The organism is Halorubrum cibi (assembly GCF_900182635.1).
GTDB classification, from domain to species: domain Archaea; phylum Halobacteriota; class Halobacteria; order Halobacteriales; family Haloferacaceae; genus Halorubrum; species Halorubrum cibi.
The window spans coordinates 1-112,912 of sequence record NZ_FXTD01000007.1 but is presented as its reverse complement, the minus strand read 5'-3'; the positions used below and the strand labels follow the sequence as shown (position 1 = coordinate 112,912).

Sequence of the window (112,912 nt, the reverse complement as noted above, 5' to 3'; positions counted from 1 at the left end):
AAGAAGAATCTGTGTGGAAACCACGAATCTCAACCGACCCAGACGATGATTCTGCTTGGGCACGAAAGTACGGAGATTGCCACGCGGTGGTTGAAGATGGAGAAGTCGTTGGAACAGATGCACCCTATCCGGAGCATGACCACGTTTCTGGGTCTGGGACTTCCTCTTGTGGGTGCTCGGAAACAGTCAACCAGGAATACGACCACGTGTATCACGAGGACCTCAACCCCAACCGCCTCAAATTTGTGTCCACGCCCGCTAATTGGGTAAGTTGGAACGAGCCAGCATTGTATTGGACCCTCGGAAATGGGCCAGACCGATACGGTGGCGGGCAGGGCACTCGCGCATATGACGATGATCGGAGCGGAGATACGATAGTCGATTCTCTTCAAGAGATCGTCTGATGGCTGTTGTCCTCGTCGGTGTTGGAGCCGATTCGGAGCATCTTAGGCCGAAGCTACAACTCACTGAAGAGGGATACTTCGATTACATTCCGATTCCGGAGTCATATCCCACGAGCGAGACCCTGACGTACGGAACTTTCGACCTCGATCACCGAGGTGGCACCGCAGCCAACTATGTGACAGCGCTTAGTCCCAAAGGAGGAGATAGTGATTGGATCGACGACCCTGCTGAGATCGAGTCGCATCCGGTTCATCACGACCCCAACTTCGAAGCGATGACATTCGGAGACCGGCGCGGCGGCGGTGGGAAAGGAAGTACACTCATCGACAACTTCGGATCATCTGAGGAGACAGACGTTCTCGGCTTTTACACAGGCGTCAAAGAGAACGAGACTGACTCAAACGTCAACCGGTTTCTGTATGGGTATATGACCGTAGAAGCGGTTCATGACCTCTCCAAGCTAGAGGGAGAGGAGTATCATGAAGCGCTACAGGAGTTCCCTGCGAACGCGCATACAAAACGGTTAGCAGCGGCGGGAACGCCAAAACATGACGATGTAGTAATCGTCGAAGGGCGCACACCAAGTGCGAAACTTAACCAGCCTGTGAAAATCAGCGAACGGATCGATCAGGCACCGTGGTACCGCGTCACCAAAAAGTTCGCTGACGAATATAACGTCGAAGGAGGGCAGAAAGGGATTGGTCGAAAGTTCCCTCTGGTGCTCGACCTAGATGCTGAGGAGTTCATCGAGAAGGTCGGAACGGAATCTGATACGAAATAAGGAAAGATCAGTACGTACGAATCCCGATTTTGCTGCACACTCACCCCATGAACAAACTATACTCACAGCATGATAAGATTTCAGCCCAACGTCTAATACAACAAACATACAATACTCGTATATGCCGGTCGATTTCGAAACACACGAACCCGGAAACCCACGCGTTGACCTGTCAGAGGGGACCAACGCGAGGCGATTGTTGGAGTTCCTGTTGACGACACCGACCGTGGGATACACGCCAGCGGAATTGGCAGAGGAAACAGGGGTCCCGCGTGGGAGTGTTGGACCGACAATGAACCGGCTTGAAGTTGCGGGCCTCGTTCGTCACAAGGAACCGTATTGGGCAGCCACGAAAGACGACCGCATCGCAGCAGCGACGGCTGCCTTCATTGGGGTAGAGACGGTAGCTTCCTCATATAGTGATGATTGGTACGCTCAGAATAGCGGGTGGGCTGAGGAGTTGCCCGACCTGAGCGACGAGGAGACGTAGCGAATGGTGTTTTCGCAAGGCGCTATCGTTATCGCGGACGACCCGTTTGGAAACAACCGGCTGTGTTGAAATGATTAAGGATTGATAGGACCGGCGTACGAGATAGAGAGGGTGCGTGTAGCAAGTTCAACCTTTGTCTTTTCGGTCACTCCCAATGAGTCCTCCGTGCGAATGAACTTCTTACAAGAGCGGTGAACTCAACCCAACCGGCTCAATCACACTAAGAGGAGCTCGGGCCTGACGAAGCCGATCACGAGAATACCCGCCAGTACAGCGATCGCTGTGAGTCGCAGGGCACCAGAAGCCCGTCGTCGAGATTTTGGCAAGGACTCGGCAATGCCGGAGAGGGCCATCCCAGCACCAATAAATAGTGTGGCATAGTAGAGCGTCGCCCCTTTTAGAATGACGTAGTACGCTTGCTGCCCGGCTATCAGAAGTGCGCCACAGAGAAAAACCAGTCCAACCCCTCTAGAGGGCTCGCGGAACACGGTCTCATCGATAATGGAGGGCATCAAGCGTGTTGTCTCCGGCGACGTTCAAATATTGCTGGGTTTGCGTACCCGCCGCTGAGACAAGTATAGCGTGATCGTGAAACGGTGCTGATGGCGCTGACCGACTCGCGCTCTGTATGTAGCACGGCCTTGACGAATTATCCGTGACCAAGGATTTCAACAAAGCCGATAATGTTTAACCGGCTTGACGTGGGCTGACTGTGGAATCCACATTAAACCAGGATCAGACGGTAACGGCTGTCGCTAAGACGGTGAACGTCGGTCCTGTTGTCGCTCGTATTCTGCGAGCTGTTCGATCCGGTCATCTGTCGGCGGATGCGTCCGGAACAGCCAGCGTTCGAACCGATACAGCCGTTTTCGCAGCCACCAGTACGACGGCTCTCTGTTCCCGTCCGGACCGAGCATCACTTTCTCCAACTCTTCCGGTTCGAGCGGGAGGATCGAGAGCGACGAAATCCCCGACACCTCGCGTAGGTCCCGATTCGGCGTATCTGAAATGCTCCGATCGAGTTTCGTGAGCGCAGTCGCAAGCACCGCAGGTGAGCCAGTCACCGCAACGGCGGCTCGATCTGCGGCTTGTTCTCGCGCCCGGGAGAGTCGGGCAGTCATCGCTTTCCCCGTTCCCCAGATGAGCGTCGAGACGAACCCAAGTGGAACGATGAGGATCGCAGCTCCACCCGGATTTTCGATGTCGGCAAGTCGCGTCCCGAGTCCACGAGCGAGGATCACGGGGAGTGACACGGCCGTCATCACCATCGCATCCCGATTTTTCACGTGCGCGAGTTCGTGAGCGACGACCGCTTCAAGTTCGGCACGTCCGTCGATCGTGTCGAGCGTCCCGCGGGAGAGGACGAGATGGACGTTTTCCGGACGGAATCCGACAGCCAATGCTTCAGGAGTCTGTCGATCCGAAAGGGCGATCGTCGGAACGGGGACGTCGAGTTGTGCTGCGACGCGGGTCACCAACTCGTACAGCTCGGGCTCGGCCTCCTCGTCAATGCGGTCGGCGTCAGCGAGCCGTTCGATCGTGTCGACCTGTTTGTATTCGAGGTAGCCGATCGTCACCACGATCAACGCAGTGAGTCCTCCGGCGATCGATGACGCTTCTGAGATATCAAGAAACGAAAGTACACCGTAGAGAACAGCCCAAATCCCACAGAGAAATGCGATCGTGACAGCCACCATACCAAGAATTGTAACGGTCATCTGAACGGGAAGCGACCACCGTCGAGAGGGCATGGGTTTCCGATGGTTTGAGACACAGTAGTAAGTTCGGTTTGCTATGATTGTCTTCCCAACAGTCGGCTCTGTTGAAATCCTCAGAATGTGATATTTTTGACCCAGTCGCGGTCAGTACAAGATACTCAAGAACCGTTCAGTACGCGCTTCTCACAGTATTCTCCCAACTAATGTACCAGCCGTAGTACAAACTGCTATGAGCAATGCCATCTTCACAGAAATACGATCGGTAAAATGGCTAAGAGAAAGGCCGACGATAGCAGAGGCCGAAAAGCTGTAGGCGATGGTTGCTGACAGAGAGAGGGCCATAGTGCTTACTAAACTGACGATGTCATGAATATCCAATGGTCAATACGCAACTCTCATCGATCGGCTGTTTCAGGCGAGAATTCATCAGAAGAATAGGGTTTCAACAAAGCCGCTTCAGACTACTCGTAGTAACTGACGCGCTCGACAACTTCCGCGAAGGCGACATTCTCGCGTACGTCGGTAATCTCGATAGTAACACGCTCGGTCTGTTTAGTGTCGGGAACAATAACGACGAATCCGCGCTCAACACGAGTGATACCATCGCCTTGGTCGCCAATATCTTCGATTTCGACGGTGCGTTGTTCGCCCTCCTCGACAGGGGGCGTCTGTGGCGTTTGCTCTGGCTCTGGGGTAGCGTCAGTGGTGTTTGCCTCGTTGGTCGCGGGCGCTGATAGAACAGCTACACGATACGTCTCGTCCGCCTGTAGCCCACCAAGGCGGAGTTCTTGCTCCGGTACCTCAACCACATATGACCCATCGCGCTCTTCGACCTTCCCCGAGAACAGACACCGAAGTTCCTCTGAAATCTTCATTTGAATACCGTACACTGTAGACGCGACGAAGAACACTTTACTCTGCTGTGTATCTCTAGTAGACGGCATTGTTTTGTCGCGCCCCCAGCAAGACTACATATGTACCTCCGTGATACGGTCGGTTCTCGACAGGTACTGATACTCTCTGTCGGGGTCGCTATGATAGCTGTCGGACTCATTGGTCTCATCTGGGTCTGATGTTTCAGTAGCGAGAACGTCGAATCAATAGGGCTTCAGCAGCGCTGAACGGTTACAACTGCCGCGTTGAATACCAGTCCATCCACTGACTCTCAAGGAAGGTATATACGACGAAGCGCCAACATAGCGCACGTCTCAAATGCCGGTTCTCGATGACCTGTCCGGGTTCGAGTTCGAGGACGTGATGGAGGACGTGTTCCGGAACCTCGGGTACGAGAACGTCCGCCAAGCCGAGCGGACCGCCGATGAGGGGCGGGACATCCTCATGGAAGAGGTCGTCGACGGGACGCGCCACGGAGTCGTCGTCGAGTGTAAGCACACCGGGACGGTGGGGCGGCCGGTCGTACAGAAACTTCACTCGGCGATTGCGACGTTCGAGTTCGACGGGGCGAAGCGCGGGATGGTGGCGACGACTGGCCGGTTCACTAGCCCAGCGATCGAGTACGCCGAGCGACTCGAACGAAACGACGACCCGTATCCGATCGAACTGATCGACGGGGAAGACCTCCGTGAGATTGCTGACGATATCGGGTTGGATCTGTACAACGGCCGGATCGAAATCCTGTGCGACGAGACGCTCCGCCCGTACGATCCGGCGACGGCAGTGGCCGCCCCCGTCACGGCAGCGTTCCGCGATATCGATAACATCGATTCCGCAGACATTCCCGACCCGTACTCGGAAGTCACGTTTCGCCCGGTCGTCGCCGTAACGGCGGACACGAACGCGATCTTCGAGACGTCGGTCGGCGTGGTTCATCGGATCAACGACCGGTCTCGGTTCGTCGTCCACGCAGAGCGCGGCCAGCCACGCACCGCGTCGGGTGACGTGTCGAACCTCGTGGTGGAAAATCTCAACGCGACGGTTGCCCTCGATACGGATCAATTCGATACCAAGTTCGACACGATTGAGGAGCGTCGGTTCGGGCAGACGCAGACCGAGTACAAGGAGTGGGCAGTCGAACGGCTCCGCGATCACCACACGACGACCGTCTCCTACACGGGCGACAACAACGTCACGTACACCAAAACCTGCGAACCGAACCGCTCCGACGTGTCCGTCCAATCGATCGAACCGGTATACCTACCACAAGTCCGGCACAGGACCGACCTCGGTGAATACTCGTATCCGTACGAATATTTCGCAGCCGGGCCCTCACGTGTCACCAGTGAAGACGGCATCCACCGGTGCGTTCACTGTGACACCGCCGGGACGGACGCCACCTACACGTTTTGTGCGAACTGTGGGAGTATCAACTGCGACTCGCATATCAAATCCGAGCGGATGGAAGGAACACCAGTCTGTACCGGCTGTGCGGTGACCGACCGGTTCGCGCTCAAAACGAAGTACTTCTACGACGAGACGAATCGAGACGCGTTCCAAGACCAATACGACGCGATGCCGTTCTACGAGAAAGCCATGGAGAATACACTGCTCACCGGCGGCGTAGTCATGCTTGCCGCACTCGTACTGCTCGGACTACTCGTCAGTCTCGGTTGGCTCTGACTCGTGTTCTAACTGTTGAGTTGTGGTTGGTCCTGTTGATCGCTATGGAGCGTGCGTACTGAGGCTTCCGAGCGAGCCCGGTGTGCTGTGCGACACGCTGAAGATATTCCTCTGCGAATACGAACACATGCCGAAGGTCAGCGTCGAGATTCCCCAGGAATTGCTTGATGACCTCGACGAGCACGTTGGTGACGAGGGAAAGTTCGTCAACCGAAGCGATGCGGTTCGAGCATCGATCCGAAAAACACTCGATATGCTCGATGAGATTGATCAACGACACGGGCGGGTTGAGACGGACGACGGTGAATCTCATTAGCTATACCTGCGAGAGCATCTCAGCGTGCGCCTAGGCAGTCCCATGAGCGACGCTCCTCTAAGAAGTACAGATACGTCAGAGGTAGGGAGAGAGCATGCTACCAGTTGCTAGTTCGTGGTCGACGCCGGCCAGTCGGGTGTAATGCCGACCAGCTCGGCACTTATCTGCCAGAGTCGCCGTCGAACCGCTTGATTTGTGGCCTCGGGGGCGGGGTCTTCGGGACCATCGCTGCCGACGTATTGGCCGCTTACAGAACCATACGTCGGCCCGACCAGAAGTGTTTGGAGGCGTTCGGCGGCCACCTGTTTTGAGGTGGCGACACCCGGAACCAACCCGGCGATCCGAACCAGCAGCCGCGTTCGGAGCGACGCCTCGCGGAACAGGTCCGTCGACGGAATGAACCCCGGATGAACACAGTTGACTGTGACTGCGGCGTCGTCCGGGAGCCGAGCATCAAGTTCGACCGTGAACGCAATGTTCGCCAGCTTCGAGCGGGCGTACGCGTCGAGTGAATCGTACTCGTCCGTCAGTTGGAGGTCGTCGAAATCGAGTGTCGCTCGCCGATGGATGTCTGAGGCGGTAATGACAACACGGGGATCGGGTGCGTCGTAGAGATGGTCGAGCAATTCGTATGTCAGGAGGTAGGGAGCCAAGTGGTTCACCGCGAGCGTGAGTTCGATTCCATCCGGACTCTCACGCCGCGACCCGGCCGAGAGTCCGGCGTTGTGAGCGAGGACGTCGATCCGGTCGTACTCGCGTTTCACGGTTGCTGCGAGGGACCGAACGGTGGATTGAGACGCGATATCGGCCTGATGGAACGCGATTGTTCCGGCAAAGTCTATGGACCGTTCTACGAGAGTTGCCCCCTTCGACTCGTCGCGGCCGACGACTACGACGGTCGCACCTCGTTTTGCGAGGTCAACCGCTGCCACCCGTCCGAATCCGCTCGTTCCCCCAGTGAGAAGGATCGTGCGGTCGGAGAGATCATCGGTCATGTCCCGTTTCGACGCCGACGGTCCAAGAGCGCGAGGAGCACGTACACAGCGCCGATTACGCGGACACCGTCGGAGAGGTGTTCGTTCCACTCCACTGAATCAGAGTCTTCGTACACGAGCGGCCCCGCGATGTGCTCGTACAGTCGCGGGATGAAAAGCAAGCCTGCACCAAAGATTCCGGTGACATTCATTAGCCACGCGTAGAGGCGACCGCCACGGAGCGCGGCGAGCGTGATAACGACTCCTTCCGCCCGAATCAGGGGACCAAACCACGAGTGGACGGTAATTTCCTCAGGGTTCTCGACCGCAACCGTCTCGAATACGTCCACGATCCGGTCCGGGGCGAGCGTCGTGAGAACGCCGAGTACACAGAGGAACTGCCGTAGCATACGCCGCTCTTCAATCTGACGTAGCTTAAGAGTCGGTGCCAGCAGAATGGACTCCTCACGTCGGCGCGGTGCCCGATTGACCGTCTCTCTCGTTTCTGGTGTTGCCGTTACCACACAGGTCCTAATCCGGTGTCCGGAGAATCTAATAGCGAGTAGCGACGATTTTGACCAACTCACTCATGGAGGGAGAGCCACATTTTCGTGAAGTACAACGGTTTCGCCAGCCGTGGATCTGGGTACTTCTCGGAGGTGTCTCTCTGCTCATGATCGCATTCGGGCCCATCTCGTGGGGAGGGCTCGTCGTTGTCGGTGCAGTCGCTATGCTTCTCTACAGCCTTCGTCTTGAGACCGAAGTGAGAGCCGACGGGATCTATCTCAAAATGTGGCCTCTTCACCGATCAGTCCGTCGAATTCCGTGGTCAGAGATTGAACGATACGAATCCACACAGTACAGCCCTCTTCAGGAGTTCGGTGGCTGGGGGATCCGATGGACTCCCGGGAAGCTCGCATACAACGTTAGTGGTGACCGAGGGATTCGGATCGAACGAACAACCGGGCGGGTAGTGCTCGTTGGATCACAACGTCCCGAGGAACTCGTCAGGGCCATTGACGAGGCGGCACAGTAATCCATCTCTGTGCGCGCCCTTTCTCCCCCGCCTCAATGTACAGTTCAGAGCAGCGTTCTCACGTCACCCACCGTCACTCTCCCTCGACGACCTCTACCGCAACTTCATTTCGTCGCATAAACGGTGGTGTCCACGGGTCATTATACCGGAGAAGATAGGGATCGCCGTCCGGCTCGATATCTTCATCCTCAAGCGTAGCAAGCAGCTTCTCCGTCCGCCGTTCGACCCGCCACTCCGGCGCATACCACGAAAACTGGTCCACAGCGACCGTCTTCTGTGGTTCAGTGACGAGTGTAACAGCTGTGTCCGTCGGTTCCGGTGCCGTTTCAGGCGTGTACTCGGATGGCAGATAGAACGCCATCCGAATCGTCTCAGCGTCGGTCTCGGTTGCCTCTGATCGAACAGGAGCCGTCATCGCAATTGAGTCCCCAGATTGGGTTTCGACAGGGGCCGTCATCGAGATCGACTCATCCCCGTGGTTGGCTCCGGAGATGTACTCGAAGAGGCGTTGAAACGCGACCCGCTGCGTCGGTGCTGCCGTTTCAACAAGAACTGTCTGCGGATAGCGCCGAATCTCAGCGCCGTTAATGGTTCGTAGCTGCTCGTACGGGACTGACTCTGCCTTCTTAGTCGAGTAGAGTCCCCAACCAACCCAGCCGGCAAGTACCAAACCACCACCAACGAGTATCGTTTTCGTAATTGATCTCATACAGCACTATTGTCGTCTATCGTGATTAACGAACTGCCCAACAAGGTTGAGCTCTTTCGCTGTCCGACAAATATACTGCTCTATGCGTGATGACGGAGGATTGCTGTGATCTCTTCGGGATTCTGTGTGGGGTCAGTCCACTCATCAGTATCTGCGGATTCGATGTAGAGTTGGAGCATATGAGACCCTTCGAGGAGAAAGACGGATGCTCTCGTGTCCGGATCCGACTGATGTTCGAACGCCACCAAGAACCAGTCTTGCGTCCCGTCTTGTGCTATTTCGACGTCTGTCTCACCGACGTCCCATCCCGTCGGAATATCGACCTCGGAAAGAAGGGTATCACGCGTCTGCGCAGCCGCATCAGCGTCGGGATCCGTGAGACTCGATAGATGCTTCCGAAGTGCTGTCATACGATACCACTGAGTAGACTATTATGACGTGTATAGCTTGTGCATCAGGTCGGGATTCTGAGAGTTTGAGTCGTACGACTTCACCACATTGCTGGTGACGTGTTCGGTAGGAAGGTGACCTTATTTAGAACGCGCCAGACAGTCATCACTCAAGGACGTAGGCTTTCCGTCTAGGACTTCTTGTCCTCGTATGACGATTGCTACTGGCGATTCTGTGACGCTTGAGTACACGGGCCGACTCGACGACGAAACAGTGTTCGACACCTCCCGGCAGTCTGTCGCCGAGGAGACGGGCCTTGCCGAGGCCCAGCCCGAGCGAGAGTACACGCCGTTGACGGTCGAAATCGGTGCCGAGCAGGTCATCGAAGGGATGGAAGAGGGACTGATCGGCCTCGAAGCTGGGGAGACGGAAACGCTGACGATCCCGCCGGAGAAGGCGTACGGTGAGCCCACTGACGAGAATATTCAGGAGTTTGAAACCGAAGAACTCCGAGAGATGCTCGGCGGCCAGACGCCTGAAGAGGGTTCGTATCTCGAGGCCCAGAACGGGAGCCAAGGCGAAGTTATCCACGTCGACGAGGAGGTCGTCCGGGTGGACTTCAACCCACGCCTCGCCGGCGAAACGCTGACGTTCGACGTCGAAATCATCGACGTTAACTGAGATCGAACGGTGCCGGTGTCAGCGATCGGTGGTTTCGACAGGAACGGGGACTCAATTCCGCGTAACTTACCGGCGTGGCTCCCAATTGAAAGTATAGCTTGAGTATGGACAACGGAGACTCTCTCCAATCAGTGCCAGATTCCCTCCACAGGAATCAATTCATTCAGTGCGCTGCTTGCGAATCTGCCCTTCAATCACCAGGAAGAGAAAGTGTCTCGTTCCTCCTGCTCGACCAATTAACGATTCCTCTCCTTGGATGTGACAACCACCTCAAAGAATTCTGTTCTCTCTGTGGGCTGGCGACCGAGGGTCGCGCCCAACTTCTCAATCACCGCCCGGCCGGCGGGGTTAATTGTCCGAGTTGTCGTCACGCACCGCACAAGCCACAACAACCGGTCATCCCAGTTGGGAACGGTGGACTGGCGGTACTCGCATGCTCAACCCACCAGTCCGACATCTTCTCTCGATTCCGTACAGGCCTACAGGTACGACAGCATCTCACGTCCTCACTTGACGCGGCCTCTACTGACCCATGACGAACCACATACTGATCGTCGGTGATCGATTCGCGGAGGATGTCAAAGCCCTACTGCTAGGAGAACGATGAGCGATGATCACCAGGGTGTAGTGGTTGTCGGCGATACGACGATCGACCTCTATCCGGTGGACGGGACATCGATCACAACCGAAAGCCAGTTTGAGTGGCACATCGGCGGGACAGCGACGAACGTCGCACGGTGGGCGGCCTCCCTGGGCAGTGAGAGCAGCCTCGTGACGAACATCGGGACCGACGCTATGGGAGAGCTGGCTGCCCAGCATCTCACGGATAGCTTAGTGGACACGACACACGTGACGCGGGTTGATGCGACATCACCGCTCACGCTGTACGTTCCAACGGGAGACGACGAACAGTGGCACGCTTGGGTGGCCGGGAGTTGCTACGGCTTCACTCCCCCCACCGATCCGGCGACACTTGTGGCTCCATACGAGTGGGTCCATTTGGAAGGCGTCACGTTGCCGGTTGAGGTGAACCAGACTGCGGTTCGACAGCTCGCCGAGGCGGCCGCAGAAAGCGGGACCCACATCTCGTTCGATCTGAACGGACGTACGAACCAGTGGTCCACTCCTGACGCCTATCGACAGGCCCTCCGGGACGTGCTACAATACTGTGACCTGATCTTCGCCGGGACGGATGACCTCGCGGTGGCAGGCATCGATCGCACACCAGCGGGAGTACTCGAGCTGCTTCCGTCGAATCACTCCGCGATGGTGTTCATCACAGATGGGTCGGCAGCGACGACCGCATTGACAGTGGATGACGGCGAGATTACTGAGCAGGTGACCGCGACTCCGCCACCGACCACGGTCGCTACCACAGCCGGAGCTGGTGACGCGTTTGCTGGTGCAGTCCTCGCCGCACGGGACGACGGCATCTCGGATATCGAAGAGTTAGTGACGATCGGGAATACGGCTGGCGCGGCCGCAGTGGCAACAACCGGCCCGTTTGATGCTGATGACTCTGGTCCGGCAGATCATTTGCTTTAATTAGAGATTCGGATCGACACAGTCGTTCTTCAGAGAAATTGATCCGCCTGCTCTGAGCGTTCGAACCGATCCTCTACTGTCCCCGGAGCGCATCCGGCTTCTTGGAGATTGGTGAGAACCTGGTTGATATTTGTAAGCGTGGTAGACAGGTTCTCGGTCGTACGACCGCTATTGAGGAATCCATCGCTATCGGTATTTTCAACGAGGAGATTGGCGTGAGCGACGTCGTTCCGGAGGTCTGTGATCTCGTGAAGTCGAGAGTCGGCTTGCGCTGTCGTTGAGAACCCACAGGCTTGCCAACAGGCTTCGACGTTCGAGATGATGGTGTTTAGCGTAGAGAACTGTGCGTAGTGGATCTCCTCCAACTCAACGTTAGCAGCTTGTGCGTCTGTGTATCGGTCCTCGATGTCGTCGAGTTCATCAACGGAGACTGGCGTCTGTTTCCAATTGGGTGCGTGTTCGAGGATGAGTTCACGAAGGTGTTCTTCGAGGTAGGTGATGCGGTCGAACAGGTAGATGCGTACTGGGGCCGTGTTGAGATCGGCACGGGTCAGGATGCCAGTAATGCGACTGTGGCCGCCGAGGAAGTAAACCGGTTCCTCAATAAGCGCAGCAAGGACGTCCTCAAACGCGGTGTCTCCGCTCATCATGTAGTCAATTGTGAGCGGGGTGAGATGCTCCTCGAGTGTATCGCCGTCATCGTCAGCAGTGACGTCGTCTTCGTGGATGAACCCGACCGCGTCGCCCTGTCGTTCGATCGGCGCGGCGTCGTACCCGTTTGTTTCGAGCCACTCAGCAGCAGTACTTGGTGGTGTGTCGTATGAGAGGTGTTCGACAGAGCCTGTTGCGAGTTCAGCCGCTGTACAGTCGTAGAGGTCTCGGGACACATGGTCCGCTGTAGCGGGCGGGCTATTCAAACTGGGGAGCATGGCCCGTAGTGGGACAGATCACCATCTCATTCACCACAACGTTAATGTCCATAGAACATATATTTGTACATAGTTATGCTCAAAGGGCATTTTGAGTCAGCAGGGGCGAGTATCGAATTTGGGGCTGCTGACTACCTCTTTCCCGTGGATGAATTGAATGTGGCTGTCCACCAGTACCGGGATGCCCAACTCGCGCTCGACGATGTCGATGGAGAACGCGTGATTCTTGTCGCCCCGACGAACCTCGCATCGAGTTACCACCTTACCCAGCACGCGCTCACGGCGATTCCCATCGAGAGCCTGCCCTCTGCGATTCAGACGCGGCTCGCCGAGACGATCGACGCCTCGCTTGAGACGTTCGAGCTCATCCAAATCGGGAAGTGGAACAGTAGCAGTTCGAACCACTCACTGGCCGAGTTCACCGACGCCTGAACGTCGATTTGTCCGCGTATCGGAGCGACCCAATCCACCCCCAACACAACAACCATGACTGACACACTCGCCGCGGAGTATCCGGAGGCTGCCCCGTTCATCGAAGAAGCTGTCGACGAGCACGGCGAAGACTGGGTCTTGGAGAACTACTACAAGAAAATCTACCCGCTCAAGCAGGTGATGGCGGTCCCCGAGAAGGAGGAACTCCCGTTCTACGACGAAGCCGAACACGAGACGATCACGGAAGCGGAACGGACAGAGATGTACCAAGCATGGGGAGAGTATCGGGAGAACCTGCGGACTGGGACAAAGCCGGGAGAGTAACAGCAAGGACTGCTGGCTCGGGGAGCGTGACCCCATTTCCAATGATTCACTAAGGGCCTACAGACCCCTCAATCTATTTTTATAATTTTGCGGTTAGATAGACGGCACAGTAACAGAAGCGTAGCAATATCTCGGGGCAGACCTTTAAATTCGATCACAAATTTAGATTCAGTATGTGGAGCAATACGGAAAGAGAAGAGAACGGAGGAAACCAGAACGAGCAGCCGCAACTAACTGATTTTGTAGAGCGAACTTGCTCTGTCTGTGGCCGCAAGTACGGTGAGAACGAAACTCCTTGTCATTCCCCAGAAGTGGTCTCATTTGAGCGGCGGCTTACTGCGCAAAAATGGCTGCTCCCGAGACATCGATCTCCTGAGACACATATCACACCTCACGTTATGGGGAACGATGGCCTCTCATTCGAGCCTCTGTATCCGGCACTCAGATCATTAATTCAGACTGATTCGACAGGCTTCGGCGAATACTTTTCCAATACACCATACAACATTCGACCTCAAGAGTGGCTGGCGGAAGCGTTCCGCCAAGACCTACTGCTGAAACATGACGAATTGGTTCTCGGTCCCCTCGCAGGGATCAAAGCCAGCGAACAACGAATCAAACAAAAAAGAAAGGAGGTCACACCAGCGAGGGTGTTTGCCCACGTAGTGTTTCTCGATCAGTACGGGTTAATCCCGGGATACGGTGGACTTCGTCGCGGTTTCACAAAGGACCTGCGTGAGGTCTGTGCAAATCATTACGACGTACAACCGGACACTCTAGACTCGAAGTGGATAGTCAAGCGGCGTGTCGACCGCTCGAAAGTCTACAGTACGACGGCAGAGTTCAGGCAGATATGGGATGTCGAATTGGTCGATACGTATCCGGAGAACGCATCTCACCCGTACTCTGATTTCAAGCCATTCGATGGAAGGGCCATACTAGACGCCCATAGAGATCATAACCTCGTGGCCTGTCGGATGAAGACGCAATTACTCCGCTTGCCGAACGTTGACTGGGCGATCTCGCCACACCTCATCTACTCGCGCTCGGACTACGATTCCTCTAAAGAGACCTCGTCGAGTCTCCCCGTACTCGGATTTGATGTCGCAGGATTCGAATACACTACCGATGGTCAGCGACTCCGATACCTAGGAGTCGTCACAGAGTGGGAAGAGTCGCCATTCGAGACGTATCTACAGGCCGCTCAGATCGGGAAAACCGCAGCCACAGGTATCCTCGTTCTGCCGAACCGAGAGTCAATCTATGACTTTCTCCACTTCCTGAAGTGTAGCAAACTGACGGATTGCCCTGGGGTCTTCCCAGAGTCGAGAGAGAAATACCGGTCGCTTCCGAACGTACAGAAATTACACGAACAACTCATTCGACAGATTCCCCTCCTCGATGGGATGGCACTTCTCCCTCGACGGAGATTCCTCGATGAAGGAGTCGATACGCTAAACGACCTAGTCTCAGTCCCAACCTATGCTTGAGATACCAGACCGGCACCTCGACGTACAACGCGCAACTCTCCTCCCGTTAGACTGTACGCGAAGGCAGCTGCGGCAACTCTTCGCGTTATTTGATGATACTGGCGAGGGATTTGGAAAGCGCCTCGATGAGTATGGTGTGGAGGCGTTGAAAGCAAAGAATGGAATTAAGACACACCCCAATATCGACTCATTTCACGAAATCGCCACGTTCGCCGCGATAACCGCTCTTCGTGTCGAATTTGCGGATCCACTCCGCGGGACACATGAGTATGAGCAGTATCCTGAGCATAGTTCTGAACGCAGGATGATGACACGACCATTCCGGAATTCTCCTGGGCTGTCTTTCACGGTGGAACACGTTCGAGAACAATACGTGTATGATGTACTGTATGCGTTTCAAAATCTGATTCCGGGCCCATTACAACGTGAGATCGTAGCGATACTGCTGGTACCGGATTCAGAACAGGCCTCGTCGAGCCCAGTCCTCGCTGCCCGAACATACCAATCGAATCATATATCTGTGGGATCACAACAATCCCTGTACGAGGATCGCGTGATTCAATGTGATGATGGTTACAAAATCCCGTTGAGCCACGTGAGTGCGAGGAGTTTCATTGGACCACTTGATCATCCACTATTCTTCCCAAAGTCTAATTTTGACGACCTCCCACCACTCACCAGACAGCGTGACTATCTCTTCGTTCCTGACGATGTGGTCTTAATGCGTCTTGCTAATTATGCGTATTACGGGTGGTACCGACTAGCCAACCTTGCTTATGCAATCTTTTCTAAAAACGACATTCAGCAATATGTCGATATCACACCCCAAGTCCGATCATGGATTCGACGCGAGTTGAAATACAGAAAAACGCAAGCTTATGGCACCCATTACGGCTCGGATTCGGACAATCCATTAGTTGATCCGGATACCAAGGATCCGTTTCCTCGGCCAGACAAGCGCCTCGTCACAGTTGCCGACACCATTCGTGCGAGTTCAGCACTCAATTTCAACGAATCAATACCTCTCACAACCCTGTTTGATGAGATCTGTCAGTTCTTTCCTTCGCCTGATCGACCTGGTAACGACATCGAAAATAAACAAACACTCGAAAACGCATTAGACGCTGCGATTGACGATGGTTTCACGGCTTCTAACTCGGGAGACGCGTATGAAGTACCTGCCCCGAAATTTACTCCATTTTATCCGCGAATAAAGACACTTCCTTGGGAGCGATACAGACACGAACTCGTTATATTGAGAGAGATGGACGTTGGCCTTCCCTCGTCAGACGCAATTCGAGTGGGCCTTTCCGATTTGGATCGACCGTTCCAATCCGAAGAATATGCTAGTGCCATCCAAGACGCACATCGAGCCGCTGCGTGCGAAATGGGCTCCGAATTTAGGGAGGTGAAAGATGTTCAACCACTCACCGATTCATTCGAGATTGAGGACATATCGGCTGCCGAGGCACTCTTTCTCACACGTATCGGGTTAGCAATGGAGCGACGGATCGGTTTGTATTCACTAACGCAGAGCATGGCGTCATTCCGAGACCAACCTGACGGGTCGAAACTTGATGTTGATGTGGATCGGCTCAAAAGCCTCGGCTTGCTCTCTCAGCCGAATACTCCTCAAACATATTACTCGGTGCCGTGGAAAGTCCGTAAGCAGCTCGGAATTCCGAACGTCAGCAACGACGGCTGGGGCGAACGATCGCCTTCAGAAAATACGCTACATAGAGTCGGGATTGACCTCGTTGCGCTCTTTGTTGCTTCTCGGTCTGATGTTGACCGCGTTGTTCGATACTGTGATGTCTGGCGGCTACAGCCGACTACCTGTTGGGACAACGTATCACATCTATCGAAGAAACGTCTAGACGTCGTGGGATTCTCTCAGGGCGAACCAGTCGTCGTTGCCGAAGTCGAAACGGAATCCGGTGATACAGATGGAGCCCAGGGAACAGTCGAGAAACTCGCCGCGTTTCCCGATCGCATTGATCGGTACTTCGTCACACCGAACGGGAAACACCTCCCGGCGATTCTATCACGACTTTCTGCGATCGAACAGTTTGACATTGATGTCAGTAGGCGAAAGAAGGACGGATATCGACCGTCTGAAGTTCGGACTCAACTTGCTGAAAGCGGTGCTCTTGGTGATGCTTTCGATTTTCTTCTCACGTACCGCAACTTGCGGAGAAAGCTTCCGAATCCGCCCAGCAAAAGCATGGACATCAGCCTCATAGTTGGTGCGATTTGAACGAATACCTCAAATAATATATTGTTTTAGATGAGATTGCGGGCAGTATTAAACCAACTTAGAATCAGTCTTAGCTGATTTACTGCTCTTTCAGGCAGTTCTATTGATTATTGGTCGATAGGCTTTTTTTAGACTCTCTAAGTAGCGCTTAGCACATTTTTCCAAATTACGGCCGAATTTGGTGCGGTTGATAGCTGAGACGCACCCCAAAATCGCATGAGATGTGATTAAATCTGCTAAGAATATACCTCCATCCTCAGCTGAACCAGAATTATCCGAATATTCCCCGCTATAATGTCCCGGGGATAGGTAGTCTTGTGACCGGTTTCGGAAGCGGCTGAAGGTGGTATGGAGGTTGGCGCAGAGTTATTTGATTTTTTATGTTATGTGTGAAGCGCTTGATTCCCATACCGACGGTGGAAACTGAGTCCGAAACGAGCGGTACACGTCGGAACGTTGGGGGCGCTCAGTTTTGGAGTGATCCCTTGTTTTTGTTTTGTTCGAATCGATGAGATTCTACGACCCTCCGTCAGATGGTCTGCCAATATTAGTATTCAACAATATCAGTTACTGTTTGTGTGGCTCTGTTGAAATCCCATTCTTCAGATAGATTCTCACCTGAAACAGCCGGTCGCTGAAGAGTGCTTACTGTCCACTGTCGCCGGCGGTCCCGTTGAAGTCCGATGTCGTCTACTTCGTCGACTGAACTGGCTGGTTGACGGAGCGTGCGGGCCAGGAAACGTGGTAATAGCAGTTACTACGCGAAGTCCCATCTCAGAAGACCGGAAGAAATTCGTGTGTTCTAGCGGAATTATTACTCATGCCCTCCGAGATCGTCGATCATTCGGCTCGGACACTCGCAGTCCAAATTGGCTTCTGGATGTTCGTCGTTGCTGTGGTTGCGAGCGCTGTCGGATACGGGAACTCTGTCACTGTGGCCGGTATTGCCTTCGGTAGTGCGATCTTGGCTAGCGCGGTCGTCTTGGAAATCACCGAAGCATATCGAGCGACAGACTAACCGCGCAAATCGATGCGTGTATCAACTGTATTGACCGCAACGGGGCAGAATATATCAACTACTGAGGGTTTCAACAGAGCCGTTTGTGTTTAGTTCACAAAGATGTACTGCGGAAACCCACGACTTCTGTCCCAGGTCACTCACAGAAAGAATATTTAGCAAGGTAACAGACACTCGCCCATGCATCTTCTCTGCGTCGATGACGAGGCAGATTTCTTAGATCTCACAGCCACGTATTTACAACGGAACCTCCCTACAGCGACAATTCATACTGCGACTCGTGTCGCCGACGCGCGCGAAATCATCGAAACCGAGCCGATTGTGTGTGTGGTGAGTGATTATGAAATGCCGGAGCAGAATGGGCTTGAGTTCCTCCACACGGTTCGTGAAACCCACTCGGACCTACCGTTTATTCTCTTTACTGGGAAGGGCTCAGAAGAAATCGCCAGCGAAGCCATCTCTGCCGGTGTGACTGATTATCTACAGAAACGAGGCCCAGAACAGTACGATCGACTCGCCACACGCATCCGCCACGCAGTTGCTGAGTACCAAACGAAACGTGACCTGCGAGAACGCGTGAAGGAACTCACTGCGATTCAAACAATCAGCGATGTCCTTGTCGACAGTGACGGTCAGTCAGAAGGACAGCTCCAACAAGTTGTCACACATCTTCCACAGTCGCTACAGTTTCCTGAGGAAGCCGTAGCGTCGCTCACCATCGATGAAACTGAGTTCACCTCTCCGGAGTACGAACCACCGGTCGAACAGTTCACAGTCCACGATGTGACCACCGCCGGCAACGAAGTTACGCTGACAATTGGTTACACGACTAACGCTTTGACTGAGGCGGACAGCGATGTGTTTCTCCCGGAAGAAAAGGAATTGCTTACCACCATTCTACAGCTCGTCACAGCGTACCTTGATCGGCGACACGTACTCTCGGATCTACAAGAGGCAGACCGTCGTCTCAACCTCATCCTCAAAAATACGACCGCGGTGATGTATCTGAAAGATACAGAGGGGCGGTACGTGTTTGTGAATGCTGAATATGAGCGCTTGTTCGACGTCGATACGGAGGACCTCGTCGGTCAGTATGATGAGGACATCCACCCACCCGAAGTAGCAGAGACTGTCCAAGCGAACGATCTCCGTGTGCTTGAGACAGGCGAACCACTTGAAGTTGAAGAGCAGATTACGGTGGATGGTAACGACCGGACGTATCTCTCATTGAAAGTCCCGGTGTTGGATACTGCTGGCGAAGCCGAGGGTGTGTTCGGCGTGTCCACGGAGATTACTGAACGCAAAAAACGAGAACAACAACTCGAAGGGCTCAATCGGGCCATTCCGCGGCTATTGTCAGCAGAGACGGTCGAAGAAGTCGCTGAACGTGGCGTTATTGCCGCACGCGAGATTTTAGACCTCCAAGCAAACGCAATTCATCTGTACGATGCGGAAAGCGAAACATTGGCTCCGGTTGCGTACACTGATGGTGTTCTAGAGCTCATCGGCGAGCCGCCGACATTCAGCAAGGGGGAGAGCATCGCCTGGCGGGTCTTCGAAGACGGAACTGCGACAGCGGTTGATGATGTACAGAGTGATTCAGATATCTATAACCCAGAATCACCGATCCGCAGCGAGTTACATCTCCCACTGGGTGAGTACGGGATTTTGATGGCCGGATCACCGACCCCCTCAAATTTCGATACCCAAGATGTGACTGTCGGAGAGATACTGGCCAGTCACATTACCACTGCGCTCTCTCAGGTCACCACCGAACAGACGTTACGTGAGCGAGAATCTGAATTAGAAGCGCAAAACGAGCGACTCGAACAGTTCGCCAGTATGGTCTCACACGATCTCCGAAACCCGTTGTCTGTTGCGACCGGAAACCTCGAGTTATACCGAGAGACCGAGGATAAATCAAACCTTGAGACGGTCGAAACGTCTCTCACTCGAATCCAAGACCTTGTAACCGACCTTACTACACTCGCACGTCATGACACTCCTGCGGAAACACACGAGCCGGTGTCGGTACATGAGATAGCCCGCGATGCGTGGGAGTTGACCGAGACGCGGTCAGCAACGCTGTCGACGGAACCGTGTACAGTGACCGGCGACCCCAGTCAGTTCATGGCACTCTTCGAGAATTTGTTCCGGAATGCGGTCGGACACGGTGGTGAAGACGTCACCGTTCGCGTCGGTCCACTCGAACACGGCTTCTATGTCGAAGATACCGGTGAGGGAATTCCACCTGAAGAACGTGATTCCGTGTTTGATCATGGCTACACAACCGGGTACAGCGGAAGCGGGGTCGGACTCACGATTGTCTCACGTATCGCCCAAGCTCACAACTGGGATATCACCCTCACGGACAGTTCGGAAGGCGGTGCGCGATTTGAATTCCGATCAACAGATTCGAGCTAGTTCTGTTTCGTACAGCCGCACTTAGGTTCTGAACCAGCTGAATTCCACGAGATAGTTTTCCGGAGTGAACAGTTCGACAGACCTAATATCAGAATCTCGTTTCGGAGATCAGTAGTATTTCAAATCATGAATACGAAAGCTGGTGATATGTATGATCTCACTGGCTTTCAGCGCGACTTACTGTACGTAATCGCCGGCCTTGATGATCCGCACGGGCTCGCAATCAAGGACGAACTTGAGAACTACTACGAAAAGGAGATCCACCATGGTCGTCTCTATCCAAATCTCGACACGCTGGTTGAGAAGGGACTTGTCGAGAAAAGTCAACGCGATAGACGGACCAACGAGTACACTACCACACGACGGGGGGCTAGAGAGATTCAGGCGCGAGCTGAATGGGAAAGTGAGTACATCGACCACAGCGCCTGATCAAGTCGCCACAGTCGAGGACCTGAATCCGAACTGCCTCTTCTGAAACAGGAAGCTTTCTCTGAAGGCACAATAGCCTACTGAAAGACGATCTACTCCATCTCTTTTGATTGTAGCGGACTCACGAATCACTCAACACAGGGTACTCACTCATCGATCGGTACCGTAGATTATGCTTCGAGTTTGTCTGTTACCGTTTCGAAGAGACGGTCTGTCCACGCTGGGAAGACGAGAGCAGCGAGGGTTCCAACGATGACACCAGCAACAATTCCCTGTGTGATATCTTGGAGAACTGTCGTTCCGAGTGCCGCACCGAACGTCACTCCAACTAGTATTGCGAAAACGACCCGTCCTCCCCTAGTGTCGTCGGAATCCTCAGACATCTGTCTCGGAGAAATCTCCGAGAGGCAAAAATAACCCGGGGCAGCGTCGCATGGTCTAAATTGTATAATAGATCTTGGAAATACGAGCACAAGAAACTATTTCCGGGAAACATCGGTCCCTCGACCGGTGAGATGGGGACCTCGATGTTCTGGGCGGGCCAGAACAAACTCTTCAAAGAGACCTTCGGGAAGATCGAGGGCTGGCTCGCCGACCAGGGCTACGTCGGGAGCATCGACATCAACTGTATCGTCAACGAGAACGGGATCTACCCGCTGGAGTTCACGCCGCGGTTCGGGTACCCGACCATTGCGCTTCAAGAGGAGTCGATCGAATCCTCCACCGGCGAGTTCTTCTACGATCTCGCACACGGCAACGATCCGGAGGTCGACGTTCACAACGGCTACCAGATCGCCGTCCGAGTCGTCCTCCCCCCGTTCCCGTTCGACGACGAGAAGACGTACGACGAGAACTCCCGGAACGCGGCCGTGGTGTTCGAGACGGGGAGCCGTGAGGGGGTCCACCTCGAGGACGCGAAGAACGTCGACGGCCAGTGGCGCGTCGCCGGCGACAACGGCATGCCCGTCGTCGTGACCGGTAAGGGCGACACGATGGGGGCGGCGCGCGAGCAGGCGTACGATCGCATCGACGAGATCGTGATGCCCAACATGTACTACCGAGATGACATCGGCGAGCGCTGGATCGACGGCGACGGGGACCGGCTCCAGGCCTGGGGATATCTCGGGCCGTGATCGCCTCTCGTGGGCGATCGTCATCGACACGTCGAGTTCCGCGGATCGCCGGCAGTCGCCGGGCGACAGTTCACACCACCTGATTCACGAACGGCTCTCCGGCCACCGCCCGTCGGCGGTTCTCTCGGACGACGTCGGCGATCCGCCGGTAGTAGTCTCGGGTCGCCGCCGCGGCGTGCGGCGTGACGATCACGTCGTCCAGTTCCCAGAGGGGAGACTCCTCGGGCAGCGGCTCCGTCTCGAAGACGTCGAGGGCCGCGCCCGCGAGCCGGTCGTTCTCGAGTTCCTCGAGCAGCGCCGTCTCGTCGACGACGCCGCCGCGGGAGACGTTCAACAGGTAGCCGGACTCGGGCATCGCCGCCAGCACGTCGGCTCCGATCAGTCCCCGCGTCTCCTCGGTTAGCGGCGTGGCGACCGCGACGAACCGCGCGTCCTCGACGGCGCTCTCGATCTCGTTCGGCGTGTACACTTCTCTCACGTGATCGACGGGGGTCGGCGTCCGCCGCACGCCGACGACGTCCATCCCGCAGGCGTCGGCGCGGGCGGCGATCCCCCGGCCGAGCGTCCCGAGGCCGACGACGCAGAGCGACTCGCCGGAGAGCGTGAATGGCTCGTCCCACTCCGGATGCGCCCACTCGCGTTCGCGTCCGCGGTCCCGGTAGCGGTGGAGCCGGCGGGCGAACTGGATCATGTAGCCGAGAACGGTCTCGCCGACGGCGTCGCCGTGGATCCCGGTGCTGTTCGTGAGCCGGATCCCCCGCGACTCGAGTTCGTCGAAGGGGAACCGGTCGACGCCAGCCTGGATGGAGTGGATCCACGAGAGCCCCGAGGTGAGGAACGCGTCCTCGTACGCGAAGGTCACCAGCGCGTCGCAGGCCTCGAGCTCCGCCCCGGATCCGACGACTCGAACCTCGGAGCCGTCGATCGAGTCGGCGTCGCTCGACTCTACGTCACCCGAGTCGGCGTTCGGTTCGAGGGCGTCACGGAGGACGGTCGGCGGAAAGATCAGGTCCACGGACTCGTGAACTCCGAGAGTGAACGGCATGTAACCGGCTACCGACAGCGGGAACAAATAGGTTGCTCCGGCGGCGATGGACCGTTCAGCGTAGTTGACATCCTCTCCGCGCCGAAGCGCGAGGCGTGCTCCTCGATTCTCCGTGATCGAACTTCAACAGCGCCCCGTGCTCACTCGCCCGCGTCGAACGCCCCCTCGCCGTGTTCCTCGACCGCCGCGAGCAGCTCGTCGCGCTGCCGGCGGATCTCGGGCGGGAGGTCGGCGTACGCGTGATCGAACATCGCGGCCGGGTCGGGTTCGACCGCCTCCGCGGCGTCGATCGCCTCGGCGACGACGTCGTCGGCGCGGTCGCGGGCCGCCGCCACGCCCTCGTCGTCGATCCGGCCCGTCTCCCGGAGGAACGTCTCCATGCGATCGATCGGGTCGATCGCCCGCCAGGGGTCGACCGCGTCGTCGTCGCGGTAGGCGGTGGGGTCGTCGGCGGTGGTGTGCGCGCCGTAGCGGTACTCGACGAACTCGACGAGGACCGGGCGAGTCGGGGGAGCGCCGGAACTCGTCTCGCCGTCCGCACCCCGCCCGGATCCGCCGCCCGCGTCCCGCCCGGATCCGCCGCCGCGAGCGCGCTCGGCCGCCTCCCGCGTGACGGCGTAGCTCGCGAGCGGGTCCATCCCGTCGACGCGGACGCCCTCGAAGCCGTAGGCGGTCGCCTTCGCCGCGAGCGTCGCGCTCGCGGTCTGACGCTCGCGCGGAACCGAGATGGCCCAGCCGTTGTTGTGACAACAGAAGAGGGTCGGCGTGTCGAAGACGCCGGCGAAGTTCAGCGCCTCGTGGAAGTCGCCCTCGCTCGTCGCGCCGTCGCCGAAGTGACACGCCGCGACGCGGTCCTCCCCGCGGAGGTCGAACGCCCACGACGCCCCCACCGCGTGCGGGAGGTGCGCCGCGATCCCGATGTTGAGCGGGAACACGTTGCCCTCGGCGATCGCCTCCGTCCCGGACTCGTGACCCATCCAGTACGGGAGGTACTCGGCGAGCAGGTCACGGACGACGACCGCGCCGTGCTCGCGGTACTGGTAGCTGATCAGGTCGCGTTCCTCGAGCGCGTGAGTCGACCCGACCGCCGATCCCTCCTGTCCGGCACAGGGGGCGTACGTCCCCATCCGCCCCTGCCGCTGGAGGCTGACGGCGCGCTCGTCGAACCGCCGGGTGGTGACCATGTCGCGGTAGATCGCACGGAACCGGTCGTCCGAGAGGTCCGGTACGGTCGCGTCCGGGAGCGGTCGCCCGTCCGGGCCGAGCACGCGGTAGACGTCCTCGTCGGCGAGGGGATCCACGGAGGCGTCGGCGGCGGCATCGACGGAGGCGTCGTCGCTCTCGTCCATGTTCGTCCGGTGTGTTCCGTGATCACAAGGAGTTAGCGGTCGCGGCGGAGTCCGACCGCCTCCCGCTCCGCCGACGGACGTACGCGAACGGGAGGCCGACGAGGACTCCCGCGAGCGCCGTCATCCCGAGCACGAACCCGACGAGAAGCGGCACGGGACCGGCCGTGAGCATCTCGACGCCCCAGACGGACACGAACCGGACGGTCCACACCGCCCCGGTCGAGAGCGCCGTAAGGAGCCCGAACGCGGCCCCGGCCGGATACGTGTAGGCGCCGCGTCGCTCGACGAGCGCCCACCAGATCCCCGCGCCGGCGACGAGCGCGGGGCTCGCGAGGAGGAGCATGGAGAGCGTCGGCGGCAGCCCGATCACCTCGGCAAAGAGCCCGAGCACGTCGGAAAGGAGGACCGCCGTCAGCGCGGCACAGCCGAACGCGTAGACGCCGGCGAGAAGCGACCAGCGTTGCGACGGCGAGAGCCGAGAGACCAGCGGAACGACGACGTCCATACGCGAACGTCACGGACGCGACGTATAGCTCTGTTCGAGAGTGAAGTTCCGATTTGAGCCTTCCTCAGGGCGTTATCACGGCCCGGCCGTCGATCTCGCCGTGTTCGAGCTTCTCGGCGACGGCGTTGACCTCGTCCAGGTCGTACCGGCTGGTGTGGAGGTCGACATCGCCCTGCTCGACGAGCGCAACGAGCTCCTGGAGCTCCGCGTAGCGGCCGACGATGTTCCCGACGAAGGAGAACTCGCCGTTCACTAAGGCCTGCGCCGGCTCGTGGACGTGCCCGCCGTAGCCGATGATATGGTGGTCGCCGCCGGCGGCGGTGACGTCGGGCGCGTACGCCGTGGTCACGTCCTCGCCGACGAAGTCGAGGACCTGCGCCGCGCCCGTGCCGTCCGTGATCCCGTCTATCTCCGCGCGCACGTCCTCGTCGACCGGGTTGACGAGGTGATCCGCGCCGTACCGGTCCGCCAACTCGAGCGCGGACTCCTTCACGTCGACCGCGGTGACCCGGGCGGCGCTCATCGCGTCGAGGCACTGGAGGCCGATGTGGCCCAGCCCGCCGACGCCGATCACGACCGCGTGGTCGCCGGGGTTCAACTCGGCCACCGCCTTCTTCGCGGCGTGGTACGCCGTGATCCCCGCGTCGGCGTGCGGGGCGATGTCGATCGGGCTGACGCCGTCGGGCAGCGGGATCACGGAGCGCTCGCTCGTGTGGAGGTAGTCGGCGAATCCGCCGTCGGTGGTTAACCCGTTGAACGCGTCGTTCTCGCAGTACATCGTCTCGCCGAGCCGACAGGGTCGACAGGTGCCGCACGTCTGGACCGGGTGGCAGATCACGGGGTCGCCCGGCTCGACGAGGCCCACGTCTTCGCCCGTCTCGACGACCGTCCCGGCGTTCTCGTGGCCCAAGGTCATCGGGAGCTCCTGCGGGACGTACTCCGCCCACATTCCCTCGATGATGTGGTTGTCAGTCTGACACCACCCGGCGCCCTCGACCTCGACTATCACGTCGCTCGGACCGGTCGCCGTCGGACGGTCGACCTCGTCGATCGAGAGGCCCTCCGTCATGTCGTCGGTGTACTCGTGGAGTCTGGCTGCTTGTATGTGGTGTGAGATGACGTATCTATCATCATAAACGTTCGTTCGTGACGGATCGGTGAACGCGATGAACCGGCGTCTCGGCGGTCGCGTGGTCGTCTCAGCGTCCGGATCCGTACCCGCTCCGGCGGGCCTCCCGGCCGGAGCGGTCGGCCCGACCGGATCGATCGGTCGGTCCGGATCGGTCGGACCCGCTCGCTCCGCCGTCCGCGTGGTCACTGGCGGTCGCGTACGCCTCCTGGACCCGGCGGAACGCCTCCTCGTCGCCGCCGCGGTCCGGGTGTGTCTCCTTGACGCGCTCGCGGTAGGCGCGCTTCACCGCGTCGGCGTCGGCGTCGGTGGAGAGTCCGAGCTCCGCGTACGCGTCGGCGACGTGATCGTTCCGTCGAGGACGATCGGGGCCGGTATCCCAGTCGGGCTCGGTCACGTCGAACGGGAGTCGGCGGCCGAGCCCGCGGCCGGGCATCTCGTGTTCACACAACACGGCGCGCACGTTCTCCCCCTCGAGCCGGAAGTAGTCGTGCGCATCGAAGGTGACGACGACCCCGCGTGCCGGGAGATAGAAGGGGACGACCACCCCGGCGACCGTGTGCTCCTCGAGGAACCGCTCGCCGATCGCCGTCAGGTACGCGCGGATCTCCCCGCGACGGCGCGCGTCGCCGCTCGGCGTCTCGGTCCCAGCGGTCGACGCCTTCTCCGGGAACAGGCGGTGTCCGAGGTAGAAGACGATCGCGACGACGACGCTCGCGGCGATACCGAGGGCGACCCCCACGAGAACCCACTGCGGGACGACGCCGATGGCGGCCACGGTCACGGAGGTGGTAACGGCCGCGTGCGTATCAACCTCTCGCCGGCGGGGAGCCCCGGACTGCGGCCGCGATCGACTCAGATCAGGTCCTTCGACTCGAGCGCCTCGAGGACGTCGTCGACGAGTTCCTCGGCGGTGTCGTACGGGAAGTCCTGGTCGCTGCCGAGCTTGGCGGCGAGCTCCATCGCCGTGAAGCTCACGTCGCCCGCCTCGAACTTCGTCGCCGGGCCGTCCGGCAGCGCCGGAACGAGGTCCATCTGGTTCTGTACGGGGAAGTCGGCGCCGCCGAACGCGTCCATGAACTGTTCGCGGAGTTCCGCCTTGACGTCGGTCATGCCCCCACCTCTCCGGAGGGACCGCAAAAGCGTTGTGGAACAACGATAAAACGGTTCATCGTTCTCGACACGGGAGTCCACGAGAGCCGGACCCCACGGCGGACGACGACCGGATCCTACGGTACTTTGACCGTGGCGGCGCTGGAGTCACGCATGTCCGCCACGTCCGGCGACGACCCGTTCGACGGTGACGACTCGCTCGATTCCGACCTGCTGTACGAACTCACCGAGGCCCGCGGGGTTCCGGGGTACGAGGACCGCGTCCGCGAGATCGTTCGCCACGAGCTCGCCGACTCGGTCGACCGCGTCCGCACGGACGCGATGGGCAACGTCGTCGGCACGATCGAGGGCGCAGCGAACCCGGACTACTCGGTCGCGGTCGCGGCCCACATGGACGAGATCGGATTCATGGTCCGCCACGTCGACGACGAGGGATTCGTCCGAATCGACGCGCTCGGGGGGTTCGATCCGCGCGTGCTGCGGGCCCAGCGCGTGACCGTCCACGGCGAGCGGGACCTCACGGGCGTCATCGGCTCCGTGCCGCCGCACACTCTCACCGACGAGCAGCGCGAGGCGGACGAGGAGGTGTCGGACGTCTTCATCGACCTCGGCCGCGACGCCGACGCGGTCGCCGACCTGGTGAGCGTCGGCGACCTCGTCACGCTCGACCAGACGACGACGCGGATGGGCGACTGCGTGACCGGGAAGGCGCTCGACGACCGTGTCTGCCTGTTCGCTGCCCTCACGGCCGCGCGCCGGATCGACGACCCGGACGTCACGATCCACTTCGCCGCGACGGTTCAAGAGGAGGTCGGGCTCCGCGGCGCGCACGCGCTCGGCGTCGACGTCGACCCGGACCTGGCGATCGCGTTGGACGTAACCGTCGCCAACGACGTCCCGCAGATCGGCGAGGCGGCCGACGCGGTGACGAGCCTCGGAGACGGGGCGGCGATCAAGCTCAAGGACTCCTCCGTGATCACGAGCCCGAAGGTCCACCGGCGGCTGACCGAGGTCGCGGAGTCGAACGACATCGACCACCAACACGAGGTGCTGCCGGCGGGCGGCACCGACACCGCCGGCTTCCAGACGCCGGGCGGCGCGAAGCCGGTCGGCGCGATCTCGGTCCCCACGCGGTACCTCCATACGGTGACGGAGACGGCGAACGTCCGAGACGTCGCGGCGACGGTCGACCTGCTGACGGCGTTCCTGGAGTCGGAGACGGGCGAGCACGATTACACGCTATGAACTGATCGGACCGTCGAGGCCGGAGCCGACCTGCCTCCGTCTGCCGTCCACGCCAGACCAAACCCGTTTTAAGCGTCGGCGTCGAACCGGCTCCCAAGGTAGATATCCATGGAAATGCCACGCCGCTTCAATACGTACTGCCCTCACTGTGACTCCCATCAGGAGCACGAGGTCGAGAAGGTCCGATCGGGTCGTGCGACCGGCATGAAACGCGACGCGCGACAGCGACGCCGCGCGCTCGCGACGATCGGCAACGCCGGCGGGTACTCGAAGGTGCCCGGTGGAGACAAGCCCACCAAGAAGACGCACCTGAACTACCGCTGTAGCGACTGCGGGAAGGCCCACATGCGCGAGGGATGGCGCGCGGGCCGGCTCACGTTCCAGGAGTGATCATGGCGGGAAGCTTCCACCGCGTGCGCTGTGCGGACTGTGAGAACGAACAAGTCGTCTTCGGCAAGGCGTCCTCGGTCGTGTCGTGTGCCGTCTGCGGCACCACGCTCGCGACCCCGACCGGCGGGGAGGCCGAGCTTGCCGGCGACGTCGTCGAAACCGTTGAGGCGCGGTAACCGCCTCGCCCCCCATCATGAAGTACAGCGGCTGGCCCGAACCCGGTGAGCTCGTCGTCGGCGAGATCGACGAGATCGCCGACTTCGGCGTCTTCGTCGATCTCGACCAGTACGAGGAGAAACGCGGCCTGTGTCACATCAGCGAGGTCGCCTCCGGCTGGATCAAGAACGTCCGCGACCACGTCCGCGAGGGACAGACCGTCGTCGCGAAGGTGCTGGAGGTCGACCAGTCCTCCAACCAGATCGATCTCTCGATCAAGGACGTCAACGAACACCAGCGCAAGGAGACGATACAGGACTGGAAGAACGAGCGCAAGGCCGACAACTGGATGCTCATCGCGCTCGGCGAGGAGGTCGACGACGACCGGTACACCGCGGTCGCGAACGCGCTCCTCCGCGAGTACGACTCGCTGTACGACGCCTTCGAGTCGTCCGCCATTCGCGGGCTCGAGGCGCTCGAGGACGTGGACGTCGACGACGACGCGGCGGAGGCGATCGTCGACGCGGCCCGCGAGAACGTCTCGGTCCCGTACGTCGATGTCACCGGCTACGTCGACCTCGAGTCGGCCGCCGCCGACGGCGTCGACGACGTCAAGGCCGCCCTGGAGGCGGCCGAGGGGAACGGCGAGATCCCCGACGGCGTCGAGCTCGACGTGGGCTACGTCGGCTCGCCGGAGTACCGGATCAAGGTTCGTGCCCCCGACTACAAGACGGCCGAGGACGAACTCGAGGCCGCCGCGGGGCGCGCCCGCGAGGCGATCGAGTCCGCCGGCGGCGTCGGGTCGTTCCACCGCGATCGGCGCGAGGACGACGAGTAACTCGCGGCGTCGATTCCCCACTACACCTCACCCGTGCGCTCCGACATCCGCGTCTGTTCCGACTGGGAAGCCGCCCACGACCGCCCGGTGTACACGCTCGGCGACCGCTGCCCGGAGTGCGGCTCCCCCGCCGAGAACAGCGCGCCCGCCCCGTTCGACCCGACTGACCGGTACGGCGAGTACCGCCGTCGGGCGCGCTCGAACGGACCCGAGTGAGGCGGGTACGCGGGGGCCGAAACGTCCCGACTCGCTCCCGACTCGTGATCCCCGAATAGCCACCCTCTTGTGACCGCCGCCCGCACGTTCGCCGTATGGACGACATCGAGATCGACGAGGTGGCCACGCCGGAGCTCGACGACCCGGTACTGATCGAGGGGCTCCCGGGCGTCGGCCACGTGGGGAAGCTCGCGGCCGAACACCTCCTCGAGGAGTTCGACGGCGAACTCGTCCGGCGGGTGTACGCCACGGAGTTCCCGCCGCAGGTGAGCGTCGACGGCGAGGACGGGGTCGCGGAGCTCACCTGCGCGGAGTTTCACGCCGTCGAGACCGACGGTACCGACCTCCTCGTGTTGACCGGCGACCACCAGGCGGGGTCGAACGCGGGACACTACCGACTCACCTCGACGTTCCTCGACGTCGCGGAGTCGTTCGGCGCGAAACGCGCGTTCGCGCTCGGCGGCGTGCCGACGGGCGAACTCGTCGAGGAGTACACGGTACTCGGGGCGGTCTCCGAGGCGGCGCTCGCGGACGACCTCCGCGAGGCCGGCGTGGAGTTCCGTCCCGACGAGCCGGCGGGCGGGATCGTCGGCGTCTCCGGGCTCGTGCTCGGGCTCGGCGGCCGTCGCGGGTTCGAGGCGGCCTGCCTGATGGGCGAGACGAGCGGCTACCTCGTCGATCCGAAGAGCGCGCGAGCGGTCCTCGAGGTCCTCGAGGGTCGTCTCGGGTTCGAACTCGGCTACGACTCCCTCGAGGACCGAGCCGAGGAGATGGAGGAGGTCGTCGGCAAGATCCGCGAGATGCAGGACGGCCCGGCGGTCCCCGACGACGACCTGCGGTACATCGGGTAGCCCCGTTTTCCGTCCCCGCGGTCCCCGCTTCCGGCAGAGCTAAACGCGGTCACCGGTCATCGATCGTGTATGACCGAGGTACGCGTCGCAGGCGTCGGACTCACGCGGTTCGGGAGCCACCCCGAGCGGACCGGCCGGGACCTGTTCGCGGAGGCGGCCGACCGCGCGTTCGCGGACGCCGGCGTCGACCGAAACGCCGTCGAGGAACTGAACTACGGCAACTTCATGGGCGCGCTCGCGGAGCACCAGGGCCACCAGGCCCCGCTGATGGCGGAGGCGGCGGGCGTCCGCTGTCCGGCCACCCGCTACGAGTCGGCGTGCGCGTCCGCGGGCGTCGCGGTCCGCGAGGCGGTCCGGACGGTGGCGGCGGGCGACGCCGACGTCGTCGTCGCCGGCGGGATGGAGCGGATGACGAACCTCGACACCGAGGGGGCCACGGAGGGACTGGCGATAGCGGCGGACGACCTCTTCGAGGTGCGGGCCGGCGTCACGTTCCCCGGCGCGTACGCGCTGATGGCCCGCGCCTACTTCGAGGCGCACGGCGGGAGCCGCGAGGACCTCGCACACGTCGCCTCGAAGAACCACGAGAACGCGCTCCCGAACGAGTACGCGCAGTTCCGCACCGAGGTGTCGGTCGAGGAGGCGCTCGACTCCCCGCCGATCGCGGAGCCGCTCCACCTCTACGACGCCTGCCCGATCACCGACGGCGCGAGCGCGCTCGTGTTGGTCTCGGAGGAGTACGCCGCCGAGAACGACGTGGACGCGCCCGTCGCCGTGACCGGCACCGGCCAGGGAACGGACCGGATGGCGCTCGCCGACCGGACCGACCTCGCCGCGACGCCCGCGGCCGTCGACGCCGCGACCGCCGCCTACGACGACGCCGGTATCGGGCCGGCCGACGTCGACCTCGCGGAGGTCCACGACTGTTTCACGATCGCGGAGGTGCTCGCGATCGAGTCGCTCGGGCTCGCCGAACCGGGCGAGGGGATCGCCGCCGCCCGCGACGGCCACACGACCGCCGACGGCGACCTGCCGGTGAACCTCTCCGGCGGGCTGAAGGCGAAGGGTCATCCCGTCGGCGCGACCGGCGGGTCGCAGATCGCCGAGGTGACGCGGCTGCTTCGCGGCGATCACCCGAACAGCGAGCACGTCCCGGACGCCGAGGTAGGCGTCGCCCACAACGCGGGCGGGACGGTCGCGAGCGCCGTCGTCCACGTGCTGGAGGTGGCGGAATGACCGCCCGAGACGAGGGGTACGACGAGTGGATCGACGCGCTCTCGGAGGGCGCGGGCTACGCGCTCGTCTGTCCCGAGGGCCACGGCTCGCTGCCGCCGCGGCGCGTGTGTCCGGAGTGCGGGTCATCTCCGCTCTCGGAGGAGCCGCTTCCCGGCTCGGGGACGGTCGAGACGTTCACTGTCGTCCACGTTCCCTCGCCGCGCTTTTCCGACGACGCGCCGTACGTCACCGCCGTCGCCCGGTTCGGACCGGTTCGGCTGACGGGGATCGTTCGGGGGGTCGACGGCGACGGCGATGTCGATGCCGATGGCGACGGCGACGCGATCGAGGTCGGAGAGACGGTCGAGGTCGACGTGGGCGAGCGAGAGACCGACGGCGGGCGAATCGTCACGTTCCGGCCGGTCGAGTCCTAACGCGGGCAGTGGACATGACGGAGCGGATCGTCGATCGGCGCACCGAACGGGTCGGCTCAGTCTTCGACGACGAGTTCCGTTGAAATCGCTTCTTCGGATGCTGTTCGTGGGTGGAACACACCGTATCTTTGGTACCATCTGCCGAATTAATTGTACAGATCGGTTACTGAATCCAGGAATCAATCCACGGAGGCCCTGCCGAAATCATCGGCAGATGATGCGCTCGTGTTTTTTCCAAGATTAGAGAGGATTGACATCCTCCCGCGCCTGAAGACGCGGGAATCCCACGGCACCGCGCCGCTGAGTTGGGATATTAGGGTTCGCGGGTCACGACTTGTTCTCGTGGGGCGAAAACACCCTCACTACGGTCGAACAGGTGAACCGCTGGCTGTGCCAACCAGCCGTTATCCCTATCACCGTCCCCAGAACGCTTCGCGTTCTGGTGTGCGGACGAGACGCGATGCGTCTCGTCAACGCCATCTGTGGAGAGACTCGGGAGTACCTTTTGTCGAATGTTCTCCGCACCATTCACGTCCGCATTCGCAACCGTATCGCACTTCTCACACACGTACAGTCCGCGTTCGACGCGTTGGTCATCATCGGTGTAACCACACGCCGAACACGACTTCGACGTATCCCGTTCAGACACCAACTCCACCTCGACACCTTCGGCTTCCGCCTTGTAGTCGAGTAGCGTCGTGAAACGGTCGAACGCCCACCCGTGCAAGTCGAGATTGCCGTGGTCGCCCCAATTTCGAGACTTACCGTTCTCATTGTCCTCGCGGATGCCGCCAAGGTCGCCAACCACAACCGTTCCGACACCACGTTCAGCACACTCTTCGACGATTGCTTTCGAGAGGCCGTGTAAGAAGTGCGTCCGACGACCCCTCCGCTTGCGGTCGAGACGAGTTACTTCACGAGACGAGGAATCGTCGCACTTGGCTTTCTTTTTCGTGAAGTAGTATTCGTCCTCTTTGAGTGCGCCACCGGGATACAACACGGATTCACCGCCGAACGAGACAGCGGCGAAGTTACATATCCCGAGGTCAACACCTGCCACTTCATCGCCCGGCGGTTCCGGGTCGATAGCGGTGCGACAGACGAATTGGAGTCGCCACTCGTCGCGCTTGTAGACCGCACGAACCTGTTGAATGTCCCACTCGGTCAGGTCAATATCCGGGCGAGTCTGGTACTCGCACAGGATGAAGTCTGAGCGGTGTTCTTTGAGGTTTCGACCTTTTGAGAGGCGGACACGGGTGAACTGTGCGTCGTGCTTGAAGCCAGCCGCTTTGAACGACACAGTTGAACGCGGGTGGGCGTCTCCGTTTTTGCGGTAGCCGGGCGGTCGGGCACGGTCATCGCCGTTCCGACGCTTTCCGAACCAGCCGTTGAACGCTTCAGCGAGTTCTTCGAGAACGCGCTGACTGGACTGAGAATGTAAGTCCGTGTAGCGTTCATGACTTTTGAGTTCGGCTTTGAGTTCCCCGTCATCGGGAATCCCGCCCGTTTCGTCCCACTGTTCTTGTGCGTAGTAGCGACCGACGTTCCAGAGTTTTGAGGCGGCCCATCCGAGCTGGTCGAGGTTGTCACGAACCTGTTGCTGGTTCGTGATTGTGGCCTCAAAGGTTCGGACGGTTCGACTCATTTCTGACTTCATAACTGGTTATGCGTGCTGTTTTATTAATAGTGTCGATTGGCGTGGAATATCCGGCCCTGCTATCGACGGTGGATTGGGTAGGAGTTGTCGGATTCATCCTGCGCCTAAAGGCGCAGGTATTCTCCTCGAATCTCTATAATCAGTCCACGGTACGGTGGCGCGCCACCGGGTGGCCGGAGGGAACGAGGAGCCCGCGAGGAGACCAGGGAGGCGCGAGGTGCGGAAGCTGTGCGGCGTGGAGAGGGCCTTCAAAGGGACAGTCGGGAGCTCTCGCGGCAGGGCTTTGGTGGCGTTCACCGTGCCAGCAACGATCTCGAACCGGCCAGTCCAACGTCTTCCAAAACCAATCGTCGTATAAGCATCCTTCATCGATCGAATGTGTCATGCTGTATTGGATCTGGAAAGGAGTATATCAACAGAGCCTGCTCAGTAAACCGGGAGAACGGCGATCCGACTCGACAAAAACCTCTTCTATAGCTGAACGGTATAGGTGATAATGCCGATCTCCGTCTCTCAAGCGAAAGATAGGATGAGAGCGATGACTCCTTACGAGTTCGAGGAGTTCGTCGCTGAAGTATGGTCAGCACGGAGGTTTACCACGACCGTGCGACAGCGAAGCCGCGATCGAGGGATCGATCTCGAAGCACGGCGAGACGGGTCCTACACGGCCGTTCAGGTGAAACAAAACGGAGAAGAAACCACCATCGGAAGTCGGATGGTTCGGAATTATGCTACTCTTTATCAACAGGACGAATCGATCGATTCCGTCGTTATTGTAACGTCTGGCGGGTTTACCGCGCCAGGAGAGGACCTTGCCCGTGACTTGGATGTCGCGCTGATCGACGGTGTCCGTTTAGCCGAATTGGCACACGAACATGGCGTTCCCATCGTTAGTTTCACGCGAGTTTCGAAGTCGCCGATCGCGAATATCACGGAGCTATCGGGAGAGCTCGGTATCCGCTGTAACGAGTATTTCGTGAAGACATGGGCGGAAGACGTGGATCGCGCGTTTTCACGGTTGGCAAATCAGGACATTGATCTCGTTGAACGGATAACGAGCGTCGAATCGGAGACATACGAGAGTGACGTGGTATTGACTATCGATCCCTCGGACAGTGTGGACACGTTAATTCGAGACGGGTTTGACGAATTGGGGCTTGATGAGCCAGTAAAGCAATACTTCGACGATCGTCAGTTAGAGAGCACGAGCGAGTACGTTATCGAGTACGATCTTACGGTGGAACAGGTACTCGCAATACTGCTGGATAGCGGGAAGGCCAAGTCCGCTTTGAACCGACTGGACACAGAGAGCCGGCAGAGCGATCCATCCGCACCAGTTCTGTTAGGATACATACTACTGGTAGAGTCAGTTGAGTGGAGTTTGTTCCGATTATCTGAAACGTTACCGTACGAAGTTTGATGATGAATCGTTTCTCCAAGCGATGGTCACCCTCTCGGGCGGTAATACGATCTGTGTTTTCCGAAGATCGGCTCCATCACCGGAGATACGTACCCCCGTGACACGAAAGCCGAATCCCTCGAACGGCTCTACCACCTCCATGATCGACACGAACAGATTCGACTAGTCGTCAATAGGCACCTGCCGGCGAACGTGAATGCCGACGGGAGTCGAACTGATCCGGCTCAGTCCTCGGTGACCAGTTCGACCTCGTGGCCGTCCTGGTCCTTCGTGAACGCGTAGCGGTCGTCACACGACTCGGGGTCGCGGTAGTCGGCGGCTTCACGGACCATCAGCTGCTCCCACGCGTCGTCGAGGTCGTCGACCTCGAGCGCGAGGTGGCCCCACGCGTCGCCCATCTCGTAGGAGCGACCGTCGTAGTTGTAGGTGAGTTCGAGTTTCATCGCCTCCTTCGGGGCGTCCTCGGGCGCGACGAAGTAGTTCGCGAACGTGTCGGCCTCCCAGCGGTCTCGGGCCTCGCCGAACTCGAACTTTCGCGTCCAGTAGCCGAGCGCCTCGTCGGCGTCCTCGACGCGGATCATCGTGTGATCGAGGCTCCACTTCGCGCCGTAGTCCCGTTTGACGATCTCGACCTCGTGGCCGTCGGGGTCCTTCACGAACGCGTAGCGGTTCCCGCAGGACTCGGGGTCGCGATAGTCCTCGACACCGCCCTCCATCAGCTCGTCGTAGGACTCCTGGAGCGCGTCCTCGGGGACGCGAACCGCGATGTGGCCCCACGCGTCGCCGGTCTCGTAGGTACGGTCGTCGTGGTTGTACGTGAGTTCGAGCAGCGCGCCGGCTTCGTGGACGTCCTCGGGACCGAGGAACACGTTCGTGAACGTGTCCGCCTCCCAGCGGCCCTTCTCCTCGTAGTTCAGGTGGGTCTGATACCAGTCGAGGCTCTCCTCTAAGTCCTCGACGCGGATCATCACGTGGTCGAACGTGGACTCCATACGCGTTCGTTCGGCCGCTCGGCCCAAAAGCGTACTGAAGCGCTCCACCGCGCGTCGACGCTCTCCCCCGTCGACCGCGGGTCGGCAGACACTTATCGCCGCCGTCACATCCCCGGACATGGACACCACCTACCTCCCGTACGCGCTGCTCGCGATGGGGGCGTACACGTTCGTCTCGCCGCTCATGCGGATCGCGACCACCGGTCCCGACGCGATCCCGAGCGACGTCGCCGTCATCGTCTCGAACACCCTCCTCGTCTCGATGGCGGTCGGCATCGTCTGGTACACCGGACAGGGGTTCACCTCGCATCTCGGCTCTCCCAAGCTGCTCCACGTGCTCGCGGCCGGCGTCTTCCTCGGTATCGGGATACTGGCGCTGTACCGCGCGCTCTCTTTGGGCCCCGTCAGCGTCGTGACGCCGATCTTCGCGACCTTCCTCGTCTTCTCCTCGCTCATCGGAGTCGTCCTCCTCGGCGAGTCGTTCTCGGCGCGGAAGGCGCTCGGTATCGCCTTCGCGGTTGCCTCGGTGTACCTCGTCTCCGGGGCCTGACGAGGGGCGTCTCCGGGAGCGTCCCTCACCACCGACGATCCGGAAACGCACGCCGCGTGAGGAAACGCCTTTATTACTGCCGGGGAAAGGTCCGTACTTCCAGTGTTCTCCGTTCCGAACCCCTTCCGACTCGTCGTCCTCTACATCGGCTTCGGGCTCGCCCGCCTGGGGCTGATCGATCGCCACCGCGTGGTCCGGACGACGGACCTGGCGTGGCCGCGGATCGTCACGGGAGTCGCCCGGATGTCGAAGAACGCCGTCGACGTGGCGATGGTCGGCGTCGCCATCGGGACGAGCGCGGTCGCCGGCGTCGGCTTCGCCGGCCCGTTCTGGGGCGTCGCGTTCGCCATCGGCGGCGGGGTCGCCGGCGGGACCATCGCGCTGGTCTCACAGCGATACGGGGCCGAGTCGTTCCGGGAGCTCGGCGACGCGGTGCGCGCCAGTACCCTGTTGGTGGTCCTCATAAGCGCCCCCGTCACGGCCGTCTTCTGGACGTACCCCTCCGAACTCATCTCGCTCATCAGCAGCAACGAGACCGCGGTCGCGTACGGTGCCGACTACCTCCGGATCGTCGGGATCGGCGTCCCCTTTGCGGGCTTGAACCTCGTCGGGAGCCGGGTGCTCGTGGGCTGTGACGACGCCTACACCGCGATGCAGCTTCGCGCCGGCGGCGCGATCGTCAACGTCGTGTTGAACGTGTGGTTCATCTTCGGGCTCGGCTGGGGCGTCGAGGGGGCCGCGCTCGGGACCGTCCTCTCGAACGTCGTCGTCACCGCGGCGTTCGCGGCCGGGATCGCGTGGGGTCACCTCCCGATCTTGGGCGCCTTCCCGGTCGCGATCGACCCGTTCGGGTCGTACCTCAACCCGAAGATGCTGCGCGACCTCGTCGAGATCGGGCTCCCCGTCGGGGCCCGCAACCTCGTGTGGACCGCCGCGGAGTTCCCGATGCTGTTCGTCCTCGACATCTTCGGCGAGAACACCGTGGCGGCGTTCGTCATCGCCCGCCGGATCTGGGGGATCATGAACACGCCGGGGTGGGGCTTCGGCCTCGCGTCCTCGAGTCTCGTCGGCCAGGAGCTCGGCGGCGACGACCCCGGCGAGGCGGAGGCGTACGCCCGCGACATCATCCGCTTTTCCGTCGGGACGTACCTCGTGAGCGCCGCGCTCATCGCGGTCTTCGCGACCGACATCGTGGTGCTCTTCGCCGACAGCGCGGCGAGCCCCGAGGTCCCGATCGCCGTGAACCTCGTGTACGCCGCCTGTATCGCGGTGATCTTCCAGGGGATCTCCGGCGGCGCCGCGGGGCCGCTCGACGCCGCCGGCGACACGAAGGTGCCCTTCGCCAGCCAGTTCGTCGGGATGTTCCTCGTCTCGATCCCGCTGGCGTACCTCGGCGCGACCACCGGGCTCGGGCTGTGGGGGCTCTACCTGGCGTTTCTCGCCGAGACGACGATCCCCGCGGCGATCAACTACTGGCGGTTCCGCTCGGGCAAGTGGAAGGCGATAAGCCGGGCGTACCGCCCCGACGCGGCGGTCGCAGACGATTGATCGAGCGTCGCGACCGCCTCACCACGCCCCGCGGAGCACGCCCTCGATCCGTTCCGGGGAGGTGTCGATCCCGGCCGGCGCCCGCTCCATCGGCGGGTCCTCGGCGATGAACGCCGCGACCGCGGGGAGGTCCTCCTCCCGGACGGCGTCGACGTCGCGGAGGCGGCTCGGTACGGGGAGCGCGTCGCGGACGGCCGCGACCGCGTCGACGACTGCCTCCGCGACCGCGTCGTCGTCGCGTCCCTCGGCGTCGATGCCGAACCCGGCGGCGAGCGTCCGGCGGCCCGCGTCGGCCTCCTCGAAGAGGTACGCGAGGACGTGTGGGGCGACGACGGCGTGGATCGCGCCCTGTTGGACGTCGTACCGGCGGGCGAAACCGTGTCCGAACGCGTGGATGACGTTGATCTTCCGATCGATCTGGACGAGGAGCGCGCCCGCGACCGCCCGGTCCATCGCGGCGGCAGAGTCGCCGGCGCGATCGCCCGCAACGACCGGCAGCGAGCCGGAGAGGAGCCGGACCCCGTGGATCGCGGTGGCATCGCTGACGGGCGAGGCGTCGCGGGCGTACGCCGTCTCGATCCCCTTGTCGAAGCCGTTCATCGCGGAGCCGGCGAGGGCGGATCGCGGCGTCGTCTCGAAGAGATCCGGATCGAGCAGATCGACGATCGGCATCGCGGAGCCGCTCACAGAGACCGGCTGGCCCGTCGGCGACTCGGCCGCCGAGAGCACCTCGAGTGATCCCCCCGCCGAGAGGTCCGCGCCCGCGAACGTGGTCGGGACGGCGACCACGGGGAACGCCGGCTCCGCGGTTATCCGCTCGATCGACCCCTCGCCCGCCGCCGCCTCCAGGGCCGCGAGATCGCGTCCATCAGCCGCGAGGACGGACGCCTGTCGCGCGACGTCGAGGCTGCTTCCCCCGCCGACGGCGACGAGGGCGTCCGCCTTCGCCGATCTCGCCGCCTCGAGCAGGTCGAAGGCGGTCTCCGCCCGCTTGTCGGGGGTCGTCCCGTCGAAGGTCCCCGCGTGTCGGTCGCCGAGACCCGCCCGGATCGGCTCCATGAGGTCGTCGTTCGCGCCGACGTTCGAGCCGCAGACGACGAGCGCGTCGCCGATCCCTCGGTCGGCGAGCGACGCTCCGAGATCGGCGACCCGTCCGCGCCCGTACAGGACGTCACAGCCGGCGTACTCCGCCTCGAAACGGTCCGCGGTAGATAACATGTTCCGTCGTACTGCGGCGACCCGTTTGTAGCTATGGGAGGTTCGGGGGGATCTGTGGGGGACTCGGGGGGAGCTGTGGGGGACTCGGGGGGAGCTGTAGAACTCCCGAGACGGTTCACCGCCGTGAAAGGTAGGTGGTGACTACTGTACGGCTCGTGTTCCGATCGGTTCCGCCGAGATCGTTTCCAAAATTTGTCCCTACTAGCTGTAGGCATCGAATAATTTATGGATAGCTGTAAGGATCATTGGATGTCAGCATGAATCTCCCAAGCAGGATATTTGCGATCGGGGGTGCTGGGAAGGCTATTACGTACGAGTTGCTGAAGGCCGATTGGGTCCAGGAGGCGATCCTGCGGCCCCGCCCGAACCCCGAAACGTTGACCGTGACCGTGATCGACACGGCGGAGGAGGAGGAGAACCGTGACCTCGAACGGATCAAGGAGATCGAACAGCAGATCCAGGAGACTAAAGACCGACTCCGCTCGGAACACACCGGCCGGCCGGGGGAGATCACCATCGAGTACCTCCCGCTCACGCGGAACATCCAGCTCCACGACCAGAACGACCTCATCGGCGAGGAGGCGGTGCCGCGGATCGCCTCGGGGGTCGGCATGGAGGAGGAGAACTGGTGGCTCCAGCCGGAGTTCATCAATGAGAACCTCGACTTCGCCACCGGCGTCGTCCGGAAGCGCGGACTGGGGAAGGGACTCTACTACAAGGCGTACGCCGAGGACGACGACGTGCGGACGGCGATCGACCTGCCGGGCCGCGGAAAGGTCGCGGTCATCGCGGGGCTCGGCGGCGGCTCCGGCTCGGGGATCTTTATCGACCTCGTCAAACACCTCAAACGCACCCAGCGGACCGCGGAGATCACGCTGTTCGGCGTGTTGCCGAACGACGACGAGGGGGACGCGGAGAACGCGAACGCACACGCCGCGCTCTCCGAGCTGGAGTACCTCAGCCTCCAGGACGAGGATCTGTTCAAAGACCGGATCCTCATCCCGATCGACCCCACCGGGTTCGGCGGGAAGAAGGCCAACATCCTCCAGAGCTCCGACGCGCTCCTGGAATTCGACCGGGCCGCGATCTACCTGATCGCGACCTACTACAACATGATGGACATGGAGGACCCGTTCGCGGACACGCCCTCCTACGCCCCCTTTATCATCGGGATCCCGCAGGTCCTCCGGTACAACGTCGACGCGATCCAGGACGCCAAGACCGTCACGAAGGACATCCTGAACGCCAAACAGGACGCCCTCGAGGCGGAGGCGGACATCTACGCCGGCGTCGACCGGTTCCTCTCGCGCGAGTGGAGCCCCGACGGCATGAACGGCGAGCTTCACGACTCCGATCGGACGGACCTCGAGACGCGGCTCAACAACGTGAAGTCGCTTCTCGACCTCGATCTGTTCACCGAACTCGACTACGAGTCGGTCTCGATCTACCGCGAGATCGTCTCGGAGGCGGAGATGGAGGCCGAGGACATCGTCGAGCTCATCGAGGTGATCGGCGGCTCGATCCGCGCCGGCACCGCCGAGGTGAGCAGCGACGGCGAGCAGTTCGTCGACAGCATCGACAAACAGCTCGGCGACGTGATCCGCGACGAGCTGAACCGGCTCGCCCACCGGAAGGACCTGCTCGTGCGGCTCCGCGCCGTCGACGACAACCGCGTCGAGAGCACGATCAGCTACCTCCTCGCGTTGGAGGACGAGGGGATCAACGCGGGCGTCCGACTCAACCAGCTCGAGGCGAAACTGGAGGAGGCCACGGAGCGGCGAGACCGGCTCCAGTCCGACCTCGAGGACGCCGACGAGGAGTTAGAGGAGCGACGACGCTCGCAACAGGACGAGGTGGATCGCCGCGTCGACGAGTGGGAACGGTCGGTTCAGCCGATCTACGAGGAGTACGAGGACTGTCGGTCGATCGACGCCGAACGGCTGGGTGACGAGCTCGAGATGGCGCTCGAGACGTACGGCCGCGAGGTGAAAAACGCCGAGACCGAAGACCAGCTCGAGGCGGTGAGCGACGGGCAGGTCCGGAGCACGCTCAACGAGCTCTCCGAGGAGTTCGACCGCGTCGGGATCAACGTCTCCGACACCGAACGACGGATCAACGCCTCTCTGGCCGACCTGTCGGACGCCAAACAGGCGTTCCTCCAGATGAACCAGGACGAGGGGACTCTGGAGTCCATCCTCCCGTGGGACACGTCCGGCGAGGAGGAGCGCAAACAGGCCCAGAAGAACTACCGGATGAAGCGCAACCAGCTCGACGACAACGAGGTGTTCACGATCTCCCGCGCCGGGGACTCGTTGTCGATCGAGCTGGAGTACTCCGTCGGCAGCCTCCAGCGGACGATAGAGGAGGAGCTCGAGGACCGCCGCCGCGACATCGTCACCGAGACGCGCGCCGAACTCGAGACGGACAGTCCGCGCGCGCTCGAGGAGATCGAACGCCAGCTCGACTCGGGCGCGAGCTTCTCCGAGATCGCGCGCGAGTTCGAGGAGCTGATCAAAGACGAGGTCGTCGAGACCGACGACATCGAACGCCGGCGTGACGAGCTACGGTCGGAGCTCGACGACGCGGAACACAAAGCCGAGCTGTACGAGGGGACGGTCAGCCTCTTCGAGGAACTCAACGGCCCGCGAGACGCGTTCATTAACTCGCAGAACCGCTACCGGAACCTGCGGGAGAACTACAACGAGAGCCGAGAGACCTCCGTCTCGACGGAGGACGAGCAGTACCACTACGTCAAGACCGTCAAGCCGCACGACATCCTCCAGCTCAGGGACGACGCCGACATCGCGGAGAGCAAGCTGTTCGACGACGAGACGGAGAAACAGCGGCTCCGCGGCTCTCTCGAGGAGCTCGCGAAGAACGCGCACAACCCGAAGTACACCGGGATCCGGAAACGCCGGATCAGCGGCGACCGCTCCCGGTACAACGACATGAACATCGTCGTCGGAGTGATGAGCCGAGCGATAAACCAGATCGGCGACGTGGCCGACCTCAAACCCGTCTTCCAGGGCGCGTACAACCTGGGTGCCGGAAGCGAGAACTTCGCGTCGTTCCCGGTCGAAGCCGGGGGTAGCTGGGACATCGGACTGGGGATCTTCATCGACGGGATCTTCCTGGACAACCTCCGCGCGGAGGTCGAAGCCGACGGCTACCAGACCGGGTATCAGGCCAAGGAGGCGTCCGACGACACCGACATCCTCGTCCACCACACCCACGGCCTCGACGAGGGGTACTACGTCCGCCGGAACGACGTGTTGAACCTCGAGAACCCCAACGACACGCAGTTCTTCCTCCGAGACGAGGGAGAGATCAAACGCGATCTCTTGGAGAAACACATCGACGACGTCTCGTTCACCGACGCGGCGGAGGAGACCGATGCTCCCTCCGAAACGCTCGACGGGGGGGAGTGATCGATAGATGACGGCGATCGGTGAGTTCCTCGAGGAGAACGGCGAGAAGGTCTTTCTCGTCGTGTACTTCGCGGTGATGGTGATCGTCGCCGGGCCGCTCTTCCTCTCGCTCGGGGAGGCGTGGCAGGCGTCGGACATCGTCAGACCGGCGATCCTCGCGTTGAATCCGCTCGTGGGCGTCACCCTCGAGCAGTTCTCGGCGCTGATGTTCGGGCTCTACCTCGGGTTGTTGGTCCTCGTGACCCTCGACCCGAAGAAACGGGTCCAGGGGATCCTGTTGTGTCTCGGTACCGTCTCAGCGCTCGTCGCGCTGTTGTCGATCGGGCTGTTCATCCCGAACATCGACTTCGGAGCCAACATCGTGTGGGTCCTCGCAGGGTTCGTCGGCGGCGGGCTCGTCGGCGGCGGCCCCAAACTCCTCGAGGTTCGGACGGCGACGGCCCTCGAATTCCGCCGGTCGGCGACGATCCTGTTCTACCTGATCAGCGCAATCGTCGTCGGCGGGCTGATCGAGTTCCACGTCAACTTCCCGCAGTTCCTCCAGGTCTCGGCGGAGACCGTTCAGATCGTGCCGCCGAGTCCGAACCTGAGCGTCGAGTGGTCCAGTATCGGCGTGAACACGCTCATGGCGGCGGTGTTCGTGGTCACGCTGCGTCGATTCGTGACCTACGACGCCTCCGAGAACTTCTTCGTGTTGGGCCCGCAGGGGTCGGGGAAGTCGCTCTTCCTCGTCGGGAAGTACCTGGCCGCGCTCGACGACGCGGTCGGTCGGGAGGCCGACACGCCGTTGAACCCGAGCAGCGACCTCATGGAGTTGGTCGGGTCGCTCGACGCGGCGTCGAAGGACACCGGCTGGAAGCTCGACGCGACCGGCCAGACCGACGTCGAGGACCTGAAGTTCAACTTCGTCGACGGCCGGGTGTTCCCGAAGAACATCGAGCTGTCGAGCCTCGATTACGCGGGCGAGTACCTCGAACGCCTGCCGAACGCGCTGATGAGCCCGGACGACGAGATCGACAACTCGACGCTTCGGCTGCTCGCCCAGCGGGTTCGAGACGCCAACACGCTGATCCTGATAATCGACGTCGAGCGGTACCACAACAACGAGCCGCTGGAGATCGAGCCGTACTTCGACATTCTGGACGTCGCCTCGAACAAGGACGTGCTGTTGGTCGCGACGAAGTGTGACATCCTCGCCGAGGAGTTCCGCGACAAGCAGGCGCTCGAGGCACACCAGTACTTCGACGAGTTCCAGGAGTTCGTCAGCGAGACGCTGATCGAGAACAACCAGACGGTTCGGACGCTCGTACAGGACACCTCCGGGTCGAAGATCCACCCGGTGTACTACCAGACGACGACCGACGAGAACGGCGAACGCGTCCCGATGCGGGATCGCAACGGGAACGTCATGACCGTCGGGTTCGACGAACTCCTCGATAAGATGGGGTGATCACGGATGCCATCACTACGCGTATACGACACGAAAGGGAACGAACACTCGCCGACGGGCGGCGGCGGCCGGTCGAACGAACGGGTGAAAGACCTGTTTTACGACGGGGTCAGACTCACGATCGAGTCCGGCCGCGAGCGTAAGTTCACGATGTTCTTCCGGGCGCGTGAGACCCGGAACGCCCGAACCGAGCAGTTCTACGCCGTGTACACGACGCGGGACGGGGCGATGCGCGAATTCATCGACGCGCTGAGAGACCGGATCGAGACCGAGTGGGGGTACACGATAGACGACTCCGCAGACGACATGAGCGTCTTCCGGGCGATCGACGCCGGAAACACCTCGATGCCGGGATCCGACCAGGACCGCGCGATACTCGAGGAGCTGATCGGCTCGCGGCAGGGCGGGACCGTCAGCGTGCGCGACGCCGAGAGCGCGCTCGGGCTCGTCAACGAGTTCATGGGCACGTACAACCGCGCCGCCGTCGCGGACTCGCCGGAGTCGAACGCGCTGTCGGACTTCGACCTGGTGGTCGCCCCGAACGGCTCGAGCGGCGTCGTTCCGATCGGCGACACCGAGTCTCGGTGGGAGTCGACGAAGGAGTCGATGCGCAGCCGGCTCATCGACGAGGAGATCGCCTCGATCAACGAGTCGGTCCAGACGCTCTCGCGGGAGCACGGCCTCTCGAGTTCGGAGATCCGGCGGCGGGTCAGCCAGCGCGTCCCGGCGTTGAGTGCCCCGAGCTCGGGCGGCTCCACGGCCGATCGGCTCTCGAGTTCGGGCTCCTCGCGGGACCTCGACATGGCGGAGATCGGCAAGTACGTCGCCATCGGCGCGATCGTGTTGATCGTGTTGATCGGCGGGTTCTTCGGCGCGACCTACTTCGGCCTGATCGGCGGCGGGGGCGGCGACGCCGGCCCGGCAAACGGGACGGACGCGGCCCTCGCATCGATCAACGGGACCGTCGTCGACGCCAGCGGGGAGCCGATCGGGTCGTCCGTCGAGGTGACCGCCGAACGGATCGCCGACGCGGAGGGGAACGAGACCGACGGACCGACGAACACGACGACGGCGGAGGGCGGAACGTTCACCCTCGAGAACGTCTCGACCGGAACGTACGAGATCACCGCCGGGTCGACCGACGTCTTCGAGTACGGCAGCGAGGAGGTCGAAGTCACCGAGAACGGAACCGACGAGGTCGAACTCGCGCCGACCAGCGCGACCGTGAGCGGAACCGTCGTCGACGCGAACGGCGAGGAGCTCGACGCGACGGTCGAACTCCTCGACGGGAACAACGAGACCGTCAACAGCGCGACCGGCGGAAGCTACGAGTTCTCCGTCGCGGAACCCAGCGGAAGCTACAGCCTGACCGCCGAAGCCGACGGCCACGAGTCGGTCAGCCGACCCGTCGAGTCGTTCGGCGACCAGGGCTCGATCACGCTTGAGGAGAGCACGTTCACGCTCTCCGGAACCGTGACCGATTCGAACGACAACGAACTCGACGCCGCGTCCGTCACGGTGACGACCGCGGACGGATTCTCCGATACGACGCCCGCGGGCGGCGCCTACGAGATCGAGGGGATCCCCGCCGGCGAACACCAGATCGAGGTCACCCGTGACGGCTACACGACGGTCACGGAGACGGTCACCGGCGACGACGACGTCACGCGGGACTTCGACCTCGAGGAGAACGGAGCGATCGACGGGACGACCAATGCGAGCGGGAGTCCCGCTCGCTACGAACTCGAACTGCTTCAGGACGGGGAGACCCTCCGGGAGACGAGTTCCGATCAGGACACCGGAGAGTACCTGATCGAAGGGCTCGATCCCGGCGAGTACACGCTAATCGCTACGCGAAGCGGTGAAAGTCGAGAGGTAACGGTTCAAGTCAACTCGGGAGAGACCACGACGCAGGACATCAACATCGACTTCTAACTCTCACTCTCCCGAGTCTCCCGATCCTCCTCGATGCTCTCCGATCGAACCCTCACCGGCACCGATCTGACGATCACCGTCGGTGAGCGGGTCGGAGCGGGAACACACTGGGAGACGTTCGACGGACGAACCGCCGACGGCGACGCGGTCGCCGTGAGGTCGCTTCACGGAGAGCTTCCGGAGGACGAGTACGACCGGTTCGACTCCCTCGCGGCACAGTGGCGGAACGTCTCCGGTCGCGAGACCGTCAGAACGCTCGCCGACTGGGGCACCGATCCCGAGCCGTGGGTCGCCGTCGAGTACGCCCCCGGCGAACTCGAGACGCTCGCGAGCGGCGACAGCGTCGAGATCGCGCTCGAGTGTGACCTCGCGACGCGTGCCGACCTCCTTGGAGACGTCTGTGAGGCGATTCGGAACTACGGCCGGTACGGATCGACGCCGTACCACCTCCGGATCGGTCCCGAAGCGGTCGTGTTCCGCGACGGACCGGACGGTCCGACCGCGGTCGTGGGCGACTGGGGTATCAGCGGCCTCGTGTCCGATCCGCCGGTCACGCCGTATACGGCCCCCGAACAGCTCGACGACGGGAACCACGCCGGGCAACAAACCGACGTGTACCGGCTCGGCGCGCTCGGCTACCACCTTCTCTCCGGATCGCCGCCGTTCGTCGACGCGGATCGATCCCTCGCGGAGGCGATCCGAAACGGGGTCGGAGACGACCCGCCGGAGGTCTCGGAGGACTTCCGGCGGGTCCTGTCTGATGCGATGGCACTCGATCCGGACGATCGGCAGGGTGGCGCCTATCAGTTCCGCCGTGATCTGATCGACGCGCGGCCGAGAGTTTCCCCGGAGGAGCGTGTCGTTTCCGGGCTCCCGCCGCTGGATGTCGAGGATATTGAAAAGGGCGGAGACGAGGAGAATGTCGACGATGTAGAGGGATCCTCAGAAGAAGGATCGGACGACGAGAGTGAACCGAGATCGGTCGACGATGACGATTCCGATGGTGAGGAGTCAATCGACGCCGAGGAGACTTCGGATCCGACCGAGACGAGCGAGGACGTAGCCAGAGATACCAGTAGTACCACGTCCTGGAGAACGGCTGGCAAGTACGTCGCTATCGGAGTGGTCGTATTGGTCGTGTTGATCGGCGGGTTCTTCGGCACGTCCGCACTCGGGCTGATCGGCGGCGGGGGCGTCGACCCCGGAGCGGCCACGAGCGGAACTCTCGCCACCGTCTCAATCAGCGGGAGCGTGGTCGACGCGAACGGAGAGCCGATCGGTTCGTCCGTCGAGGTGACCGCGGAACGGATCGCCGACGCGGACGGGAACACGGCCGACGGGCCGACGCATACGACGACGACCGACGGCGGGACGTTCACTCTCGAGAACGTCCCGACAGGGACTTACGAGGTCACTGCCGCCGAGACCGACGTCTTCGCGTACGGCATGGAGGAGGTCGAAGTCGGCGAGGACGAGACCGGCGAGGTCGAGATCAGCCCGACGAGCGCGACCGTGAGCGGCATCGTCGTCGACACGAACGGTGACGAACCCGACGCGACGATCAGACTGCTCGACGAGAACGACGAGACCGTTGCCGCCACGACCGGCGGGAGATACGAGTTCACCGTCGACGACCTCGAGGAAAGCTACACCGTGACGGCGGAAGACGATTACGAGTCGGTCAACCGCTTAATCGAGTCGTTCGGCGAGCAGACCACCATCGAACTCGAGGAAGCTTCGTTCACGTTCTCAGGGAGCGTTACCAACTCGGACGGTGATCCCATCGATGGCGCGACGGTCACGCTGACGAACGGAGAGGTGCTGAGTGCCCCGACGGCCGCGGACGGCGGCTACGAGATCGAAAACATGCCCGGGGGCGACTATGATCTCGAAGTCAGTGCCGACGGCTACATGACCGTCACGGACTCGATGACGGTTGACTCCGACGTCACGTGGGATTTCGAACTTGAAGAAATCGGAACGATTGACGGGACGACCAATGCGAGCGGGACTCCCGCTCGCTACGAACTCGAACTGCTTCAGAACGGAGAGTTCGTCCGGGAAACGAGCTCTGATCCGGACACTGGAGAGTACCAGATCGAGAACATCGCTCCCGGCGAGTACACGCTGATCGCTACGCGAAGCGACCAAAGCCGAGAGGTGACGGTTCAGGTCGATTCGGGAGAAACCACGACGCAGGACATCAACATCGACTTCTAACTCTCACTCCTCTCACTCTCCCGACTCTTCGACCTCCAGCGACTCGAACAGCCGCTCGATCCGCTCGCGTTCCCCCTCGACCTCGGCGGGGTACGCGCCGGCGACGAGGACCACGTCCTCGCCGCGCTCGACGATCGTGAGGTGGATGTATCCCCGCTCCTCGGTGCCGTCGGGGAGGATCACTGTCGCTTCGTAGACGCTCACCTCGGTGGTCTCGCCGAACACCTCCTGTTCGATCGTCTCGTCGAGTTCGGGGTCGCGGATCTCGCCCTCGTACTCGGCGCTGATCTCGTCGCGCGCCTCGTCGATCAGCTCCTCCTCGTCCATGTTCGCGAGCGGGCTGAGCTGTTGGCCGGCCGCGGAGACGCCGGGCGTGCTCACGACGGCGAACACCGACTGCTCCTGGCCGGTCAGGTCGGATCGTATCTCCCGGAGATACGCACGGACCTCGGTGCGCGCGGTGAACTCGCGACGCTGGCCGAACTCCTCGAACTCCTCCTCGACGACGATCGTCTCGTTTCGAACCTCCTCGAAGCCGGTCTCCTCGACGCTCGATTCGGCCGGCTCGGCTGGCTCCGCGGACCGCTCGATCTCTTCTTGGGTCGCGATCTCGACAGCATCGGTACACCCGCTGAGGGCGATCGTCCCCGCCGTGGCCCCCGCAACCAGAAATCGACGACGTGATGGCATACGGAGACACCTTTTCCGCCGCCAGATATATCATTTTTCCATCTATTCTCGATATCGATACCGATATCAAATCGAACCCGCCGGAGACCGTGCCGTCGACGTACGGCGGTCGTTCAGTCGAAGACCGCCAGCCTGAGGACTCGCGCGAACTCGCCGATCGAGTCGTACCGCTCGTCGGGGTCCGGGTCGATGGCGCGAGTTATCGGGCGGTCGATCGACGACGGGACGCCGGCGTGTTCGCTCGGCTTCGTGGGACGGTGGTCCGCGGGCGGGCTCCCCGTCGCGGCGTGGTACGCGAGCGCGCCGAGCGCGTACGTGTCGGGTTTCCCCCGCCAGAGCGGCTCCTCGGAGTCGGGGAGCTGTTCGGGCGCGGTGTACGGCGAGGCCGCACGCGTGCCGTGTTCGGGCGTGTCCGGCACCGAACCGATCCCCCAGTCGTCGACGATCCCGGTCGGCTCCGCACCCGATCCGACGACGCGGACCGTCTCCGGCGAGAGGTAGTAGTGTCTGACCGTGTACCGGCTGGCCTGCGACATCGCCTCGGCGGCGTCGACGACCGGCGACAGCCGGGCCGCGGGGTCGGTCGGCGGGTCGTCGAGGTGCTCGCCGAGCGTTGGGGCGTCCTCGATCGGGTCGGTGAGCACCCACGGGTACGGCTCGGTTCCCAACCCGTACACCGTGGCGATCCCGTCGTAGTGGCTGACGCTGCCCCAGTCGGTGGCGACGGAACTGAACCGACCCGCGAGGTCCTCCTCCCCCGCGGCGTCCGGAAGCGCCAGAACCCGTCCGTCGCCGCCGTCGATCCGTTCGTCGGTGACGGCGTACGCGGCGAGCGGCCCGACCGACCCGATCGGTTCGATCGACGAGAGTTCGTTCACCCCCGCGAGCAACGCGCTCCCGTCCGCACCGTCGGTATCGACGCCACCCACGGATTCGCTCACGTCCTCGGCTCCGTCCCGGCCTCCGGACTCGACGTCCTCGCCGGATTCCGTGTCGGCTTTCGACTCGGTCGAACCGCTCGCGGACGCGGTCGAGGAGGAACCCGTTGACGCGGACGACGCCGGTTCGGCATCGGTGTCTGCGCCCTCCGTCCTGTCGCTTTCGGGAGTTCGATCCTCCGGTTCGACGGTGTCCGTGGCACCTGCCGAGTTCGCCGAATCGGTTGCCGACGATCGTCTCGACTGGGATCCCGGATCCGATCCCGAAGCCGTCCCGTCCGAACTCCCCCCGAGGAATCGATACGCTGCGAGCGCACCGACCGTGATCCCGCCGGCCGCGCCGAGGAGTCCGACCGTGGGAACGTGGCCGGTCAGCCCCGACGAGCCAGAACCGTCCGTCGACGGCGGTGGGGTCTGTCCGGAACCACCGTCTCCGCTTCCGTCCGTTGACCCGTCGGTGCTCGTGGAGTCGTCCGATCCCGTCGACCCGGACGAATCCGTTGAGTCGGTCGAGTCGGCCGATCCGCCCGAGGAGTCGCTATCTCCTTCGAACTCGACGCCCGCCGCCGCGTGGTGGTGTCCGAGCGTCCCGAGCGAGGTCCGCGATCCGACGCCGTGGCCGTCGCCGGCGAGGTCGACGACGGTCGGCGAGGAGAAGACCGCGTCTCCGGGCTCGTCGAAGAGCCACTGCCGTTCGCCGTCGTCGACTCCGAACCCGTACACTGCGCCGGCGGCGTTCCCGACGAAGACCGTCTTCTCCCGGACCGTCGGCGAGGAGTTGATCTGATCGCCGGTGTTCCGTGACCACGCCTGCTCGCCGCTCTCGGCGTCGTGCGCGTACAGCGATCCGTCGACGGAGCCGACGTAGACGGTTCCGTCGACGACCGTCGGTGAGGAGACCACGCCGGCGACTTCGTCGGTCGTCCACCGCGTGTCGCCCGTCGCGGCCTCGATCGCGTGGAGGCCGACGCCGACGCCGACGCTGCCGATGTAGACGGTCCCATCGACGACCGTCGGCGAGGAGAACACGACGTTTTCGAGGTCCGTACTCCAGGTCGTCTCGCCGGCCTCGACGTCGACCGCGTACAGCCGGTTGTCGAACGAGCCGACGTAGAGCGTCCCGTCGACGACCGCCGGCGACGAGGAGATCCCGTCCTCCGGAGCCGAGATCCGCCACCGCTCCGTCCCGTCGGAGGTTGCGAGCGCGAGGATCTCTCCCGTCTCCGTGCCAACGTAGAGCGTCTCTCCGTCGACCGCCGGCGAGGAGACGACGGCCGGCGAGGAGACGCGCCACGCCTCCGTTCCCTCGCTCCGATCGATCGCGACGACCGCGCCGGAGCTGGCGCCGACGAACACCCGGTCGTTGATCACGGTCGGTGAGGAGACGATTCCCCCGTTCTCACCGTCATCAACCTCGAAGGACCACACGGCCGATCCGTCGGCCGCGTCGACCGCGTACAGCGACCCGTCAGCGGATCCCACGTAGGCCACACCGTCGACGACGGTCGGCGAGGAGGAGACCGCGTCTCCGGGCTCCGTGAACCGCCAGACGGAGTCTCCGGTCGCGGCGTCGATCGCGTATATCGACCCGTCGTCGGAGCCGACACAGACGATCCGGTCCGGTACGTGATTCGTCGCCGAGGCGGTCGACGTCGATCCGCCGATGCCGGTGAGAGTGACTCCGGCGGCCGAGAGCGTCCCAGCTACGCCCCGGAGGAGGGTTCGCCGGCGGAAGCGGTCCCGATTCATCGTGAAGCGAGGATTCCCTCGTCTTCGATTTGAACGATCCGAGATCCACGCGAAGAGCGTTCTCGCCCGACCGTCCATCGTCGTTCGCCTTTGGGATCGTCGAGGGCGATGGTGATCGGAAACAACCCATCGGCAGTCATCATGTGTAGTAGTAGTTAGACGGATGCCATGAGTGTTTCTCCCTCAAGTCCGCCGTATTTCGGGACTGAAGACGCGGACATGGAATGGTACCGAGGTGGATTACGGGAAACGTTTCAAGAAGCCCCTCGATCGAAGAGCCAGACGTGTTGGAATTTCCGTGTGTGATGCCGTCACACTACATGTCCGGATAAATTACGGAATTCAATCGGATGGGCCCGTGTGATCTACAACGAGCTTCGACCGTCGTTCAGATGTGTTGAACGCGGAGTTGGAAGCGTAATTACCTTTTAGTAGTCAGAAGAGACCGTGTCAGCCGCACATCGAGATCTGCTGCTTATTTACGGGAGGTCATCTCTGTTGTGAACGATGTCAGAGACGGATCGTTCTCTTGTATCTGTGATAATCCCCGTTTATAACGATCCATGTGGATTGAGCGAGACGGTCGAATCCATACTACAACAAGATCTGTTAGAGAGTGTAGAGATCATCATCGTCGACAACGACTCCACGGATGATACCCGTAACGTGGCCCATGAATACGCGGATGAACACGGTCGCGTCTTCGTCGCCGTTGAAGACGACATACAGAGTTCGTATGCGGCCCGGAATACTGGAATAGCGCGGGCACGAGGAGACGTTCTCGTCTTCATTGACGCCGACATCACGGCAGACTCCGATTGGCTCGAAACCATTGTTAGTGAGATACATGGCACGGAGTATCTCACGTATGACGTAGAAGTGTATGTTCCTGAGGGTCGAGACACGCTCGTCGCACGATACAACGCACATACCAGTTTTCCGATCGAAGTGTATGCAAAGGAACGCGATTTCGGTGGTGGAGGCTGTATCGCCGTCCGCCGAGATGTGTTCGAGGACGTCGGTCTCTTCGATCATCGATTGATCTCCGGTGGCGACGCGGAGTTCGGAAATCGTGTCGTCGCTTCCGGCCGCGAGATCAAATTTACACCCGACACTCGAGTATATCATCCGGCGCGAACGTCGCTCCGAAGCCAGATCAAAAAGGAGATCCGCGTTGGACGTGGGTTTTGTCAGCTTCAACGGTACTATCCGAACCGATACGGACGACCGGGGATACCCCCGCGTCCTTCGGGTTCGGGCCAGCAGACGGGTGCTTCTGAGCTCAATACACGAGAGCGACTGGTCTTTGTCTTGCTTGGATATCTCTTTCTCGGATGTCGCGGGCTCGGCTACGTCCTGGAACTCGTCGCCGGTGAGGGCCGTGGACGAAATGGCGACAGTACACCACCCCACAACGTCGACTAAATCGGGATGTTATTCGGATCAGAGATGATGGACGTGCGTAGCGTCATGACCGTTCGTAGCGTTTCGTGTATCGAACACTAGGGGGGCATGATCTACGATCGAATCCAGATCGAGCACGTCGTGATCGGTCACAATTAGTGTACAATCGGCGCGTCTGAGTATCTGTTCCGTTAATTCGATGGATTCGTACGTCTCACCTTCGACCTCGAATTCCGGAACGTACGGGTCGTGATAGGAGATCTTCGCGCCGCGTTCCTCTAACAAGCCCATCACGTCGTACGCCGGCGACTCTCGGACGTCAGATACGTCCGGTTTGTACGCGACCCCGACGATCAAGATCGACGACTGTGACACCGCCAATCCCTTCTCGTTGAGCAGTCCGTTCACTCGGCGGACGACGTGGACTGGCATTTCTCGGTTCACCTGATCCGCCAGATCGATAAAGCGCGTCTGGATGCCCTGCTGGCCCGCCTTCCACGACAGGTACAGGGGATCGATCGGGATACAGTGGCCCCCTAGTCCCGGTCCCGGATAGAACGGCATGAAGCCGTAGGGCTTCGTCGAAGCGGCCTCCACGACTTGCCAGATGTCGACATCGAGGTCGTTCGCGATCATCGCGATCTCGTTTATCAGACCGATGTTGACCGCGCGGAACGTGTTCTCCAAGAGCTTCACCAGTTCGGCCTCGGTCGAGGATTCGACTCGGACGACTTCATCGAACACGCCCTCGTACAGCGCCATCGCGTGATCGCCACAGGAGGGTGTCACTCCACCCAGTACCTTCGGTATCTCCGTGAGTGTGTAGTCCTCTCGGCCCGGATCGATACGTTCGGGAGAGAACGCGACGTATACGTCTTCACCGATCGTCTTCCCGTTCTCGGACAACGTCGGCACGACCAGGTCCTCCATTGCGCCGGGGTAGACCGTGCTTTCGAGGATCACGGTACATCCGTCCGGGAGAACCTTAGCGAGTCGTTCCGTCGCATCCGCGACGTACGAGAGGTTCGGCTGTCCTGTCTTTCGGAGAGGCGTCGGTACACAGATGGACACGCCGTCGACGTCGCTCAGTGCTTCGTACTCGGTCGTCACCTGAAGTCCCCCGTCGAGCGCAGCCGCCACGTCTTCATCCGAGACGTCGGTCACGTACGAGCGACCGTCTCGAATCGCGTCGATCCGTTCCGTGTCGATGTCGACGCCAACGACTTCGTATCCCGCCCGCGTGAACGCGAGCGCCAGAGGGAGACCGACGTAGCCGAGTCCGACGACGCCGACCCGCGGCGTGTCGTCATCAGTAGACATTGCCACGACGTAGCCCGAATCGAGTGATAAGTCTTGTTGAGTACGTATCAGAGAGATGTCCAAATCCGAGGATTTTTTGAGATCAGATATTCCCGTTACCATGAAAAAATCTACCTCACGGTTTTTTGTATTTGTATTGGTGGTTTACAGGTATATTCGAGGTTGACGATAACAGAGAACGCGAAGACAAGAAATTCGGAGTTTAATTCAGATTTTCTGTACGACTTCCGACAGGCAGAAACGTCAATAAGTACACGAGTGATTCAGTTGATCAAATATTTTTCAAATCTACGATGCTATCCGTAGTAATCGACTATTGATTCGCCTTCTCGACGAGGTTCGGTGTCGCGATTGCGTACAGATATCCCAACCCGACCGCTCCGGTAAACGCGCCGATCGCGGCCAGTTGCGTTATTGCGCCCCACGACGGCGACCGAATCAACCCCTCCAGCCGTCGCGGAATCCTATCCGCTAGCAACCACTTCAGGTAGTCTCCCTTGTCGTCGGGTGCGTCCGGGTACAGTAGGTCCATCACGCGCTTGGAGTAGCCCTGCCAGAAGGACCGAAACACTAACCACCGAAACTCGCCGCGGTACTCAAACAGCTTGTGGTGGACGATCGCGCTCTCCGTGAACACCATCCCCTTCCCAAACTTCTCCAATAGCCGGATTCCTACCGGTGCTTCATGCGCCTGTAAGTGTTTATCCCCCTTTCGTCCGGTGTTCGGATCGTATCCGCCGACGTTGAGGAACTGCTCGCGCCGGTACGAGATGTTCGATCCGTACGTGTTCCGGACTTCCTCGCCGTCCTCGGCGAAATCGGGTTCGACGCAGCCGACGAGCCAGTAGAACTCCTCGGGGAAGAAGTCCGGACGGTCACCCTGCCAGTTCGGTCGCACGTCACCGCCGACCGCGATCGCGTCGGTCGTCTCGTACACCTCGACGAGCGACTCGATCCAGTCCTCTTCCGCGACGCCGTCGTCGTCGATGAACGCGACGATCTCGCCGGAGGCCAACTCCGCGCCTTTCGTCCGGCTGTAGGAGATTCCACGGTTCTCCTCGTTGTCGTGGATCACGACGTTCTCGCGGTCGCTGAAGTTCGCGACCGTCCGCTCGTACACCTCGGGGTTCCCGTCGATCACCAACACGACCTCGATCGGGTCGTACGTCTGAGAGAGCGCACTCTCGACGGCCTCCGTGAACACGTCGTAGCGGTCCATCGTGTACGTACAGACGACGACGGAGACCTTCATCGGTCAATGGTTTCGGAGGTGGATGAATAAACATTCTGACCTCCCTTCGCCGTCGACCAGTTATAACAAGGCTTATGGACGTTTTCGGAGTGTTCCCGTGTAATGAGCGAACGAACGGATACCGCCGAGGAGGACGAGAAGTCCCCGCTCGACCTCCTCGAACGCTGGTACCACGTCCCAGTCATCGCGGGCGTTTTCGCGTTTATGTTGTGGACTCGACTCCGATCGTACGGGAACTTCGTCCGTGACGGCGAGGTCTACTTCCGCGGGAACGACCCGTGGTACCACCTCCGCGAGACGAGTTATCTCCTCGAGAACTGGCCGAGTACCCTCGAGTTCGACCCGTGGACGGGATTCCCGTTCGGCGTCCAAGCCGGCCAGTTCGGTACTCTATGGGACCACATCATGGCGGTCAGCATCTGGATCGCCGGTCCGATCATGGGCGGCACCGAGGAAGTCATGCTGGTCATGGCCCCCATCGCGGGGGCGCTCGTCGCGGTGCCGACGTTCTTCATCGCGCGCCGGTTCGTCGACCGACCGGCCGCCCTCGTGGCGTCCGGCGTGCTCGCGCTCCTCCCGGGCACGTTCTTCAGCTACTCGCTGGTCGGCTTCCCAGACCACAGCGCGGCCGAGGTGTTCTTCCAGTCGGTCGCCGTCCTCGCGTTCCTCGTCGCCTTCGCGGTCGCGGAGCGCGAGGCACCGGTCTGGGAACTCCTCGTCGACCGCGACTGGGACGCCCTCCGCCGACCCGCCGCGTACGCCGCGGCCGCGGGCGTGGCACTCGGCCTCTACATCTGGACGTGGCAGCCCGGCATTCTGATGGTCGGCTTTACCGGCGTCTACCTCGCCATCAAGATCACGAGCGACACCTACCACGGAAGGAGTCCGGAGCCGATCGCCTTCGCCGGCGCGGTCGCGATGGGCGTCACCGGGCTGATGCAGCTCGTTCCTCTTGACACGTTCTCGTTCGCAGTAACGGACTACTCGCTCCTCCAGGTGATTCTCCCCCTTGGCGTCGCCGTGGGAGCGATCTTCCTCGCGTGGCTCGCCCGCCAGTGGGAGGCGCGCGACGATCTGACTCCCGACACCTACCCGCCAGCAGTCGGCGGCCTGATCGTCGCCTCTGCCGGCTTCCTGTGGCTCGCGCTCCCGTCGCTGTGGTCGACGCTCTCGCGTAACCTCCTGAACTTCGTCGGCTTCAGCGCCCGAGCCACGTTCCGCACCATCGGCGAGGGGCAGCCGCCGCTCCAGAACGCCTCCTTCGCCGACTTCGTCCTCGGTCAGTACGGCCTCGCCTTCTTCCTCGCGCTCGCGGCGGTCCTCTACGTCGTCGCGCGTCCGCTGTACCGCTCCGACGACCCGAACCACACGCTCTACATCCCGGCCGCGCTCGCGGTCGTCGGCTCCGTCTACGCGGTGCCCCAGCTGTACGACGCGCTCGGCGGGGTCGTCGGCGTGAGCTGGCAGGTGGTCGGGCTCGTCATCGCCGCGGCGTTCCTCGTCGGCGCGACGTTCCTCGTCGAGTACGACGCGGAGGAGCTGTACTTCGTCGTGTGGGCCGCGTTCATCGGGAGCGCCGCATTCACCCAGGCCCGCTTCAACTACTACCTCGCGGTGGTCGTCGCGGTCGGCGCGGCGTACTTCCTTCAAGTCACGTTCGACGCGATCGACCTCTCCTCGCTCGATGCGCTTCGCGAGATCGAGGGGTGGCAGGTCCTGACCGCACTCGCGGTGCTCGCCGTCCTCCTCGTGCCGCTCGTGGGGGTCGCCACGCCGGTGTGGACCGCGGGTAACTCGACCGGTCCGGGCAGCGTGGTCGAGTGGGACGAGAGCCTCCAGTGGATGAACGACGAGACGCCGCACCCGGGCGAGCTCGAGGGCGCCGACAACCCAATGGAGTACTACGGCACCTACGAGCGTCCCGCCGACGGCGACTTCGAGTACCCGGAGGGCGCCTACGGCGTCCAGTCGTGGTGGGACTACGGCCACTGGATCACCACCCGTGCGGAACGGATCCCGAACGCGAACCCGTTCCAGCAGAACGCCGTCGAGGCCGCGAACTACCTGCTCGCGCCGAGCGAGGAGGCCGGACGGGAGGTGCTCGCGAGCCAGAGCACGGAGGGTGAACACACCCGGTACGTGATGGTCGACCGGCAGATGGCCTCGCCGAACTCGAAGTTCGGCGCGCCGGTGACGTTCTACGACGCGGGCAACGTGACGCGGCGGGACTTCAACCGCGTCCTCTACCAGCAGACCCAGCAGGGTGGGTTCGGCACGGTGATGCAAGTGAACACCCAGCGGTACCACGAGAGCCAGATGATCCGGCTGTACGAACACCACGGGAGCGCGGTGGAGCCCGAACCGGTCGTCGTCGACTGGGACACGCAGGCGGCGGAAACCGCGAGCGGCGAGCAGGTCGAACTCGCCGTGCTTCCGGAGGACCCGAGGACGATGGTCCGCCAGTTCGAGAACGTCTCCGCGGCCCGTGAGTACGTCGAGGAGGACGGAAGCGCCCAGGTCGGCGGGATCGGCGGGCTTCCCTCGGAGCGCGTCGAGGCGCTCGAGCACCACCGGCTCGTTCACGCCACCGAATCGCAGGGACGCTCCGCCTCCGCGGGACAGGTCGGGGTGCTCCAGCAGCTCGGCGTGAGCTTCCAGGACGTCCTCGGCGAATCGGTGCTCGCCGCATATCAGGACGACTGGGTGAAGACGTTCGAGCGCGTCCCCGGCGCGACGATCGAGGGGAGCGGCGCGGAGCCGGGCGAGGAAGTCCGGGCGACGGTGGAGATGGAGAAGCCCTCGGGCGCGACCTTCGAGTACACGCAGTACGCGACCGCGGACTCGAACGGTGAATTCGAGTTCACCGTTCCGTACTCGACGACCGGCTACGACGAGTTCGGTCCCGAGGAGGGGTACACGAACACGAGCGTGCGGGCGACCGGCCCTTACGAGGTCACGACGGGGACGACGACGGACGAGGACCTCTACACGACCCGGAACGTCGGACAGGTCGAGGTCACCGAGGGACAGGTGATCGGCGAGAACGACGCCGCCACGACCGTCGAACTCGAGGAGGAGATCGTCGACTGTCCCTCCGGCGATCCCGAATGCCCGGTCGGTGACGAGTCGGGCGGCTCCGGGGACGGCGGCTCCGACGGAGGAAACGAGACGAACGAGTCGAGCGCCGCACTCACCGCGCCCGAGTACGTCTCCGTGGAACCCTGATCCGCGATGGCGGACGCTCGGGACTGGCTCGCGATATATCTGAAGGGGTTGGCGATGGGGACCGCCGACGCGGTCCCGGGCGTCTCGGGCGGCACCATCGCGCTGGTCGTCGGTATCTACGAGCGGCTGATCGCGGCGGTGACCGCGATCGGTCCCGACCGGATCGCGCGGGTGCTGGGCGGGGTCCACCCGAGCGCTCGCGCGGACGCGCGGGCCGCGTTTCGCGAGGTCGACGGCGGCTTCCTCGCCGTCCTCGGCGCGGGGATCGGGACCGCGGTCGTCCTCGTGTTGAGCCTCGTCGACGAACTCCTTTCGGCGTTTCCCGTCGCGACCTACGGGTTCTTCTTCGGGCTGATCGCCGCCTCCGCGCTCGTACTCTACGGTGCGGTCGATCTGGAGACGACGGGCAGGAAGGCGGCGGCGGTCTGCGGCTTCCTCGCGGCGTTTCTCGCGTCGGGGTACGGCGCGACCGCGCTCGATCACGCGCTTCCGGTCGTCTTTCTCTCGGGGGCGATCGCGGTCAGCGCGATGGTCCTGCCCGGGCTCTCGGGATCGCTGCTGCTCGTCGTCCTCGGCCAGTACGAGTTCATGTCGGGGACGCTCGGCGCGTTCATCGACGGGATCGCGGCGGCCGCCGCGGGCGAAGGAACCGCCGCGATCGCCGGAACCATCCCGCCGATCGCGACGTTTCTCGCCGGCGGAGTCGTCGGGCTGTTCACGATCGCACACGCGGTTCGACGCGCGCTCGAGGCCGCCCGCGCCGCGACGCTCGCGTTCCTCGTGAGCCTGATCGTCGGCGCGCTCCGCGCCCCGGTGATCGAAGTCTCGATGCGGCTCGCCGAGTCCGGCGGGACGTGGACGAGCGCTCTCCCGCTGTTCGCGGCCGCGGCCGTCGGCGGCGCGGCCGCCGTGATCGCGGTCGATCGGTACGCGGGCGTGCTGGAGTACTGAACGCGGGCGAGGTCGGGCGCGGTCGCCGCGTGAGTCGGGGGCGCTCGCCGCGTCCCGGGTCAACCGTTAAGTCGTGCTCGGACGACGGTGTAGGTAATGTACGACCCCGAGGAGCTGGCCGAGATCCGGGAGGCGAAGGAGTCCTGGGAGGAGGGAACCTACGGCGACACCGTCGACCGGTTCGGGGAGCGCGAGGCGGAGTTCACGACCGACACCGGCGGCCAGTCGGTCGACCCGCTGTACACCCCCGCCGACGTCGCCGATCACGACTACCGCGAGGACGTCGGCTTCCCCGGCGAGGAGCCGTACACCCGCGGCGTCTACTCGACGATGCACCGCGGCCGGCTCTGGACGATGCGACAGTACGCCGGGATGGGCACGGCCGCCGAGACCAACGAGCGGTTCCGCTACCTCATCGACGAGGGCTCCTCGGGGCTCTCGATGGCGTTCGACCTCCCGACGCAGATGGGGTACGACTCCGACGCCGCGATGGCCGAGGGGGAGGTCGGCCGGTCGGGGGTCGCCATCGACACGCTCGACGACTTCGAGACCGTCTTCTCCGGCATCCCACTCGATTCGGTCTCCACGTCGATGACGATCAACGCGCCCGCCGCGGTCCTGCTCGCGATGTACGTCGCGATGGGCGATCAGCAGGGTGTCCCGAGATCGGAACTGCGTGGGACGATCCAGAACGACATCATGAAGGAGTACGTCGCGCGGAACCTCTACATCTACCCGCCGGGGCCCTCGATGCGGCTCATAACCGATATCTTCGCGTTCTGCGCCGAGGAGGTGCCGGGATTCAACACCATCTCCATCTCGGGGTACCACATCCGCGAGGCTGGATCGACGGCCGCCCAGGAGGTGGCGTTCACGCTCGCGAACGGGATCGAGTACGTCGAGGCCGCCCTCGACGCCGGCCTCGACGTCGACGAGTTCGCCCCCCAGCTCTCCTTCTTCTTTAACGCCCACAACAACGTCTTCGAGGAGGCGGCAAAGTTCCGCGCGGCCCGCCGGATGTGGGCCGAGATCATGGACGAGCGGTTCGACGCGACGAACCCCAAGTCGAAACAGCTGAAGTTCCACACCCAGACCGGCGGCTCCACCCTGACCGCCCAGCAGATCGAGAACAACGTCGTCAGAGTGGCCTACCAGGCGCTCGCGGCGGTGTTGGGGGGGACCCAGAGCCTCCACACGAACGGGAAGGACGAGGCGCTCGCGCTCCCCACGGAGCAGTCGGTGCGGACCGCCCTGCGCACCCAGCAGATCCTCGCACACGAGTCGGGCGCGGCCGACACGATCGACCCGCTCGCCGGGAGCTACTACGTCGAGAGCCTCACCGACGGGATCGAGGAGGAGGCGTTCGAGATCATCGAGGAGATCGACCGCCGCGGCGGCGCGCTCGAGGCGGTCGAGAGCCAGTGGGTCCAACGACAGATCCAGGACGTCGCCTTCGAGCGCCAGCGCGAGATCGAGGAGGGCGAGCGCGTGATCGTCGGCGTCAACGAGTTCCGGGTGGACGAGGAGCCCGAGATGGACTTAGAGGAGGTCGATCCCGAACAGGAGGCCGAACAGCGCGAGCGGCTCGAGGAGGTCAAGGCTAACCGCGACGACGAGGCGGTCGAGGCCGCGCTCGACGCCGTCAGGGAGGCGGCTCGCGGCGAGGCGAACGTGATGCCCCCGATCGTCGACGCGGTGAAGGCGTACGCGACCGTCCAGGAGGTCTCCGACGTGTTCCGCGAGGAGTTCGGCGAGTACAGCCCCGATCGGTGAGCGTCGACTGGGCGGCGGCGAGTCCCGCGATCGGACGGGACGCCGAACCCCCTCAGTTCGCGCCGCGGACGACGTGTCCGTACTTCAACAGCGCGACGAAGACCGCGCCGCCGAAGGCGTTTCCGACCGTCGCCAGCACGAGGAACCCGACGTAGTCGATCGGGGTGATCGCGGGCGACATGAACAGCCCGAACAACACCTCCACGTTGCCCGCGATCGAGTGGGGTAAATGGAGGAGACCGATGGTCCCGGTGACGATCAACACGAGGATCAGCCGGCTCGTCGTCTCCTGTGCGGCCGTGATCAGCCACGCCAGGAGGCCCATCAGCCAGCCGGCGAAGACGCCGCCGACGAACAGCCACGGCAGGTCGTGGGTGACGAGTTTCAACGCGATCGTCTCGAACGCCGCCGGCGTCACGACGCCGAGTTCCGGCATCAACAGGATCACGAGCAGGGTGAAACAGAGCCCGCCGACGAGGTTGCCGACGTACACCAGCCCCCACAGCCGGCCCAGGTCGCGGAGCGACGCCTGGCCGTCGAGGACCGGGATCACCGCCAGCGTGGTGTGTTCGGTGAACAGCTCCGACCGGCCCAAGATGACGAACATGAACCCGATCGAGTAGACGCTCGCCAACAGCAGCTCGGTCGTGAGATCGCCGAACCCGGCGGGCGAGAGCGTCAACACTACGGCCATCATCAGCGGGCCGAACCCGATGTCGAGGCCCGCCGACAGCCCCGAGAGCAGCAGTCCCGACCGCTCACGGTTCATCTCGTGGAGCGCGCCGTCGAGGATCGTATCGAGGATGCTCCTCGAAGTCTTCTGTTCGGTCGGCTGGTCGGCGTTCTGATCGGACACGACTCGCGTGCCCCTTCGTTCGCCGGCACCCAAAGCCTTCCGTCCGGCCGATCTCCGTCGCGGCGGTCCGCTCGATCACGGCGGTCGCGGCGGTCGGCTATAAGTCGCTGACGCCCCACGGTCCGGCATGCGATTCGATCACGTCGGCGTCGCCACGCGTGACGCCGCCGGACTCGCCGACTCGTTTTCGGGGCTCCTCGACGCGCCGGTCGCCCACGAGGAGACGTTCGAGGGAATGCGCGTCGTTTTCCTCGAACTCGACGGCGGCGGCCACTTCGAGCTGCTGGAACCGGTCGCCGACGGGACGATACGCGACTACCTCGAGCGCGAGGGACCGGGGATCCACCACGTCGCGCTCGCGACCGAGGACCTCCCCGCGGCGCTCGACCGCGCGCGCGAGTTCGGCGTCGACCTCGTCGACGAGGAGCCGCGCCTCGGCGCGTGGGGTCACGAAGTCGCGTTCCTTCACCCCCGGTCGACCGGCGGGGTGCTCGTGGAGTTCGTCGAGAAGTAGTACCCCCGGAACGCCGTCGGCCTACTCGTCGTCGACGGCGACCCCGTCCGCGAGCTCGGCGGCGATCCCGGTGTAACCCGCGGGGGTCAGCTCCCGTAGCTCCTCGCGGACGGCCGGGTCGACGTCGAGGTCGTCGAACAGCGCGCGGAAGTCCTCGAGAGTGACCCGCGAGCCGCGAGTGAGTTCCTTGACGCGCTCATAGGCGTCGGTGTCGCCCTCGCGCCGGAGGATCGTCTGGACCGCCTCGCCGATCACCTCTGGAGTCGCCTCCAGCTCCTCGCGCATGACCGTCTCGTTCGGGACCACCTTCGAGAGCCCGTCGGCCGTCTTCGAGTAGCCGATCAGGCAGTGGGCGAAGGCGGCCCCCACGTTGCGTTTCACCGTCGAGTCCGAGAGGTCGCGTTGGAGCCGCGAGGTCGTGACGTAGTCGGCGAGGAACGTCAGGTCCGAGTTCGCCTTCGAGAGGTTCCCCTCGGCGTTCTCGAAGTCGATCGGGTTCACCTTGTGCGGCATCGTCGACGAGCCGGTCTCGCCCTCGACGGCGCGCTGCCCGAGGTAGCGATCCGAGACGTACAGCCACGCGTCGAGGTCGAGATCGAGGAGGACGTCGTTCACCCCTCGAAACGCGTCGAAGAGCGCCGCGAGGTCGTCACACGGATTCACCTGCGTCGCGAGCGGCGTGTGGTCCAGTCCGAGCCCCCGGACGACGGAGCGGGAGACGCCCGGCCAGTCGACGTCGGGGTAGGCGGCGACGTGGGCGGCGTAGGTACCGGACGCCCCGGCGAGCTTGCCGGAGAGGTCGTCGACCGCGTCCTCGACGCGGCCGAGCGTCCGACCGAGCCGCGCGGCGTACACGGCCATCTCCTTGCCGAAGGTCGTCGGCGTCGCGGGCTGGCCGTGCGTCCGCGCGAGCATCGGCGTGTCGCGGTGCTCGTGGGCCAGTTCCACGAGCGCGTCGCGCACCTCGCGGATCGCGGGCACGAGCACCTCGCGGGCCGCCGGCCCGACGAGCAGCCGGTGTGCGAGGTTGTTGACGTCCTCGCTCGTGAGCCCGAAGTGGATCCACGGGAACAGCCGCTCCGGATCCTCCAGCGTCCCGCCTTCGGCCAGTTCCTCCAGTCGCACCCGCAGGAAGTACTCGATCGCCTTCACGTCGTGGTTGGTCGCGGCGTATCCGGCCGCGCCCTCGACCTCCAGGTCCTTGATCAGCCTGGCGTCCTCCGCCGAGAAGGACTCGTGGAGGTCGCGCAGGGCCGCCGCCTCCGCGCCGTCGACCGCGATCGGCGTCGCCCCGAGGTCGGCCAGCTCGATCAGGTACTCCACCTCGACGCGGGTCCGCGCCCGCATGAGCGCCGCCTCGCTCGCGTACGGCGAGAGGGGAGCGGTTCGTCCGGCGTACCGACCGTCGAGCGGGGAGACGGCCGCGAGGGGGTCCGAGCGTGAGAGTCCGGGGATCGGGTCGTCGGTCATGTCCGCGAGTGTCCATGGCGCGCGCAAAAGCGTGTCGATGACGGTACCCACAGAAGTGTATACACTCGTGCCGCTGATGGCGACAACGTCGTTAACCTATCCTCGATCGTGTATATTCATCCGAAGACGACCGTAACGGATAAACGCGATCGGTCGGAGAGATCGGACATGAAGATCGCCGGACTCGCCAGCAATCGGGGACGGAACCTGCGACACATCGCCGACGCCGCGCCGGGCGGCGCGGATCTGTCCGTCGTGTTAACAAATCGCGAGGGCGCACCGGTCATCGAGGCCGCCGCCGAGCGCCGGATCCCGACCGAGGTCGTCGCCCGCGAGGAGGGCGAGTCACGAGAGAGCCACGAGCGCCGGATCCTCGATCGACTCTCGGATTACGACTTCGACGTCGTCTGTCTGGACGGGTACATGCGCGTGCTCACGGAGGAGTTCCTCGCTACTGCCCCGACGACCCTGAACGTCCACCCGTCGTTGCTGCCGGCGTTCCCCGGCACCGACGCCCACGAGCAGGTGCTCGAGGCGGGCGTCAAGACGACGGGCTGTACCGTCCACGTCGTCACCGAGGCCGTCGACGACGGCCCGATACTCACCCAGGAGCCGGTCCCGGTCTACGGTGATGACGACGCCGCGTCGCTGAAGGAACGAGTGCTCCACGAGGCGGAGTTCACCGCGTACCCGCGGGCGATCCGGTGGTTCGCGGAGGGGAACGTCGACATCGAGACCGACGAGCAGGGAGTCCCCCGATCGGTCCGGATCGACGGCGACACCGGCGGCTCCTTCCCGGCCCGGCGGTTCGTCTCGGAGGACCGCGCCGACGCGCTGCGCTACGGGGAGAACCCCCACCAGGACGCCGCGCTGTACGCGGACCCCGCCTGCGAGGAGGCCAGCGTCGTCGGCGCGACCGGGCTGAACCCCGGCTCGAAAGGGATGGGGTACAACAACTACAACGACGCCGACGCCGCGCTCGGGCTGATAAAGGAGTTCGACGAGCCGGCCGCCGCCGTGATCAAACACACCAACCCCGCCGGCTGCGCGACGAGCGACACCCTCGCCGACGCGTACGACCGGGCGCTCCGAACCGACGCCAAGTCGGCGTTCGGCGGGATCGTGGCCTTGAACCGCCGCTGTGACGCCGACACCGCCGAGGCGATCGCGGAGTCGTTCAAGGAGGTCGTCGTCGCGCCCGGCTACACCGACAGCGCGCTCGACGTGCTCACGGAGAAGAAGAACCTCCGCGTGCTCGACGTCGGCCCGCTGGGGGAGGGCGAGGAACGCTTCTCCGAGCGGTTCGTCGAGAAGCCGATCGTGGGCGGGCGGCTCGTCCAGGAGCGCGACCGCCAGTCACCGACCGCAGACGACCTCGAGTTCGTCACCGAGCGTGAACCATCCGAGGAACAGGTCGAGACGATGCTGTTCGCCTGGCGGACGCTCAAACACGTCAAGTCGAACGGGATCCTGTTCGCGACCGGCACGGAGACGGTCGGCGTCGGCATGGGGCAGGTCTCCCGCGTCGACGCCGTCACGCTCGCGGCGATGAAAGCCGAGAAGGACGCCGACGGGAAGTCGGCCGAGGGCGCGGTGATGGCCTCCGACGCGTTCTTCCCGTTCCCGGACGCGATCGAGGAGGCGGCCGACGCCGGCATCGAGGCCGTGATCCAGCCCGGCGGCTCCGTCAACGACGAGGACGTGGTCGCCGCCGCCGACGAACACGGCATGGCGATGGCCTTTACGGGATCGCGCTGTTTCCGGCACGACTGAGTCGCCTACGACTCGGTCCCCTCCTCCAGTAACCCGTCGACCAACCCGCGGAGCGTCGCGAGCGGGTACTGTCCGGGCGCGGTCGCGTCCGCCGCATCGACCGGAGCGTACCCGATCCGCGAGCCGTACACCGGGGCCACCGCGCGGGTGTGGCGACCCGGCTCGCCCATACACATCGTCGCGACGCGGCGGCCCGCAGCGGTCGCCTCGTGGGTCGCGCGCAGCATCGCGAGCGCGTCCTCCCGGCCGTTCGCGGTGGTCGCCAGCTTCCCCACGTCGCCCTCGCTCGCCGCGTCCGCGAGCAGGTCGACGAGCGCCCCGACTCCCGGCGTCGACTCGAAGTCGTGGACGGAGGCGATCACCGACACCCCCTCCTCGCGGGCGCTCGATCGCAGGGCGGTCGCGTGCGAGTGCTCGCCGGGCGGCGCGTTCCCCCGGAACGCGGCGAGTTCGACGTCGACCGCGACGACCGAGTCGTGCGCGATCGCCTCCGCGAGCGCGTCGTACCGGCCGAGGTCGTCGGCCTCGCCGCCCTCCCAGTCCGCGCGGTTCGTGACGACGAGCGGGAGCGCCCCGTCGTAGGCCGCGAGCTGGTCCAGCGGGTCCTCGGCGAGGTCCATGCGGAACTCCACGGCGTCTGCCGCATCGCGGGCGCGCGGCTCCGCGGACAGGTCGGCGGTGCTCGCCGCGAGAACGAACTCCTCGAACATGTCCGGCACTTCGACGGTGGGGGAGTTAACTCTCCCCGTCCGACCGAGGCTCCTCGTTGTCGGCCTCGACGCGCCCGACGCGACGCAGTCGAAGCCAGCCGGCGGCGATCGCGAGGAGACCGCCGAGGATCAGGACGACGGAGAGCGCGTCGGGGCCGTCGGCGACGCCGTCGAGTCCGAGCGCGAGGATCGAGCCCGCGAGCGCGAGGGTCGCGACCGCGCGGAAGCGGTCGGGCGTGAGATCGCGGTCGGCGACGGCGGGATCGACGTCCGCCGCGGCGAGCAGGTACGCGACGCCCGCGACGCCGCAGCCGATGCTGGCGACGACGAGCGTCGCTCGGCCGCCGCCGGCACCCGTGATGACGAGAAACCAGCCGGCGACGAGGACGAGCGAGACGCCGGAGAGGAGGTCGCGTGAGCGAGTCATGAGGTAGACGCGGTCGGGACGTGGCGTTTCGGGTCGCGCGTTTACGCGACGAGGCCGTCCTCGGCCTCGAGCAGCTCGTGGTAGCGGTTGCGGATGGTGACCTCGGAGATGTCCGCGACCTCCGAGACTGCGGCCTGCGTCGTCTTTTCGTTGGTGAGGAGGGCGGCGGCGTAGACGGCGGCGGCCGCGAGGCCGACCGGCGACTTCCCGCTGTGGACGCCCTTCTCCTTGGCATTCTTCAGGAGGCCCTTCGCGCGCATCTCCGACTCCTCGGAGAGCTCCAGGTCGGAGGCGAACCGCGGCACGTACTGTTCGGGGTCGGCGGGCTTGACCTCCAGTTTGAGCTCGCGGACGACGTAGCGGTACGTCCGGGCGATCTCGGCCTTCTCCACGCGTGAGACGTCGGCGATCTCGTCGAGGCTGCGCGGGACGCCGGCCATCCGGGCGGCGGCGTACACGCACGACGTGGAGACTCCCTCGATGGATCGGCCGGGGAGGAGGTCCTCGTCGAGCGCGCGGCGGTAGATGACGGAGGCGGTCTCGCGGACGTTGTCGGGAAGCCCGAGTGCGCTCGCCATCCGGTCGATCTCGCCGAGCGCCTGCTTCAGGTTGCGCTCCTTCGAGTCGCGCGTGCGGAACCGCTCGTTCCACTTGCGGAGCCGCTGCATCTTCTGGCGCTGGCGCGCGCCGAGCGAGCGGCCGTACGCGTCCTTGTCGCGCCAGTCGATGTTGGTCGACAGGCCCTTGTCGTGCATCGTGTTCGTCGTGGGCGCGCCCACGCGGGACTTCTCGTCCTTCTCGCGTGAGTCGAACGCGCGCCACTCCGGCCCGCGGTCGACCGAGTCGGCCTCGACGACGAGCCCGCAGTCCGCACACACCGTCTCGCCGTGCTCCTCGTCGTTGATGACCTGGCCGTCACACTCCGGACAGCTCAGCGTCTCGTCGGTGCTCTCCGATTCCTCCTCCGTCTCCCCACGGGTGCGACTCCCCCTGGTATGTAGTCGTTCGGTCATAGCTCTCTGTCTCCCGGGTAATCGAGAACGCCCGGGAGCAGTCTTGTCCGATAGACGGGCGAACGTAACTTAAAAGACCCGGAACGTGTCGCCGCGACGACGACGAATGAACACGATCGATCACGACGGACCGCGAGGGGATCCGGCGCCCCCACGCGATCCGAACGTTTTCGAGCGACGGGAGCGAACCCGTCACCGATGACCGCTCCCCGCGTCGTCTCGCTCGCCCCGAGCGCGACCGCGACCCTCTCCGCGCTCGGGGCGGCCGAGTGCCTAGTGGGCGTCACCCACCACTGTGCTCCCCCGTCGAACGCGGGATCCGCACACGGAACCGACCCCGTCCCCGTCGGGGGCTGGCTCACCCCCTCTCTCGACCGTGTCGCGGCGCTGGATCCGGACGTCGTGTTCACGAGCGACGAACTTCAGGCCGACCTCGCCGAGGACTGCCGGGAGCGCGGACTCGCCGTCGACCACCGCGAGCCAGCCACGCTCGAGGACGTGATCGAGGGCTTCCGGGAGACGGGCGCGGCGGTCGATCGGCCGGACGCGGGCGCGGAACTGGCGGCCGCCGCGCGCGAGCGGCTCGAGGCGATCGGGGACGCGACCGGCGACGCGACCGCGGACCGTCCCGTGGTCTACTGCGAGGAGTGGTCGGATCCGCCGATGGCCGCGGGCAACTGGGTCCCCGACGCGGTTCGGGCCGCCGGCGGCCGCTACCCGTTTCTCGAGGCGGGCGAGCGCTCCCGCGAGGTCGATCCCGAAACCGTCTCGGCCGCCGATCCCGACCGCGTCGTCGTCCACGTCTGCGGGCGCGGCGACCGGGTCGACCCCGCGACCGTCGCCGACAGGGAGTGGATCGACGCGCCGGTCCACGTGATCGACGACTCGCTCCTGAACCAGCCGAGCCCCGCGCTGATCGACGGGATCGAGCGGCTCGCGGGGCTGTTCGGCGTCGAAGGGTATTCGTGAGTCCGCGACGGAGTCGCCGTATGCGAGTCGGCGTCGGCAGCGGCAATCCGGTGAAACGACGCGCGGTCGAACGCGCGCTCGAGACGAACGAAACCGTCGAATCGATCGAGTCCGTCTCGGTCCCCTCCCGCGTGAGCGAGCAGCCGACCGGCCACGCCGAGACCGTCGCCGGCGCGGAGAACCGCGCCGCGGCGGTCCTCGAGGCGGACGAGTACGACCTCGGCGTCGGTCTCGAGGGCGGCGTGGCCCGGTTCGAGGGCGCCGACGGGCTCTTTCTCGTGATGTGGGCGGCCGTCGACGACGGCGACCGCGTCGGTCGCGGCGCCGGTCCGAGCCTCCGGCTCCCCGACGACGTCGCGGCCCGCGTCGAGGCGGGCGCGGAGCTGGGACCGGTGATGGACGACTTGCTCGACACCACGGGCGTCGCGCGACGCGGCGGGGCCGCCGGCGCGCTGACCGACGGGAGCCTCGACCGCGCCGACGCGCTCGCCGCCGCGGTCGCCGGCGCGCTCGGACCGTTCGTATCCGATCTGTACTGACGACGGACTCTCCCGGAACGGGGTCCTCCCCGATTCGGACTTCGTACCGGAACGCCCCGTCGGCGAGGGGTGGACGACCCGATATCGCGTCGAAACCGCACGACGTGGCGGTGTTAACTCGGTCTACCAACCGGCTTTTGAGGGTACCCTTCATGCGTAGTGACATGAGCACGGCACGCGCGGAACCGATCGCGGTCGAACCGGCCGGCCTCTCGGAGAAACAGGCCCGTATCCTCGAGTACCTCCGGACCAACGCGGACGACCGAACCTACTTCAAATCGCGGCTGATCGCCGAGGAGCTCGGCCTCTCCGCGAAGGAGGTCGGCGCCAACATGGGTGCCGTCGCCGACGCGGCCGCCGAGCTCGACGTCGAGAAGTGGGGCTACTCGTCGGGCACGACGTGGATGGTGACGGCCTGATCGCGCCGCGACCGACCGGAGACGTCGGCGACTGCGTCGTCGTCGCGGTCTACGGGTCGTACTTGACGAGCGCGGCCGCCTCGTCGGCGAACGCGACCGCGTCGCCGTCGAAGGAATCGGCGTACCGCACGACGAGCGTCAACAGTCGCTCCGGCTCGGTCAGTTCGTAGCCCTCGCTTCGGTCGAGGAGGCCGGCCGCGGCCAACTCGCCCGCCGCGGCGCTTATCGTCGGTCGGGAGACGCCGAGGTCGTCGGCGAGCTCCGCGCCGGTCGCGTCGGGGTCCGAGAGCAGCGCGAGGATCATCCCGCGCGGCGTCTCCCGTCGGAGGTAGCCGAGCGCCCGCTTGTCGAGGCCGTCGAACCGCCCCGCGGGGAAGTACCGGCGGTAGTCGGCGTCCTTGGCCGACTCGATCTCGCCGTCCTCCTCGAGCCTCCGGAGGTGGTGCTGGGCCTCGCCCGTTCCGAGTCGAAGGTCGTCCCGGAGCTTCGAGAAGTGCGCGCCCGGCGTAGACGGGACGTACCCGCGGATCGCCTCCCGGGTCTCGTTGGTGTCGTCCGCGGCGCTCGCGCTCCCGACGAACGGGGCGGCCGCTCCGACGGCGGCGAACCGCCGCAGCGTCCGACGTTTCCGTTCGTCGACCTCTTCAGTCACGCTCCGTGGTACGCGATCGCCCGGCAAAAGCGCTTCGTTCGGGTCGAAAACGGTCGGATCGGCGGTTCAGCTCTCCTCGGGCGGCTCGACCTCGCCGTCGGGGACCTCCTCGTCCATCTCCTGGATGACCTCGTCCGCCGACTTGATGTTCGAGCCCGCGTCGCCGGACTTGACCGCCTCGGCCTCCTTCTCGAGCTCCTCGACGTCCATCTGGGCCGCCTCGTCGATCTGGCCGAGGATCTCGTCGATGTCGTCGAGCCCGAGCATCTTGCGGGTGTCCTCGTCGAACTCGAGGCCCTCGAGGCCGTCCATCTGCTGGACGTCCGAGCCGGAGAGGGCCTTGCCGTAGCGGCCGACGAGGCTCGTGAGCTCCTGCGGGAGCACGAACGTCGTCGACTCGCCCTTGCCGATCTCCTCGAGCGTCTCCATGCCGCGCTCGATGATGGCGCGCTCGCCCATCGACTCGGCGGACCGCGCCCGCAACACGGTCGAGATCGAGTCTCCCTGCGCCTCGAGGATCTGACTCTGTTTTTCCCCTTGCGCGCGGATGATGTTCGACTGCTTGTCACCCTCGGCCTGCTCGACCGCCGAGCGCCGTTCCCCCTGCGCCTCGAGGATCATCGCGCGCCGCCGCCGCTCCGCGGAGGTCTGTTGCTCCATCGCCTGCTGGACGTCCTTCGAGGGGTTGACCTCGCGCACCTCGACGCTCTCGACGCGGATCCCCCACTCGTCGGTCGGCTCGTCGAGCTCGCGGCGGATCTTCGCGTTGATCTCCTGACGTTTGTTCAGCGTGTCGTCGAGCTCCATGTCGCCGAGGACGGCACGGAGCGTGGTCTGTGCCAGGTTCGAGACGGCGTTCTTGTAGTCGTCGACCTCGAGGAACGCCTTCTTCGCGTCCATCACCTTGATGTAGACGACCGCGTCCGCGGTCACCGGCGAGTTGTCACGCGTGATCGCCTCCTGGCGGGGCACGTCCAGCGTCTGCGTCCGCATGTCGAACGCGTACGTCCGCGAGACGAACGGCGGGATGAAGTTGATGCCCGGCTCGAGCAGCTTCCGGAACTCGCCGAACACCGTCAGCGCCTCTTTGTCGTAGGCGTCGACGATCTCGATGGACTGCCAGAGCGTGACGACCACCAACATGAGAAACAGGAGGCCGACGCTCACCAGTCCGAAACCGGTTTGGAGGGGAAGTGGGTCCATACCACAGGTTAGGTCATCGGACGCTTAATAGTTCGCCCGCGGACCGACCTCGGGAAGTCCGAGCGTCGACCGACGCCGAGCGGATAACAAACCCTAAAAGCGGGGTCGTCGACCGATCCGGTATGTCTCTGCGGGTCGGTCGGTTGGGTCTCGCCGACGCGGTCACCGTGGCCAACGCCGCGGTCGGCTTCCTCGCGGTCGTCGCCGCCACCGTCGACGCCGCCCTGGCGGCCCGGCTGATCCTGTTGGCCGCCATCGCCGACGGGCTCGACGGGGTGGTCGCCAGACACCGGGGATCGACGCCGGCGGGACCGTACCTCGACTCGCTCGCGGACGTCGCCTCCTTCGGCGTCGCCCCCGCGGCCCTCGTCTCCGTCGTCGTCCTCGGCGACGACCCGGCCGCCGCGGGAGCGGTCCTCGTCGCCGGCGGGCTCGGAGCCGCCGCGCTCTTCGTCGCGATGGCGGTCGCCCGCCTCGGGCTGTACACGGCCTACGACAGCGGGAGCCGCGAGACCGTCGGCGTCCCGACGACGCTCGCGGCGACGGTCCTCGCCGCCGCGGTGTTAGCGGGCTACACCGCGCCGATCCCGCTCGTCGTCGCGACCGCCGTCTTCGCGGTGCTCATGGGGTCGACGGTGACGTACCCCGACCTCCACGCGCAGGACGCGCTCGTGATGGGGTTCGTCCAGGCGGCGGTGGTGGTGACGCCGGTCGCGCACGCGCTCACGACCGCGCTCCCCCCGTGGATCGGCGAGGGGTTCGCGTTCGCGCTGCTGTTCCTCTCCGGCGGCTACCTCCTCCTCGGCCCGCACTTCTACTGGGGCGACGGGATCCGGCCGCCCGAGGAGGACGTCGAGCGGGCCTGAAAGGAACGTGAAGGCGGAGACGTTGGAGGCGCTACGCAATAGTGAGAAGGGGAGGAGACGGGATCGGCGTCTACAGCAGGCCGTCGAAGTCCTTGTGGCGGGTGATGTCGACGCCCTCGTCGGTGACGACGGCGACGTTGATCCCGTTGCCCGAGGCGAGGTCGCGCTCGACGGCGGACTGGATCGCCTTCGCGGCGATGGTCTTCGCCTCGTCGACGGTGACGTCGTCGTGGTACTCCTGTTCTAAGACACCCAGGGCGTACTGCGAGCCGGAGCCGGTGACGGTGTACTCCTCCTCGGTGGTACCGCCGAGCGCGTCGATGGAGTAGATGTGGGCTCCCTCGTCGTCGACGCCGCCCAGGATCGGCTGGACGATGAAGAACGCGCCCGTGCGGAGGAGGTTGCCGGTGAGCGTCGAGAGCGCCTCCATCGACATGTCCTTGCCACGGCGGGCCTCGTAGAGGTTGGTCTCGGCCTTGAGCGTCGAGATGAGGTTCTGTGCGGCGGAGACGGAGCCGGCGATGGTGAGCGCGCCGCGGGGGTGGATCTGCTCGACCTTCTGGACGTCCTTCGAGGAGACCATCCCGCCGAGGGAGGCGCGCATGTCCGTGGCCATCACGACGCCGCCGGCGGTGCGGATGCCGACCGTCGTCGTTCCGGTCTTCATCTCGCCCTCGCCGTCGGCCTGTGCGGCGCGGCGCTCGCTGTGTTCGAACTCGCCGAGCTCCGGCCCGAAGACCGGCTGGTCGCGGCCGAGTTCGAGGGACGCCCCGTCGGAGAGATCGTCGGTCGGTGTTCGCATTACCGCCCAGTTGGCCCCTCGCGCTGATAAAGGCAACCCTTCGGGGACCGGCCGCCGGTTCCGACGGTCATTTCCGGGGTGGAAACGCGGGGGACGATCGGAGCGAAGGCTCGCGGGAGTCGGGTCGGACGAACCTCGGAAAAGCGTGCGCTCTGATTACTCCTCGGCGGCCTCGATGGCCTCGGTGGTGGTCTCGACGAGCCGGTGGACCGGGATGTTGACGCCGAGTTGCTTGCGGGCGAAGACGGCCACGGGGAACGCGGAGATCCCGATGGCAACGGTCGCCTGGTGGAGGCCGAAGAGGGCCGCCGTGCGGATGCGGTCGAACATGGGTCTTCGATGGTCCGCAGTCGAGGGGCGTATATATACTTTGTGACCGGTGCGGAGAGTTCACCCCGGCGCAGTCTAGCGATTCGATCGAACGTTTCGGATCCGTTGAACGTTCGTCGCCGGATCGCTATCGCGGCGTATCCCAAGCCGGTCGAACCAGACTCGTTTCCATAACTTATGAGAATCCCTCGGTACGCATGCGCCTACCTGCGGCGGCTCTCGAGGGGGTTCTCGGTCGGGATCAGTTGGCCTCGGCATCGACGCCGCGGCGCAGTCGCCCGCCGGCGCGGTCCGGTATCGAACGGGCTATTACGGGTCGCGTTCCTACCGGATTCCGTGAAGAACGTCACCGACCGCACGCGCAACCCGTTCGGAATGCGGCCGGACTGTCCAACGTTCGTTCCGGGATACGGCGACGCCAACGCCGACTTCCACGTGATCGGCGACCACCCCGGCGTCCACGGCGGTGTCGACGAGCGGATCCCCTTCACCGGCGAGCCGTGGTCCGCGGCGTTTCTCGAGGCACTGACCGACGCCGGCCTCCTCACGGAAGTCGTCGAGGACGACGGCCCGCACGACGCCGACGGCGACGGTTCGTCGGGACCCGGGAGCGATGACGACGATCCCGGTCGGGTGTCGACGGATCGAACGTTCCTCTCGTACCTCCACATGTGTCTGCCCGACGGGGAGCCGACCGCGGCCTCCTACGACGACATGGAGCGGTACTTCGACGCGGAGCTCAGGGCGATCGCGGCACACGTCCTCCTCCCGGTCGGCGCGAAGGCGACCGACCACGTCCTCCGGCAGTACACCGCCCGCGCGTGGAAGACCGAGGTCGACATGGACGCGCTCCACGGCGAGGAGCTGCTCGGGTCGGGCTGGCTCGTCCTCCCGATCAAGGAGCCGGCCGAGTGGGACGACGGCGACGCCGACGAGCTGGTCGAGGCGCTCCGTCGGCTCCGCTCGACCGACTTCCGACGCGAGACCGACCTCGGCCGGTTCATCGCCGGCAGCGATCCGTACCTGGTCAGGTAACTCGAGGACGGGAGCGGTCGGTTCCGGAGGACGCCACGCGTCGCTGAAGCGTCGAATTTCGATCCGGATCCGGAGGCGGTATCTGACGTTCGTCCCGAAACGATCGCATGTCTCTGGAGGATCTCTGAATCCCACTCCTTTCGGGTGGTCATATTTGTCACCACTGCGCGTATTTTATACGATACCGGACTTTCGTTTTCACGACGCCCGATCGATCGGGCGTCGGCCGCAGGACTGGTACTCCGACGCGCGGCTTGGTCAGGACCGGCCCGCACGGGCCGGTTTTTCGGCGAGGTTCGGACTCAGACGTCGCCCTCGAGCAGCGAGGCGACGTACTGACCGACGTGGTTCTCCATCCGTCGCTTGAACCCGTTCCGCCGCGCCAGCCGGTCGATCTCCCGCGAGACGTACGTGCCGTACTGAACCGCCTTCTTGTCCGCCGTGTACACCGCCTCCGGCAGGCGTCCGGTCGCGGCGCGCCGGAGCGCCACCTTCCGATCCTCGGCCGTAGCGAGCAGCTCGCCCGGCAGCCGGAGCGCGGCGTCGACGACGCGGTCGTCGAGCAGCGGCGCGACCGGTTCGACCCCGGCGGCCCGCAGCGCTAGCACGTCGCGTTCGAGCTGTTCGGGGAGGGTCCGAACCGTCTCGGTCCGTGCGCCCCGGACGGTGTCGGCCTCGACTCGGTCGTCGTCAGCGGGTTCGACGACCTTGCTGTAGCCCCCGAACAGCTCGTCGGCGCCCTGGCCGACCGCCAGTCGGTCGATCCCGTCGGCCGCGGCCGCCTCGGCGGTCAGGTACAGCGGGACGGCGATGTTGAGGTCCATGGGGTTCTCTCGACCGGTCGCGGACGCGACCTCGGGGATCGCCCGCCGGAGGTCGTCGTGCGAGAGCTTTACCACCCGCAGGTCCAGACCCATCGCGGTCGCGGCCGCGCGCGCGGCAGCGACGTCGTGACACCCCTCGAAGCCCGCGACGTAACACGGCGCGTCCGGGACCGCGCTCGCGACGAGCGCCGAGTCGACCCCGCCGGAGAACGCCACGGCGAGCCGGTCGGTCGAGAGCGCTGCGTCCTCGGCGGCGAGGTCGGCGAGCGTCCCCTCGATCGCGGCGTCGACGGCCGCCTGAGCGGGTTCGGGGTCCGAGGCGGCGGGCGTCGGGAGCGACCAGCGGAGATCGCGTTCCGTCGCCGACACGACCGACCCGGCCGGGATCGGTGCCGGGTGCCGGAGATCGGCTCGGTCGAAGCTCCACGACTCGGGGCAGGTCGGGTCGGCCGCGTCGGCCTCGACGAACAGCGGTTGGCGGCCGAGGACGTCGCGGACGAGGACTCGTCCCCCGCCGTCGGGCCCTCCGCTCTCGACGACGGACGGCGGCGAACTCGACAGCACCCCGGCGAACCCGCGAGTTCCCGGAAGCGGGTCCCGATCGCGGATCGCCTCGGCGACGAGTTCCGGTGACGCGCCCCGGAGGCGACCATCGACGCGTCCGCCCTCGCGATCGGCGGTCATCGGGTCGACCTCACGACCGTCGCAGCCCGCCGATCGTCCGGAGCGCCCGGCGCTTCGCCCCGCCGGCGAACTGGCGGAGCGAGACGCGCCACGGCGTGCGTTTCCCGACGACGCTGGTCCGCCCGTCTGCGACGGCCTCGAGGATCGCGTCGGCCGAGCGCTCGTCCGCGCCGACCTCGGTGACCGCCTGACCGACCATCTCGGAGATGTGCGCGTCGCTGCCGGCGGTCATCGGGAGGTTCCGACGGACGGCGAACGTCTCGGCCTGGCGGTTCGCACGGCCCGTGAAGAGTCGGGAGTTGTACACCTCGATCGCGTCGGCGCTCGCGAGCTGGTCCTCGGAGACGTGCGCGGCGACCCCGTGACGGGTCTTCTGGAAGGGGTGGGGGACGACCGCGATCCCGCCGGCCTCGCGGATCCGGTCGAGCGTCTCGTCGAACGGCAGTCCGCTGGGAACGAGTTCGTCGATCCCGAACGCGAGCACGTGGCCGGCCGCGGAGGTGACCTCCATCCCGACGATCCCGACGATCCCGTACTCGGGGGCCTTCTCGGCCGCCTCGATGCTCGCGTCGATCTCGTCGTGGTCCGTGACGGCGAGCGCGTCGAGACCGACCGCGGCCGCCTGCTCCAAGAGGAGGTCGACCGGGTCACGCCCGTCGTGGGACAGCGCCGAGTGGGAGTGCAACTCGACCGATAGCACGGCTCTCCCTTCGGGAGTCGTCTTAAAAAGCAACCCGGTCCGACGCGGCGGCGGAGGCGCCGGAGGTGACGGAGTCGACGGAGGCGGTGGCAGAGACGGCGGCCGACGCGGGAGACCCCCGCGAGGGAACTCAGAAGGCGCTCCCGCCGACCGTCTCCCGGTACGTCCCGGTTCCGCGGTGGGTCGACCCGTCCCACGTCTCGACCGCGACCAGCACGCGGGTGTCCACCGCGTCGTCCGGCGCGCCCTCGATCCGGAGTATCGAGTCGCCGATACGGGCGGTCGCCTCGCCGCCCTTCTCGCCGGTGACCATCACCTCGATGGTGTCGCCCGGTTCGTAGTCGGGCGTCGAACTCCTGAACGACCAGCCGGCGAGGAACTTGTCGAGCGCGCTCATGCGCGCGACACCTCCCCGGAGGTCCGATCGGGAACGTACTCCCTCCCGAACCCGGTGACTGCCGCCACCAGGAAGACGATCACGAGGAACCAACCGTGGAACACGTACGGCACGACTTCGATCGGGTTGACGACCATCTCCGGACCGTACTCCGCGCCGAGTCCGTTCGGCCCGACCATGACCTGGTAGCCGACGAGGACGCCGCCGGCCCACGGGAAGATGTAGCCGAGCGCCGACGTGTTGGCGTCCAGGATGTTCGCCCGTCGGTAGCCGTTGATGTTGAACTTCTCGCCGATCCGCGCGATGTACGGCGCGATCGCGATCTCGGCTGCGGTGTTGATCGTGATCATCCCGTTGATCGCGGCGGTGCCGAGCACCATCGTCACCTCGGCCCGGCGGACGGTGGTCGCGACGGAGTTCAAGAGGAACTCCTGGATCGCCGCGAAGCCGCCGCCGCGGATCATGATCTGCGCCATCGACACGATGAGGAGCGTCAACACGATGAGCGGGAAGAACCCGATCGCACCGGCGTAGAGGCTCCCGCCGACGCCCGCCGTGTCGCCGACCGCGACGAACGGCAGCGCGGTGAACGTCCCGGCCTCGGTCACGGTGAACACGAGAATATCGCTCACGGACGAGAGCCCGAGCGCGAGGTTGAAGCCGACCGCGACGACGAGACCCCAGGAGATCGCCTCGACGATGTGTCGCCCCGCGACGGCGGTGGCGATCACGACACCCATCGAGATCAGGTGGACCAAACCGGGCGCGGTCGCCGTGTCACGGAGGGCCGCGGCGCCCTCCAGGCTCGCGCCCGACAGCACCGAACCCATGATCAGGTAGGCGATGAAGGCGGGCACCGCGGCGACGATCGCGTACTTGAACCGCGAGGCGACGACGCCGCCGATGTCCGCGTCCTGCGTCACTGCGCTCACGATCGTCGTGTCGCTGACGGGCGCGAGGTTGTCGCCGAAGACGGCGCCGGAGAGGATCGCCGCGAAGAGCAACACCGGGTTCGCGCCGATGAGGACGCCCGCCGGGAAAAAGAGCGTCACGAACGCGACGGTGGCCCCGTACCCCGTCCCGATCCCGGTCGCGAGCAGGCCACAGAGGACGAACGCGGCGGCCGGGAACGTCGCCGCGCCGACGTTGAGCGCGTCGGCGGCGAAGATTAGCCCCTCGACGAAGCCGCCGACCTGGAGCGTCTCGGCGAACATGCCCGCCCACAGCCACGCGACGATCGCCGTCGCGGCTACGCGTTGGGTCATCCCCTCGAAGATGGTGTCCGCGTACGTCTTCCAGTCGCCGCGCACGAAGAACAACCCGAGGATCGTTCCGATCAACGCCCCGATCACCAGCCCGTTCGTGTCGCCGATGCCGAGGACGCCGCTCTGGAAGACGGCCCAGAGGATGAAGAAGCCGAGCGGAACCGTGCTCGCCCACTTCCCGCCGTAGAAGCTGATCCGCGGTTCGGTCTTCGAACCGCCGGCGGCGCCCATCGACGCGGACGGATCCTCACCGTCTGGTCGGTCTGTCATGAGGTACTCTCACCTACGAACCGATCTCACAGCGAGAATTTAAGGGCTGCTTTCCGTCGACGGGACCCCACCGCCGCCGACTCCGGGCGAGACCGCGTGAACTCGACAAGAACACGCTTAAGAGTCCGGCCGTCGACCGGTCGAACGGGAACAGCACAGCTGCGGATCCGACGCGCCGGGGCCTATTCACCCACGGCTTGGGAACGTAGCGGTGCACCGTCGCTCCGACGACGCGGCCGAGACGTCCGGTTTCGGGCGCTCACCGGAACCGCTCGCGCTTGCGAGCGCTCCGAGAGCCGCGTCGCGCGGGGTGCGGTCACGTACTCGCGGTTGTGCCGTTCCAACTCAACCAATGGCACGAATGCACACGCGCCGTCGCGGTTCGTCCGGTTCGGACAAGCCGGCGACGGACGAGAACCCGGAGTGGAGCGACGTCGACGCCGAGGACATCGAGTCCCGCGTCGTCGAACTGGCGGAGCAGGGCGAGGACCCGAGCGTCATCGGGATCAAGCTGCGCGACGAGGGCGTCAAGGGCGTCCCGGTCCCCGACGTCAAACTCGCCACCGGTAAGAAGATCACCGAGATCCTCGAGGAACACGACGCCGACCCCGACCTGCCCGAGGACCTGCGGAACCTGCTGGCCCGCGCGGTCCGCCTGCGCGAGCACATGGCCGAGAACGGCCAGGACCACCAGAACAAGCGCGCGCTCCAGAACACGGAATCGAAGATCCGCCGGCTGGCGGACTACTACCGCGGCGACGAGATCGACGAGGACTTCGTCTACACCTACGAGAACGCCGCCGAACTCCTCGAGGAGTAACGCCGCGCCGACCCGAATCCGGTAACGACCACAGAGGCCCGATCCCACCGACTCACCCGTGACCGAGACGATCACCGACTCCGCACCCGCGCCCGACGCGCTCGCCAGCGTCCTCGCCGACGCGCCGTTCGTCCGGCTCGTCGCGACCGACGACGGCGACGCGCTCGCGGCCGCCGGGACGCTCGCTCGCGCCCTTCGCGAGCGCGGAGTGCCGTTTCAGGTCCGGATCGCGCGTGACCCCGTCCCCGACGCCGCCGGCGACGACGTCGCGGTGGTCCTCGGGGCCGACCGAGGTCCACACGCGGTGCCCTGCGCGGGACGGCCCGCGAGCACGACCGCCTTCGCGGTCGCCCGGGAGTTGGGCGTCGAGCCCGATCCGGCGATCGCGCTGGCCGGCGTCGTCGCCGCGGGCTCCGTGCCCGGCACCGACGGCTCGGGCGACGCGCTCGAGGCCGCGGAACGCGCCGAGCTCGTCTCGCGACGACCCGGCGTCGCGATTCCGACCGCGGACCTCGCGGACGGGATCGCGGCCTCGACGCTGCTCCGGACGCCGTACTCCGGCGACGTCGAGGCGACGCGGGCCGCCCTCGCGGCGCTCGGGCTCCCGGCGGAGCTCGACGCGGACGCACACCGGCGACTGGCCTCGCTCGTCGCCGTGGACGTCGCCACCGCCGAGGACGCGAGCACGCGGAGCGCGTCGGCGGTCGAGCGCGCGCTCCGGCCGTACGCGCTCGACGCGGGTGCGACCGCTCCGTTCGAGACGATCGGCGGCTACGCCGACGTCCTCGAGGCCCTCGCACGCGAGGAGCCGGGGACCGGCGTCGCGCTCGCGCTCGCGGCCGATCCGGGAGACGATCTCCGGACGGCCGCCGTCGACGCTTGGCGCTCCCACGGGACCGCCGCCCACCGCGCGGTCGACGCCGCGACGACCGGTCGGTACGACGGCTGTATCGTCGCCCGCGTCGACGCGTCGGCGAGCGTGCTCCCGACGGTCGCCCGAATACTCCGGGACTTCCGGTCGCCGGAGCCCGTCGCGATCGCCCTCGACGAGTCGTCGGGGACGCTCGCGACGGCCGCGACCGGGGATCACGGGATCGGCGACGCCTGCCGGTCGGCCGCCCGCGAGGCGGGCGGCGCCGGCTGGGGGAACGGAACCCGCGGCGGGATCGCCGTCGACGGGGATCCGACGGACGCGCTGGCCGCGCTCCGGGGGGCGCTATGACGGGCGACGACGCGGTCGCGGACGACGAGGGGGTCCCGGCCGTCTCGACGGACGGGACCCGGACCGCGGCGGTCCGGACGACCCACGCCGACGCCGAACTCGTCGCAGCCGCGCTCGCGCCCGACGACACCGACTCGATGGCGGTCAGCGTCGACGGCGACACGATCGACTGCCGGATCGAGCGACCGACGACGGGTGGGCTGCGCTCGACCGTCGACGACTACGTGGTGAACCTGCGGGTCGCGGAGCGGGTCATCGAGCGGGCAAACGAACACCGGACCGCGGGCGAGAGGACCGCCGACGGGGCGGTCGGTAACGAATCGACCGCCGACGGGGCGGAGACACGAGACACCGACACGGACACACGACACACGGACACCAACACATGAGCGAACGATCAGTTTCCAAGAGCAGAGAACAGAAACGCTGGTACGACGTACTGGCACCCGAACAGTTCGACCGCGCGGAACTCGGCGAGACGCTCGCCGAGGAGCCCGATCAGGTGATCGGCCGCACGATCACGACCACGCTCGGCGAACTCACGGGCGACTCCAGCGCGAACAACACGAAGCTCACGTTCAAGATCACGGACGTGGGCAGTGACACGGCCTACACCGAGTTCATCAAGTACGAGCTGACGCGCGATTACCTGCGCTCTCTCGTCCGCCGCGGCGCCTCGAAGGTCGAGGCGTCGATCACGGTCGTGACGACCGACGACTACCGGATCCGCGTCCAGCCGGTCGCGCTGACGACGAAGAAGGCCGACCGGTCCCAGGAGAAGGCGATCCGCCGCGTCATGATCGACAAGGTCCACGCCGCCGCCGAGGAGCGGACCTTCGAGTCGTTCGTCGACGCGATCGTCGACGGCAACCTCTCGTCGGCGGTCTACGCCGACGCGAAGACGATCTACCCGCTGCGCCGCGTCGAGGTCCAGAAGCTGACCCTCGAGGCGCGTCCCGAGGAGATCGCCGCCGAGGAGGAGGCCGCGGTCGACGTCGACGCCGACGACGTCGCGGTCGACGAGTAGTCGCGACCGACGACGACCGATCCCTTCCGTTATTTCACTTTTCGAGCGTCAGCGCCGATCTGACGGTTCGATAATCATCAAATCTCAATATATTAAATATAGCTTATTAGTCTATAGCTGAATAAAATGAGCTGTGATCCTATTACGTTTTCATCGACTATTCGTTCGAATTTCTTCTATTATATAGATAGAAATCCGATATGAACGAGAAAAGTATCGAATAGTGGTTTCCCACAGCGATCAGAGAAATATCGATAATACGTGTGTTCTAAAGAAGTAAAATCTTTCTTATATTATTGATCGCGACGTGTCCACAGTATCGACGGTCGTTCGATTCGCTCTCGGACCGAGTCGGGAACGGGCGGGTCGGTCGTTGAGGGCGATCGGGTCTTCGGATCGCGGAACCTCACACGACGGGGATCGCCGGTAACCATTATTGGGTAGGCCCGAAAACGGGGGGTATGTACGAGATCCTGGCGGCCATAGACGAGGATGCGGACGGAGTCGGCGCGCAGATCGACGCGATCGGGGAGATCGCGGACGCCTCCGACGAGGTCGTCGTCCACCTCCTTCACGTGTTCACCGACAACCCGACCGGCGCGTCGGTCACGCAGGTCGAGTCGGCCCGCGAGGCGATCAAACGACTGGAGGAGCGCGGCATCACGGTGCACGCCGAGGAGACCAGCGGCGACCCGGCGACGCAGATCTTCGAACACGCCGAACGGGAGGACGTCGACCAGATCTGCGTCGGCGGACGGAAGCGCTCGCCGACGGGAAAGGCGCTCTTCGGCAGCGTCACCCAGGACGTGATCCTCGGGACCGAGCGGCCGGTCTTAGTCTGTGGACGCGGGTCGGGGTCGTAGAACGTATCACGCGGGGATGTTTTTGCGTTTCTGTGGGTGAATCAACCGATATGTTTCGACTGCTTGTTGGACGGTTGTTTCGTGAGAGATCGGGCTGATGAGAACGAGTGCGTTGCTGGTGGAGCGAACATCACCAAAGCCCCAGTCGCGAGGACTCGCGTGACTCGCTGTGGTCCTCGTCGCTCACTATGTTCGCTCCTGCGGTCCTTGCGTCGTCAGGCTTCGTCCTCGCGACTGCCCCTTTGAATCCCACCCCGCACAGCCCCGCACCTCACGCCTCCCCAGCCTCGCGGCTCGTTCCACTCGCCGCGTCCCTCGCGGGCGGTTCGCGGTCGCCGGCGACGCCACCGCAATCGATCGCCCACTCCTTCGCCTATCTCGATCACTGAGACCGACATGGTACACCCGCCGGAACCGCTACAGATATTGGGATGCCCCGAATCGATGGGCGCAAATGTCGACCAACCGAGTCCACTTCGTGGACGTGTTCGCACAGGGGAAGTACACGGGGAATCAACTGGCGGTCGTCCGTGACGCATCGAACCTCTCCACCGACGAGATGCTCGCGTTCACCCGCGAGACGAACTTCTCCGAAGCGACGTTCATCGAATCGTCCGACACGACGGAGAACGGATACGACGTCCGGATCTTCGACCCCGCCGAGGAGATCCCCTTCGCCGGCCACCCGACGCTCGGAACGGCGTTCGTCATCCGCGAACACCTCCGGGACGACCTCCCGGAGGAAGTCGTCTTGAACCTCGGCGTCGGCGAGATCCCCGTTTGGGTCGAGGACCACGACGGCGACGAGACCTACTGGATGCGTCAGATCCAGCCGACCTTCGAGGACGAGTTCCCCCCGGAGCTGTTCGCGGAGATCCTCGGTCTCGACGTATCGGAGGTCGACGATTCCCATCCGATCGAGCTCGTCTCGACCGGTCTTCCCACCGTCGTCGTCCCCTTGAACTCCCTCGATGCCGTCCGACGAGCCGAGACGCAACTGGAACCGTACTACGACCGGCTCATCGATTCCCACGGCAACGTGAACGTGCTCGTGTTCTCCACCGAGACGTCCGAGGACAACGACCTACACGTCCGCGTCTTCGCCGACTGCTCCGGCGTCCCGGAGGACCCCGCGACGGGCTCCTCGAACGGGTGTCTCGCCGCCTATCTCGTCGAACACGACTACTTCGACACGGACGATATCGAGGTCACCGTCGAACAGGGCTACGAGATGGGACGCCCCTCGCTCCTCCGGCTTCGAGCGTCGAAGGGACCGGAGGGTATCGACGTCGAAGTCGGCGGACGCGTGAGTTCAGTTCTGGAGGGACGGCTCCACTGATCAACGACCACTACAGGGATCGCTCCTCTGCCCGCTTCGACGTTCACCTCACTTCGTCGCGTGCTCACCGTTCGTGGACTTCCCGACTCGATACGCTAATGTACGTGGTTACTCACGATGTGAACGATGCGTGTAAGCGTACTTGGAGCCGGGACCATGGGCCACGGTATCGCACAGGTCGCCGCGATGGCGGGATACGAGGTGACGATCCGTGACATCGAGGAATCCATCCTCGAGTCGGGCGTCGACGCGATCGAGTCGAACCTCCAAGGCGGCGTCGACCGGGACAAGCTGACCGCCGAGGAGAAGGCAGCGACCTTGGAGCGGATCCAGACGACCACCTCGCTTCCCGACGCCGTCGGCGACGCGTCGTTCGTCGTCGAGGCGGTCCCCGAGCGGATGGATCTGAAACGCGAGACGTTCGAGGAGGTGGCTGCCAACGCGCCGGAGGAGGCGGTGATCGCGACCAACACCTCCTCGCTTTCGATCACCGAGATCGCGAGCGTCCTCGACCGGCCCGGCCGGGCGATCGGCCTCCACTTCTTCAACCCCGTCCACATCATGGGGCTCGTGGAGATCGTCGTCGCCGAGCAGACCGACGACGCGACGCTGGAAGCGGCGACGGAGTTCGTCGAGGCGATCGACAAGGAGCCGGTGACCGTCACCGATTCGGCCGGGTTCGCTTCCTCGCGGCTCGGCGTCGCGGTCGGCGTCGAAGCGATCCGGATGCTCGAGGAGGGCGTCGCGGGGCCGGAGGACATCGACGCCGCGATGGAGCTCGGCTACAACCATCCGATGGGTCCGATCGAGCTGTGTGACGTGGTCGGACTCGACGTGCGGCTGGACATCCTCGAGTACCTCCGCGAGGAGCTCGGCGAGCGCTTCCGCCCGCCGCAACTGCTCAAGCGCAAGGTCCGGGCCGGCAAGCTCGGGCGGAAGTCCGGTGAGGGGTTCTACGTCTGGGAGGACGGTGAGGTCGTCGGCGTGAGCGGCGACTGGGGTGAGCAGTGATGGCGGGAACGTCGACGGCGACCGAGTCGGCGGCGGCAGAAAGCGAGACCCTGTCCGTGTCGGTGGGCGACCGCGTCGAGGGGGTCGCGACGGTGACGCTCTCGCGGCCCGAGGCGCGAAACGCGCTCAACGCGGAGCTTCGGGAGGACCTCATCGCGGTCCTCGACGCGGTCGCGGACGACGACGCGGTCCGGGTCGTCGTGTTGACCGGCGACGTCGAGAGCGGCGCGTTCGTCGCCGGCGCGGACGTGACCGAGCTCCGCGAACGTGACGCGCTCGAACAGCGCGAGGCGAGCGAACGACCGAGGGTCTTCGAACACGTCGCGGACTGTCCGAAGCCGGTCATCGCCCGCGTGAACGGACACGCGCTCGGCGGCGGGCTCGAGCTCGCGTTGGCGTGTGACGTCCGGATCGCGGCCGAAGGGGGAAAGATCGGCCAGCCGGAGATCAACCTCGGGATCATCCCCGGCGGCGGCGGCACCCAGCGGCTTCCCCGGCTCGTGGGGACGGGACAGGCGATGAAGCTGATCCTCTCGGGCGAGCTCCTCGACGCGGCGGAGGCCGCCGACGTCGGGATCGTCGAGGAGGCGTATCCGCCGGACGAACTCGACGACCGCGTCTACGACCTCGCCGGGTCGATGGCCGAGAAGAGCCCGGTCGCCCTCGAGTTCGCGAAGACCGCGGTCCAGGCGAGCGAACGCATGGACCTCGAGACCGGGATCGACTACGAGGCCGAGCTGTTCGCCCAACTGTTCGCGACCGCGGACAAGGACGAGGGCATAGACGCGTTCCTCGAGGACCGCGAGCCGGAGTGGAAGGGGCGCTGACTCGTTCGGTCGCACGAATTCGCACGACACCGCCGACTACGCCGGTTCTCCCGTCTCGTCCGCGCGCTCGCGCCGTTCGATCAGTTCGTGGTTCTCCAGAGTCAACACCGTCTCACCGGCGTCGTTCGTGACCGTGATCGACTCGTGGATTATCCCGGTCTCCGGGTCGCTCTCCGAGGGTCGGGTGTCGAGTATCTCGTCGACGACGCCGATCTCGTCGCCCGGGCGGACCGGCGCGTGCCACCGCACGTCGTCGATCCCGAGCCCCGCGATCACCGCGCGGTCCCGCCGGACCGCCTCGACGAGCAGTCGGACCGAGAGCGAGAGCGTGTGGTAGCCGCTGGCGACGAGCCCGCCGAACCGACCCTCGGCGGCCGCGTCCGGATCGGTGTGCATCGGAAGGGGATCGAACTCCTCGGCGAACTCGACCACGTCGCGTTCGGTGACGGCCGTGCTCCCGCAGTCGATGACGGTCCCCGGCTCCACGTCCTCGAAATAGACGGCGTCCGCGTCCTCGCTCATGGGATCCGGATCGCCGCGGGCTCGCTTGCGTCTTTCCATTTATCGCGGTGAAAGGGGACGGTCCGGTCCCGTCACTCCCCGGAGAAGTCCGGGTCGCGGTCCGCACGGAAGGCGTCGACGCCCTCTTCGTGGTCGGCCGTCCGCAGGAGCGTGCTCTGTGCGAGCGACTCGAGCACCCCCGCGGTTCGCAGGTCGCTGTCGCGAGCCTCGTTTATCACGCGTTTCGTCAGGCCGATGGCCTGCGTCGGGCCGTCGGCCAGGTCCGCGGCGTACTCGCTCGCGGCCGCCTCGGGATCCGCCTCGACGCGCTCGACGAGCCCGATCTCGCGGGCGCGCTCGCCGTCGATCAGCTCGCCGCTGAAGATCAGGTCCTTCGCCCGGCCGGGGCCGACGAGCTGGACGAACCGCGAGCAGCCGCCGAGCCCGGGGATGAGCCCGATGTTGTGCTCGGGAAACCCGAGCGTGGCGTCCGGGGCCGCGATCCGGACGTCACACGCCAACGCGAGCTCGAGCCCGCCGCCCACGCACGTTCCCTCGATCGCGGCGAGCACGGGCGTCTCGGTCGTCTCGATCCGCTCGAACGCACGGCCGAGCACGCGGGAGTTCGTCCGGAACTCGGCGGTGGTCCACTCGCGGGCCGTCTCGAAGAGCCCGACGTCGGCCCCGACCGAGAACACGTCCGCGTCGCCGGCGACGACCCCGGCGTCGACCTCGGGCTCGTCGAGGACGGCGACCGCCTCGGAGAGGTCCGCACGCATCGACTGGCTGATCGCGTTCACGGGCGGATTCGCGAGCCGGATCGTGGCGACGCCGTCCTCGACGGCGACGTCGACCGTCTCGAAGTCATAGTCGTCGGTCGACACGTCACTTCACCCCGAGGTAGGTCTCCATCGCCTCGCGGTCGTTCAACAGCTCCGTCGCGGGCGACTCGTGGACCACCTCGCCCGTCTCGATGACGTACGCGCGGTCGGCCAGCCCGAGCGCCATCTCGGCGTTCTGCTCGACGAGGAGGACCGTGACCCCCTCGTCGTTGAGTTCCCGGATGATGTCCGCCACGTCCTCGACGATCTGGGGTGCGAGCCCCTCGCTCGGCTCGTCGAGGAGCAGCAGGTCGGTCTCGGGGCCGACGAGCGCGCGGGCGATCGCGAGCATCTGCTGTTCGCCGCCGCTCATCGTGCCCGCGTGCTGGTCGCGACGCTCGTCGAGTCGGGGGAACCGCTCGTAGACCCGCTCGATCTGCGTCGTGCGGTCCTCCTCGCCGCCACGGGCGGCCAGCCGCAGGTTCTCCGCGACCGTCAGGCCGCCGAACACCCGGCGCTCCTCGGGGACCCACGAGATCCCGCGTTGGCGCACGTCGTGCGGGTCGAGGTCCTGTATCTCCTCGCCGTCCATCTCGATCGTCCCCTCGGCCGCGGGGGTGAGACACATCACGCTCCGGAGCGTGGTGGTCTTGCCGGCCCCGTTGCGGCCGACGAGCGCGACGACCTCCCCGGCGTCGACCGAGAGCGACACGTCGAACAGGACGTGACTCTCGCCGTAGTAGGTGTCTATCCCGTCGACGGAGAGCAACTCTGACATCTCACTCACCCCCCAGATAGGCGCGCTGGACCGCCTCGTTCTCACTGATCTCCGCCGGCGTTCCGCGGGCTATCAGTTCGCCTTTGTTCATCACGGCGATCCGTTCTGAGACGTTCATGACGATGTCCATGTCGTGTTCGATGAGGACGACCGTCGCGTCCTCGGCGATGTCCTCGATGAGCGAGACGGTCGCGTTCGTCTGCTCCGGGCCCATCCCGGCGGTCGGCTCGTCCATCAACAGGAGGTCCGGGTCGGTCGCGAGCGCGATCCCGATCTCGAGGTGTCGACGCTGCCCGTACGCGAGGTTCGCCGCCGTCTGGTCGGCGACGTCGAGCAGACCGACCCGCTCTAACACCGCCTCCGCCTCGTCGGCCGCGTCCGAGAGCGAGGCGTGGTGCCGCAGGAAGTCGTCGGGACCGAACCCGGTCCGGTCCGCCTGGGTCGCCAGCCGGACGTTCTCGAGCGCCGAGAGCTCCGAGAAGAAGTTCGTGATCTGGTAGGACCTGACGATCCCCCGGGAGACGATCTCGTGAGGGGAGAGCCCGCCGATCTCCTCGCCGCGGAACTCGATCGAGCCCTCGGTCGGCGCGTGCTTGCCGGTGAAGAGGTTGAAAAGCGTGGTCTTGCCGGCCCCGTTCGGACCGATGATCGAGCTGATTCCCCCCTCCGGGATCGACAGCGACACGTCGCTGACGGCGGTTAGTTTGCCGAAGCGTTTCGTCACGGAGTCGGTGCGGAGCAGCGGGTCGCTCATTTCATCACCTTCTCACGGTAGTTCGCCAACGCGTCCCGAACGTTTCCGATCGCGTCCTCGGGGTCCTCCCACAGGGAGACCAGCGCGCCCGCGATCCCCCGGGGCGCGAAGATCACGACGACGACGAAGACGGACCCGAGGATCACTTCCCAAGCCGCGAAGCCGCTGAGCTGTTCTTCGAGCAGCACCACGACGCCAGCTCCGAGCATTGGGCCCCACAGGGTTCCGAGCCCGCCGAGAAGCAACATCACGACGAGCTCGCCGCTCAAGGTCCAGTTGAGCAGTTGCGGCTGAGCCAGGCTCTGGAACGGGACGTATAGGCCGCCGGCGAGTCCGGCGAACCCGCCGCTTATCGCGAACCCGATCACCTTGTATCGGCGGACGTCGTATCCGATGAACGCCATCCGGTCCTCGTTCTCGCGGACGCCCTGAAGCACGCGGCCGAACGGTGAGTTCGCGAGCCGAACGATGGCCAGAAGCGACAGGGCGACCAGCCCGAGCGTGAGGAAGTAGTAGTTCATCCGGTTGGAGAGGTCGAGCAGCCCGAACGTCTCGAGCGTCGCGAGCCCGACGATCCCGTTGTCGCCGCCGGTGACGGTCTCCACGCCGAGCAGGGTCGACGGCAGGTCCGCGAAGGCGATGACGTAGAAGATCTGCGCGAACGCCAGCGTCAGCATCGCGAAGTAGATCCCGCGGGCGCGGACGCTGAACCAGCCGATGAAGGCGGCGACGACGACGCCGGTGAGGACCGCCGCCGGCAACACGACGAGCGCGTTGGCGGTGACGTGCGTGATCAACAGCGCGGCGGCGTACCCGCCCGTCCCGAACATCGCCGCGTGGCCGAACGACAGCAGACCGGCGTACCCGAAGACGAAGTCGAGGCTGAGCGCCAACAGCGCGAACACGAGGATCTGGATCAGCAGGTACAGCCAGAACGGCCGAACCGCCGACGCGACCGGCCCCAGAACCGCGAGCGCGGCGATCAACGCGAGTATCCCGAAGCGACCCCGGTTCGAGAGGATCCCGTCGGTGCTCGACCCGGTCTCACGCGGATCGAAGGCGTCGAGGAGGCTCATCTACGCGGCCTCCGTGGCGCCGAACAGGCCGTTCGGTCTGATCATCAGCACGACCGCCATCATGGCGAACAGGAAGATGTCCGTGACGGACGGCGCGATGAGCGCCCCGTAGGCGGTGACGAGTCCGACCGCGAGCGCGGCGTAGACCGCGCCCTTGAAGCTCCCGAGCCCGCCGATGACGACGATCACGAACGTCTCGATGATGACGCCGAACCCCATGCCGGGGTTGACGGAGCGGGAGGCACCCAACAGGACGCCCGCGACCCCCGCGAGCACCGCGCCGAAGACGAAGACGCCGGTGAACACCTTCGAGACGTCGATGCCGAGCGCGTCGACCATTTCGGTGTCGTGCGCGCTCGCGCGCATCAGGATGCCGAGGTCGCTCCGGTCGATCATGAGCCAGACCGCGGCGATGAGCAGGGTGCTGATCGCGAGCACGAACAGCCAGTACACCGGGTACTCCACCGGCCCGAGCTGGACCGTGCCCGCGAGCGACGCTGGCGCCTCTATCCGGAGCGACTGCCCGCCCCAGATCTCGACGACCAGTCCTTGGATCATCACCGCGAGACCGAACGTCAACAGGATGTGATACAGCGGGTTCCGGCCGTAGAGCGCGCGAAGCCCGAATACCTCGATGACCGCGCCGATCACGCCCACGGCGAGGGGCGCGATCAGGAGCGCCAGCCAGAAGCTCCCGAACTGGGCGGAGACGGTGACGCCGAGGTACGCGCCCATCATGTACAGCGAGCCGTGCGCGAAGTTGATCACGTCGAGCATGCCGAAGATGAGCGTCAGTCCGGCGGCGACGAGCGCGAGCGTCATCCCGAGCTGGACGCCGAGCATGGTCGCTCTGAGGACGCTCGAGAACTCGACGAACATCAGGGATCGCCCCCGTGTGCGGACGCGGTCGGGTCGCCGTACCGGTCCCATGGCCCCACCATCGACTTAGAGCGAGCAGCCCCAATCGGGGAGTTCGATGTCGTCGATGGTCGCGACGACCTCGTTTTCCACGCCGTCGTCGCCCTGAACGACCTCCCGGACGTCCATGCTCTGGAGCGGCTCGTTCGTGTCGGGGTCGAAGCTGAACTCCCCGCGCGGGCTGTCGAGCTCCGCGCCCGAGAGCGCCGACGCGAGGTCGGACGCGTCCGTCGAGTCCGCGTTGGACGCCGCGATGTCGAGCGCCTGTGCGGAGTCGTACCCCTGACAGGCGTACACGTTCGGCTGGCGGTCGTGCTCCTCGCTGTAGTTCGAGACGAACGTCTGGTTCCGGTCCGTCTCCTTCGTCGCGGTGTAGTGAAGCAGCGAGTACTTGCCGAGAGCGGCCTCGCCCTGTGCGGGCAGGGTGTCCTCGGAGAGCAGGAAGCCGCTGCCGGTCTGTGTGAGCTCGTCGTCGAGGCCGAAGTCGCTGAGCTGCGAGATGTAGTTGACCGCGTCGCTGCCGGCGAAAAAGGAGAAGGCGGCGTCGGCGCCGCTGCTCTCGATGTCGCCGAGGAACGGCGAGTAGTCGTCGGTGCCGAGCGGGGCGGCCACCTCGCCGACGACCTCGCCGCCGGCCTCCTCGAACGCCTCCTGGAAGAAGTTCTTGGAGTTCTGCCCGAAGGCGTAGTCCGCGTACGACAACACGACGTTGTCGGCGACGTTCTCGTACACCCACTGGGCCAGCGGGGCCGACGTCTGCCAGTCGTTGAAGGAAGTCCGGAAGTGGAGATCCATACAGCCGTCCTGCGTGACGCGGTAGTCGCCCGCGTTGGCGTTGAGCCAGATCGCGCTCGATTCCTGTTGAACCGTCTGCATCATCGCGATCGCGACCGCGCTCGAGACGGGACCGACCAGCGCGTCGACGCCCTCCTGTACGAGGAACTCGTTGGTGATCGTAACGCCCGTGTCGGTCTCTCCGGCGGTGTCACGCTGGACGGTCTCGACCTCGTAGCCGCCCAGCTGTCCGTCGTTCTGCTGGAGGTAGAGGTCGAAGCCGTTCATGATGCTCTCGCCGAGCAGCGCGTACGTCCCCGAGGTCGGCAACACGTGGCCGACGGTGAGAGTGTCGCTGCCGCCGCCGCCGGCACAGCCGGCCAGCGCCGTCGCCCCCGCCGCGGCACCGCTGACGAGGAACCGGCGGCGCGACGTCGTCGACACCGAACGGTTCGTGGATCCTCGACTGCCCGTACTGGTCCCTGGGTCGTGAGACATATCCACACTCTCGTCGAAGCTCCGTATATATTTTTCGTTACAGATAATCGGCGGGACCGCCGGCGCCGTCGGGATTTATATAACATGATCGAAGACGTGAGAGCACATGTCAGCAGAATCCTCGGAGTCACTCTCCGATGCGGTGTCGCGGATCCCGCCGGGGAGCTCCGTCGCGACTGGCCTCGCGCTCGAACACGCCATCCCGTTCGCGGCGGGACACGAACTCGCCCGGCAGGGGGTAGACGACCTCACGCTGATCGGCCCGATAAGCGACCTCCTCTTCGACCAGCTGATCGGCTGCGGGGCGGTCTCGCGGGTCCGGGCAGCGTGGGTCGGGAACGTCAGCGCGGGCACCGGCTATCGATTCCGAGAGGCCGTCGAGAACGACGAGATCGACGTCGAGAACCACTCGAACTTCAGCATCGCGCTCGCGTTACGGGCGGGGGCGCTCGGCGTTCCGTTCCTCCCCACCCGGTCGCTTCTCGGGAGCGATGTCTTCGCCGAGAGCGACTGCTTCGAGGCCGGCACCGACCCCTTCGGCGGGGAGGAGGTGGCGTACGTCCCGGCGATCGAGCCGGACTGGGCGATCGTCCACGCCCAGCGGGCCAGCCCGGAAGGAGACGTCCACCTGTGGGGGAACACGGGGATCGTCGGCCCGGCGGTCGGCGCGGCCGAGAACGTGCTCGTGACCGCGGAGGAAGTCGTCGACCCGGAGACCATCCACAGCGACCCGAGCCGGACCGCGATCACCAGAGAGCAGGTGTCAGCGGTGGTCGAGTGTCCGTGGGGCGCACACCCATCGCCCGTGGCGGGCCACTACAACCGCGACAACGAGTACTACCTGCGCTATCACGGCGCGACGGACACGCAGGCGGCCTTCGATGAGTGGGCCGACGAGTGGGTCTACGGGGTCGACGACCGCGAGGAGTACATGCGAGGCGTCGACGCGGACCTGTCGATCACCGAGCCCACGGTCGCCGCGGAGGTGCGCTATGGCCAGTGAGGCGTACGCGCCGCGGGAGCTGATGGTGAGCGCGGCCGCCGCCGAGATCGAGGACGGCGACACCGCGTTCGTGGGGATGCGGCTCCCGCTCATCGCCTTCCAGGTCGCCGTCAGCACCCACGCGCCCGACTCGATGGCGGTCTACGAGAGCGGCGTGGTTCGGGACGGCCCCGCGGACGGCTTCATCCACACGATGTGTGACCTCCCGAACCTGAATCGGGCGGTCTCGACGACCGGGATGTTGGACATCATGAGCCGGCTCCAGCGCGGGGACGTCGACGTGGGCTTTCTCGGCGGGGCGGAGGTCGACCGATACGGCAACCTGAACACGACCCGGGTGCGCGCCGGCGACCGCGAGATCCGGCTCCCCGGCAGCGGCGGGGCCTGCGACATCGCCTGTATGGCCGGGCGAACGGTGTTGTTGATGCCACACGAGTCCCGCCGGTTCGTCGAGGAGGTGAACTACGTCACGAGCCCGGGACACGCCGACGACGGCTCGGGACGGGAGAATCATCCGGCACCGGGCGGCGGCCCCGACGCGCTCGTCACCTCGAAGGCAACCTTCGGGTTCGCCGATGGCGAGCTGTTCCTCCGGAGCGTCCACCCCGGCGTCGACCGCGAGGCGATGCTCGCGGACTTCCCGTGGGAGGTACGGACCGCGCCGGAGGTCGGGGAGGGACCGGTGACGACGACGCCGGAACCGACGGCGGAGGAACTCGATCTGATCCGGACGTTCGACCCCGACGGATTCTGGACCTGAACGCGCCACGGGGACGGCACAGACCGTCTCGGCTCTCGCGACGACGCGATCGGCTCTCCCGAAGAAATGACCGGATAGCAACCGTTAAGTATTCCATTTAAGATCGTGAGGATAGACACACAGATGCAGTCCAACGTCCCGACGGAGTACCTGCCAGACGAATCGGACTCGCCGGATTACGTATACCCGATCCCAGAGGCACACTACCCTCGGGAGATCAACACCGCGGACCAGCTCGTCGATCGCCACGTCCGCGAGGGCCGGGGAGATAACGTCGCCGTCTACTTCGAGGACGAGACGATCACCTACGAGGAGCTTCAAGAGCGGGTCAACCGGATGGGCAACGCGCTCCGGGAGCTCGGCGTCGAGTCCGGCGACCGGGTCCTGGTGCGGTTCCCGAACCGCCCCGAGCCGGTGATCACGTGTCTCGCCGTCCAGAAGATCGGGGCCGTCGCCATGCCCTCGATGAAGCTGCTCCGCGCCAAGGAGCTTCGGTACATCGTCAACAACGCCGAGGCGACCACGATCGTCGTCTACGACGACCTACTCGACGAGGTGGACGAGGCGCTGCCCGACCTCGACACCGTCGAGGACGTCGTCGTGGCGGAGCGGAACGGGATCGAACACGACCACCACAGCTACGACGAGCTGATGGACGCCGCGAGCCCCGAGCTCGAGGCCGCGGACACCGAGCGCGACGACCTCGCATTGATGCTGTACACGAGCGGCACCACCGGGCGGCCGAAGGGGGCGATCCACACCCACCGGCAGATGCTCGCGACGGCGGACACGTACGCGCGGTACTGCCTCGAGCCGACCGAGGACGACGTGTTCGGCGGCAACCCGCCGCTGCCGTTCGCGTACGGGTTCGGCGACCTCGTCACGTTCCCGCTCCGGTTCGGCGCGAGCACGAGCCTGACGCAGGACGCGAGCCCGGGCGACCTGCTCGAATCGGTCGAGAACCACGGGATCTCGGTGCTGTGTTCGATCCCGACAGCGTTCAACCAGATGCTCGCGAAGTTCCCCGACGGGCCCGACGAGTACGACGTCTCCTCGCTGCGGGTCGGGATGAGCGCCGGCGAGCCGCTGACGCCGACGACGTTCGAGCAGTTCCGCGAGGAATACGGGATCAAGCTGCTCGACGGGATCGGAACCACCGAGATGCTCCACATCTTCGTGAGCCACCATCACGAGGGCGAGGTCGACCCGACGGCGACCGGGTTCCCGGTTCCCGGCTACGAGTGTAAGATCGTCGACCCGGACACCGGCGAGGAGTGCGAGCGCGGCGAGCCGGGGATGCTCGCGGTCCGCGGGCCGACCGGCATCGAGTACTGGAACCGTCCGGAGAAGCAGGACGAGGCGGTCGAGGACGGCTGGTCGTTCCCCGGCGACATCTTCGTCCAGCGGGAGGACGGCCGGCTGGAGTACAAGTCGCGTGCGGACGACCTCATCGTCTCCAGCGGCTACAACATCCCCGGCCCGGAGGTCGAAGCCGTCGTGGAGGAACACGAGGCCGTCGCCGAGGTCGCCGTCGTGGGCGCGCCCCACGAGCAGCGCGGCGAGATCGTGAAGGCGTTCGTCGTCACGACCGAGGGGACGACCGGCGACGACGAGCTCGTCGAGGAGATCCAGAACCACGTGAAGAACACGCTGGCTCCGTACAAGTATCCGCGTGCGGTCGAGTTCGTCACGGAACTGCCCCGGACCGAGACGGGCAAGATCCGCCGGAAGGAACTGCGCGAGTAGTCGGCTCTCGTTCCGCCGTTTTCTCGTTTCGCCCGCCAGGTGCGCGTATACGATCTCGTATACTCCGATCTCGAGCGACGAGTCGGCGATCGCACACGATCGTCGCGGAACGCTCGATCGGGCGATGGAATCCACGTTCTCGAGCCACGTATCTTCGAGAGAATGCCGCCTAAAACGGCCTAAAGCCACGGATATGGCCGTATACGTAATCGTATACGAATTTATGAGAGATGCGAGATCTGTGAACGATCGTCCTTCGAGGACGGATATCGGACGGGATCTGGGCGGAACGGGATCCGACACGCAAGTGTAACACGAACTAAGTCCGTGTCACGACGATCTCGCGCGGATCCCAGTTATAACACACACTTAGCCCGTGTTACAATTGCCCCGATGGCGTATTCGAATTCTGTATACAATATCGTATACACACATCGAACGAGCCTCACGGTCCGGGACCTCCATGGAAGCGCCACGCATACACGACGTGAGACGTTGACGACACGGAGAGGGGAAGATCCCGGAGTACGACGTGCCCCGCATCGCACGGGATCGATCGACGGGATACCCCGCCTGCCGGAGTTCGATGGGTAGAGAAGAACCGAAGGCTGTCGGGAGGCGGAGTCGAAACGGGAGAAGACGATCCGGAAACGGTCGGAGACTTCAGGGACTCTCGTCCGTCTGTAGCTTCAGATCCGAGAGGGGACGACCGATACAGGTCAACACGTACCCCTCCTCCTTCTCGCCGTCGGAGAGGAACATCCCCTCGGTCTGATCGACCTCGCCGTCGCCCTCACACTTCGCCGAGCAGACGCCGCAGACGCCCATTCGACACTGGTAGGGGAGGTCGATGCCGATCTCTTCGGCCGCCTCCAGAATGGACTTGTCGGCCGGCACCTCGATCGTCTTCCCGCGGTCGACGAGCTCGACCGTGTACGTCTCTACCATGGCGCTCTACCGGTTCCCCGCAGACGTCTCGTAGACGTGTTCGACCGGCTCGAAGCCGAGCTCCTCGTACAGTTCGGCGGCCTCGTCGTCGCCCTCGAGCACGTCGATGCGGAAGAACTCCACCTCGTGGGGCGGCCCGGAGAACCACTCGTCGGCCGTCTCCAGGAGCGCCTTCCCGACGCCCTGGCCGCGGTGGTCGGGGTCGACGTAGTGGCCGTTGATGTAGCCGTGGTCCTGGAGCCGGAAGATCGGGTGATCGCCCATCACGCGGGCCTCGAGGACGCCGATCAGCTCCCCCGACGACGACTCCTCCGCGACGACGACGGTGCCGTACTTGGAGTCGACGAGCTGGTTCTCGAAGTAGCGGATCCAGCGCTCGTCCGCGTTCTCCTTGTGGCGGTACCGGTCGTCGTACTCGGAGAGGTGATCGGTGAACCCGTGCCAGAGTTCGATCAGGTCCTCCGCATCCTCGCTCGTCGCGTGTCGCACCTCGTATGCCATGTGCGCCCCGTCGTCCCCGACTGATAAAAAAGATCGTGTCGACGGGTTCTCACGGAGCCGAACGGAGTACCGACGGATCGGCGTCCAGAGGCGTCATCGATACGCGAATCGTATACAGAAAACAATTATAATGCTGGCCTCCGAACGGTCAATCAGTCGATCCGACAATGCCTACAGAGAAACAGTTGAAAAAGCAGCTTCAGAACGGCAAGATGATCGAATCCGAGGAGGAGATGACGGAGGGCTACAAGAAGGCCCTCAAGCGGATCCTGCTCGTCTCGGGGGACACCGAGTTGATGAGCGCGCCCGCCTACTACGACCAGTCACTGAACGCGCCCTCGATCGACGCCCGCGCGTCGTGTATCAGCGTCGTCCAGGACGAGCTCGGCCACGGCCACATCGCCTACCGCCTGCTCGAGGACCTCGGCGAGGACCGCCAAGAATTGATCTACGAGCGCGAACCCCACGAGTTCCGGAACACGTACGGGTTCGACCAGCACCTCGAGAACTTCGCGGAGCTCGTGACCGCCCACGGCATCTTCGACCGCGCCGGGATGGTCCTGCTCGGCGACATCTACGAGAACACGTCGTACGCGCCCTGGAAGCGCGCGCTGACGAAAGTCGAGAAGGAGGAGCAGTTCCACCTCCGGCACGGGGAGACCTGGATGCGCCGGCTGTCCAACAAGAGCGACAAGACCCACGAGCGGCTCCAGGACGCCGTCGACTGGATGTTCCCCATGGGCGTCGAGTGGTTCGGCATGTCCGACGACCAGAAGCGCAACACCGAGCAGCTCGACTACCGCATCAAGGGCAAGTCGAACGACGAGCTCAGACAGGACTGGCTCTCGCGGACCCTCCCGCTGATGGAGGAGCTCGACCTCGACGTGCCGGCCCACTACGACGAGGAGGCCGACGAGTACGTCCTCGAGTACGACATGCCGGTCGCGTTCGACCAGGAGAACAAGGAGTGGCGCTTCGACGAGCCGATCTCCTGGGACGACGTCATCGACCGCTGGCGGAACCGCGGACCGGCCAACGAGAAGTACGTGAACATGATCCAGTCCGGCGAAGTGAGCGTGCAGGTGTAACGATGTCGACGAAACAACGAACCGGCGGAACCTCGGGACCGGCCCGGAAAAGCGAGTTCGTCGAGCGGCGTCGGTCCGATGCCTCGACCTTCGAGGACCGGTTGTGGGCGGAACTCGACGAGATACCGGACCCGCACATCCCGGTGAGCCTCGTCGAGATGGCGATGGTCTACGACGTGTCGGCCGACGACGGCCACGTCGACGTGGAGATGTCCTTCCCGTGTATGGGCTGTCCGGCCTACGACATGATCAAGAACGACGTCCGGAGCTGTCTGCGCGTCGTCGACGGCGTCGACTCCGTCGACGTCGACGTGGTCTGGGACCCGGTGTGGTCGAAGGACATGCTCACGGAATCGGTGCGTGAGAAGATGCGCAACTCGGGGATCAGCCTATGACGGGAATGACGAAGTACGCGGTGTTCGGTCGGCGAAACGAGGGAGACGACACTCTTCACCTCGGCACCGTCAGCGCCCACAGCGACCGGCTGGCGAAGACGTACGCGTACAACACCTACGACGAGGAGGACTGGAACTACCTCGCGGTCGTACGCGAGGAGGACCTGCTCGAGGTCGAACACGGCAACGTCCGCCGGGAGGTGCCACAATGAGCGAGTGGCCCGCGGCGGCCGTCGACTACGTTCAGGCGATCACGGACACGAAGCTCGTGTTGGGCCACCGCTACGCGCAGTGGAGCCTCGCCGGCCCCTCGCTCGAGGACGACATCGGCGGCTCGAGCGCGGCCCAGGAGGAGGTCGGCCACGTCCGACAGCTCTTCCGCAAGCTGGAGTCGCAGGGCCGCGACGGCGACTGGCTCCGGGGCGATCGCGACCCGGAGGAGTTCGCCAACGCCTCGTGTCTCGACGCGATCGACGGCGACTGGACGGCGTACATGGCCACCATCGCCCCGATCGACCGCGCGGCGTGGTACATGCTCGACGCGATCGACCGCGAGGACATGGAGGGGATGATCACGAAGATGGGTGAGGACGAGTACTTCCACCTGGAGTACCACGACGCCCGCTTGGAGACGCTGGCGGCCGAGAATCCGGAGACGCTCCAGTCCACGCTGGAGGAGACGATCCCCTCAGCGCTCGCGCTCGTCGGTCCCGAGGGACTCGACGACGACTCCCTCGTGGACGCCGGGTTCACGAACCAGTCGGTCGCGGACGTCAGGGAACGGTTCATCGACCACTACCGCGACCTCTTCGCCGAGACGGACGTCTCGCTGGAGGGTGTCGACTGGGACGCGCCGGACGCGGACGCGTGGGACGAGACCAGACGCCGCGTCGGGGAGGGCGGGGTCAGAGCGGAGGACCTCGTCCAGATCCGCGGGGAACGCAACGCCGAGTTCGCGATCGAGTGATGAGCGACTCCGAGGACCCGACCGTCGAGTGTCCGCACTGCGGGTCGGCCGACGTCGACAAGGAGTCGGCGTTCGGCAGCGAGATCTCGAAGACGCAGTACTACTGCAACGGCTGTCACACCGTCTTCGAGCGGATCAAGTACGACGGGAAACAGCCCGGCGAGTGAGGACGGCCGCGGCGATCGTCGCGGCGGCGGCCAGCCCTTCTTCCACCGTTAGCGGCGTGTGAGCGCCGTTTCGACCGTCACGAACGAGCGTAATGAGAACATACATATACGACGGATTCGATCGGTGGATCGTATGAAATCGTTCAGCGAGCTGGATCTAGAGTATTTCCAGACTGACCTGGAGGACCACGTCGGAACCATTCGCCTCGACCGCCCGCCGGCGAACGCGCACAACATCGACGTGTTGCTCGAGTTACAGCGCGTGGTCGAGACGGTCCGGTTCGACGAGAGCGTCCGCGCGGCGCTGTTCGGCAGCGCGAGCGAGAAGTTCTTCTCGACCGGCTTCGACATCAAGGAGCTCCAGAGCGAGTCCGGCAAGCAGGTCGGCTACGCGAGCCAGACGAGCAAGGAGATCATCATGAAGATGCGGACGACGGACACCATCTTCATCGCGATGGTGAACGGTCACTGCATGGGCGGCGGCCTGGAGCTCGCGCTCGCGTGTGACTTCCGGTTCGTCGGCGACGACGACGGCTACAACGTCGGCATGCCCGAGATCCACCTCGGCCTCATCGCCGGCGAGGCGGGCACCCAGCTGCTCCCGCGCTACATCGACCGGTCGACCGCGCTGAAGATGATGATCACCGGCGAGACGCTCACGCCGGCGGAGGCGACCGAGCGGGACATCTTCGACGAGATCCACCCGCCCGACGAGGTCGAGGACGCCGCCCGCGAGTTCGCCGAGCAGATCGTCGAGAAGTCCCACATGGCCGTCGGCCACAACAAGCTGGCCGTCAACGAGGGGCTCGAACTGCCGCTCTGGGACGCGCTCGCACACGAGCGGGAGCTCCAGAACCGGCTTCTCGGCTCCGACGTGGCGAAGGAGGGCGTCGACGCCTTCCTCGGCGACCACGACCCCGATTTCCTCGGCGTCGAACTCGGCGACAAGGAGCCGGGCGCGCCCGACGAGGAGTAGCGCCCCGATTCAGAGACCGAGCGCCTCGCCCGCGACCGTCGTCTTCTGTATTTCCGTCGTGCCGCCGATGATGCTCAGGATCTTCGCGTCCCGGTAGTACCGCTCCAAGGGGAGGTCCGTGCGGTATCCCTTCCCGCCGTGGACCTGGATCGCGTTTCGCGTGACGAACTCGGCGGCCTCGCTGGCGACGTACTTCGCCTTGCTCGAGGTCCGGGTGTCGCCCTCGCAGTCGGCGATCGCCTTCGCGGAGTCGTACACCAGGTGGCGCGCGCCGTCGAGCTCGGCGTCCATGTCCGCGACGAGCACCTGGACCGCCTGGTAGTTCCCGACCGGCTGGCCGCCCTGTTCGCGGTCGCCCGCGTACGCGATGGCCTGATCGAAGGCCGCGCGCGCGATGCCGGTCCCGATCGCCCCGAGGCCGGTCCGGGCCATGTCGATGGTGCCCATGGCGATCCGAAAGCCCTGGCCGACCTCGCCGAGCAGCGCATCGTCGGCGACGCGCACGTCCGAGAGGGTGGAGTCGCCGGTGACGTGGCCGCGCATCCCCATGAACTCGACGCGGTCGAACGCGAACCCGTCCCGGTCGTCGGTGCCGGGCACGAGGAAGACGCTGACGCCGTGTCCGTCCTCGGGGGCGGGCTTCTTCCGGGCGACGACGAGGTGGAGGTCGGCGACGCCCGCGTTCGTCCCGAACGACTTCTCGCCGGAGAGCAGGTACCCCTCGTCGTCGGCGACCGCGACGGTCGACAGCTCGCTCGGCGAACTGCCGGCGTCGGGCTCGGTGAGCAGCATCGATCCGACCGTCTCGCCGCGCGCCATGGGTTCGAGGTACCGTTCCTTCTGGTCGTCCGTGCCGAACTCGGCGACGGGGAGCGCGGCGAAGGTGTGGCCCTGGATCGTCTCGGCGACCGCGCCCGACGCCTCGGCGATCCGCTCGACCGCGAGACAGTACGAGAGGAAGTCGGACCCCTCGCCGCCGTACTCCTCCGGGAGGAGGATCCCGAGCAGCCCCCGGTCGCCCGCCTCCTCGATCACCTCCCGCGGGAACTCGTCGGTGCGTTCGATGCGGTCGGCCGCCGGTTCCACGACCTCGGTCGCGAACGCCGCGGCCCGGTCCCGTATCTCGCGATGCTCGTCGGTGAGCGCGCTCTCGATGAGGCTCATACGGCCCTACACGCGCGGGCAGTCCGGATAAAGGTTCAAGAATGAGGCGAGGAACGTCTCGACCCCCCGTCGGAGCCGGCCTACTCCAGGTTGACGTTGACGTTCTTCGTCTGGGTGTACTCGCGGAGCGCCTCCGTCCCCTGCTCGCGGCCGAGCCCGCTCTCCTTGAAGCCGCCGAACGGCGTCTGCGGCTGCGTGACGGGGTACTCGTTGACGCTCACCATGCCGTACTCGAGCGCGTCGGCGACGCTGTGAGCCGTCTCGAGGTCGCTCGTCCAGATCCCGGCCATGAGCCCGTACGGCGAGTCGTTCGCGATCTCGATCGCCTCCTCGCGGTCGGCGAACTCGATCACGGACAACACCGGCCCGAAGATCTCTTCACGGGCGATCGTCATGTCGTTCGTCACGTCGGTGAAGACGGTCGGCTCGACGAAGTGGCCGGTCTCCCTGTCGTCGGGGACGCCCCCGCCGCAGGCGACCGTCGCGCCCTCCTCCTTGCCGCTCTCGATGTACTCGAGCACCTCCGCCTGCTGGCTCTCGCTGACGGTCGGTCCCATCCGCCCGTCGTCGTCGATGCCGCTTCCGAGCGGGGTCGACTCGGCGCGCTCGACGACGCGGTCGACGACCTCGTCGTGGACCGACTCGTGAACGAGGAGCCGCGAGCCGGCCCAACACATCTGGCCGGCGTTCATGAAGATCCCGTAGTGACAGCCCGCTGCCGCGGCGTCGAGATCGGCGTCGGGGAAGATGACGTTCGGGCCCTTCCCGCCAAGTTCGAGCGTAACGCCGGTCACGTTCGCGGCGGCGCGCTCCATCACGCCCTTGCCGACGCCGGTGCTGCCCGTGAACGCGACGTGTGCCACGTCCGGGTGTCCGGCGAGGCGGTTCCCCGCGACGCTCCCGCGGCCGGGAACGACGTTCAGGACGCCGTCCGGGAGCCCCGCCTCCTCCGCGGCGACCGCGTAGTAGAGCGCGGAGAGCGGCGTGGTGCTGGACGGTTTGAGCACCGCGCTGTTGCCGCAGGCCAGCGCGGGCGCGAGGCTCCGGCCGGCGAGCTGGAACGGGTAGTTCCACGGGATCACGTGTCCGGTGACGCCGACGGGCTCGCGGACGGTGTAGTTCAGCCGGTCGCCGGGGACGGGGACCTGGTCGCCCTGGATCTTGTCGGTCCAGCCGGCGTAGTAGCGGAACGTCTCGATCACCATCTCGACGTCGAGGGAGGCCTCGAACGGGGTCTTCCCGTTGTCGTGGGACTCGACCGCGACGATCTCGTCTTCCCGCTCCTCGATGGCGTCGGCCATCGCGTGGAGGCGTGCGCCGCGCTCGCGCGGGTCGAGCGACCGCCACTCGCCGTCGCGAGCCATCGCGTCGTCCGCGGCGGCGACGGCGCGATCCACGTCCGCCTCGCCTGCCTCCACGATCTCGGCGTACGGCTCCTCCGTCGCGGGGTCCTCGGTCTCGAACGTCGCGCCGTCCTCGGCCGCGGTCCACTCGCCGTCGATATACAGCTCTCTCGGGCCGGTGTAGCTCATGCGGTTCGGGCTCTATCCTTGACGGATAAAACGCTGTGGACGCCGGAACCGGACGGGGCCGAGGCGATCGTTGGGAGCCATCCACGGGATCGATGGCGAACGTGAACCGAACGCGAACCGGACGAATGCTTATGTGCAACTACACACATGGTACGTGTGGACATGGAAATCGATGCCGCGGTCGTACGGGAGGAGTCCGGGCCGTTCGAGATCGAGACGCTGGAGCTGGACGAGCCGCAGGCGGGGGAGGTGCTGGTCCGCGTCGTCGGCGCGGGGCTGTGTCACACGGACATCGCCGTCAGGGACCAGTACTACCCGACCCCGCTGCCCGCGGTGTTGGGCCACGAGGGTTCGGGCGTCGTCGAGGCGGTCGGGGAAGGGGTCACGAAGGTCGAGCCCGGCGACGGGGTCGTGCTCACCTTCGATCACGACGGGACCTGCCGGAACTGCCGGGAGGGCGACGTGGCGTACTGCGACGACTTCTTCGCACACAACTTCGCGGGACGGCGCGTCTCGGACGGGTCCTCGCCGATCCACGACGACGGCGAGGCGGTCAGCGGGATGTTCTTCGGCCAGTCGTCCTTCGCGACCCACGCGCTGGCCACGGAGCGGAACGTCGTCCCCGTCGACGACGACGTTCCCCTCGAGCTCCTGGGCCCGCTCGGCTGTGGCGTCCAGACGGGCGCGGGCGCGGTCATCAACACGCTCGACCCGCAGGCGGCCTCCTCCATCGTCGTGTTCGGGACCGGGTCCGTCGGGCTGAGCGCGGTCATGGCGGCGGACCTGAAGGGCTGTACCGACGTCGTCGCCGTCGACCTCATGGAGTCCAGACGCGAGAAGGCGCTCGAGCTCGGCGCGACCCACGCGATCGATCCGACGAGCGTCGACGACACGGTCGACGCGGTCCACGAGCACCTCGGCGGCGGGGCGGACTACAGCGTCGAGACGACCGCGAACACGGACGTCTTCCGGCAGGCAGTCGACTGCCTGCGCCAGAACGCCGACTGCGCGGTCGTCGGCGCGCCGCCGCTCGGGACCGAGGTCGAACTCGACGTGAACAACGTCCTGTTCGGACGGAACGTCAAGGGGGTCATCGAGGGGAACTCCAATCCGGACCTCTTCATCCCCGACCTGATCGAACTCTACCGCGCCGGGAAGTTCCCGTTCGACGAGCTCGTCACCTACTACGACTTCGAGGACATCGAGAAGGCGATCGAAGAACAGGAGGCCGGCGAGGTCATCAAGCCGGTCCTCCGCATGAGCGAGCCCTGACGAGTCCGAGCGGCGTCGTCGGCGGCGGACCGGATCCCTATGGATTTTTACTGTCGGACCGAAACGGGGACCCATGCGAGACGCGTATGTGCTCGGAGCCGGGCAGTCGTCGTTCGGCTCGTTTCCGGAGGAGACGTACCTCTCCCTGTTCGACGACGCCTTCGACGCGGCGCTCGACAGCGTCGACGGCGAGTTCGACCCGGGAGCGATAGATGAGGCGTACCTCGGCACCCTCGGCGTCGGCGGCCGCCAGATCGGGTTGAGCGGCCCCGCAGTGACCGAACACCTCGGGCTCCACGGCGTGCCGACGACGCGCGTGGAGAACGCGTGTGCCGCGAGCGGCTTCGCCTTCCGGCAGGCGGTCACCGCCGTCAAGTCGGGGGTCGTCGACGTCGCGCTCGCCGGCGGCTACGAGGTAATGACCGACGCCAGCTCCGATCACACCAGGTGGTGGCTCGGCGTCAGCGGCGAGACCGAGTGGGAGCGCACGAGCGGCACGACGTTCGCCGGGGTGTACGCCCAGATGGCGAGCGCGCACATGGACGAGTACGGGACGACCGCCGAGGACCTGAGCCGCGTCGCCGTGAAGAACCACGGGAACGGGGCGAAGAACCCGAAGGCGCACCTCGGGTTCGAGTGTTCGCTCGAGGACGCGGTCTCTGCGCCGAGCGTCGCCGACCCGCTGAACCTCTATCACTGCTGTCCGACGACCGACGGCGCGAGCGCGGTGCTCGTCGCGAGCGAGGAGGTCGCCCGCGAGGCGAGCGACGCGCCGGTCCGGGTCGCCGGCGCGGGCGCGGCCAGCGGGCGGGTCGGGCTGTTCCAGCGCGAGTCGCTGACGAGCATTCCGGCGAGCGTCAGCGCGGGCGAGGCGGCCTACGAGCAGGCGGGGATCGGCCCCGACGACCTCGACTTCGCAGAGGTACACGACTGTTTCGCCATCGCCGAGCTGCTCGCCTACGAGGACCTGGGGTTCTGTGAGCGCGGCGAGGCCGGACGGCTCCTCCGGGAGGGCGTCACCGACCCCGACGGCGAACTGCCGACGAACACGAGCGGCGGACTCAAATCGAAAGGTCACCCGATCGGCGCAACCGGAACCGGCCAGATCGTCGAGGCGTTCAAACAGCTCCGCGGGGAGGCGTACGTCCAGGTCGACGACCCGCAGTACGGGCTGACGCACAACGTGGGTGGAAGCGGGGGCGGCGTCACCGTCCACGTGCTCGAACGGGGTGAGTCGGCGTGAGGGGGATCGCCGCCGCCGGGGCGTACGTGCCCCGATTCCGGCTCCCGGGCGACGAGATCGCGGAGGCGTGGGGGACGAGCCACGCGAGCGGGATCGAGCGGAAGGCCGTGCCCGCCGCCGACGAGGACGCCCTGACGATGGCCGTCGAGGCGGCCGAGCGCGCGCTCTCGAGCGACGCGGTCGACCGGGACGAGCTGACGCTCGCGACCGTGGCGACGACGACGCCCCCGACCGAGGAGGGCGAGTTGCTCCCGCGGCTCGCGCGGGCGCTCGACCTCCCCCGATCGGTGGCGACGGCGACGGTCGGCGGCCACACGGCGGCCGGGGCCGAGGCGCTCTCGCGGGCGCTCGACGCCGAGGGGCCGGCCCTCGTAGTCGCCGCCGACGCTCCGGAGGGCGAGCCGGCCGAGGGGGACCACCCGCTCGGCGCCGGCGCGGCGGCGTTCGTCGTCGCCGACGACGCGTCCGCGCCGGTAACGGAGACCGCCTGGCACACCGAGGAGACGCCCGGCGTCCGGTTCCGCGAGCGGGGCGGGCACGACGTGGAGTCGCTCGACGTCACGACCTACCAGCGGAACGCGATCCGCGAGGCCGTCACGAGCGCGGCGTCGTCGCTGGCACTCGATCCGGCCGACGTCGACGCCGCGGCGGTCCACCAGCCGGACGGGCGGTTCCCGTATCGGGCGACCGCGGACCTCCCAGTGTCGAACGAGGCGGTCGCGGCGGGGACCGTCGTCGACCGGATCGGCGACGCCGGTGCCGCCACGGTCCCGCTCGGGCTGCTCGCCGCCCTCGACGCCGAAAGCGGTGACGGTGGAGACGCCGACGCGGAGGCCGGCGGCCGCTCGCTCGCGGCCTTCTTCGGCGGCGGCACCGCGGTCGCGGTCGCGGTCGAGGGTGGTCTCGACGTCGAGGGGATCGACGATCTCGAGGGGGGGACTGAGATCGACTACGCGTCGTACCTCCGCGAGCGGGGGTACGTCGTGAACGGCGAGGTCGCCGGCGGCGGCGCGCACGTCAGCCTCCCGAACTGGCGGCACTCGCTGGACCAGCGCTACCGCCTCGTCGCCGGCGTCTGTCCCGACTGCGGCGGCGTCTCGTTCCCGCCGGAGGGGGCCTGTCAGTCGTGTCACTCGCGGGTCGAGTTCGAGGAGTTCGAGGCCCCGCGGACCGGGACGGTTCGCGCGCTGACGGTCATCGGCCAGGGCGGCGCGCCGCCGGAGTTCGCGGAGCTCCAGCAGCGCGACGGCGCGTACGCCGTGGCGATCGTCGAGCTCGACGCCGAGGCGGGACGCGTCCGCCTCCCCGCGCAGGTCACGGACGCGGACCCGGCGGACGTCGCCGTCGGCGACGAGGTGCGGGCGACGGTCCGCCGGATCTACGAGCAGGAGGGCGTTCCCCGCTACGGCGTCAAGTTCGAGCCGACGGCGTGATCGCCGGGACGGGTCCGGTACTCGACCGGGTCGTCCCCACAGCGTTCGACCGCGCCGATCGCCTCGAGCCGTCTGAGATGTGCGGACGCCTCGCCCGCGCCGAACTTCGCGTGTATCCCTGCCATCTCGCCGAACAGTTGCTTCGCGACCGTCCACGGCGTGGCCGCGCCCGCCGCGGGAAGCGCGTCGACGACCCGTCGAGCGCGCTCGCGGTGGTGTTCGCGGACCGACGCCGCCTCGCGCGTCACGTCGACCGTCGTCCCGTGGCCGGGCTCGCCACGGTCGAAGGCGTCGTCGACGCGGTCGACGGAGCGGAGGTACGCCGCGAGCGGGTCGTCGGTCCGCGTGTCGCTCCCGCCGACGTTCGGCGTGTACGTCGGCAACAGTAGGTCGCCGAGGAAGGGCGTGTCCCGGTACGCGAAGGCGGCGTGGCCCGCGGTGTGGCCGGGCGTGGCGAGCGTCTCGACGCCCGCGACGACGTCCCCGTCTGACAGCTCGCGGACGTCGTACGCGTCGGGAAGCGGCGAGGGGCGGTCCGCCTCGACGAGCGCGGTCCGCACCGTCTCCGGCACGCCCCACCGGCGGAGCGCGTCGGCGTCGCGCTCGAGCCTGCGGGCGCGTTCGTCCGCGTACGACGCGACGAGCGGGGCGTCGGCCGCGTGCATGGCGATCCGGGCGTCCGCGGCCTCGGCGAGCCGGGTCGACAGCCCGGCGTGGTCGGCGTGCCAGTGGGTCACGAGCACGTGGTCGACGTCCGCCAGCGTGAGGCCGGCGTCGTCGATCCCCGCGCACAACGCCGCCCACGGCTCGTCTCCCGGCGGTCCGGGATCGATGACGACCCCCGCATCGGGGAGGACGTACGCGCCGTTGACGCCCTCGGGCGAGCCCGTTCCGACGGCGACGCGCACCGCGTCCGTCACGCGCCGTCACCCCCGGACGCGAGGTCGTCGCTCCCCGACGACGACGGCCCGCCCTCGGGTTCATCGTCCGCCGTGAGCGACTCCCACCGCTCGAGCGCGGACTCGCGGACGCCATCCGGGAAGGAGGACTCGAAGGTGACCCGCGGCGCGATGTAGTCCTCGTCCCACCGGGGGTCCCAGATGGCGCTGATGTACAGCCGCGACCCGGTCGCCCCGTCACGGCGGTAGACCGGCGCGGTCGCCGCCGGGGCGTTGGGGTCGCTGAACACCCAGTCGTTGCCCGGGTGCGCCTTCACCCACATGTCGTCGAGCGCGCGGGCGAGGTCGGTCGGCCGCGCGTACTCGTCCAACACGAGCACCTTGTCGAAGTAGTCGGAAAACGAGAACAGCGCGTTCGCGAGCTGCCAGTCGAAGCCGGCGTACAGGATCTCACTCGAGACGAGACAGAGGCCGAGCCGGCTCTCGACGGGGAGCTGTACCCACGACACCGGCGAAACCCCCCAGTAGCCGTTGACGCGGCGGTACAGCGTCGCCGCCTCGACGAGGCTCATCAGGTGGACGTCGTCCGCGAGCGGCGCGCCGAGCGGGACGAACGGTACCGTCGGGTCCTCCCGGAGCCGGATCCCCTCGGCCTCGAACGAGAGCGTGGCGGTCTCGGTCGCCCGCTCCCAGGTCGCCTCCGGGCCGGACACCGGCTCGTCGGTCGGGGCGGCGACGCCGTCGATCCGCACCTCCGCGCTCGCCGGCACGATCCGCCCGTCGACCCGTGCGAGCGGGACGTCCGCGAGCCCGGCGGCACGCTCGGGCACGGCGGGGACGGTCCGGTCCTGCGTCCACCCCTGAAGCGCGGCGACGAGCGTCGCGGCCTCGACGCCGAGGGACACGCTCGCGGCCTGCCCGCCCTCGAACCACTCGCCGACGGCGCGGGGAACGACCACTCTGAGCGTCGAGCCGCGGTGAACGGTGCCCCGGACCGGAGCCCACGTCGTGGTGTCGTCGCGCTCGACCGCGACGATGCCCTGGGTGACCCCCTGTCTCCCGTCGTCGTCGACGCCGGGGAGGCCGAGCGCGTAGAGGTCGTCCCCGGCGTCACGGTCGGCGGCCGGGTCGAGAGAGACCGCGTCCGCGAGCGGGGTCGTCTCCCATCGCGAGAGCACGTCGAGTAGGTCGACGCAGCCGACGTCGTGGCCGAGCCCGAGGCCGGCGGCGATCCGTCGCCACGGACGGTTCTCCCGTCCGGAGATCTGATCGGGACCGGCGTAGACGCCGCTCGCGTACGCGACTCGACCCGCGGTCTCGTCGAACCGGAGCGCGGCGCAGTTGTGTGCGAGCGCCTCCGTCGCGACGACCGCCGCCTCGGTGTCCCAGTGGACCCGCAACCCGATCTCGAGGAGGTCGTCCCGCTCCCGGAGGTCGGCGAGGTGCTCGGAGAGGGTCGTCACGGCTCGACCTCCGCCGGATCGATCCCCGGCAGTCCCTCGGGGCTCGCGCCGGCCTCGACGAGCAGGGTCCGCGCCCAGTACCGCGTCTCCTCGTCGGCCACCTCCGCGGCCGCCTCCGCGTCGTCGTCGCGGTCGCGGGTGGCGTCGATGTACGCCTTGGCGGTCTTCGCCTTCGAGGTGCCCGTCTGGGCGTTCCCCTTCTCGTCGGGCGTCTGGTAGATGTTGAGCGGCACCTTCGGCATCGACGCGACGCCGAACTGGTGGAAGTCCTCGTCGGGGTCCGCGTGTAGTGCGAGCGCCTCCAGCACGGCGCGCTGGTCGAGCGGGTCGACGTCGCCGTCGACGAACACGAAGAAGTCGACGTGGAGCATGCCCCAGGTGGTGAAGATGAAGTTCGCCAGGTCGTGGAGCTCGCCGGGGTCCGTCGCGTCGGTCGAGATGACGTAGACGGTCCGCGGCGTCGACTGCCAGGGGACACAGCGGTCCACGTCGAACCCGCCGGCGCGCAGCCCGAGCGTCGCGTCCGGCCCGACACAGCCGATCTCCATCGAGCTGGTGGAGTTCTCCGTGTGCCCCACGCCCGTTCCCTCGACACAGAACGGGATGATCGGGTCCGCCCGGCGGGTGATCGCCGTCACCTCGAGAGCGGGCATCGACCGCCGCGGCCCGTGCATGTAGCCGAAGTAGTCCCCGAATGGCCCCTCGTCGCGGCGAACGCCGGGAACGATCTCGCCCTCGATGACGAGCTCCGCGTCGGCCGGGACGAGGAGGTCGTTCGTCTCGCAGGGCACCACGTCGATCGGAGTGCCCTTCAGACCGCCGGCGAAGGAGACCTCGCTTCTGCCCGTCGGGATCCACATCACCGAGCTGTACTGTACCGCCGGGTCGGCCCCGACGACGATGGCGACCGGCATCGGCTCGTCGCGCCGCTCGTACTTGTAGTAGAAGAGGTTCGGCGTCTGCTCGCCGGCGAGCAGGAGCACGCTCGCGGTCCGACTGTCGTGGACCATCACGCGGTGATACGAGTAGTCTATCCACTCCGAATCGGGGTCCGGTGCCACGAGCGTGTGGAGGTTCGAGTACCGCCCGCCGTCGCCCGCGTGGACGTACGGCCACGGGTAATCGAGCAGGTCCACCTCCTCGCCCGTCTCGATCACCTCCTTACATGGCGCGTCGGTCCGATCGACCGTCTCCGGCGGCCGCTGCTCTTTGAGCCGCCGGATCGTCTCGTCGTAGAACTCCCGGCTCGAGGCGTCCGGAGGGATGTCCATCCCGAGGGCGATCCGGTCCCACGGGCGGCGCTGTGAGCCGCGGTAGGGATCCCCCACGAGCCGCGCGCCGTCCGCCGCCTCGAAGAAGGGGATGGGGCCGTCGTTCTCGTTCGCGAGCATCGTGAGCGCGCTCGCCTCCAGGTTCCACGACACGGGTTCGTCGACGCGTACGAGTTCGTCCCGCGCCTCGATCCGTCGGAGGTACCCGCGGAAGCCGTCGACCGTCATCCGCCGTCGCTCCCGCCCGTCAACTCGCGTTGCTCGCGCTGTACCTTCAGGTCGACGTACTCGTTGACGAGTTCCGGGTAGCGCTCGGAGAGGTGTTCGTACATCACCTTGCGGCTGGCCTCCGAAATGGAGGAGTAGACTCCCGCTTCGACGAGATACGCCAGGAGCGTCTTCACCTCGTCGGAGCGCGTGTTGATCACGTTCGCGCCCTCGGCGGTCTCCTCCATCACCCGTTCGAGCGTCTCCCTGTCGACCCCCTCCGCGTCGATGTCGGTCTCCAACACCTCGATGTACCACTGCTCCTCGGTGTTCTCGTGGGGGCCGCTGACGACCGTCAGCGGGACCGGGTCGGACAGCTCCGCGGCGTCCCGACTCACGTACGCTCGCGTGCTGAAGATCTCCTTCGTCTCGGCGTCGGTCACCTGAATGCTGACCTCCCCCTGTTCGGGATCGGGCGGGAGGTTGGTCTCGGACGTGACGTATTCGTCGCGCATGCTGAGATATGTCCCTACTCGAATCCCGCGCGTAAAGTATTACCCTGTCCGGCGGACGTAGTGTTCAGATAAGCTGATTCCATGCGAAAGCGAACGATCTGAGCCACTCATCAGCAGTTTCTGCGTCGGCGTTGCTGAAACAGTTTGAGAA

General features: G+C 65.0%; 110 protein-coding genes and 2 pseudogenes (1 of these 112 cut by a window edge). 61 read left to right on the top strand and 51 right to left on the bottom strand.

The window, feature by feature from the left end; translation table 11 throughout:
• The 3 genes from FN829_RS10415 to FN829_RS10405 form a co-directional block, all read left to right on the top strand.
• Positions 1–404, top strand: partial view of a hypothetical protein gene (locus FN829_RS10415; RefSeq protein ID WP_142986921.1) — the end only. It extends 460 nt beyond the left edge of the window; only the last 404 of its 864 coding nucleotides appear in the window; its start codon lies off the left edge, out of view; its stop codon occupies positions 402–404.
• The gene (locus FN829_RS10410) at positions 404–1,186 is read left to right on the top strand and encodes an Nmad3 family putative nucleotide modification protein (RefSeq protein WP_142986920.1); all 783 of its coding nucleotides are present in this window, start codon (positions 404–406) and stop codon (positions 1,184–1,186) included. The genes FN829_RS10415 and FN829_RS10410 overlap by 1 nt, the downstream gene beginning before the upstream one ends.
• Positions 1,187–1,307: 121 nt before the next feature.
• Positions 1,308–1,676, top strand: coding sequence for a MarR family transcriptional regulator (locus FN829_RS10405; protein ID WP_142986919.1), 369 nt, complete (start codon positions 1,308–1,310; stop codon positions 1,674–1,676).
• A gap of 215 nt (positions 1,677–1,891) precedes the next feature.
• Here FN829_RS10405 and FN829_RS10400 read toward each other — a convergent pair whose 3' ends face one another.
• The 3 genes from FN829_RS10400 to FN829_RS10390 form a co-directional block, all read right to left on the bottom strand.
• The gene (locus FN829_RS10400; RefSeq protein WP_142986918.1) at positions 1,892–2,188 is read right to left on the bottom strand and encodes a hypothetical protein; all 297 of its coding nucleotides are present in this window, start codon (positions 2,186–2,188) and stop codon (positions 1,892–1,894) included.
• A 243-nt stretch (positions 2,189–2,431) separates the two neighbouring features.
• Positions 2,432–3,427: a M48 family metalloprotease gene (locus FN829_RS10395; protein WP_142986917.1), complete on the bottom strand. Its 996-nt coding sequence runs from the start codon at positions 3,425–3,427 to the stop codon at positions 2,432–2,434.
• A gap of 428 nt (positions 3,428–3,855) precedes the next feature.
• The gene (locus tag FN829_RS10390) at positions 3,856–4,269 is read right to left on the bottom strand and encodes a TRAM domain-containing protein (protein WP_185955740.1); all 414 of its coding nucleotides are present in this window, start codon (positions 4,267–4,269) and stop codon (positions 3,856–3,858) included.
• Positions 4,270–4,606: 337 nt separating this feature from the next.
• Between FN829_RS10390 and FN829_RS10385 the strand changes: the two genes are divergently transcribed.
• Both FN829_RS10385 and FN829_RS10380 read left to right on the top strand, forming a co-directional pair.
• Positions 4,607–5,971, top strand: a complete 1,365-nt coding sequence (locus FN829_RS10385; RefSeq protein WP_142986916.1) for a restriction endonuclease — start codon at positions 4,607–4,609, stop codon at positions 5,969–5,971.
• A gap of 127 nt (positions 5,972–6,098) precedes the next feature.
• Positions 6,099–6,287 (top strand): ribbon-helix-helix domain-containing protein, encoded by a 189-nt coding sequence (locus FN829_RS10380; RefSeq protein WP_142986915.1) that lies wholly within the window; start codon positions 6,099–6,101, stop codon positions 6,285–6,287.
• Positions 6,288–6,394: 107 nt separating this feature from the next.
• On the opposite strand, the gene FN829_RS10375 is transcribed toward FN829_RS10380, so the two are convergent.
• Together FN829_RS10375 and FN829_RS10370 are read right to left on the bottom strand one after the other, a co-directional pair.
• Positions 6,395–7,282, bottom strand: a complete 888-nt coding sequence (locus FN829_RS10375; protein ID WP_142986914.1) for an SDR family NAD(P)-dependent oxidoreductase — start codon at positions 7,280–7,282, stop codon at positions 6,395–6,397.
• Positions 7,279–7,671, bottom strand: a complete 393-nt coding sequence (locus tag FN829_RS10370) for a hypothetical protein (RefSeq protein WP_142986913.1) — start codon at positions 7,669–7,671, stop codon at positions 7,279–7,281. Before FN829_RS10370 ends, FN829_RS10375 begins: the two co-directional genes overlap by 4 nt.
• A gap of 263 nt (positions 7,672–7,934) precedes the next feature.
• On the opposite strand from FN829_RS10370, the gene FN829_RS10365 reads away from it, so the two are divergent.
• Entirely contained in the window at positions 7,935–8,297 is a 363-nt protein-coding gene (locus tag FN829_RS10365; RefSeq protein ID WP_246066495.1) for a DUF6141 family protein, read from the top strand.
• Positions 8,298–8,370: 73 nt separating this feature from the next.
• Here the strand turns inward: FN829_RS10365 and FN829_RS10360 are convergent, their stop codons facing one another.
• Positions 8,371–9,006 (bottom strand): SOUL family heme-binding protein, encoded by a 636-nt coding sequence (locus FN829_RS10360; RefSeq protein WP_185955739.1) that lies wholly within the window; start codon positions 9,004–9,006, stop codon positions 8,371–8,373.
• Between the two features lie 80 nt (positions 9,007–9,086).
• The gene (locus tag FN829_RS10355; RefSeq protein WP_142986911.1) at positions 9,087–9,416 is read right to left on the bottom strand and encodes a hypothetical protein; all 330 of its coding nucleotides are present in this window, start codon (positions 9,414–9,416) and stop codon (positions 9,087–9,089) included.
• Between the two features lie 190 nt (positions 9,417–9,606).
• Between FN829_RS10355 and FN829_RS10350 the strand changes: the two genes are divergently transcribed.
• Positions 9,607–10,077 (top strand): FKBP-type peptidyl-prolyl cis-trans isomerase, encoded by a 471-nt coding sequence (locus FN829_RS10350; RefSeq protein ID WP_142986910.1) that lies wholly within the window; start codon positions 9,607–9,609, stop codon positions 10,075–10,077.
• Positions 10,078–10,680: 603 nt separating this feature from the next.
• Positions 10,681–11,622: a carbohydrate kinase family protein gene (locus tag FN829_RS10340; protein WP_142986908.1), complete on the top strand. Its 942-nt coding sequence runs from the start codon at positions 10,681–10,683 to the stop codon at positions 11,620–11,622.
• A 29-nt stretch (positions 11,623–11,651) separates the two neighbouring features.
• On the opposite strand, the gene FN829_RS10335 is transcribed toward FN829_RS10340, so the two are convergent.
• Complete coding sequence (locus tag FN829_RS10335) at positions 11,652–12,509, bottom strand: CBS domain-containing protein (RefSeq protein WP_142986907.1); 858 nt, start codon at positions 12,507–12,509, stop codon at positions 11,652–11,654.
• Positions 12,510–12,626: 117 nt separating this feature from the next.
• On the opposite strand from FN829_RS10335, the gene FN829_RS10330 reads away from it, so the two are divergent.
• The 6 genes from FN829_RS10330 to FN829_RS10305 all read left to right on the top strand — a co-directional run bounded on the left by FN829_RS10330 (position 12,627) and on the right by FN829_RS10305 (position 20,925).
• Entirely contained in the window at positions 12,627–12,983 is a 357-nt protein-coding gene (locus FN829_RS10330; protein WP_142986906.1) for a hypothetical protein, read from the top strand.
• 54 nt (positions 12,984–13,037) lie between these two features.
• A complete protein-coding gene (locus FN829_RS10325; protein WP_142986905.1) occupies positions 13,038–13,307 on the top strand; it encodes a hypothetical protein in 270 nt (89 codons plus the stop codon).
• Between the two features lie 173 nt (positions 13,308–13,480).
• A complete protein-coding gene (locus FN829_RS10320) occupies positions 13,481–14,797 on the top strand; it encodes a hypothetical protein (RefSeq protein ID WP_142986904.1) in 1,317 nt (438 codons plus the stop codon).
• Positions 14,790–17,054: a hypothetical protein gene (locus FN829_RS10315; protein ID WP_142986903.1), complete on the top strand. Its 2,265-nt coding sequence runs from the start codon at positions 14,790–14,792 to the stop codon at positions 17,052–17,054. The genes FN829_RS10320 and FN829_RS10315 overlap by 8 nt, the downstream gene beginning before the upstream one ends.
• A 1,198-nt stretch (positions 17,055–18,252) precedes the next feature.
• On the top strand, positions 18,253–20,496 hold the full coding sequence (locus tag FN829_RS10310; protein ID WP_142986902.1) for a PAS domain-containing protein: 2,244 nt from the start codon (positions 18,253–18,255) through the stop codon (positions 20,494–20,496).
• Between the two features lie 147 nt (positions 20,497–20,643).
• The gene (locus FN829_RS10305; protein WP_142986996.1) at positions 20,644–20,925 is read left to right on the top strand and encodes a helix-turn-helix transcriptional regulator; all 282 of its coding nucleotides are present in this window, start codon (positions 20,644–20,646) and stop codon (positions 20,923–20,925) included.
• Positions 20,926–21,095: 170 nt separating this feature from the next.
• Here the strand turns inward: FN829_RS10305 and FN829_RS10300 are convergent, their stop codons facing one another.
• A complete protein-coding gene (locus FN829_RS10300) occupies positions 21,096–21,308 on the bottom strand; it encodes a hypothetical protein (RefSeq protein ID WP_142986901.1) in 213 nt (70 codons plus the stop codon).
• Between the two features lie 81 nt (positions 21,309–21,389).
• Between FN829_RS10300 and FN829_RS10295 the strand changes: the two are divergent.
• Positions 21,390–22,058: pseudogene (locus FN829_RS10295) on the top strand (phosphoribosylamine--glycine ligase); the annotation flags it as partial.
• Between the two features lie 70 nt (positions 22,059–22,128).
• On the opposite strand, the gene ddh reads toward FN829_RS10295, so the two are convergent.
• The 6 genes from ddh to FN829_RS10265 all read right to left on the bottom strand — a co-directional run bounded on the left by ddh (position 22,129) and on the right by FN829_RS10265 (position 27,199).
• The gene (ddh, locus tag FN829_RS10290) at positions 22,129–23,103 is read right to left on the bottom strand and encodes a D-2-hydroxyacid dehydrogenase (protein WP_142986900.1); all 975 of its coding nucleotides are present in this window, start codon (positions 23,101–23,103) and stop codon (positions 22,129–22,131) included.
• A 140-nt stretch (positions 23,104–23,243) separates the two neighbouring features.
• Positions 23,244–24,452, bottom strand: coding sequence for a thiamine pyrophosphate-dependent dehydrogenase E1 component subunit alpha (locus tag FN829_RS10285; RefSeq protein WP_142986899.1), 1,209 nt, complete (start codon positions 24,450–24,452; stop codon positions 23,244–23,246).
• Between the two features lie 22 nt (positions 24,453–24,474).
• Positions 24,475–24,957 (bottom strand): hypothetical protein, encoded by a 483-nt coding sequence (locus FN829_RS10280; protein WP_142986898.1) that lies wholly within the window; start codon positions 24,955–24,957, stop codon positions 24,475–24,477.
• Positions 24,958–25,021: 64 nt separating this feature from the next.
• Positions 25,022–26,062, bottom strand: a complete 1,041-nt coding sequence (locus FN829_RS10275; protein WP_142986995.1) for an NAD(P)-dependent alcohol dehydrogenase — start codon at positions 26,060–26,062, stop codon at positions 25,022–25,024.
• A 94-nt stretch (positions 26,063–26,156) separates the two neighbouring features.
• A complete protein-coding gene (locus tag FN829_RS10270; RefSeq protein ID WP_142986897.1) occupies positions 26,157–26,870 on the bottom strand; it encodes a J domain-containing protein in 714 nt (237 codons plus the stop codon).
• 71 nt (positions 26,871–26,941) lie between these two features.
• The gene (locus FN829_RS10265; protein WP_142986896.1) at positions 26,942–27,199 is read right to left on the bottom strand and encodes an MTH865 family protein; all 258 of its coding nucleotides are present in this window, start codon (positions 27,197–27,199) and stop codon (positions 26,942–26,944) included.
• Between the two features lie 153 nt (positions 27,200–27,352).
• Between FN829_RS10265 and FN829_RS10260 the strand changes: the two genes are divergently transcribed.
• The 8 genes from FN829_RS10260 to FN829_RS10225 all read left to right on the top strand — a co-directional run bounded on the left by FN829_RS10260 (position 27,353) and on the right by FN829_RS10225 (position 32,544).
• Positions 27,353–28,444, top strand: a complete 1,092-nt coding sequence (locus FN829_RS10260) for a M42 family metallopeptidase (RefSeq protein WP_142986895.1) — start codon at positions 27,353–27,355, stop codon at positions 28,442–28,444.
• Between the two features lie 108 nt (positions 28,445–28,552).
• Complete coding sequence (locus tag FN829_RS10255; RefSeq protein ID WP_142986894.1) at positions 28,553–28,834, top strand: 50S ribosomal protein L44e; 282 nt, start codon at positions 28,553–28,555, stop codon at positions 28,832–28,834.
• A gap of 2 nt (positions 28,835–28,836) precedes the next feature.
• Entirely contained in the window at positions 28,837–29,010 is a 174-nt protein-coding gene (locus FN829_RS10250) for a 30S ribosomal protein S27e (RefSeq protein WP_142986893.1), read from the top strand.
• 17 nt (positions 29,011–29,027) lie between these two features.
• Positions 29,028–29,828, top strand: coding sequence for a translation initiation factor IF-2 subunit alpha (locus FN829_RS10245; protein WP_142986892.1), 801 nt, complete (start codon positions 29,028–29,030; stop codon positions 29,826–29,828).
• A gap of 33 nt (positions 29,829–29,861) precedes the next feature.
• Positions 29,862–30,044, top strand: coding sequence for an RNA-protein complex protein Nop10 (locus FN829_RS10240; RefSeq protein WP_142986891.1), 183 nt, complete (start codon positions 29,862–29,864; stop codon positions 30,042–30,044).
• 95 nt (positions 30,045–30,139) lie between these two features.
• Positions 30,140–30,895: a proteasome assembly chaperone family protein gene (locus FN829_RS10235; protein WP_142986890.1), complete on the top strand. Its 756-nt coding sequence runs from the start codon at positions 30,140–30,142 to the stop codon at positions 30,893–30,895.
• A 69-nt stretch (positions 30,896–30,964) separates the two neighbouring features.
• Positions 30,965–32,131: a thiolase domain-containing protein gene (locus tag FN829_RS10230; protein ID WP_142986889.1), complete on the top strand. Its 1,167-nt coding sequence runs from the start codon at positions 30,965–30,967 to the stop codon at positions 32,129–32,131.
• Positions 32,128–32,544, top strand: coding sequence for a Zn-ribbon domain-containing OB-fold protein (locus FN829_RS10225; protein ID WP_142986888.1), 417 nt, complete (start codon positions 32,128–32,130; stop codon positions 32,542–32,544). The genes FN829_RS10230 and FN829_RS10225 overlap by 4 nt, the downstream gene beginning before the upstream one ends.
• A 313-nt stretch (positions 32,545–32,857) precedes the next feature.
• On the opposite strand, the gene FN829_RS10220 is transcribed toward FN829_RS10225, so the two are convergent.
• A complete protein-coding gene (locus tag FN829_RS10220; RefSeq protein ID WP_142986994.1) occupies positions 32,858–34,189 on the bottom strand; it encodes an RNA-guided endonuclease InsQ/TnpB family protein in 1,332 nt (443 codons plus the stop codon).
• Between the two features lie 508 nt (positions 34,190–34,697).
• On the opposite strand from FN829_RS10220, the gene FN829_RS10215 reads away from it, so the two are divergent.
• The gene (locus FN829_RS10215; RefSeq protein ID WP_142986887.1) at positions 34,698–35,621 is read left to right on the top strand and encodes a restriction endonuclease; all 924 of its coding nucleotides are present in this window, start codon (positions 34,698–34,700) and stop codon (positions 35,619–35,621) included.
• 224 nt (positions 35,622–35,845) lie between these two features.
• Here FN829_RS10215 and FN829_RS10210 read toward each other — a convergent pair whose 3' ends face one another.
• Positions 35,846–36,613 (bottom strand): VOC family protein, encoded by a 768-nt coding sequence (locus tag FN829_RS10210; protein WP_142986886.1) that lies wholly within the window; start codon positions 36,611–36,613, stop codon positions 35,846–35,848.
• 118 nt (positions 36,614–36,731) lie between these two features.
• On the opposite strand from FN829_RS10210, the gene FN829_RS10205 reads away from it, so the two are divergent.
• Entirely contained in the window at positions 36,732–37,163 is a 432-nt protein-coding gene (locus tag FN829_RS10205) for an EamA family transporter (RefSeq protein ID WP_142986885.1), read from the top strand.
• Positions 37,164–37,265: 102 nt separating this feature from the next.
• Positions 37,266–38,711, top strand: coding sequence for an MATE family efflux transporter (locus tag FN829_RS10200; RefSeq protein WP_142986884.1), 1,446 nt, complete (start codon positions 37,266–37,268; stop codon positions 38,709–38,711).
• 18 nt (positions 38,712–38,729) lie between these two features.
• Here FN829_RS10200 and FN829_RS10195 read toward each other — a convergent pair whose 3' ends face one another.
• Positions 38,730–39,929, bottom strand: coding sequence for an iron-containing alcohol dehydrogenase family protein (locus FN829_RS10195; RefSeq protein ID WP_142986883.1), 1,200 nt, complete (start codon positions 39,927–39,929; stop codon positions 38,730–38,732).
• 257 nt (positions 39,930–40,186) lie between these two features.
• Here FN829_RS10195 and FN829_RS10190 point away from each other — a divergent pair, with 257 nt between their 5' ends.
• From FN829_RS10190 to FN829_RS10175, 4 genes are read left to right on the top strand one after another with little or no spacing between them, the layout of a single operon-like run.
• Positions 40,187–43,357, top strand: coding sequence for a tubulin-like doman-containing protein (locus FN829_RS10190; RefSeq protein WP_142986882.1), 3,171 nt, complete (start codon positions 40,187–40,189; stop codon positions 43,355–43,357).
• A 7-nt stretch (positions 43,358–43,364) separates the two neighbouring features.
• Positions 43,365–44,807 (top strand): hypothetical protein, encoded by a 1,443-nt coding sequence (locus FN829_RS10185; RefSeq protein WP_142986881.1) that lies wholly within the window; start codon positions 43,365–43,367, stop codon positions 44,805–44,807.
• Positions 44,808–44,813: 6 nt separating this feature from the next.
• The gene (locus FN829_RS10180) at positions 44,814–46,742 is read left to right on the top strand and encodes a carboxypeptidase-like regulatory domain-containing protein (RefSeq protein ID WP_142986880.1); all 1,929 of its coding nucleotides are present in this window, start codon (positions 44,814–44,816) and stop codon (positions 46,740–46,742) included.
• A gap of 33 nt (positions 46,743–46,775) precedes the next feature.
• Positions 46,776–48,962 carry a carboxypeptidase regulatory-like domain-containing protein gene (locus FN829_RS10175; protein WP_142986879.1) on the top strand — a complete coding sequence of 729 codons (2,187 nt, stop codon included), beginning with the start codon at positions 46,776–46,778 and terminating at the stop codon, positions 48,960–48,962.
• Between the two features lie 12 nt (positions 48,963–48,974).
• On the opposite strand, the gene FN829_RS10170 is transcribed toward FN829_RS10175, so the two are convergent.
• Complete coding sequence (locus FN829_RS10170; protein ID WP_142986878.1) at positions 48,975–49,652, bottom strand: DUF6517 family protein; 678 nt, start codon at positions 49,650–49,652, stop codon at positions 48,975–48,977.
• A 113-nt stretch (positions 49,653–49,765) separates the two neighbouring features.
• A complete protein-coding gene (locus tag FN829_RS10165; protein WP_185955738.1) occupies positions 49,766–52,339 on the bottom strand; it encodes an outer membrane protein assembly factor BamB family protein in 2,574 nt (857 codons plus the stop codon).
• Positions 52,340–52,846: 507 nt separating this feature from the next.
• On the opposite strand from FN829_RS10165, the gene FN829_RS10160 reads away from it, so the two are divergent.
• Positions 52,847–53,764, top strand: coding sequence for a glycosyltransferase (locus tag FN829_RS10160; protein ID WP_142986876.1), 918 nt, complete (start codon positions 52,847–52,849; stop codon positions 53,762–53,764).
• 18 nt (positions 53,765–53,782) lie between these two features.
• Here FN829_RS10160 and FN829_RS10155 read toward each other — a convergent pair whose 3' ends face one another.
• Complete coding sequence (locus FN829_RS10155; protein WP_142986875.1) at positions 53,783–55,063, bottom strand: nucleotide sugar dehydrogenase; 1,281 nt, start codon at positions 55,061–55,063, stop codon at positions 53,783–53,785.
• Between the two features lie 313 nt (positions 55,064–55,376).
• Positions 55,377–56,315 carry a glucosyl-dolichyl phosphate glucuronosyltransferase gene (gene aglG, locus FN829_RS10150; RefSeq protein WP_142986874.1) on the bottom strand — a complete coding sequence of 313 codons (939 nt, stop codon included), beginning with the start codon at positions 56,313–56,315 and terminating at the stop codon, positions 55,377–55,379.
• 102 nt (positions 56,316–56,417) lie between these two features.
• Here aglG and FN829_RS10145 point away from each other — a divergent pair, with 102 nt between their 5' ends.
• The 3 genes from FN829_RS10145 to FN829_RS10135 all read left to right on the top strand — a co-directional run bounded on the left by FN829_RS10145 (position 56,418) and on the right by FN829_RS10135 (position 62,264).
• Positions 56,418–59,540 (top strand): oligosaccharyl transferase, archaeosortase A system-associated, encoded by a 3,123-nt coding sequence (locus FN829_RS10145; protein ID WP_142986873.1) that lies wholly within the window; start codon positions 56,418–56,420, stop codon positions 59,538–59,540.
• A 6-nt stretch (positions 59,541–59,546) separates the two neighbouring features.
• Complete coding sequence (locus tag FN829_RS10140; protein WP_142986872.1) at positions 59,547–60,491, top strand: DUF368 domain-containing protein; 945 nt, start codon at positions 59,547–59,549, stop codon at positions 60,489–60,491.
• 96 nt (positions 60,492–60,587) lie between these two features.
• Positions 60,588–62,264: an acyl-CoA mutase large subunit family protein gene (locus FN829_RS10135; protein ID WP_142986871.1), complete on the top strand. Its 1,677-nt coding sequence runs from the start codon at positions 60,588–60,590 to the stop codon at positions 62,262–62,264.
• 52 nt (positions 62,265–62,316) lie between these two features.
• Here FN829_RS10135 and FN829_RS10130 read toward each other — a convergent pair whose 3' ends face one another.
• Positions 62,317–63,120, bottom strand: a complete 804-nt coding sequence (locus tag FN829_RS10130; protein ID WP_281286063.1) for a formate/nitrite transporter family protein — start codon at positions 63,118–63,120, stop codon at positions 62,317–62,319.
• A 127-nt stretch (positions 63,121–63,247) separates the two neighbouring features.
• Between FN829_RS10130 and mce the strand changes: the two genes are divergently transcribed.
• On the top strand, positions 63,248–63,634 hold the full coding sequence (gene mce, locus FN829_RS10125; RefSeq protein WP_142986869.1) for a methylmalonyl-CoA epimerase: 387 nt from the start codon (positions 63,248–63,250) through the stop codon (positions 63,632–63,634).
• A gap of 21 nt (positions 63,635–63,655) precedes the next feature.
• Here the strand turns inward: mce and purB are convergent, their stop codons facing one another.
• The gene (gene purB, locus FN829_RS10120) at positions 63,656–65,104 is read right to left on the bottom strand and encodes an adenylosuccinate lyase (RefSeq protein WP_142986868.1); all 1,449 of its coding nucleotides are present in this window, start codon (positions 65,102–65,104) and stop codon (positions 63,656–63,658) included.
• 168 nt (positions 65,105–65,272) lie between these two features.
• Here purB and purN point away from each other — a divergent pair, with 168 nt between their 5' ends.
• Entirely contained in the window at positions 65,273–66,877 is a 1,605-nt protein-coding gene (gene purN, locus FN829_RS10115) for a phosphoribosylglycinamide formyltransferase (RefSeq protein WP_142986867.1), read from the top strand.
• 5 nt (positions 66,878–66,882) lie between these two features.
• On the opposite strand, the gene FN829_RS10110 is transcribed toward purN, so the two are convergent.
• From FN829_RS10110 to FN829_RS10100, 3 genes are read right to left on the bottom strand one after another with little or no spacing between them, the layout of a single operon-like run.
• The gene (locus FN829_RS10110; protein ID WP_142986866.1) at positions 66,883–67,587 is read right to left on the bottom strand and encodes a type I 3-dehydroquinate dehydratase; all 705 of its coding nucleotides are present in this window, start codon (positions 67,585–67,587) and stop codon (positions 66,883–66,885) included.
• 25 nt (positions 67,588–67,612) lie between these two features.
• Positions 67,613–68,014 carry a hypothetical protein gene (locus FN829_RS10105; RefSeq protein WP_142986865.1) on the bottom strand — a complete coding sequence of 134 codons (402 nt, stop codon included), beginning with the start codon at positions 68,012–68,014 and terminating at the stop codon, positions 67,613–67,615.
• Between the two features lie 41 nt (positions 68,015–68,055).
• The gene (locus FN829_RS10100) at positions 68,056–69,027 is read right to left on the bottom strand and encodes a transcription initiation factor IIB (RefSeq protein ID WP_142986864.1); all 972 of its coding nucleotides are present in this window, start codon (positions 69,025–69,027) and stop codon (positions 68,056–68,058) included.
• Positions 69,028–69,225: 198 nt separating this feature from the next.
• Here FN829_RS10100 and FN829_RS10095 point away from each other — a divergent pair, with 198 nt between their 5' ends.
• The 3 genes from FN829_RS10095 (at position 69,226) to FN829_RS10085 (ending at position 70,954) form a co-directional block, all read left to right on the top strand.
• Positions 69,226–69,996 carry a helical backbone metal receptor gene (locus FN829_RS10095; protein ID WP_142986863.1) on the top strand — a complete coding sequence of 257 codons (771 nt, stop codon included), beginning with the start codon at positions 69,226–69,228 and terminating at the stop codon, positions 69,994–69,996.
• A gap of 20 nt (positions 69,997–70,016) precedes the next feature.
• The gene (locus tag FN829_RS10090; RefSeq protein ID WP_142986862.1) at positions 70,017–70,535 is read left to right on the top strand and encodes a DUF84 family protein; all 519 of its coding nucleotides are present in this window, start codon (positions 70,017–70,019) and stop codon (positions 70,533–70,535) included.
• Positions 70,536–70,699: 164 nt separating this feature from the next.
• Positions 70,700–70,954, top strand: a complete 255-nt coding sequence (locus FN829_RS10085) for a DUF7123 family protein (RefSeq protein ID WP_142986861.1) — start codon at positions 70,700–70,702, stop codon at positions 70,952–70,954.
• A 49-nt stretch (positions 70,955–71,003) separates the two neighbouring features.
• On the opposite strand, the gene FN829_RS10080 is transcribed toward FN829_RS10085, so the two are convergent.
• Together FN829_RS10080 and FN829_RS10075 are read right to left on the bottom strand one after the other, a co-directional pair.
• Positions 71,004–71,606 (bottom strand): winged helix-turn-helix transcriptional regulator, encoded by a 603-nt coding sequence (locus tag FN829_RS10080; protein ID WP_142986860.1) that lies wholly within the window; start codon positions 71,604–71,606, stop codon positions 71,004–71,006.
• A 66-nt stretch (positions 71,607–71,672) separates the two neighbouring features.
• Positions 71,673–72,809: an SPFH domain-containing protein gene (locus tag FN829_RS10075; protein ID WP_142986859.1), complete on the bottom strand. Its 1,137-nt coding sequence runs from the start codon at positions 72,807–72,809 to the stop codon at positions 71,673–71,675.
• A 122-nt stretch (positions 72,810–72,931) separates the two neighbouring features.
• Between FN829_RS10075 and FN829_RS10070 the strand changes: the two genes are divergently transcribed.
• On the top strand, positions 72,932–73,675 hold the full coding sequence (locus FN829_RS10070) for a protein sorting system archaetidylserine synthase (protein ID WP_142986858.1): 744 nt from the start codon (positions 72,932–72,934) through the stop codon (positions 73,673–73,675).
• A gap of 70 nt (positions 73,676–73,745) precedes the next feature.
• Here the strand turns inward: FN829_RS10070 and psmB are convergent, their stop codons facing one another.
• Both psmB and FN829_RS15920 read right to left on the bottom strand, forming a co-directional pair.
• Positions 73,746–74,477, bottom strand: a complete 732-nt coding sequence (gene psmB, locus FN829_RS10065) for an archaeal proteasome endopeptidase complex subunit beta (RefSeq protein WP_142986857.1) — start codon at positions 74,475–74,477, stop codon at positions 73,746–73,748.
• A gap of 156 nt (positions 74,478–74,633) precedes the next feature.
• The gene (locus FN829_RS15920) at positions 74,634–74,807 is read right to left on the bottom strand and encodes a hypothetical protein (RefSeq protein ID WP_185955737.1); all 174 of its coding nucleotides are present in this window, start codon (positions 74,805–74,807) and stop codon (positions 74,634–74,636) included.
• Between the two features lie 336 nt (positions 74,808–75,143).
• On the opposite strand from FN829_RS15920, the gene FN829_RS10060 reads away from it, so the two are divergent.
• Complete coding sequence (locus FN829_RS10060) at positions 75,144–75,842, top strand: uracil-DNA glycosylase family protein (RefSeq protein ID WP_142986856.1); 699 nt, start codon at positions 75,144–75,146, stop codon at positions 75,840–75,842.
• Positions 75,843–76,144: 302 nt separating this feature from the next.
• Here the strand turns inward: FN829_RS10060 and FN829_RS10055 are convergent, their stop codons facing one another.
• From FN829_RS10055 to FN829_RS10040, 4 genes are all read right to left on the bottom strand, one after another.
• Positions 76,145–77,350 carry an asparagine synthase C-terminal domain-containing protein gene (locus FN829_RS10055; protein ID WP_142986855.1) on the bottom strand — a complete coding sequence of 402 codons (1,206 nt, stop codon included), beginning with the start codon at positions 77,348–77,350 and terminating at the stop codon, positions 76,145–76,147.
• A 10-nt stretch (positions 77,351–77,360) separates the two neighbouring features.
• Positions 77,361–78,050 carry a PHP domain-containing protein gene (locus tag FN829_RS10050; RefSeq protein ID WP_142986854.1) on the bottom strand — a complete coding sequence of 230 codons (690 nt, stop codon included), beginning with the start codon at positions 78,048–78,050 and terminating at the stop codon, positions 77,361–77,363.
• Between the two features lie 130 nt (positions 78,051–78,180).
• Entirely contained in the window at positions 78,181–78,447 is a 267-nt protein-coding gene (locus FN829_RS10045) for a DUF7513 family protein (protein WP_142986853.1), read from the bottom strand.
• Positions 78,444–79,982, bottom strand: coding sequence for a Na+/H+ antiporter NhaC family protein (locus FN829_RS10040; protein WP_142986852.1), 1,539 nt, complete (start codon positions 79,980–79,982; stop codon positions 78,444–78,446). The genes FN829_RS10045 and FN829_RS10040 overlap by 4 nt, the downstream gene beginning before the upstream one ends.
• Positions 79,983–80,334: 352 nt before the next feature.
• Between FN829_RS10040 and FN829_RS10035 the strand changes: the two genes are divergently transcribed.
• From FN829_RS10035 to FN829_RS10000, 8 genes are all read left to right on the top strand, one after another.
• Entirely contained in the window at positions 80,335–80,802 is a 468-nt protein-coding gene (locus FN829_RS10035; RefSeq protein WP_142986851.1) for a 30S ribosomal protein S15, read from the top strand.
• Positions 80,803–80,860: 58 nt separating this feature from the next.
• Positions 80,861–82,024 carry an exonuclease RecJ gene (locus tag FN829_RS10030; protein ID WP_142986850.1) on the top strand — a complete coding sequence of 388 codons (1,164 nt, stop codon included), beginning with the start codon at positions 80,861–80,863 and terminating at the stop codon, positions 82,022–82,024.
• Positions 82,021–82,413, top strand: coding sequence for a KEOPS complex subunit Pcc1 (locus tag FN829_RS10025; RefSeq protein ID WP_142986849.1), 393 nt, complete (start codon positions 82,021–82,023; stop codon positions 82,411–82,413). Before FN829_RS10030 ends, FN829_RS10025 begins: the two co-directional genes overlap by 4 nt.
• A complete protein-coding gene (locus FN829_RS10020) occupies positions 82,410–83,051 on the top strand; it encodes a 30S ribosomal protein S3ae (RefSeq protein ID WP_142986848.1) in 642 nt (213 codons plus the stop codon). Before FN829_RS10025 ends, FN829_RS10020 begins: the two co-directional genes overlap by 4 nt.
• A gap of 461 nt (positions 83,052–83,512) precedes the next feature.
• The gene (locus tag FN829_RS10015; RefSeq protein WP_142986847.1) at positions 83,513–83,914 is read left to right on the top strand and encodes a universal stress protein; all 402 of its coding nucleotides are present in this window, start codon (positions 83,513–83,515) and stop codon (positions 83,912–83,914) included.
• Positions 83,915–84,368: 454 nt separating this feature from the next.
• On the top strand, positions 84,369–85,253 hold the full coding sequence (locus tag FN829_RS10010) for a PhzF family phenazine biosynthesis protein (protein WP_142986846.1): 885 nt from the start codon (positions 84,369–84,371) through the stop codon (positions 85,251–85,253).
• Positions 85,254–85,379: 126 nt separating this feature from the next.
• The gene (locus FN829_RS10005) at positions 85,380–86,264 is read left to right on the top strand and encodes a 3-hydroxyacyl-CoA dehydrogenase family protein (RefSeq protein ID WP_142986845.1); all 885 of its coding nucleotides are present in this window, start codon (positions 85,380–85,382) and stop codon (positions 86,262–86,264) included.
• Positions 86,264–87,091: an enoyl-CoA hydratase/isomerase family protein gene (locus FN829_RS10000; RefSeq protein ID WP_142986844.1), complete on the top strand. Its 828-nt coding sequence runs from the start codon at positions 86,264–86,266 to the stop codon at positions 87,089–87,091. The genes FN829_RS10005 and FN829_RS10000 overlap by 1 nt, the downstream gene beginning before the upstream one ends.
• Before the next feature lie 36 nt (positions 87,092–87,127).
• On the opposite strand, the gene FN829_RS09995 is transcribed toward FN829_RS10000, so the two are convergent.
• The 7 genes from FN829_RS09995 to FN829_RS09965 all read right to left on the bottom strand — a co-directional run bounded on the left by FN829_RS09995 (position 87,128) and on the right by FN829_RS09965 (position 93,211).
• Complete coding sequence (locus tag FN829_RS09995; protein WP_142986843.1) at positions 87,128–87,613, bottom strand: MaoC family dehydratase; 486 nt, start codon at positions 87,611–87,613, stop codon at positions 87,128–87,130.
• Positions 87,614–87,684: 71 nt separating this feature from the next.
• Positions 87,685–88,476, bottom strand: coding sequence for an enoyl-CoA hydratase/isomerase family protein (locus FN829_RS09990; protein WP_142986842.1), 792 nt, complete (start codon positions 88,474–88,476; stop codon positions 87,685–87,687).
• A 1-nt stretch (position 88,477) separates the two neighbouring features.
• Complete coding sequence (locus tag FN829_RS09985; RefSeq protein WP_142986841.1) at positions 88,478–89,191, bottom strand: ABC transporter ATP-binding protein; 714 nt, start codon at positions 89,189–89,191, stop codon at positions 88,478–88,480.
• Between the two features lies 1 nt (position 89,192).
• Positions 89,193–89,945: an ABC transporter ATP-binding protein gene (locus FN829_RS09980; protein ID WP_142986840.1), complete on the bottom strand. Its 753-nt coding sequence runs from the start codon at positions 89,943–89,945 to the stop codon at positions 89,193–89,195.
• A complete protein-coding gene (locus tag FN829_RS09975) occupies positions 89,942–91,021 on the bottom strand; it encodes a branched-chain amino acid ABC transporter permease (RefSeq protein WP_142986839.1) in 1,080 nt (359 codons plus the stop codon). The genes FN829_RS09980 and FN829_RS09975 overlap by 4 nt, the downstream gene beginning before the upstream one ends.
• Complete coding sequence (locus FN829_RS09970; RefSeq protein ID WP_142986838.1) at positions 91,022–91,900, bottom strand: branched-chain amino acid ABC transporter permease; 879 nt, start codon at positions 91,898–91,900, stop codon at positions 91,022–91,024. It lies immediately after the preceding gene.
• Positions 91,901–91,966: 66 nt separating this feature from the next.
• On the bottom strand, positions 91,967–93,211 hold the full coding sequence (locus FN829_RS09965; protein ID WP_142986837.1) for an ABC transporter substrate-binding protein: 1,245 nt from the start codon (positions 93,209–93,211) through the stop codon (positions 91,967–91,969).
• A 106-nt stretch (positions 93,212–93,317) separates the two neighbouring features.
• Here FN829_RS09965 and FN829_RS09960 point away from each other — a divergent pair, with 106 nt between their 5' ends.
• The 3 genes from FN829_RS09960 (at position 93,318) to FN829_RS09950 (ending at position 96,720) form a co-directional block, all read left to right on the top strand.
• On the top strand, positions 93,318–94,214 hold the full coding sequence (locus FN829_RS09960) for a CoA transferase subunit A (RefSeq protein WP_142986836.1): 897 nt from the start codon (positions 93,318–93,320) through the stop codon (positions 94,212–94,214).
• Positions 94,204–94,974: a CoA-transferase subunit beta gene (locus FN829_RS09955; protein WP_142986835.1), complete on the top strand. Its 771-nt coding sequence runs from the start codon at positions 94,204–94,206 to the stop codon at positions 94,972–94,974. Before FN829_RS09960 ends, FN829_RS09955 begins: the two co-directional genes overlap by 11 nt.
• Before the next feature lie 123 nt (positions 94,975–95,097).
• Positions 95,098–96,720 carry an acyl-CoA synthetase gene (locus FN829_RS09950; protein WP_142986834.1) on the top strand — a complete coding sequence of 541 codons (1,623 nt, stop codon included), beginning with the start codon at positions 95,098–95,100 and terminating at the stop codon, positions 96,718–96,720.
• Positions 96,721–97,383: 663 nt separating this feature from the next.
• Here the strand turns inward: FN829_RS09950 and FN829_RS09945 are convergent.
• A complete protein-coding gene (locus tag FN829_RS09945) occupies positions 97,384–97,668 on the bottom strand; it encodes a 2Fe-2S iron-sulfur cluster-binding protein (protein ID WP_142986833.1) in 285 nt (94 codons plus the stop codon).
• A 6-nt stretch (positions 97,669–97,674) separates the two neighbouring features.
• Positions 97,675–98,169, bottom strand: a complete 495-nt coding sequence (locus tag FN829_RS09940; protein WP_142986832.1) for a GNAT family N-acetyltransferase — start codon at positions 98,167–98,169, stop codon at positions 97,675–97,677.
• Positions 98,170–98,336: 167 nt separating this feature from the next.
• Here FN829_RS09940 and FN829_RS09935 point away from each other — a divergent pair, with 167 nt between their 5' ends.
• The 6 genes from FN829_RS09935 to FN829_RS09915 all read left to right on the top strand — a co-directional run bounded on the left by FN829_RS09935 (position 98,337) and on the right by FN829_RS09915 (position 101,762).
• Positions 98,337–99,257, top strand: a complete 921-nt coding sequence (locus FN829_RS09935) for a Phenylacetic acid catabolic protein (RefSeq protein WP_142986831.1) — start codon at positions 98,337–98,339, stop codon at positions 99,255–99,257.
• A gap of 2 nt (positions 99,258–99,259) precedes the next feature.
• The gene (locus FN829_RS09930) at positions 99,260–99,652 is read left to right on the top strand and encodes a metal-sulfur cluster assembly factor (protein ID WP_142986830.1); all 393 of its coding nucleotides are present in this window, start codon (positions 99,260–99,262) and stop codon (positions 99,650–99,652) included.
• Positions 99,649–99,864, top strand: a complete 216-nt coding sequence (locus tag FN829_RS09925; protein WP_246066494.1) for a phenylacetic acid degradation PaaB family protein — start codon at positions 99,649–99,651, stop codon at positions 99,862–99,864. Before FN829_RS09930 ends, FN829_RS09925 begins: the two co-directional genes overlap by 4 nt.
• Positions 99,861–100,619 carry a Phenylacetic acid catabolic protein gene (locus FN829_RS09920; RefSeq protein ID WP_142986829.1) on the top strand — a complete coding sequence of 253 codons (759 nt, stop codon included), beginning with the start codon at positions 99,861–99,863 and terminating at the stop codon, positions 100,617–100,619. Before FN829_RS09925 ends, FN829_RS09920 begins: the two co-directional genes overlap by 4 nt.
• A complete protein-coding gene (locus FN829_RS15915; protein ID WP_185955736.1) occupies positions 100,619–100,786 on the top strand; it encodes a PaaD-like zinc ribbon domain-containing protein in 168 nt (55 codons plus the stop codon). The genes FN829_RS09920 and FN829_RS15915 overlap by 1 nt, the downstream gene beginning before the upstream one ends.
• Before the next feature lie 133 nt (positions 100,787–100,919).
• Complete coding sequence (locus FN829_RS09915) at positions 100,920–101,762, top strand: enoyl-CoA hydratase/isomerase family protein (protein ID WP_142986828.1); 843 nt, start codon at positions 100,920–100,922, stop codon at positions 101,760–101,762.
• 9 nt (positions 101,763–101,771) lie between these two features.
• On the opposite strand, the gene FN829_RS09910 is transcribed toward FN829_RS09915, so the two are convergent.
• Positions 101,772–102,926 (bottom strand): acyl-CoA dehydrogenase family protein, encoded by a 1,155-nt coding sequence (locus FN829_RS09910; protein WP_142986827.1) that lies wholly within the window; start codon positions 102,924–102,926, stop codon positions 101,772–101,774.
• A gap of 80 nt (positions 102,927–103,006) precedes the next feature.
• Complete coding sequence (locus tag FN829_RS09905; RefSeq protein ID WP_142986826.1) at positions 103,007–104,458, bottom strand: aldehyde dehydrogenase family protein; 1,452 nt, start codon at positions 104,456–104,458, stop codon at positions 103,007–103,009.
• Positions 104,459–104,620: 162 nt separating this feature from the next.
• Here FN829_RS09905 and FN829_RS09900 point away from each other — a divergent pair, with 162 nt between their 5' ends.
• The 3 genes from FN829_RS09900 to FN829_RS09890 all read left to right on the top strand — a co-directional run bounded on the left by FN829_RS09900 (position 104,621) and on the right by FN829_RS09890 (position 108,406).
• Positions 104,621–105,730, top strand: a complete 1,110-nt coding sequence (locus tag FN829_RS09900) for an NAD(P)-dependent alcohol dehydrogenase (protein WP_142986825.1) — start codon at positions 104,621–104,623, stop codon at positions 105,728–105,730.
• 73 nt (positions 105,731–105,803) lie between these two features.
• Positions 105,804–106,973, top strand: coding sequence for a thiolase domain-containing protein (locus FN829_RS09895; RefSeq protein ID WP_142986824.1), 1,170 nt, complete (start codon positions 105,804–105,806; stop codon positions 106,971–106,973).
• Complete coding sequence (locus tag FN829_RS09890) at positions 106,970–108,406, top strand: OB-fold domain-containing protein (protein ID WP_142986823.1); 1,437 nt, start codon at positions 106,970–106,972, stop codon at positions 108,404–108,406. Before FN829_RS09895 ends, FN829_RS09890 begins: the two co-directional genes overlap by 4 nt.
• Here the strand turns inward: FN829_RS09890 and FN829_RS09885 are convergent.
• The 5 genes and pseudogenes from FN829_RS09885 to FN829_RS09865 all read right to left on the bottom strand — a co-directional run.
• Entirely contained in the window at positions 108,376–109,326 is a 951-nt protein-coding gene (locus tag FN829_RS09885) for an MBL fold metallo-hydrolase (RefSeq protein ID WP_142986822.1), read from the bottom strand. The two genes, FN829_RS09890 and FN829_RS09885, sit on opposite strands and share 31 nt — an antisense overlap.
• A complete protein-coding gene (locus FN829_RS09880; RefSeq protein ID WP_142986821.1) occupies positions 109,323–110,768 on the bottom strand; it encodes a UbiD family decarboxylase domain-containing protein in 1,446 nt (481 codons plus the stop codon). The genes FN829_RS09885 and FN829_RS09880 overlap by 4 nt, the downstream gene beginning before the upstream one ends.
• Entirely contained in the window at positions 110,765–112,267 is a 1,503-nt protein-coding gene (locus FN829_RS09875; protein ID WP_142986820.1) for a UbiD family decarboxylase, read from the bottom strand. Before FN829_RS09875 ends, FN829_RS09880 begins: the two co-directional genes overlap by 4 nt.
• Entirely contained in the window at positions 112,264–112,761 is a 498-nt protein-coding gene (locus tag FN829_RS09870) for a hypothetical protein (RefSeq protein WP_142986819.1), read from the bottom strand. Before FN829_RS09870 ends, FN829_RS09875 begins: the two co-directional genes overlap by 4 nt.
• Before the next feature lie 64 nt (positions 112,762–112,825).
• Positions 112,826–112,912: pseudogene (locus tag FN829_RS09865) on the bottom strand (IS6 family transposase); the annotation flags it as partial.

Excerpts from the sequence above, each read along its gene's own strand:
- FN829_RS10410 (WP_142986920.1), top strand. The coding sequence starts at position 404 with ATGGCTGTTGTCCTCGTCGGTGTTGGAGCCGATTCGGAGCATCTTAGG.
- FN829_RS10405 (WP_142986919.1), top strand. The coding sequence starts at position 1,308 with ATGCCGGTCGATTTCGAAACACACGAACCCGGAAACCCACGCGTTGAC.
- FN829_RS10400 (WP_142986918.1), bottom strand. The coding sequence starts at position 2,188 with ATGCCCTCCATTATCGATGAGACCGTGTTCCGCGAGCCCTCTAGAGGG.
- FN829_RS10395 (WP_142986917.1), bottom strand. The coding sequence starts at position 3,427 with ATGCCCTCTCGACGGTGGTCGCTTCCCGTTCAGATGACCGTTACAATT.
- FN829_RS10390 (WP_185955740.1), bottom strand. The coding sequence starts at position 4,269 with ATGAAGATTTCAGAGGAACTTCGGTGTCTGTTCTCGGGGAAGGTCGAA.
- FN829_RS10385 (WP_142986916.1), top strand. The coding sequence starts at position 4,607 with ATGCCGGTTCTCGATGACCTGTCCGGGTTCGAGTTCGAGGACGTGATG.
- FN829_RS10380 (WP_142986915.1), top strand. The coding sequence starts at position 6,099 with ATGCCGAAGGTCAGCGTCGAGATTCCCCAGGAATTGCTTGATGACCTC.
- FN829_RS10375 (WP_142986914.1), bottom strand. The coding sequence starts at position 7,282 with ATGACCGATGATCTCTCCGACCGCACGATCCTTCTCACTGGGGGAACG.
- FN829_RS10370 (WP_142986913.1), bottom strand. The coding sequence starts at position 7,671 with ATGCTACGGCAGTTCCTCTGTGTACTCGGCGTTCTCACGACGCTCGCC.
- FN829_RS10365 (WP_246066495.1), top strand. The coding sequence starts at position 7,935 with ATGATCGCATTCGGGCCCATCTCGTGGGGAGGGCTCGTCGTTGTCGGT.
- FN829_RS10360 (WP_185955739.1), bottom strand. The coding sequence starts at position 9,006 with ATGAGATCAATTACGAAAACGATACTCGTTGGTGGTGGTTTGGTACTT.
- FN829_RS10355 (WP_142986911.1), bottom strand. The coding sequence starts at position 9,416 with ATGACAGCACTTCGGAAGCATCTATCGAGTCTCACGGATCCCGACGCT.
- FN829_RS10350 (WP_142986910.1), top strand. The coding sequence starts at position 9,607 with ATGACGATTGCTACTGGCGATTCTGTGACGCTTGAGTACACGGGCCGA.
- FN829_RS10340 (WP_142986908.1), top strand. The coding sequence starts at position 10,681 with ATGAGCGATGATCACCAGGGTGTAGTGGTTGTCGGCGATACGACGATC.
- FN829_RS10330 (WP_142986906.1), top strand. The coding sequence starts at position 12,627 with ATGCTCAAAGGGCATTTTGAGTCAGCAGGGGCGAGTATCGAATTTGGG.
- FN829_RS10325 (WP_142986905.1), top strand. The coding sequence starts at position 13,038 with ATGACTGACACACTCGCCGCGGAGTATCCGGAGGCTGCCCCGTTCATC.
- FN829_RS10320 (WP_142986904.1), top strand. The coding sequence starts at position 13,481 with ATGTGGAGCAATACGGAAAGAGAAGAGAACGGAGGAAACCAGAACGAG.
- FN829_RS10315 (WP_142986903.1), top strand. The coding sequence starts at position 14,790 with ATGCTTGAGATACCAGACCGGCACCTCGACGTACAACGCGCAACTCTC.
- FN829_RS10310 (WP_142986902.1), top strand. The coding sequence starts at position 18,253 with ATGCATCTTCTCTGCGTCGATGACGAGGCAGATTTCTTAGATCTCACA.
- FN829_RS10305 (WP_142986996.1), top strand. The coding sequence starts at position 20,644 with ATGTATGATCTCACTGGCTTTCAGCGCGACTTACTGTACGTAATCGCC.
- FN829_RS10300 (WP_142986901.1), bottom strand. The coding sequence starts at position 21,308 with ATGTCTGAGGATTCCGACGACACTAGGGGAGGACGGGTCGTTTTCGCA.
- ddh (WP_142986900.1), bottom strand. The coding sequence starts at position 23,103 with ATGCCGTTCACTCTCGGAGTTCACGAGTCCGTGGACCTGATCTTTCCG.
- FN829_RS10285 (WP_142986899.1), bottom strand. The coding sequence starts at position 24,452 with ATGGACGAGAGCGACGACGCCTCCGTCGATGCCGCCGCCGACGCCTCC.
- FN829_RS10280 (WP_142986898.1), bottom strand. The coding sequence starts at position 24,957 with ATGGACGTCGTCGTTCCGCTGGTCTCTCGGCTCTCGCCGTCGCAACGC.
- FN829_RS10265 (WP_142986896.1), bottom strand. The coding sequence starts at position 27,199 with ATGACCGACGTCAAGGCGGAACTCCGCGAACAGTTCATGGACGCGTTC.
- FN829_RS10260 (WP_142986895.1), top strand. The coding sequence starts at position 27,353 with ATGTCCGCCACGTCCGGCGACGACCCGTTCGACGGTGACGACTCGCTC.
- FN829_RS10255 (WP_142986894.1), top strand. The coding sequence starts at position 28,553 with ATGGAAATGCCACGCCGCTTCAATACGTACTGCCCTCACTGTGACTCC.
- FN829_RS10250 (WP_142986893.1), top strand. The coding sequence starts at position 28,837 with ATGGCGGGAAGCTTCCACCGCGTGCGCTGTGCGGACTGTGAGAACGAA.
- FN829_RS10245 (WP_142986892.1), top strand. The coding sequence starts at position 29,028 with ATGAAGTACAGCGGCTGGCCCGAACCCGGTGAGCTCGTCGTCGGCGAG.
- FN829_RS10235 (WP_142986890.1), top strand. The coding sequence starts at position 30,140 with ATGGACGACATCGAGATCGACGAGGTGGCCACGCCGGAGCTCGACGAC.
- FN829_RS10230 (WP_142986889.1), top strand. The coding sequence starts at position 30,965 with ATGACCGAGGTACGCGTCGCAGGCGTCGGACTCACGCGGTTCGGGAGC.
- FN829_RS10225 (WP_142986888.1), top strand. The coding sequence starts at position 32,128 with ATGACCGCCCGAGACGAGGGGTACGACGAGTGGATCGACGCGCTCTCG.
- FN829_RS10220 (WP_142986994.1), bottom strand. The coding sequence starts at position 34,189 with ATGAGTCGAACCGTCCGAACCTTTGAGGCCACAATCACGAACCAGCAA.
- FN829_RS10215 (WP_142986887.1), top strand. The coding sequence starts at position 34,698 with ATGCCGATCTCCGTCTCTCAAGCGAAAGATAGGATGAGAGCGATGACT.
- FN829_RS10210 (WP_142986886.1), bottom strand. The coding sequence starts at position 36,613 with ATGGAGTCCACGTTCGACCACGTGATGATCCGCGTCGAGGACTTAGAG.
- FN829_RS10205 (WP_142986885.1), top strand. The coding sequence starts at position 36,732 with ATGGACACCACCTACCTCCCGTACGCGCTGCTCGCGATGGGGGCGTAC.
- FN829_RS10195 (WP_142986883.1), bottom strand. The coding sequence starts at position 39,929 with ATGTTATCTACCGCGGACCGTTTCGAGGCGGAGTACGCCGGCTGTGAC.
- FN829_RS10190 (WP_142986882.1), top strand. The coding sequence starts at position 40,187 with ATGAATCTCCCAAGCAGGATATTTGCGATCGGGGGTGCTGGGAAGGCT.
- FN829_RS10185 (WP_142986881.1), top strand. The coding sequence starts at position 43,365 with ATGACGGCGATCGGTGAGTTCCTCGAGGAGAACGGCGAGAAGGTCTTT.
- FN829_RS10180 (WP_142986880.1), top strand. The coding sequence starts at position 44,814 with ATGCCATCACTACGCGTATACGACACGAAAGGGAACGAACACTCGCCG.
- FN829_RS10175 (WP_142986879.1), top strand. The coding sequence starts at position 46,776 with ATGCTCTCCGATCGAACCCTCACCGGCACCGATCTGACGATCACCGTC.
- FN829_RS10170 (WP_142986878.1), bottom strand. The coding sequence starts at position 49,652 with ATGCCATCACGTCGTCGATTTCTGGTTGCGGGGGCCACGGCGGGGACG.
- FN829_RS10165 (WP_185955738.1), bottom strand. The coding sequence starts at position 52,339 with ATGAATCGGGACCGCTTCCGCCGGCGAACCCTCCTCCGGGGCGTAGCT.
- FN829_RS10160 (WP_142986876.1), top strand. The coding sequence starts at position 52,847 with ATGTCAGAGACGGATCGTTCTCTTGTATCTGTGATAATCCCCGTTTAT.
- FN829_RS10155 (WP_142986875.1), bottom strand. The coding sequence starts at position 55,063 with ATGTCTACTGATGACGACACGCCGCGGGTCGGCGTCGTCGGACTCGGC.
- aglG (WP_142986874.1), bottom strand. The coding sequence starts at position 56,315 with ATGAAGGTCTCCGTCGTCGTCTGTACGTACACGATGGACCGCTACGAC.
- FN829_RS10145 (WP_142986873.1), top strand. The coding sequence starts at position 56,418 with ATGAGCGAACGAACGGATACCGCCGAGGAGGACGAGAAGTCCCCGCTC.
- FN829_RS10140 (WP_142986872.1), top strand. The coding sequence starts at position 59,547 with ATGGCGGACGCTCGGGACTGGCTCGCGATATATCTGAAGGGGTTGGCG.
- FN829_RS10135 (WP_142986871.1), top strand. The coding sequence starts at position 60,588 with ATGTACGACCCCGAGGAGCTGGCCGAGATCCGGGAGGCGAAGGAGTCC.
- mce (WP_142986869.1), top strand. The coding sequence starts at position 63,248 with ATGCGATTCGATCACGTCGGCGTCGCCACGCGTGACGCCGCCGGACTC.
- purB (WP_142986868.1), bottom strand. The coding sequence starts at position 65,104 with ATGACCGACGACCCGATCCCCGGACTCTCACGCTCGGACCCCCTCGCG.
- purN (WP_142986867.1), top strand. The coding sequence starts at position 65,273 with ATGAAGATCGCCGGACTCGCCAGCAATCGGGGACGGAACCTGCGACAC.
- FN829_RS10110 (WP_142986866.1), bottom strand. The coding sequence starts at position 67,587 with ATGTTCGAGGAGTTCGTTCTCGCGGCGAGCACCGCCGACCTGTCCGCG.
- FN829_RS10105 (WP_142986865.1), bottom strand. The coding sequence starts at position 68,014 with ATGACTCGCTCACGCGACCTCCTCTCCGGCGTCTCGCTCGTCCTCGTC.
- FN829_RS10100 (WP_142986864.1), bottom strand. The coding sequence starts at position 69,027 with ATGACCGAACGACTACATACCAGGGGGAGTCGCACCCGTGGGGAGACG.
- FN829_RS10095 (WP_142986863.1), top strand. The coding sequence starts at position 69,226 with ATGACCGCTCCCCGCGTCGTCTCGCTCGCCCCGAGCGCGACCGCGACC.
- FN829_RS10090 (WP_142986862.1), top strand. The coding sequence starts at position 70,017 with ATGCGAGTCGGCGTCGGCAGCGGCAATCCGGTGAAACGACGCGCGGTC.
- FN829_RS10085 (WP_142986861.1), top strand. The coding sequence starts at position 70,700 with ATGAGCACGGCACGCGCGGAACCGATCGCGGTCGAACCGGCCGGCCTC.
- FN829_RS10075 (WP_142986859.1), bottom strand. The coding sequence starts at position 72,809 with ATGGACCCACTTCCCCTCCAAACCGGTTTCGGACTGGTGAGCGTCGGC.
- FN829_RS10070 (WP_142986858.1), top strand. The coding sequence starts at position 72,932 with ATGTCTCTGCGGGTCGGTCGGTTGGGTCTCGCCGACGCGGTCACCGTG.
- psmB (WP_142986857.1), bottom strand. The coding sequence starts at position 74,477 with ATGCGAACACCGACCGACGATCTCTCCGACGGGGCGTCCCTCGAACTC.
- FN829_RS15920 (WP_185955737.1), bottom strand. The coding sequence starts at position 74,807 with ATGTTCGACCGCATCCGCACGGCGGCCCTCTTCGGCCTCCACCAGGCG.
- FN829_RS10055 (WP_142986855.1), bottom strand. The coding sequence starts at position 77,350 with ATGACCGCCGATCGCGAGGGCGGACGCGTCGATGGTCGCCTCCGGGGC.
- FN829_RS10045 (WP_142986853.1), bottom strand. The coding sequence starts at position 78,447 with ATGAGCGCGCTCGACAAGTTCCTCGCCGGCTGGTCGTTCAGGAGTTCG.
- FN829_RS10040 (WP_142986852.1), bottom strand. The coding sequence starts at position 79,982 with ATGACAGACCGACCAGACGGTGAGGATCCGTCCGCGTCGATGGGCGCC.
- FN829_RS10035 (WP_142986851.1), top strand. The coding sequence starts at position 80,335 with ATGGCACGAATGCACACGCGCCGTCGCGGTTCGTCCGGTTCGGACAAG.
- FN829_RS10025 (WP_142986849.1), top strand. The coding sequence starts at position 82,021 with ATGACGGGCGACGACGCGGTCGCGGACGACGAGGGGGTCCCGGCCGTC.
- FN829_RS10020 (WP_142986848.1), top strand. The coding sequence starts at position 82,410 with ATGAGCGAACGATCAGTTTCCAAGAGCAGAGAACAGAAACGCTGGTAC.
- FN829_RS10015 (WP_142986847.1), top strand. The coding sequence starts at position 83,513 with ATGTACGAGATCCTGGCGGCCATAGACGAGGATGCGGACGGAGTCGGC.
- FN829_RS10010 (WP_142986846.1), top strand. The coding sequence starts at position 84,369 with ATGTCGACCAACCGAGTCCACTTCGTGGACGTGTTCGCACAGGGGAAG.
- FN829_RS10005 (WP_142986845.1), top strand. The coding sequence starts at position 85,380 with ATGCGTGTAAGCGTACTTGGAGCCGGGACCATGGGCCACGGTATCGCA.
- FN829_RS10000 (WP_142986844.1), top strand. The coding sequence starts at position 86,264 with ATGGCGGGAACGTCGACGGCGACCGAGTCGGCGGCGGCAGAAAGCGAG.
- FN829_RS09995 (WP_142986843.1), bottom strand. The coding sequence starts at position 87,613 with ATGAGCGAGGACGCGGACGCCGTCTATTTCGAGGACGTGGAGCCGGGG.
- FN829_RS09985 (WP_142986841.1), bottom strand. The coding sequence starts at position 89,191 with ATGTCAGAGTTGCTCTCCGTCGACGGGATAGACACCTACTACGGCGAG.
- FN829_RS09980 (WP_142986840.1), bottom strand. The coding sequence starts at position 89,945 with ATGAGCGACCCGCTGCTCCGCACCGACTCCGTGACGAAACGCTTCGGC.
- FN829_RS09975 (WP_142986839.1), bottom strand. The coding sequence starts at position 91,021 with ATGAGCCTCCTCGACGCCTTCGATCCGCGTGAGACCGGGTCGAGCACC.
- FN829_RS09970 (WP_142986838.1), bottom strand. The coding sequence starts at position 91,900 with ATGTTCGTCGAGTTCTCGAGCGTCCTCAGAGCGACCATGCTCGGCGTC.
- FN829_RS09965 (WP_142986837.1), bottom strand. The coding sequence starts at position 93,211 with ATGTCTCACGACCCAGGGACCAGTACGGGCAGTCGAGGATCCACGAAC.
- FN829_RS09960 (WP_142986836.1), top strand. The coding sequence starts at position 93,318 with ATGTCAGCAGAATCCTCGGAGTCACTCTCCGATGCGGTGTCGCGGATC.
- FN829_RS09955 (WP_142986835.1), top strand. The coding sequence starts at position 94,204 with ATGGCCAGTGAGGCGTACGCGCCGCGGGAGCTGATGGTGAGCGCGGCC.
- FN829_RS09950 (WP_142986834.1), top strand. The coding sequence starts at position 95,098 with ATGCAGTCCAACGTCCCGACGGAGTACCTGCCAGACGAATCGGACTCG.
- FN829_RS09945 (WP_142986833.1), bottom strand. The coding sequence starts at position 97,668 with ATGGTAGAGACGTACACGGTCGAGCTCGTCGACCGCGGGAAGACGATC.
- FN829_RS09940 (WP_142986832.1), bottom strand. The coding sequence starts at position 98,169 with ATGGCATACGAGGTGCGACACGCGACGAGCGAGGATGCGGAGGACCTG.
- FN829_RS09935 (WP_142986831.1), top strand. The coding sequence starts at position 98,337 with ATGCCTACAGAGAAACAGTTGAAAAAGCAGCTTCAGAACGGCAAGATG.
- FN829_RS09930 (WP_142986830.1), top strand. The coding sequence starts at position 99,260 with ATGTCGACGAAACAACGAACCGGCGGAACCTCGGGACCGGCCCGGAAA.
- FN829_RS09925 (WP_246066494.1), top strand. The coding sequence starts at position 99,649 with ATGACGGGAATGACGAAGTACGCGGTGTTCGGTCGGCGAAACGAGGGA.
- FN829_RS09920 (WP_142986829.1), top strand. The coding sequence starts at position 99,861 with ATGAGCGAGTGGCCCGCGGCGGCCGTCGACTACGTTCAGGCGATCACG.
- FN829_RS15915 (WP_185955736.1), top strand. The coding sequence starts at position 100,619 with ATGAGCGACTCCGAGGACCCGACCGTCGAGTGTCCGCACTGCGGGTCG.
- FN829_RS09915 (WP_142986828.1), top strand. The coding sequence starts at position 100,920 with ATGAAATCGTTCAGCGAGCTGGATCTAGAGTATTTCCAGACTGACCTG.
- FN829_RS09910 (WP_142986827.1), bottom strand. The coding sequence starts at position 102,926 with ATGAGCCTCATCGAGAGCGCGCTCACCGACGAGCATCGCGAGATACGG.
- FN829_RS09905 (WP_142986826.1), bottom strand. The coding sequence starts at position 104,458 with ATGAGCTACACCGGCCCGAGAGAGCTGTATATCGACGGCGAGTGGACC.
- FN829_RS09900 (WP_142986825.1), top strand. The coding sequence starts at position 104,621 with ATGGAAATCGATGCCGCGGTCGTACGGGAGGAGTCCGGGCCGTTCGAG.
- FN829_RS09895 (WP_142986824.1), top strand. The coding sequence starts at position 105,804 with ATGCGAGACGCGTATGTGCTCGGAGCCGGGCAGTCGTCGTTCGGCTCG.
- FN829_RS09875 (WP_142986820.1), bottom strand. The coding sequence starts at position 112,267 with ATGACGGTCGACGGCTTCCGCGGGTACCTCCGACGGATCGAGGCGCGG.
- FN829_RS09870 (WP_142986819.1), bottom strand. The coding sequence starts at position 112,761 with ATGCGCGACGAATACGTCACGTCCGAGACCAACCTCCCGCCCGATCCC.